Origin of the sequence: Kitasatospora sp. NPDC093550 (assembly GCF_044764985.1) — a bacterium.
Classification (GTDB): Bacteria; Actinomycetota; Actinomycetes; order Streptomycetales; family Streptomycetaceae; genus Kitasatospora.
Genome location: NZ_JBIWJF010000010.1, coordinates 136659 through 248001, shown reverse-complemented (window position 1 = coordinate 248001; position 111343 = coordinate 136659). Strand labels below are relative to the sequence as shown.

The following is a 111343-nucleotide window of genomic DNA, read 5'->3' as shown; positions in this document are numbered from 1 at the left end:
CCGGTGGCCCGGTGGTCCCCGCACACGTAGCGGGCCGGCGCGAACCGGGTGGTCCGGCTGAGCAGGAGCGGAGCCGGCCCGGCCGGCAGGGCCTCGGCGATCCGGTACTCCGCCAGCTGCTCCCAGGACGAGGTGTCCGCCCCGTACAGCTCACCGGCCCGGACCCGGGCCGCCCGCTCGTCCGCGTCCGTCCCCAGGACCGAGGTCGACACCAGGGCCCGCCCGTCGGGTGAGCAGCCGGGAACGACCTCGGAGAGCACCACCGTGTTCAGCACCTGCCGGTCCGTGTCCACGACCAGCGTCGGCTCGGGCAACGGGCTGACCGGCGCCGCGTGGTAGAAGGTCGTCACCGCCCGCGCCGCCGGCACCTCCAGGCCCGGCAGCAGCCGGGCGGCCTGCGCCATCCCCGTCGCCACGACGACCGCGCGGGTCCGCAGCACCGGACCGTCCGCGAGCGCCACCCCGTCGGCCGTCACCCGTTCCGCCCGGGTGCCGAACAGCAGGCGGGCCGCCGGCAGTCCGGCCGCCAACCGGCGCGGCACGGCCCCGATGCCGTCCTCCGGCAGGCACAGGCTCCCGCGCAGCATGCTGCGCCACACCAGGTGGAACAGCCGGCTGGAGGTCTCCAGGCCCGCCTCCAGGAACACCCCGGCCAGGAACGGGCCGAGCACCGTGTCGACGGTGCGCTGCGAGAGCCCGGCCCGGCCCAGCGCTCGGGCGGTGTCGGTCTCGGGCAGCCGCTTGAGCAGGGCGGCGGGCAGCACCGCGTCTCCCGCTCCCAGCAGGCCCAGTGCGGCCAGGTCCCGCAGCGGCAGCAGCCGGCCGGGCAGCAGGTCGCCGGCCTGGCCCGGGCGCCTGGTCGGGTCGACCAGGCGGCGTGCGCCCCGGGCGTCGGCCAGCAGGAACCCGGGGGTGAAGGGGCGCAGCCCCAGGGCGCCCAGCTCCAGTCGGCGCCTGACCTGGGGGTAGGCGGTGTTGAAGACCTGGAAGCCCCGGTCGAGCCGGAAGCCCCGGACCACGTCGGTGCGCATCCGTCCGCCCACCTCGTCGGCGGCCTCCACGACCAGGACGTCCCGTCCGGCGGCGGTCAGGTCGAGCGCGCAGGCCAAGCCGGCCAGGCCCGCCCCGACCACCACGATCTCCGCCGCTTCCCTCGCCGGCATGTCAGGTGTCCCCTTCCCGGTCGTCGCCGGTCCGGTCGGCGCCGGTCCGGTCGGCGCCAGTCTGGTCGTCGCCGGTCCGGTCGGCACCGGTCCGGTCCCGGCACGGGCGTTCCGGGCGGCAGGTGGCCCGGTAGGCGTCGGCCAGGGAGGTGGCCATGGAGTCGATGCCGAACCGCTCGCGGACCGTCGCTGACCCGGCTGCCGCCATCGCGGCGAGCTCGGGTGCGGGGGTGAGGACGAAGGAGCGCAGGCCCTCGGCCAGCAGGTCTGCCGACTCGGTGGCCAGCAGCCGTCCGTTGACGCCGTCGCGGAGGTAGTGGGAGGCACCGCCGCGCCGGGGAGCGGCCACCGGGAGGCCGGCTTCCATGGCCTCGAGGACGGCGAGCCCGAACTCCTCCTTCGCGCTGGGGCACACGTAGAGCGCGGTTCCCGGTCCGCCCCGTGCCAACGCCCTCTCCAGGAGGCGGACCTGCCGGTTGGGCAGCGCGGGCCACAGGGCCGCCCGCCTCCGTGCGACCGGATCCGCGGCCAGGAGTCCGGTGACCCTGGTGCGGACCGCCGCTTCGGTGCCGGTCGGGTCCGTGGGTGACCCGCCGACCAGCAGCAGGGTCGTGCGGTGGTGCAGGCCGGCGAGCAGCCACGCGTGGACGAGCTGTTCCTGCTGTTTGACGGGGTGGAGCCGTCCCACGCACAGCAGCAGCGGGAGGCGGCGGTCGGTCGCGTCCAGGCCGTCGGTGTCGTCGCCGCCGCGGAACAGGCGTGCCAGCATCCTGTGGCCGGCCGCGGCGTCGTCGGAAGCGGGTCGGAACGGGGCGATGCCCTCGGGCTGCAGGTGGACCGACCGCGTCTCCAGCTGCGGGAAGTGTTCGAGGAGCTCCTGCGTCCCGTGCCGCCCGGGCATGGCGACCAGCAGGTCGGCGCGGTCCACGAGGCGGTCGGCGACGAAGATCCGGTGCATGTCCAGGCGCAGCGTGCGGCTCGCACCGGTGGTCTGCTCCGGAGGCAGGCCTGCGTGCCGTTCGTCCATCGTCCGGTGAGGATCCGGGGTGACCGTGAACGCGAGCTTCGCGCCGACCCGGCGGGTGGCGCGGGCGACGGCGAGGGAGGCGTCGTCGGCGAACCTGACGTGCGTGATGTCCGGTCGGGCTCCGGGGAGTTCGAAGACACGGGCCGCCCACCAGGCCAGCGCGGGGTGATGGGTGGCGGCGTTCTGCGGGTCGAGTGCTTCCGGTGAGTCCAGGGGGAGGCGGACCAGCAGGTGTGCCGCACCCGGGCGGTCCACCGGTTCCGCGTGTCGGCCTTCCGCGGTCCGGGCGGCGGTCAGGGTGAGGACCCGTGCGGCGCGCGCGTGGGTCGTCAGGGCTTCGCCCAGTGCGGTCAGGAGCACGCTCATGCCGCCGCTGAGCCCGGCTCCGGGTTCCTCCAGTCGGCCCAGCAGCATCGATTGAGCGACCACGGGATAGGCGGTGAACGGCTCGGTCAGCGCGTCGAAGGCCGTCCTGAAGCGTCGTCCCCTCGGCGCCCCGGGGCGGGCCCGGTCGCAGCAGGCGGCGAGAAGCAGGTGTTCGTAGGCGTCCCATGCCGGACGGGGATCCGGCAGCGCGAGATCCCCGCCCGGAACTCCCGAGAGGTAGCGCCAGAGCGCATGCCTCTGGGGCCGTCCCGCGGGGTGCAGCTCGACGGCTTCCTGGACCGAGAGGGGCCTGAGGCCGTTGGCGTCCGCCACGTCGAGGAGGAAGGCGGTTTCGGCGGGGCCGGGAGTGGCGAGCAGCCGTCGCCGGATCTCGGCGGTCGCGCTGAGTCCGCCGTCGGGACGGCAGCTGCGTTCCCATGCCTCGGCGAGAGCGATCCGTTCCCACGGTTCCAGGTCCGGGGACGAGCCGGCGGCGGCCAGCACCCAGGCCGGCAGCGCGCGTTCGCGCCGGGCCAGCTGCCGAAGCCGCGCGGCGCGGCGGTCCGGGCGCGGCAGGAGCGAGTCCGGATGGGCCCAGGCGCCGCCGTACTCGGCCCGCGCCAGGCGCCCGAGCAGATCGCCACCGGTGACGGCGCCCACGTCCTGGGTCCAGTGGAATCTCCGCCAGGCGGAGAGGGACCCGGCTCCCGCGGCACCGGTCTGTGGCGCCGGTGCGGCCGGTGCGGGCGTGACGTGGTGTGTCATCGGTCTTCCTCCCGTGCCACCGAAGGGTCACGGGCACGTTCGGAGACGGATGGCGCAATGGATTGGACCCGCCGTGAACGCCCGGGACCGCCGACCCGCACCGGACGGGACCCGGTCGCGGCCGCCGGCCTCCAGCCGTGGTTTCCACGGGACGCCTGGCAGGATCGGAGCCGCACGCGATCCGAAGCCGTTGACGGAGGACACCATGGCCCGCGTCGCCGTGATCAGCCCGCCCTTCCACTCCCATGCCCGGCCGCTCGCGGTGCTCGGCGCCTCCCTGGCGCGGCACGGCGCCCGCGTCGACTTCGCCTGCACCCGTGCCTTCCACGAGCTCGCCACCGGCAGCGGCCTGGGCTTCGCCGAACTCGCCGTCACCCGCAACGCCAACCACGGCGTCGCCGAGAGCACGCGCCAGGACGATGCGGAGGCCCAGCGCCTGCGCGAATTCCTCGATGCGACGTTCGACGGGCCGACGGCGACCCTCCTCACCCAGGCACGCCACCGCGGCGACGACATGCTCGCCGAGCCCGAACGCGTCCTGCGCGACCTCGCGGCCCTCGACGCGCGGCTGCGACCGGACTGGTACCTCGTCGACCAGCTCGCCTACGCCGCGACCCTCGCCCTGCACTGCCTCGGCCTGCCCTACGCCACCTTCTGCCCCGGGCACCCCAGCTACCTGCCGGCCTCCCCCGACGCCCACTTCGGCCTGCCCTACGCGTGGCCCGCCGCCCTGAAGCCGGCCCCCGCCGACCTCGACCGGCTGCGCGCGGCGGTCGCGGCCAACGACGCCGCGTTCACCGCCGTCTTCCAGGCGACGGCCCGCCGCCACGCTCCCGACGGGCCCGAACCCGAGCGCGCCTTCGCCCTGTGCTCACCGCACGCCGTGGTCTTCAACTATCCCCGGCTGCCCTGGCTGCCGCCGGCCCCGGGCGGCCCCGAGCCCCTCTACGCCGGCCACCTGGTGCCGCACCGCGGCACCACAGCGCTGGACGAGGCCTGGCACGCCGTGCTCGCCCGCCTGACGGCCGGCGAGCGCCCGCTGGTGCTCGTCGCGCTGGGCACGTTCCTGTCGGCGCGGCACGATGTCCTGGCGACCGCGGCAGCCGGAATCCTCCGCCACACCGGGGCATCCGTGATCGTGGCTGCCGGCGACCGCGTCACCGAGGTCGCGAGCCACCCCCTGCTGAGCGACGTCGCGCCCGACCGGCTGCACGTCGCGCGGACCGTCCCGCAGCAGGAACTCCTGCGGCACGCCACCGCCATGGTCCACCACGGAGGCAACAACTCCTTCACCGAGTGCCTGCACGCCGGCGTGCCGGCCCTCGTCCTGCCCTTCTCCAGCGACCAGTTCGCCATCGCCCACGACGTGGAGCGCGCCGCCCTGGGCCGCTGCCTCGACCCCAACACCCTCACACCGGAATCCGCCGGCTCCGCGGTCGCGGGCCTCCTCACCGGAGGGGCCCGCGGAACCACGGACCTCGGCAAGCGCGTTCGCGCCCACGGCCCCGACCGGACTGCGGCCGCACTCCTGACGACCATGTCCGCCCGCCTCTGACCTCCACATCGCGTGACACGCCGGGTCCCGTCCCCCCGAGAAGCACCGGCCCGCGACCCGGTCGACGCGGAGGCGGGAAAAAACTTTCCGGAGACGTTGAACCGTTCCTCGTCGGGACTCGTGTGGAAGGTGCCCGGGCGGACACCGCCCGGATCGCCAAAAGACCACGCTCCAGGGGGAGTTCACCATGCCGAAGTTCGCCACGCCCACGTTCGCCGCGTCCCGGTTCACCGCGCGCCGGATGCTCGCCGCCACCGGCGTCGCCGTGCTCGCGCTCGCCGCCAGCGCCTGCGGGCCGGACACGGCCGACGGCTCCGGCGGGAGCGCGGCGACGACCGCCGCCCCTCCCGCCGCGACCGCCACCTCGTCAGCCCCGGCCACCGGCGGCACCGGCGGCACCGGCGGGGTCCGGCTCGTGGCCGTGAAGTCGGCCACGCTCGGACCGGTCGTCACGGACGCCGCCGGCCGGACCCTGTACCGCTTCGACAAGGACACCGCCAAGCCGTCCGCGAGCACCTGCGTCGACGCCTGCGCCGCGAAGTGGCCGCCGCTCACCGCCCAGGACGCGGTCCAGGTCACCGGAGTGGACTCCGCCCTGGTCGGCAGTGTGGCCCGGCCGGACGGCACGAAGCAGGTGACCCTCAACGGCTGGCCGCTCTACCGCTTCGCCGGGGACACCGCGGCGGGGCAGACCAACGGGCAGGGCGTCGGCGGCACCTGGTTCGCGAGCACGCCCGAGGGGAAGAAGGCGCCGGGCACCACCGGGCAGGCCGCGTCGCCGACCGCCGCGCAGAGCGGCGGCTACTCCGGAGGCTACTGACCGGCCGCGCACGGCGGCGAGGCGGCCGGCGCCGCCTTGCCCGTGCGGGGACCCGTCGCCCAGACTGTCGCGGTGCACCGGAACCGCGATCACCACTGGTCGGGGGGCGTCGCCCTCCCGGCCGGCGTCCTCCTCTGCCTCGTCCTGGGGCTGTCGTTGTTGGCGCTCCGGTTCCGGCCCGGCGGGCCGGAACAGGCCTCCGCCTTCGTCGACATCACCGCGGTGGCGGCCGCCGCGCCCGTGCCGTCGGCCGTCGGCCCGGACGCCTCCGGCGGCTCGTACGCGCAGGACTGCGGGCGCAACCAGGAGGGCCACCGCAACGCCGACAACGTGGTGGTCTCCCCCGGGACGGTGGGCGGCGCCCACCACGTGCACGACTACGTCGGCAACCTCTCCACGGACGCGGACTCCACCGACGACAGCCTCGCCGCGGCCCCGACCACCTGCACCGACGGCGACCGCTCGACGTTCTACTGGCCGGTGCTGCGCCGCACCGACCGCGTCGCCCCGGCGCCGGGCACCGCCGTGGCGGACCCCGACCACCCGCACGACGCCCCCGGCGAGGTCCTCGCTCCCGAGCGGGTCTCCATCGAGTACCTCGGCAATCCGTGGTCGAAGGTCGTGCCGATGCCGCGCTTCCTCCGGCTCCTGGAAGGCGACCCGACCGCCGCCACCGACGGCGGCGCCGAGGCCGGCGCCCGCTGGGGCTGTACGGGATCCGCCGACCGCACGACCACCGACCGCTACCCGCTCTGCCCCGCCGGCAGCCTGCTCACCCGCACCCTGGACTTCCCCAGCTGCTGGGACGGACGCGGCACGGACAGCCCGGGCCACCGCTCCCACGTGCGGTTCCCGTCCGCCGGCGGCCTCTGCCCGCACGGCACCTTCGCGATCCCGCACCTGCGGGTGACCGTCGGCTACCTCCCGCCCCCTCCCCGGGCCTTCGCCCTGGACGCCTTCCCCGAGCAGCGGCACAGCCCGCTCACCGACCACGCCGTGTACATCGGCCTGATGACCGACCGGCAGATGGCCTCCGTGGTGGCCTGCCTGAACGAGAACCGCACCTGTCGGGAATCCGGTTGAACCGGACGGCCGCCGCGCACGTGCTGGACGTGGTACCCGACGACGGAGGAATGGCGGATGGCGAGGACACGACCGGGCGGGCGGCAGGACGCCGCCGACGAGGCACTGATCCGAACGCTCTACGAGCAGCACGGCGGCGCACTGCTCGCCTACGCCGTCCGGCTCACCGGTGACCGCGCGGCGGCCGAGGACGCCGTGCAGGAGACGCTGATCCGGGCCTGGCGCAACCCCGAGGCGCTGACCGAGGCCCGGGGATCGGTGCGCGGCTGGCTGCTGACCGTGGAGCGCAACCTGATCACCGACCGGTTCCGGGCGCGGGCCGCACGACCGGCCGAGGTGGCGGAGGTCTCCGAGGCGACGGCCACCGTGCCGGTCGAACGCGACCACGCCGAGGGCGTGGTGGAGACGCTGGTGATGTCGCAGGCGCTGGACCGCCTCTCGCCCGAACACCGCGACGTGCTGCGCTCGATCTACTTCCAGCGTCTGTCGGTCACCGAGGCCGCGGAGCAGCTGGGCATACCCGCCGGGACGGTCAAGTCCCGCGCGCACTACGCGCTCCGGGCGCTCCGGCGCGCGTACACCGACAGGACGGGGACGTGGCAGGAGGTGTCGGTGTGACCAGGGACGACGCGGGTACGGGCGGCATGGGCACGGAAGACGTGAACACGAACGGTACGGGTGCGGACGGCACGGGCGCGGAGGGTACGGGCCCGGTGCCGCACGAGCGGATCGCCGAACTCCTCGGCGCCCACGTGCTGGGCGTGCTCGATCCGGACGAGTCGGCGGCGGTCGAACGGCACCTGGCCGACTGCCCCGCTTGCCGACAGGAGGTGGCCGAGTTGCGGGAACTGGAGACCGTCCTGGGCGAGGTGCCGCCCGAGCTGCTGGTGGACGGCCCGCCCACGGGCGGTGACCTGCTGCTGCAGCGCACCCTGCGGCAGGCACGGGCGGAACGCGGAGCGTCCCTGGTCCGGCGCCGCGCCCGGATCGGCGCGGTCGCGGCCGTCGCGGCGGCGGCGGCGCTGGTCCTCGGGATCGCGGTGGGCCGCGGCACGGTCACCGCGCCGCCGGTGGCCGCCGGCCCGGCCCCGAGCGCGGCGCCGACCGCGACCGTCACCCCGCCGCCGGCCGGGACCAGGACCGGTTCCGTGACGGATCCGGCCACCGGTGCCCGCATGACGCTGGCGATGACCCCGGCGATGGGCTGGGTCCGGGTGAACGCGGCGGTCACCGGAATCCCGGCCGGCCAGCGCTGCCACCTGGTGGTCAACGCCAGGAGTGGGGCGACGGCGGACGCGGGCAGCTGGCTGGTCTCGGCCGTGGGCGCCAAGTCCGGCACCACGCTGGACGGTTCGGCGATCGTCTCGCCGGACGACGTGGTCTCGGTGTCGGTCGTCAACGAGTCCGGGCAGACCTTCGTGACGGTCCCGGTGTAGGGCTCCGCCGCCCGCCGGACCCGAGGTCCGGCGGGCGGGGCGGGCCCCGGCGCCACCGCCGGCGCCCCGCCGCCTCCTCGGCCGGGCCCGGGTGCCGTTACGCGACGCCGTCCTGCCACCACCAGAAGCCCGAGCCGTAGTTGCCGTGCTCGACCCGGCTGTCCACGTGCTGCCACGAGACGGTGTGGGTCTCCAGGCCGGAGAAGCCGCAGGTCTCGGCGATCCGGTAGACGGAGAGCGTGGACAGGCCGGAGACCGCGATGTCGGCGGCGACCCCGTAGGTGTGCATGGAGTTCGACGCCCCGCCGACCTGGGCGTTGTACGAGGTGCTGCGGAAGCCGGAGTTGACGGTGATCGCGCGGCCACCGGCCTTCTTCCGCAGCGCCTCCAGCTTGTACATGGTGCGGCGCACGTTCTCCCGCACCTCGCCGGAGCCGACGTTGCCGCCGCCGAAGCCCGCGCCGTCGTGGCTGGTGAACTCCGACCAGTCGAAGTGGGCGGTGGAACCGTCCGACTTCTCCAGTGAGTTGAGCACGCCGAAGGTCTGCGGTCCGGCGACGCCGTCGGCGCTCAGCCCGTACGCGGCCTGGAACCGGCGCACGGCGGCGGCGGTGCCGGGACCGAAGGAGCCGTCCACCGCCACGTAGGTCTGGGAGGCGGAGTCGGCGGCCCAGCCCGCGACGCGGATCTGCAGCTCGGCGACGGCGGCACCGGAGGAGCCCTGGCCGAGCGGGCCGGACCACCCGTAGGCCGCCGCGGGCCGGGCCAGGCCGACCTCGGCGACCGCGGCGAGCCCGGCCGCGGCCACGAGCCCGGTGCCGTAGCGCAGGAGTGAACGGCGGTCGAGGGAAGATCTGTTCATGTCCTGATCCTTCGAGGAGTTCGAACGGGTCGGGTACGGTGCATGATCAGCGGTGCCGGCTCCACGGTGCCCGTTCAGCAGTCCACGGTCAACGGTGTCCGGTCACGGCAACCGCCGGGTGCTGGCCGTGCTGGCCCACCTGCGCGGCGCCCCGGCCTGAGACCGGGCTCCCGGTGGGAAGCGTCAGGCCGCCCCCTGCGCTCCCGCCGGACCCGCGGTCTCCTCGACGTGGCGCTTGAAGTCGGCCAGGTCGTCGATGACCCGGCGGTCGACGAAGCCCAGCGCCTCGGCCACGTGCTCCCAGACGCCGTGCGGCTCGATCTCCAGCTGGAGCATCAGCCTGGTCCTCCGGTCGTCCACCTGGTGGAAGGTCACCACTCCGGAGTGCCGCACCGGACCGTCCCCGCCGTCCCAGGCCACCCGCTCGCCGGGGACCACCTCCGTGGTCACCGCCTCGAACTCCCGCCGGCCGGCGGCCGTCCGCACCACCCAGGTGCTGCCGCCCGGGCCGTCCACGTCGACGCTCACCACGCCCCGCATGAACCGCGGGAACTCCTCGCACCGGACCCACTGCTCGTACACCGTGTCGAGCGGGGCGGACACCTCGACCGACTCCTCGATCCTTCCCATCGCTCCTCCTCTCCTCCCGGGGCCCCGCCGCCCCCGGCACGGCCCGTGGTAGTCCGCGTGCCCCGTTCCCCGCCCGGCATGCACCCGCGTTCGCTTCCTCCACCCGCATCCGCCCCCGGTGTCCCGCCGGCCACCCGTACCCCCGCCGCGGCCCGGCCCGGAGGGTGTGAGAGAGTCGGCGGCCCCGAAGCCTGTCCGGACGCGAGGAGGAGCCGATGCACGGGAACGGGCCCGCCGGCACGCCCGGCCCCGGCGGCGGTGGCCGGGTCCTGGTGGTGGACGACGACGCGGCGATCCGCCGCACCCTGGAACGCGGCCTGCGGCTCAGCGGGTTCACCGTCGCGCTGGCCGAGGACGGCGAGACGGCGCTCGCCCGGCTGCTGTCCGCCGAAGCGGACGCCCCGCCTCCGACCGCCGTCGACGTCCTGGTGCTCGACGTCTCGATGCCCGGCGTCAGCGGCACCGAGGTCTGCCGCACCCTGCGCGCCCGCGGCGACGACATCCCGGTGCTGATGCTCTCGGCGCTGGACGAATCCGCCGACCGGGTGGCCGGGCTGCAGGCCGGGGCCGACGACTACCTGGTCAAGCCCTTCGCCTTGGAGGAGCTGGTGCTGCGGCTGCGCGCCCTGCTGCGCCGCCGCCCGCCGCAGCCCACCGACCGCGTCCTGGCCGGGCCGCTGGCGATCGACCCCACCACCCGGCAGGCCCACCTCGACGGACGCGAACTGCGCCTCACCCGACGGGAGTTCGAGCTGCTCACGCAACTCGCCCGGAACACCGGCATCGTGCTCTCCCGCGAACTGCTGCTGGAACGCGTCTGGGGGTACGACTTCGAGGTGCGCAGCGACGCCGTGGACACCTTCGTCAGCTACCTGCGCCGCAAGCTGGAGGCCGACGGCCGGCCCCGGCTGATCCACACCGTCCGGGGCGTCGGCTTCGTGCTGCGGCTGCCCGGCGGGAACGGGTAGCGGCCGCCGTGAAGCTCTCCACCCGGATCGCCCTGTGGGCCGCCGCCGTGGTGCCCGTCCTGGTGGTGCTCGCCGGGCTGCTCCTGCTGCCGCTGGTCGGCCGGGACCTGCGGCACCAGCAGGACGCCCGGCTGCACGAGCGGGCCGCCGCCGTCCTGCCGAGCGTGCGGACGCTGATCGCCGCCGACACCCGCGGCAAGCCCAAGGTCGAGCAGAACCAGCAGCGCAAGGTGGTGGACGCCGCGCTGGACTCGGGCGTACGGGTCACCGCCGAGGACGGCACCGTCCTGCTGTCCGTCGGCCCGCAGCCCGCCGACGACCGGGCCTTCCCCACCGCGCCCGGCGGACCCGCCACCGTCCACGACCACGGCGCGGCCTGGCGGGTGCTGACCGTCCGGGCCACCGGCACCGGGGCGAGCGGCGGCACCGGCACGCTCTGGGTCAGCGAGCCCGGCGGTCTGGCCGGCGACCAGACGGCGGCGGTGCGCCGACGGATCCTGCTCGTGGCGGCGATCGCCGCGCCGGTCTCCGCGCTGATCGGCTTCGCCCTCGCCGAGCGCGCCACCGCACCGCTGCGCCGGCTCAGCCGCCGCGCCGCCGAACTCGACCCGGCGGCGCCGGCCGTTCCGGCGGTCTCCGCCGGCTCGGCCGGCCCGACCGACTCGGCCGGCCCCACCGCCTCCGCGGCCTTCGCGGCGGAGCGCAGCGGCACCACCGAGGTCGACGAACTGGCCTCCGCCCTGGCCCTGTTGCTCTGCCGCTACGACGAACAGGCGCTGCGCACCGCCCAAGCCCTGGAAACGGCGCGCTCGTTCTCCTCCGCCGCCTCGCACGAGCTGCGCACCCCGCTGATGAGCCTGCGCACCAACCTCGACGTGCTGGCCGCCCACCCGGACCTCCCGTCCGGTGAACGGGCCGAGATCGTCGACGAGTTGCGCGACGACCACACCCGGCTGCTGGACCTGCTCACCGCGCTCGGCACGCTCGCCCGCGGCGACCTCGTCGAGGTCGACTCCTTCGGCCCGGTCGACCTCGCCGAACTCGCCGACGCGGCCGCCGACGACGCCCGGCGCCGCCACCCCGAAGCCGACATCACCGTGGAACTCCCCTCGGAGCTCAGGGTGTTCGGCTGGGAGCCCGGACTGCGGATCATGCTCGTCAACCTGCTGGTCAACGCCGCCGTGCACGGCCGCGGCGGCCCGGAGCGGAGCGGACCGGCCCGGGTGACGCTCCGGCTGGCCCCGACCGGTACGGTCGCGCTGCTCACCGTCGACGACGCCGGGCCCGGCATCCCCCCGGCCGAGCGCGAAACGGTCTTCCACCGCTTCCACCGCCGCCGCGACAGCCCCGGCTCGGGGCTCGGGCTCACCCTGGTCGCCCAGCAGGCCGCGCTGCACCGGGGCAGCGTCCGGATCACCGAACCGCCGGACGGGACCGGCTGCCGGCTGGAGGTCCGCCTGCCCCTGCCGGACGCCGACCGGCCGACCCTCCAGCTGCCGGTCCGGCGTGACTGGATCACCGGCGGGGAGCGCTGAGCCGGACGCCTCCACCCGCTCCGCGGTCCACAAGGAATCCACAAGAACCCGTCCTACGCTCCCGACGACCGGGCCGGACCGGGCCCGCGACCACCGGCCCGGTCTCCGCGACCGTCCACGGCAGAAAGGGACGCCCATGTCCGCCACCCGTACGTCCGCCACGTCCGTCCGCCGCCGGCTCACCGGCCGCCGGGCCGCCGCCCTCGGTGCCCTCGCCCTCGCCGGCTCGCTGCTCGCCGCCGCCCCGGCGCAGGCCGACGGAGCGGCCGGCTCCCCGTCCGCCGGGTCCACGCCCACCGGTGACGGCGCGAAGGCCATCTGCAAGCGGCTTCCGAAGACCGAGCAGCACGTCACCAAGGCGCTGACCCGGCTGGGCGGCGACGCCACCGTGGCCGGGTCGGTCGCCCGGCTGCAGCAGCGCGCCGACAACGCCAAGGCCGCCGGTCACACCGAGATCGCGAAGCTCCTCAACGACCGCCTCACCGCCCGCAAGGGCCTGGTCACCACCCTGCAGACCCGGCAGGCCGACCTCAACGCCGTGGCCACCTGGTGCGCCGCCCACAACGAGGGCGCGTCCAAGTGACCCGCCGCCCGCCGGCCCTCCGCGCCGCCCTCCTCGCCCTCACCCTCGCCGGGGCCGCCCTCCTCACCGCCTGCGGCGGCCCCACCGACCACCCGGCACCCGGTACCGCCGACAGCAGCCAGGTCCAGGACCTGCAGCACAAACTCGACGCCGCCGACACCGCAGCCACCCAAGCCGACACCGACTCGGCCACCGACGACAACTGACGCCCCCGGACCCCGCCCACCCGGCGGGGTCCACACCCTTCCGGCCCCCGCCCGCCCTCAAGCCGGGGTGGCCGGCTGCTCGGCGTCGCCGAAGCGGGCAAGCGTGAGGGCTCCCGCCACGGCGGCTGACGCCCCCGGCCCCTGGACCCTGACCCCGCCCACCCGGCGGAGTCCACGCCCTCCCCGCCCCCGCCCGCCCTCAAGCCGGGGTGGCCGGCTGCTCGGCGTCGCCGAAGCGGGCAAGCGTGAGGGCTCCGGCCACGGCGGCCAGGAAGCCGAGGACGGCGACCGGGGTGAGGTCGTGGCGGGTGTGGTCGCCGAGGACGAGGATGCCGACCGCTGCCGGGCCGAGGGTCTCGCCCAGGACCATCGCGGCCGTCGCGGAGGTCACCGAACCGTGCTGCATGGCCCAGGTCAGCGCGGCGAAGCCGCCGAGCCCGGCGACCGCGACCGCGTAGGCCGAGGGCTCGGTCAGCAGCTGTGGCAGCCGCGGCTCCGGCAGCACCCGCACGGCCACCCCGATCACGCCGAACTGCAGCCCGGCGACCAGCCCGAGCAGCGGGGCGCGGCGGGCACCGCCGTAGCGCACGACCGCCCAGCCCGCGCCGAGCAGGGCCACCGCGACCAGCAGGACCCCCAGGCGCAGCGCGTCGTCGCCGGTGCCGTGGCCGTCCCGCCCGGCGGTCAGCGCCAGCAGCAGCAGACCCGCGCAGACCGCCACCACCCCGGCCCACTCGCTGCGCCGCAGCCGCACCCGCAGCACCCGGGCCGCGCCGACGGCCGTCACGGCGAGCGCGGAGGCCAGCGCGGCCTCGACCACGTAGAGCGGCAGCCGCTCCAGGGCGACGAGCTCGGCGGCGAAGCCGCACATGTCCATCCCGATCCCCGCGAGGAACGGCCACTGCCGCAGCGCACCGGCCAACGCGGCCGCCTCTCCCGCCGCCACCTCCGCGGCGGCGGCACGGCGGGCCCCGACCGCCTGCAACACGGTGGCCGAGCCGGTGAGCAGCGCGGCCAGAAGAGCGGACACCAGGCCGAGGAACATGCGCCGACCGTACGGCCCCGACCCCTGCGCCGATCACCTGGCACGCCGTCGCCCCCGACACCGAACCGCGCCGTCGGCCCGCCGGTCAGGTGTTGCGGCGGGCGGATTCGTTCTCCTGGGCGAGACGGCGGAGGGCGAGCAGGGCGGGCTCCAGCAGGACGGTGCGGAGCAGGGCGCTTTCGGCCTGGTCGACGGGGTCGGCCTGCGGGTCGAGTTGGTCGAGGTCGAGGGCGGCGGTCCGTTCGGCGAGGGCGGCGTAGCCGAGGAGGGCGGCGTGGGAGACCTCCTCGTCGAGGGAGCGGAGGGTTTCGAGGGTCTCGCCGAGGACGGCGCGGGCGGGGGCGTGTTCGGAGACCTGCCAGCCGAGTTCGCCGATCAGGGCGTCGACCTCGGGGGCGCCGGGGGCCGGTTCGGCGTCCTCGTCGACCGGGCGGGCGCCGAGGACCAGCCCGAGGACCTGGTGGCGTTCGCCCGCGTGGGCGGCCACCGCGCCGAGGACCTCCTTGGTGGCGCTGACGCTGAGCCCGCGGACGCCGATCAGCGCGCGGACCAGGCGCAGGCGGCGCAGGTGGGTCTCGTCGTACTCGGCCTGGGTGGCGGCGGTGGCACGGCCGGGCGGCAGCAGCCCCTCGCGCAGGTAGTACTTGATCGTCGCGGTCGGAACGCCGCTGCGGCGGCTCAGTTCGGAGATGCGCACGGCCGCACCCGCCTCCCCTTCGGTTCGTCGTCCAATTCCTCTGGACATCTGGATACCCGCACTGTCTAACATAGATAGTGCCACTACCCAATATGGCGCCGTCCCCGACGAGGAGTGTCAGCCATGCCCGCACTGCCCTGGATCACCCCGAACCCCGCCACCCCCGGCACCTCGGCGGTCGTCATGGCCTCCCGCTTCGAGGTGCGGTCACTCGCCGACGTGCCCCGCTTCTTCGTCAAGTCGCTGGCCGTCTGGCGTCAGCTGCGCAGCGCGCCCGGCGCCCTCGGCGCCTCCCTGATCGCCCGGCCGCTGCGGCGGACCTTCTACACGCTGTCCGCCTGGGAGAGCCGCGAGGCGCTCGACGCCTTCGCCGCCGCCCAGCCGCACCGCTCCGTGATGACGGGCCTGCGCGCCACCATGAAGGAGTCCACGTTCACCTTCTGGCCCCTCCCCGTCGAACGGCTCCCCGTCCCCTGGGCCGACGCCCACGCCCGGATCGACGCCGAACGCGCCAGGGCCGCGGGCACCACGACGAGCTGACTGCGGGAACCCCGACAGCCCGACGGTGCCCGGGAACGCCCAGGAGCGGCCCGGGAACGCCCCCGCCCGGCCACCGCGTCGAGGCCCGGCGGACGGCCGGGGGTGCGGGGCCGGGCGGAGGGCGCCGGTCAGCGCTGCAGGTGGGCGAGCAGCAGGTTGGGGTCCGCCCGGGTGAAGTACGCCGCGCTCGGGATGTACACCTTCCCGCCGCGCACGGCCACCGAGGTCGGGTTGGACAGGCCGTCGGTGCCGGTGAGCACGGTGTGGTGGCTGCCGTCGCCGGCGACGTAGACGGCCTGGTTCGGGCTGTTCAGGGCGGCGATCAGGGCGTCGCCGCGCCCGGTGAAGGCGAAGTCGTCGATGCCCGCGAGGCCGCCCACCCGCACCTCGGCGGGCCCGGCCGTGCCGTTGTCGCCGATGGGGATGCGCACCACGTTCCCGGTGTCGGTGTTGCTGACCCAGACCGCGCCGTGGTGCACCTTGAGGCCGTTGGCGCCGAACGCGGCGGTGGGCTTGAGCAGGGCGTCGTCGGACCAGGTCGTGGCCGGGCCGCCGTCCGCCGGGACGGCGTACACGACGCCGAGCGCCGAGTCGGCGGTGTAGAGCCGGCCCTCGTGCTGGTCGAGGGCGAGGCCGTTGGGGAATCCGGTGACCGGCAGGGCCGCGATCCGCTCGGGGGTGCCGCCGGGGCAGAGCCGCCAGATGCCCTGGAGGTCCTCGGTGCCGGTGGCGTAGCCGAAGTAGAGGGTGCCGTCGTGGGCGCGGGCGATGCCGGTGACGATGGCGGCGCCGATCAGCGGGGTGGCCGGGTCGGCGGGGGCGGGCAGGGTGGCGAGGACGGTGAGGTGGCCGTCGGTGTCGACCCGGCCGACCTGCCGGGCGAAGGACAGGGTGAGGTCGGCGGAGCCGTCCGGTTCGAGGGCGATGTTCTCCGGCTGCTGTCCCTGGGCCAGGTCGAAGTGGGCGACGATCCGGGGGTCGGACAGCGGCGGCGCGACGGCGACGGCCGGGGTCACGGCGAGCAGGGCGAGGGCGGCGCAGGCGGCGGAGACGGCGCCGGCGGCCCGGCGGGTACGGGCGGCGGACGGGCGGGTCATGGTCTCTCCTTGATCGACTTTGCTGGGCCCGAGGACCGGATGCCGGCGCGACCGACGTGGATCGGCATGATCGACGGGCGGGGACGGCCGGCACGGTCGCCGGGGCTCGGACGGCCCCACGGGCCGCCTGCCCGCCAGCAGAACACTCCTGACTGCGCCTCACCCCCGATCGACCCCCGCGCCCGGGACAACATCCCCCGGTCGGTCGCCCCACCTGCGCCGACGGCCCGGCGGGGCGGCACCGAACCGGTTCCGGAATGTGACGTGGCCCTGTCTAGTTCGTTCGCGCTCCGGTGTGATGGGATGTGCCGTCTCGGGGTGATGACCGCTGGTGGGGGTGGTGTGTGTGAGGCGCAACGGACGGCCGTCGAGGCTCGACGGAGACGCGGCGTACCTGGTCGCCGTCGGACTGGTCCGGCTGGGCGCGCAGGAGTGGCTGGGCACGGCGGGCGGTGCGCCCGCCTGGGTGGGCGGCCTGCGGGCGGCCTCGTTCGCGGACGCCTGGCTGGCGTTCGGCGACCCGGCGGCGCCCGGCCTGCGGGTGCCGGCGACGGCGGCACTGCGGGCGGTCGCCGAGCGGGCCGCGCAGCTGGTCGTCCGGGCCTGCGCGGACGACGAGTCGGCGGCCCTGGAGTGGCTGGGGCAACGGTCGGCGGAGGCCCGCGAGGAGGCCCGCCGGGACGAGGTGTCGCACCCGGCCGAGCCCTGCGCGCTGACCCTGGTGTGGCACGCCGTCCAGGCGCTGGCCGCCGGGGCCGAGCCGTCCGGCGACGGTCGTACGGACGGCTGCGTGGACGACGGCCCGGACGGCGGCGTGGACGACGGCCCGGACGCGCACGTCGCCGCGGACGCGCACGCGGACGGGCTCGGCGAGGACCGGATCACCGAGCGGGTCGAGGCCTACGTACGGGAGCGGCACCGCCGCCAGGACACCCTGGCCCTGGTGCTGGGCTGCACCCGGATCGCGGCGGCCGCGCTGGTCGAGCTGTGCGACAACGACCCGGCGCGGGTCTGCCGGTGGCTGGAGCAGGACGCTGCCCGGGTGATGCAGCGCGGCGGCCCCGCGCCGCTGTGGGTGCCGGGCCGCCCCTGGCAGCCCGCGGGCTGACCGGCGCCCGCTACCGGCCGTACGGCGGGCACGCCCTGGTGCGGCACCGCGCCGGTCCTGTGCGGACCCGCCGCCGTCGCCCCGGCTGCGGTGGCGGGGCGCCCGGTGCAGGCCGGGCGTCCGGGCGTCAGTGCCGCATCAGCACGGTCGCGTGGCTGGAGAGCGTGGTGTCGACCGCTCCCAGGTCGAAGGCGGCGGGGTCGAACTGGTCGGCGGAGTCGAGACCGAGCCATTCGAGGCGTTCCTCGTGCTCTCCGTGCCCCGCCCGGCAGCCCCGGGGGGACCCGGTCAGGCGGCGCCCAGCAGTCGGGCGGCCTCGGTCATGGTCGCGCCGAGCGGGAGGTCGAGGCGCAGCGCGGCGAGCTCGTCGCCGCGGGTGGAGCCCTGGTTGACGATGGCGACGGGCAGGCCCGCCCGGGCGGCGCGGCGGACGAAGCGCAGGCCGGACAGGACCGTGAGCGAGGAGCCGAGGACCACCAACGACCCTGCGGAGTCCACCAGTTCGTAGCACCGCTCGACGGTGGCGGCGGGCACGTTCTCACCGAAGAAGACCACGTCCGGCTTGAGCACGCCGCCGCAGTCCGCGCAGGGCGCCACCCGGAACCCGGCCACCTGCTCCGGAGCGAGCAGCGCGTCGCCGTCCGGGCGCAGCTCGGCTCCCGGCCGGCGGAAGCCCCGGTTCAACTCGTCGAGGCGCCGGTCCAGTTCGGCGCGGGAGCTGGTGCGACGGCAGTCCAGACAGACCACCCGGTCGAGCCCGCCGTGCAGTTCCACGGCCTCCCGGGTGCCGGCCGCGTGGTGGAGTCCGTCGACGTTCTGGGTGATGACCGCCGTGACGTGGCCCGACCGGCGCAGCCGCTCCACCGCGCGGTGACCGGCGTTCGGCCGGGCCCGGGCGAACGCGGGCCAGCCGGTGTGGCTGCGGGCCCAGTAGCGGCGCCGGGCGGCCTCGCTGCCGGTGAACTCCTGGTAGGTCATCGGGGTGCCGGTCCGGCGGCGGCCGGTGGCCCCGCGGTAGTCGGGGATGCCGGACTCGGTGGACAGGCCGGCGCCGCTGAGCACCACGACACCGCGCCGGTCCAGCAGTCGGACCAGGTCCGCGAGGGCGGCCGAGCCCGCCGGGCCCTCCGGGCCTGCCGCGCGCTCCACCGCCTTCGCCGCGGCCTTCGCCGCCGCGCTCTCCGCCACCCGGGCGGGGGTCTGGGACGCGTCCATACCGCCGAGGGTAACGCCGGCGCCGGGCAGGCCCGCGCAGCCCGTACGGCCCGCTACGGCTCCCCCGCGGCGAAGGCGACGATCCGCGCCAGCGGCGGCCGCCAGCCCTCCGTGGTGTCCACGACCAGGCGGGGGACGTCCAGGCCGATCGGCACCCAGCTCTCGATCGGCCGCTCCCCCGCCGCGATGCGGCGCAGGAACGCGGCGTCCGCGTGCACGGACCGCCCGGGCAGGTCGGCGGCCCGGCGGGCGATGCGGCGACGGGCGCGTTCGGGGTCGACGACGCAGCGCACGATCCGCAGCTCGGCCCGGCCCGTGAGCGGCTCCAGGCCGGGACGCCAGAGGCGGTCCTGGAAGGCCGCCTCCGCCACCAGGCTGGTGCCCGCCGCGAGGTGGTCGCCGAGGGCGCGGAAGAACGCCTCGTACGTCCGCAGGTCCAGGTCCCGGCCGGGATCCGCGCCGGCATCCGAGCTGCCTGCGGCGGCCATCCGTTCCTTGAGTTCGTCCCGGCAGACCGCCGGCCAGCCGAGCGCGTCGGCCAGGGCGTGCGCCAGGGTGGTCTTGCCCGCGCCGGGTGGCCCGCTGACGGCCACCAGCGTCGGGCGCCGTGGGCTGCCCGGTGTGCCGGGCTCGCCGGGTTCGCCGGGCGTGCCGGGCTCGCCAGGTGAGGTCATGCCACGGAATTCTCCACCAGTGGCCCCCGGAGCCGGACCGTCCGCCACCTCCCCCGCCGACGGCGGACGCCCCGGGGGCCGCCGTTCCCGGGGACCGCCCCCGCTGTGGCCGGCCCGACGGGGAGGTGGACGAGGCGAGACCGCCCGTCCACGCGACCCTGTCAGTCCCCGAACGTCCGGCCGACGGCGGCACCGCGCCCGGTGCTCAGCCCCAGCCCGGCACCGGCGGCAGCGGCCACACCGGCGGTGCCGGCAGCGCGGGCGGCGCCGACGGCACCGGCGGCACCGGTGCGGCCGCCGCCCGCGGCGCCGGCCCGCGTCCGGCGAGCCAGGCGAGCAGGACGTGGCCGGGGCCGGAGACGACGGGCCCGGCCGCCCCGAGCGTCCAGGCGCGCCCGAGGTCGACGGCCTCCAGCCGGGCGACGGGGAAGTCCCGGGCGCCCAGGGTCGCGGCGGTCGCGTCGAGCGCCCAGGTGACGTACCCGGCGGGCCAGTCGGCCGGGCCGCGGCCGAGGTTCAGGTCGACGTGGTGGGTCTCGAACTCGCGCCGGGCGCGGTGGAGGGTGAACCAGGCGGGGTGCCGCCACCCCGCGAGGGCCGGGACGAGCACGCTCCAGCGGTCCTCGGGCATCGCGGCCGCCGCCTCGAACATCCCGTCCAGGCTGCGCCGCAGGTCCGCGACGAGCTCGGCCGCGCCGCGGTCGGCGCCCTCGCGCAGCGCCCGGGCCGGCGCGGCCGCGTCGGCCCGCGGACCGGACTCGACGCCGGTCCCGGCCCGCGTCAGCAGCCGGCGGTACGCGTCGGCGCTGCGCGCGAGGTGGGTGATCACCTGGGCGCGGCTCCAGTCCGGCAGGGCGGACGGCTCGCGCGCCTGCCGGTCGGTCAGTCCGTCGAGGGTCGCGGTGAGGTGTCCGGCGGAGGCGCGCACCTCGGCGAGCAGGGCGGCGAGTTCGGCACGGGTGGGGTCGGCGGGGGGACCGGCGGGGGGATCGGTGGTGGGAGTCACGGGCCGGAACTCTACGGCCGGGCCGACGGCGACGTCGGCACCACCCCGACCACATCCCCCGCGGCCTGCTCGCGCGGCCGCGGGGCCGGGTCGAGCACCCCCGCACCGGCCTCGGCCCCGGCCTCGCTCCAAGCTCCGAAACCTTGTTGACGAAAAGTCAGCAAGTTGCGCCCATCGCCTTGACGGCACACCGTCACCGCCCTACAACAGCTCTGGAACGTATCGGCTCCCCGGTCCCCCGCCGCTCACGAGCCGCGAAAGGTCGTCTTCTCGCCCCTCACCGAGGAAGAGGCTTTCCCACCATGCGCTTCAGCCGCCACCTTGCCGTCCCCGCCGCCGCCGTCGCGGCCCTCGCCGCCACCACCGCGCTCGCCGTCGTCGCGGTGCCGGCCGCCGCGACGCCCGAGCGCACCGCGACCGGATCCGTCGCCGCCGCCCCGGTGCTCACCACCGGCGGAGCGGGTGGCACCGCCGTCGCACCCGGCGACGCGCTCGCCGCACCGCTCGCCAAGGGCACCGTCGCCACCTTCTACTCGACCGCGACCAGCACCACCGGGGTGACCTGCGCGGTCGCCCAGCTCGCCGGGACGGTGCTCACCAACCCGGCGGCCCCGGGCTCGGCCACCGGCTCGCTGACCGGGCTGACCTTCGGCTCCTGCACCAGCAACGTCACCGGGGTCACCTCGGTGCGCAGCCTGACCGTCGGCAACCTCCCGTACGGCGTGACCCTCTCCGACGGCCCGGGGCTGCCGGTGACCCTCACCGGCGGGTCCGCCGGGCCGGTCCAGGCCACCGCCGTGCTCAACAGCTGGTTCGGCACCATCACCTGCACCTACCAGCTCACCGGCGCGTTCACCGGCGCCGCCGACAACGGCGCGCACAGCCTGGCCTTCCGCAACGAGCACTTCGCCAAGAGCGGCGGCTCGGGGCTCTGCCCGGGCGACGGGTACTTCTCCGCGACGTACGGCCCGGTCGCCGACACCACCCAGCCGGGCAGCCCGGCGGTCTCCGTCAACTGACGCGCGGGCCACAGACGTTCGATGGTGCCCGCGGACCGGCGGTCCGCGGGCACCACGGCGTCGTCCACCGCGGCGTCCACGGCACCGGGACGCCTCAGGGCGCCAGGTCCCAGCCGCAGCGCAGGTTCCACCGCCCCGCGCGCCCGGACAACTCGGTGACCGACAGCGGCCGGACGTCGAGCCGCCAGAACACCTCCGGGGGCAGCCCGAGCACGTGCACCACGGCCGCCCGGACCACCGCGGGTTCGGCCACCACGGCCAACCTCCCGGACCGGCCGTCGAGTTCGCCCCGTTCGTACCGCTCCTCCAGCCAACCGCCGACCCGGGCGATCAGGTCGGTGACCGACTCCCCGCCGTGCGGGGCCGCCGTCGGGTCGGACAGCCAGGCGGAGAACGCCGCCGGCTCGGCCTCGGCGACCTCGTCGAGGGTGCGCCCGCGCCAGGACCCGACCTCCACGTCGGCCAGCCGCCCGTCCGGTTCGGCGGCCAGGCCGAGCGCCTCCGCCGTCCGGCCGCAGCGCGGCGAGGGCGAGGCGTAGCCGCGGGCGGGCGCCGGAAGTGACCGGGCCGCCGCCCTGGCGGCCGCCAGGGCGGCCTCCTCCGGCGGGCCGTCGTCGCCGAACCGCGCCGCGCGCAGCCCGTCCCCGATCGCCGGTGCGACGAACATCACGCGTACCGTCATCCGCTCCCCTCCCGTCCCGGAACCCGGCCGCGCACCGCACACGCACCGGATTCCGCTTCCGCCTGCGTGCCGGTCGCGCGCCCGTGAGCCCCTGCGCAGCCCCTTGGCCGCGGGTTCCGGACACGGTACCGTCCCTCCGACAACTGAAGACGGCAGAGCGCGGAAGCCCGGTGAGACTCCGGCACGGTCGCGCCACTGTGAAGCCACGGCCAGGGCCCCGCCCCGGCCCGGCGAGTCAGACCCGCCCTGCCGTCGGTGCTCCATCGAAACGGGACGCGTGTTCCCAGAGGAGGTCGGCCATGGCTCACCCCATCGCCCCCGCTGCCCCCGCCGCTCCGGCGGTCACCCCCATCTCCGTCAGGGCGATCCTGCCCTGGGCGGTGTTCTTCGGCATCCTGCTGATGGCCCTCGTCTACTTCGTCGGCGCCGAGCAGGGCGCCACCTCCCTCATCTCCGGCGAGGACGTGCACGAGTGGGTGCACGACGGTCGCCACCTGCTCGGTTTCCCCTGCCACTGACCAGGGGTCGACTCCGTGAACTCCGCAACCGTCAGATCCCTGCTCGTCCGCGGCATGCTGGCCGGCCTCGGCGCCGGACTGCTCGCCCTGGTCGTCGCCTACCTGCTCGGTGAGCCCCGGGTGGACGCGGCGATCGCCTACGAGGACGCCCACACCGCTCCCGGGGCGCACGAGATGGAGGTCGTCAGCCGGTCACTGCAGTCCACCGCGGGCCTGGCCACCGGCGTGCTCGTCTTCGCCGTCTCGCTCGGCGGCATCGCCGCGCTGGCCTACTGCTTCGCCCTCGGCCGGGTCGGCCGCTTCTCCCCGCGCGCCACGGCGGCCCTGCTGTCCGGCGTCGCGCTGGTCGCGGTCTACGTCGTGCCGTTCCTCAAGTACCCGGCCAACCCGCCGTCGGTGGGCGATCCGGAGACCATCGGCAAGCGCACCACGCTGTACTTCCTGATGATGGCGCTCAGCGTGCTGCTGGCGGTCGCCGCGGTGATCGTCGGCAAGCGGCTCGCGCCCCGCCTGGGCACCTGGTACGCGACCGTGGTGGCCGTCCTCGGCTTCGCCGTGGCCGTGGGCCTCGCCTTCGCGTTCCTGCCCGCCGTCAACGAGGTGCCCGAGGACTTCTCGGCCACCCTGCTCTGGCAGTTCCGCCTCGCGGCGCTCGCCATCCAACTCACCCTCTGGACGTCCTTCGGGCTGCTGTTCGGCCACCTCGCCGAACGTCTCCTCACCCCGAAGCCGGCCACCGCCGCCGTCCGCGAGACCGCGCCGGAGACGGCCGCGTCGGTGCCCTGAGCGACGTCGACGACACCGGCACCGCACCGGTACCACAGCGGAGGCCGGCCGGGGCGACACCACGTCGCCCCGGCCGGCCTCCGGCGTTTCCGCCCCCGGTCGCCGCTGCCGCCCCGTCAGTCCCGCCGCTCGGGCAGTGCCGGGTACGGGACGAAGGTGCTGGTGTGCTCGTCGACGGCCAGCGGCCGGCCGATGGCGGGTGCGGCGCGCTGCGGACAGGCCGGGCGGTCGCACACCTTGCAGCCGAGGCCGATCGGGGTGGCGGCCGTCCCGTCCCCCAGGTCCAGTCCCGCCGAGTACACCAGCCGTCCGGCGTGGCGGAGTTCGCAGCCGAGGCCGATCGCGAAGGTCTTGCCGGGGCGCCCCCAGCCGCCGGGTGAGCGGGTGACGGCGCGGGCGGTCCACAGGTAGCGCCGGCCGTCGGGCATCGCGGCGACCTGGACGTGCACCCGGCCGGGCGCGGCGAAGGCCTCGTAGACGTTCCACAGCGGGCAGGTGCCGCCGGTGCGCGAGAAGTGGAAGTCGGTCGCGGACTGGCGCTTGGAGACGTTGCCCGCCCGGTCGACCCGGACGAAGGAGAACGGCACCCCGCGCAGCCGGGGCCGCTGCAGGGTGCTGAGCCGGTGGCAGACCGTCTCGTAGCCGACGCCGAAGTGGTCGGCGAGGTGCTCGATGTCGTAGCGCGCCGACTCCGCCTCGGCGTGGAAGGCGGTGTAGGGCAGCACCAGAGCTGCGGCGAAGTAGTTGGCCAGGCCGATCCGGGTGAGCGCCCAGGCCGTGGAGCCCTCCGGGCTGTCCTGGGCGGCGAGTTCGGACAGCAGGGGGTCGTGCTCCAGGTAGCCCAGCTGGGTGGCCATCCGGAAGGCCTGCTGGCCGGGGCGCAGCCGGTCGGACAGGCTCAGCACCCTGCTGCGCGGGTCGTACCGGTGCAGGTGGTCGCCTCCGGGACGGTCGCCTCCGGGACGGTCGCCGCCGTAGTCCCCGCCACGGCGCTCGCCGGCGCGGTGGTCGCCGCCGCTGACGGTCCGTACGCCGTGCCGGGTGGCGAGCCGGTCGGCCAGCACCGACCTCACCCCGCCGCGCCGCAGTCCGATGGCCGTCGCCAACTCCTCGGCCGCCCTGTCGAGTTCGTCGACGTAGTTCCGCCGGCGGTAGAAGAACTCGCGGACCTGCTCGTGCGGGGTGAGGGAGTCGGCGGCCGGCCCGCGCTCCCCGGCGAGGACGGCGAGCTGCTCGGCGACGGCCCGTCGGCCGCGGCCGAGGTCCATCAGCAGCCGGGCCACGGCGGGCAGGCGCGCGGCCAGGTCGTCGAGGTCCCCGCCGGTGACCCGGCCGGCCGCGAGCTCCTCGCCGAGCGCGTCCCGCAGTTCGGCGGTGAGCCGGGCGCTGTCCGGCGGGGCGAAGTACCCGACCTCGACCCCGAACGCCTCGGTGAGGCGCAGCAGGACCGGCACGGTGAGCGGGCGGGCGTCGTGCTCCAGCTGGTTGAGGTAGCTGGGCGAGAGGTCGATCAGCCGGGCGAGGGCGGCCTGGCTGAGACCGCGTTCCTCGCGCAGCCGGCGCAGCCTGGCGCCGGCGAAGGTCTTTCCCATGGCGTGCTCCCCCTCCGCTCCGCCGCGGCCGCGCGTCGGCCGGCCCGGTCGGCGTCAGCCTAGCCGCGCGGGCGGGGGCCAGGCCTTCGCAGGCTTCGCCGATTCGCCGGGAATCGTTCGCAGAACGTGGCAACGGTCCACCGGTGACGGCGGGCCGGGGGAGCTGCCAGAGTCGGTGGTGCGGCCGGGAGGTGCGCAGGACAGCGGTGAAACCCCTGGTACGGCGGCGGTCGGTCGCGGTCCGGGGGGCTGTCCGGGCATCCACGTCCCGCGGTGTTCCGCCGCAGCCCGGCACCGTCCGGCCGCCCACTCGCCCGCACGGTGAGGTCCGTCACAACGCCTCACACCCTTCGCAAACAAGCACCCCGGGGAGCAGACCCATGACGCAGTCGGTACGGCAGCAGCAGGAACGGCGCGCGGCGGAGCTCGCCGCCCGATGGGCCTCCGACCCCCGCTGGGCGGGCATCGAGCGCAGCTACTCGGCGGCCGACGTGGTGCGGCTGTCCGGCACGGTGCGCGAGGAGCACACCCTGGCCCGGCGCGGCGCCGAGCGGCTGTGGCGGCAGCTGCACGAGCGCGACTACGTGCACGCGCTCGGCGCGCTCACCGGTGGCCAGGCCGTGCAGATGGTCAGGGCCGGGCTGCAGGCGATCTACCTGTCGGGCTGGCAGGTCGCCGCGGACGCCAACCAGGCCGGGCAGACCTACCCCGACCAGAGCCTCTACCCCGCGAACTCGGTTCCCCAGGTGGTGCGCCGGATCAACAACGCGCTGCTGCGCGCCGACGGGATCGACGCGGCGGAGGGCAACGACGGCCCGGAGTGGCTGGTGCCGATCGTCGCCGACGCCGAGGCCGGCTTCGGCGGCCCGCTGAACGCCTTCGAGCTCACCAAGGGCATGATCGCGGCCGGCGCGGCGGGCATCCACTACGAGGACCAGCTCGCCTCCGAGAAGAAGTGCGGCCACCTCGGCGGCAAGGTGCTGGTGCCCACCGCCCAGCACGTCCGCACCCTCAACTCCGCCCGCCTGGCGGCCGACATCGCCGACGTGCCGACCCTGATCGTCGCCCGCACCGACGCGCTCGCCGCCAACCTGCTGACCAGCGACGTGGACGAGCGCGACGCACGGTTCTGCACCGGCGAGCGCACCGCCGAGGGGTTCTACCGGGTCGAGCCGGGCATGGCGCCGGTGATCTCCCGCGGGCTGGCCTTCGCCCCGTACGCGGACCTGATCTGGGTGGAGACCGGTACCCCGGACCTCGCCCAGGCCCGGGAGTTCGCCGAGGCGATCAAGGCCGAGCACCCGGACAAGATGCTGGCGTACAACTGCTCGCCCTCCTTCAACTGGAAGGCCGCCCTGGACGACGACCGGATCGCCAAGTTCCAGCGGGAGTTGGGCGCGATGGGCTACCGCTTCCAGTTCATCACGCTGGCCGGCTTCCACGCCCTCAACCACTCGATGTTCCAGCTCGCCCGCGGCTACGCCGAGCACGGCATGACCGCCTACGTCGACCTCCAGGAGGCCGAGTTCGCGGCCGTGCCGGACGGCTACACCGCCGTGAGGCACCAGCGCGAGGTCGGCACCGGCTACTTCGACCTGGTCTCCACCGCGCTGAACCCGAAGGCCGAGACGCTGGCGCTCACCGGATCGACCGAGGCCGAGCAGTTCCACTGAGCCGCCCCGGCGGCGCCCGACCGCTCACCACGGCGGCCTCGTCGGGGACGAGCCGCCTTCCACCCGCCGCCCGGGGCCCCGTTGAGGGACGGGGCCCCGGGCGCCTCCCACCCGCCTCCTGGAGAACCGGATGAGCCAGCCCAGCCGCATCGAGATCCTCGGCGAGCCCGAGGACCGCTTCGACGAGATCCTCACCCCCGAGGCGCTCGCCTTCCTCGCCCGCCTGCACGACCGGTTCGCCGGCCGCCGGACCGGGCTGCTCGCCGAACGTGCCCGCCGCGCCGCCGCGTTGGCCGCCGGCGACACCCTGGACTTCCGCCCGGAGACCCGCGCCGTCCGGGAGGACCGGAGCTGGCGGGTGGCGGGCGCCGGGCCCGGCCTGCACGACCGCCGGGTGGAGATCACCGGCCCGCCCGAGCGCCGGATGACCGTCAACGCGCTCAACTCCGGTGCGAAGGTCTGGCTCGCGGACTTCGAGGACGCCACCTCCCCCACCTGGCACAACCTCGTCACCGGCCAGCTCAACCTGGTCGACGCGATCGACCGCCGGATCGACGAAACCACCCCGGAGGGCAAGCGGTACGTCATCGGGAACGACCCGGCCACCATCGTGGTCCGCCCCCGCGGCTGGCACCTGGACGAGCACCACCTGCTGGTCGGCGGCCGCCCCGCGATCGGCGCGCTGGTCGACTTCGGCCTGTACCTGTTCCACTGCGGCCGGCCGCAGATCGCGGCCGGGTCCGGCGCGTACTTCTACCTGCCGAAACTGGAGAACCACCTCGAAGCCCGCCTGTGGAACGACGTCTTCACCTACGCCCAGGCCGAGTTGGGCATCCCGCACGGTACGGTCCGGGCGACCGTCCTGATCGAGACCATCACCGCCGCGTTCGAGATGGACGAGATCCTGTACGAGCTGCGCGAGCACGCGGCCGGCCTCAACGCGGGCCGCTGGGACTACCTGTTCAGCCTGATCAAGAGCTTCGCCGGGCACGGCCCGCGCTTCGTGCTGCCGGACCGCGCCACCCTGACCATGACCCAGCCGTTCCTGCGCGCCTACACCGACCTGCTGGTGCGCACCTGCCACCGGCGCGGCGCCCACGCCATCGGCGGCATGGCCGCCGCCGTCCCGCAGCGCGACCCGGCGGCCGACGAGGCGGCGCGGACCAAGGTCCGGGCCGACAAGGAACGCGAGGCCGGGGACGGCTTCGACGGCTCCTGGGTCGCCCACCCCGGCCTGGTCGCGACCTGCCGCACCGCCTTCGACGCCGTCCTCGGCGAGCGCCCCCACCAGCTCGACCGCAGCCGCGAGGACGTCGAGGTCACCGCCGCCGACCTGCTGGGCGTCCAGCGGCTCACCGCCGGCCTGCCCACCGAGCAGGGCCTGCACGCCAACGTCGCGGTCGCCCTGCGCTACCTCACCGCCTGGCTCGGCGGCGTCGGTGCCGTCGCCGTCTTCGGGCTGATGGAGGACGTCGCCACCGCCGAGATCGCCCGCTGCCAGATCTGGCAGTGGCAGCACCACTGCACCCGGCTCACCGGCGGCTCGCTCGCCACCCCCGACCTGGTGCGCCGGCTGATCGACCGCGAGCGCGCCGCGCTGCTCGCCGAGGGCTCCGACCCGGCGCTGGTGGCCGCCGCGGTGCGCGTCCTGACGGACACCGCCCTCGGCGCGGAGCTGCCCGCCTTCCTCACCCCCGACGCCTACGCCCGCCACCTCGTCCGCACCACCGCACCGGTCAGCTGAAGGGCATCCCCATGAACGACATCCGCCGAGTGGCCGTGGTCGGCGCCGGATCGATGGGCTCCGGCATCGCCGAGGTCTTCGCCCGCGCCGGACTCGACACCGTCGTCTGCGAGAACGGCCGGGACGCCCTGCGGGCCGCCCGGGCCCGGATCGACCGCTCCCTGCACCGCGCCGTCGACCGCGGCCGGATCACCGAGCGGCAGCGCACCGACGCCTGGGCCCACCTGCTGTTCGCCGACGACCTCGAAGCGCTCGCCGACCGCCAGCTGGTCGTCGAGGCCGTCGTCGAGGACGAACGGGTCAAGACCGACGTCCTCCGCACCCTGGACAAGGTGCTCGTCGCCGAGGACGCCGTCCTGGCCACCAACACCTCCGCCATCCCGATCACCCGCCTGGGCATCGCCACCGGCCGGGCAGCGCACGTCCTGGGCCTGCACTTCTTCAACCCGGCCCCGGTGATGCCGCTGATCGAGCTGGTCACCTCCCTGCACACCGACCCCGCCGTGGTCCGCCGGGTGGAGGCCTTCGCCACCGGGGTCCTCGGCAAGCGCGTCATCCGCTCCCGGGACCGGGCCGGCTTCGTCGTCAACGCCCTGCTGGTGCCGTACCTGCTCGCCGCGATCCGGATGGCCGAGGCCGGGCACGCCGCCCCGGAGGACATCGACGCCGGGATGGTCCACGGCTGCGCCCACCCGATGGGCCCGCTCCAGCTCGCCGACCTGATCGGCCTGGACACCGTCGAGGCGATCGCCCGCTCGATGTACGAGGAGTACAAGGAGCCGCTGTACGCACCGCCGCCGCTGCTCTCCCGGATGGTCGAGGCCGGACTGCTCGGGCGGAAGACCGGCCGCGGCTTCCACGTCCACCGCGCCGCCTGACGTCGACCCGGACGCCCCTGTACCGGGACGCCCTGGACGACCCCGCACCGGGACGCCCCGGAGGACGCGCCGCCCGCGCGGCCTCCGGGGTCCCGTGCTGTCCGGGGTCAGCCCGCGAGTTCCTCCCGCAGGCGGCGGGCGGCGCCCACCAGGCTGTCCAGGGAGGCGCGGGTCTCCGGCCAGCCGCGGGTCTTCAGGCCGCAGTCCGGGTTGACCCACAGCCGTTCCGCCGGGATCGCGGCGAGGCCGGCCCGCAGCAGGGAGAGCGCCTCCTCGATGCCGGGGACGCGCGGGGAGTGGATGTCCCAGACGCCCGGGCCGACCTCGCGCGGGTAGCCCGCGGCGGCCAGCTCCCCGGCCACCTCCATGTGCGAACGGGTCGCCTCCAGCGAGATGACGTCGGCGTCCAGCTCGTCGATCGCCGCCATGACCGCGCCGAACTCGGCGTAGCACATGTGGGTGTGGATCTGGGTGTCCGCGCGGACGCCCGAGGTGGCCAGCCGGAAGGCCTCGGTGGCCCAGGCCAGGTAGGCCGGGCGGGCGGCGGCCCGCAGCGGCAGGGTCTCGCGCAGCGCGGGCTCGTCGACCTGGACGACGGCGGCGCCGGCCGCCTCCAGGTCGGTGACCTCGTCACGCAGGGCGAGGGCGACCTGGCGGGCGGTGTCGGCGAGCGGTTGGTCGTCGCGGACGAAGGACCAGGCGAGCATGGTGACCGGGCCGGTGAGCATGCCCTTGACCGGACGGTCCGTCAGCCCCTGGGCATAGCGGAACCAGTCGACGGTCATCGGGTGCGGCCGGGAGACGTCGCCCGCCAGGACCGGGGGCCGCACGTAGCGGGTGCCGTAGGACTGCACCCAGCCGTGCCGGGTGGCGAGGTAGCCGGTGAGCTGCTCGGCGAAGTACTGGACCATGTCGTTGCGCTCGGGTTCGCCGTGCACCAGGACGTCCAGGCCGGCCTTCTCCTGGAAGGCGACCACCTCGCGGACCTCGGCCTCGATGCGCTCGCGGTAGGCGTCGGCGTCGATCCGGCCGGCCGCCACATCGGCTCGGGCGAGCCGGAGTTCGGCGGTCTGCGGGAAGGAGCCGATGGTGGTGGTCGGCAGCAGCGGCAGCCCGAGCCGGGCCCGCTGGGCCTCGGCGCGCTGCGGGTAGGCCTGGGCGCGGCGGGCGTCCGCCGCGGTCACGGCGGCGGCGCGGGCGCGCACCGCCGGATCGCGGGTGATCGGCGAGTTGGCGCGGGAGGCCAGGTCGGCCCGGTTGGCGGCGAGTTCGGCGGTGATCGCGCCGGTGCCCTCGCGCAGGCCGCGGGCCAGCAGCGCCGTCTCGGCGGCCTTCTGCCGGGCGAAGGCGAGCCAGCGGGCGATCTGCGGGTCGACGTCGCGCTCGGCGGCGGCGTCGAGCGGCACGTGCAGCAGGGAGCAGGAGGGCGCGACGTCGACCCGCTCGGCGAGGCCGAGCAGGGTCGCCAGGGTGGCGAGCGACTTCTCCAGGTCGTTGATCCAGATGTTGCGCCCGTCGACCACCCCGGCCACCAGGCGCTTGCCGGGCAGGCCGCCGACGGCGGCGAGGTCGTCCAGGTTGCCGGCGGCCGGGCCGGTGAAGTCCAGCGCCAGGCCCTCGACCGGGGCCTTGGCGAGCACCGGCAGGGCCTCCCCGAGCCGGTCGAAGTAGCTCGCGACCAGGAGCTTCGGCCGGTCGGTGCGGGCGCCGAGGTCCCGGTAGGCGCGGGCGGCGGCGTTGAGTTCGGCCGGGGTGCGGTCCTGCGCCAGGGCGGGCTCGTCCAGCTGCACCCAGGCGGCGCCGGCGGCCTTCAGCTCCGCCAGCAGCCGCGCGTACACCGGGAGCAGCCGGTCCAGCAGGGTGATCGGCTGGAAGTCCTGGGCGACACCGGGCGCGGGCTTGGCGAGCAGCAGGTAGGTGACGGGGCCGACCAGTACCGGGCGGGCGGTGTGCCCGAGGGCGAGGGCCTCCTCGAGTTCGCCGACCGCCTTGGCCGGGTCGGCGCGGAAGGTGGTGTCCGGACCCAGCTCGGGGACGAGGTAGTGGTAGTTGGTGTCGAACCACTTGGTCATCTCCAGCGGCGCGACCTCCTGGGTGCCGCGCGCCATGGCGAAGTACCCGGCCAGGGCGTCGGCCTCGACCTCGGCGCGGTGCCGGGGCGGGATCGCGCCGACGGCCACGGTGGTGTCCAGCACGTGGTCGTAGAGCGAGAAGTCACCGGTGGGGACCTCCCGGACGCCCGCTGCGGCGAGCTGCGCCCAGTTCTCCCGGCGCAGTCCGGCGGCGGTGGCCAGCAGCGCCCCGGCCGTGACGGCGCCCTTCCAGTACCCCTCGACCGCCTTCTTCAGTTCCCGGTGGCGGCCCTGCCGGGGGTAGCCGTACGCGGTGGCCACGCTCGCCGCGGCTGTGGACTTCGCTGTCAAGGGACTCTCCTTCGCGAGTCTGATTCCTCCTGGGACCGGCGACGGGAGGAGGGCGCGAAGGGGTCACGGACCGGACGGGTGCGCGCGGTCGGGCGCGGCTCCGCCTGGTATGTGCGCCGACCCGCCCACGAGGTCACCGGTTGGCCGCGCGCGAACGGTCGCGCACGGGCAGTGGCAGGTCTTCGGACTCGCGGGCACGCCCGCCCTCGTCGAGGGCGGACACCTACTGGCCGTCGCTTCCCAGGCCCTCGCGGGCCCAGTGCGTATGACGGCGGTCGTTCCCGCTCACCGCTGCGGGGCAGTCCCGGACTGGCCGAACCGAAAGGCGTCACCGGGTTCCCTCTTGCGACGCCCCGCCTGGCGGACGGGGCGAACCAGCTGCACCGCCAGCTTAGGGGCAAACCGCGCGGGTTCGAGCGGAATCCACGGACGGCGTCCACGGGGTGAGACGGCGGGCCCCTGGGCACCGCGTTGCCGTCAACTCCCGTACGGCGCCTCCCGGTGCCGCCACCGCACCCGGTCCTCGGCCACCGCCGCCCGCACGTCCGCCGGGGCCCGTCGGCCGCGGTGGTCGGCACAGGAGAGCACCAGCATCTCGCGCTCCCCCGGCCGGAACTCGTACGCCACCCGCTCCACCCGGCTCGGCACCCCGAGCCCGGCCAGTTCCCCGCGCAGTCGCTCCAGCCCCCGGTAGCGGAGGCCGGTGTCGTACACCGTCAGCGGGAACAGCCGGACCTCCCGGCGCGCCACCCGGGCCAGCTCCAGCAGTGCCGCCCGGTGGAACTCCTCGTCCAGCCGGTTGCCGTACGAGAACAGCAGGTGCGAGCTGAGCACCAGGTCGAAGGAGTCGTCGGGGAAGGGGAGTTCGGGCAGCGAGCCGGCCACGTAGCGGTCCGGGCGGGCCGCGATGTCGGCGCGGAACTCCCGGGCGTTGGCGGTCCACTGGCGGACCAGGTCGTCCACGTCGGCGTACCACGACCAGATGCGGTCCGCCGTCTCCTCGACCAGCAGCTCGCGCTTGAAGGCCGTCTCGCGTTCCACCAGCAGGCCCAACTCCTCGCGTTGGTGGGCGTACTGGCGGTCGACCGCGACGGCGTCGACGCCCCGGCGCCCGGCCTCGGCGACGAAGCTCGCGGCGCCGCCCGGGCAGTCCAGGACGCGTTGCTCCAGGTCCCGATCGGTGAGTGCGAACATCGCCCGGTACTCGGCGAAGGAGCGTGCGCTGACCAGCACGCGGTCATCCCCTCCCGACGAACGGCATGGTGGCGGGCAGCACCACGAGGGACTGGATGGTGGTGTCCGGCGGCTGCGCGGCCATCAGCAGCAGGGCGTCGGTGAAGCGCTCCACCGGGATGGTCGCCTCGACCGCCATCGTCCCGTCGGCCTGCATCGCGGCCGGCTGCGGGCCGCCGTCGAGCGGGGCGACGTTGCCGACGTCGATCTGCCCGCAGGAGATGCCGAACGGGCGGCCGTCCAGGGCGAGCACCTTGGTGAGGCCGAGCACGGCGTGCTTGGCGGCGGTGTACGCGAGGGAGTGGGGGCGCGGCACGTGCGCCGAGGGCGCACCGTTGTTGATGATCCGCCCGCCCTGCGGGCTCTGGGCGCTCATCACCCGGAAGGCCTCGCGGGCGCAGAGGAAACCGCCGGTGACGATGGTGTCCAGCACCCGGTTCCAGTCCTCGAACGGGGTCTCGGTGATCGGTCGGCGCGGGGCGGCGGCGCCCGCGTTGTTGAACAGCAGGTCCAGCCGGCCGTACCGGTCGCGGACGGCGTCGAAGAGCCGGGCGACCTCCTCCGGGCTGCGGATGTCGGTCGGCACGGGCAGCGCCCGGGCGGCGGCCGGGCCGGCCAGCGCAGCGGTCTCCTCCAGCGCGTCCTTGCGGCGCCCGGCGACGGCGACGGTCCAGCCGGCCTCCAGCAGGGCCAGCGCCGAGGCCCGGCCGAGGCCGCTGCCCCCGCCGGTGACGATCGCGACCCTTCCGTGCGGTGCGGTCAACGCGCCCACTCCTCCCCCTCGTTCACCCAGATCCGGAGCATCCGCCGGGAGTACCGCCCGGGTTCGTCGACGAACGGCGAACGCCCGTGCAGCACCCGGCTGTTGCGAATGATCAGCAGGTCCCCGGCGGCCATCGGCAGCCCGAAGGCGATCTCCGGGCGGTAGAGCACCTCGTCCAGCACGCCCAGCGCCTCCCACTGACGGTCCGTCAGTTCCGGTCCGCCCCGGTCCGGGGAGGAGCGGACGGTGCGGGTCTGGTAGTAGCAGCCGACCGTCCCCTCCTGCCGGTGGTAGAGGATCGGGGTGACCACCCGCTGCGGGCCCGCCCGGCCGGTCCGGTCGAAGGTCCAGTCCTCGCGGAGCGTGGCCAGCGCGTCGGGCCGCTCCCGCGCGATCAGGTCGTGGACGTGCCGCGCGCTCGCCAGCTTGGTCAGCCCGCCGCCGTCGAAGGCCGGGCGCAGGCACAGCAGGACGAGCAGGTCGCAGGTGTCGCAGTGGAAGCCCAGTTCGGTGTTGCCGTCGCCGTCCTGGTCGCGCAGCACCGAGGTGAGGTCGCCGCGCCCGTTCTGCGGCACGATCCGGCCGTAGTCGCGCAGCAGGAAGGAGAGCACCTCGGTGATCTCCTCCTCCGGGTGCGCCGGGTCCACCAGGCCGCCGACGTGGGTGATGCCGACGGAGGCGACGGCGTCCCGGACGAAGTCCCGCAGCCGCTCGCGCACCGGCCCGGCCGCGCCCCACCGCCCGGCCCGCGCGTCGGCCCACAGCAGCCGCCGCTCCTCCTCCCCCAGCGGGAGCGACCAGAGCGCCCGCCGGGCCTCCAGCTCCAGGCTGCTCCAGCCGATTTCCGTCACCGCGTCCACGTGTCCTCTCCTTCCTGCCGGCGGCCGGCCGCGACGGCCTTCGTCCAGAGTTCGAGCGCCTCGTCGATCTGCCCGGCCGTGACGACCAGCGCGGGGGCCATCCGGACCACGTTGAGGTGGATCCCGCAGAGCAACAGCAGCAAGCCGTGCTCGGCGGCCGCCTGCTGGGCGCGTTTCGCGGCCTCCGGGTCCGGGGAGCCGTCCGGCCGGCAGAACTCACTGGCGGCCATCAGCCCCAGACCCCGGACGTCGGCGATCCCGGGCGCCTCGGCGGCGACCGTCCGCAGCCCGGCCAGCAGCCGGGCGCCCTGCTCGGCCGCGTTCTCCACCAGCCGTTCCTCGCGCAGCACGTCCAGGGTGGCCAGGGCGGCGGCGCAGGCCACCGGGTTGCCGCCGTAGGTACCGCCCTGCGAGCCGGGCCAGGCGCGGCCCATCAGCTCGGCGGGCGCCGCGATCGCGGACAGCGGGAAGCCGCTGGCCAGGCCCTTGGCGGTGATCAGGACGTCCGGCCGCACCCCCTCCTCGTACTCGTGCGCCCAGAACCGGCCGGTGCGGCCGAAGCCGGACTGCACCTCGTCCACCACCAGCAGGATGCCGTGCCGGTCGGCGCGCTCGCGCAGCCCGGCCAGGAAGCCGGGCGGGGCGGGCACGTAGCCGCCCTCGCCGAGCACCGGCTCGACGAACATCGCCGCCGTCTCGGCGGGCGCGCAGGCGGTGGCGAGCACCTCGTCCAGTCCGCGCAGCGCGTGCGCCACCGCCTCGTCCGGCGTCATCCCCAGCCGGAAGGAGGCCGGGAAGGGCGCCACCGCGACCCCGGGCATCAACGGGCCGATGCCGGCCCGGAACCGGGTGCCGGCGGTGGTCAGCGAGGCGGCGCCCATGGTGCGTCCGTGGAAGGAGCCCTCGAAGACGATCACGTTCTGGCGCCCGGTGGCGTGCCGGGCCAGCCGCAGCGCCGCCTCCACCGCCTCGGTGCCGGCGGTGGCGTAGAACACCGAGTCCAGGCCGGGCGGCAGCACCTCGCCCAACCGCTCGGTGAGGGTGAGGAGTCGGTCGTGCAGCACGGTGGTGTACTGCCCGTGGATCAGTCGGCCCGCCTGCTCGCGGACGGCCTCGACGATCCGCGGGTGGCAGTGGCCGGTGCCGGTCACCCCCACGCCGGAGGTGAAGTCGAGGTACCGGCGGCCCTCGGCGTCGTAGAGGTGGAGGCCTTCGCCGCGTACGGCGACGACCGGGGTGGCCTGCTTGAGCACCGGGGAGAGCTGGGACACGGGGCCTGCCTTCACGGGTGGGTCCTGCCTTCGGGAGGGAGGACGGCGGGATCGAGCACGGGGCCGAGCGGGGGATCGAGCAGGAGGTCGAGCGGGTGTCGGGACGGGTCGGCGGGCGGCAGGTGGCCGGCCTCGACGGCCCAGGCGAGCGCGGCCGACCACCACCGCGGGGTCGGCTCGGTGAAGCGGACGCCCAGCCGGTCGAGCACGCCGGTGGTGTAGGCGCTGTCCACCCGGACGTTGCGCTCCTCCTGCTGCGCCCAGGCGGCGGCCAGCCGGGCGGCCGTCGGGTGCCGCCGCTCGGCGGCGGCGAGCGCGGCCGCGAAGCCCGCGTCGTCGGTGAGCCGCACCCGGTGGCCGCAGCGGGCGAGCCAGCCCACCAGTTCGTCGTGCGGGACGTCGTACGGCGACTCGACGTGGTACGCGCCGGGCGCGGCGTACGGGTCCAGGGCGATCGCGGCGATCCCGGCGGCCACCGTGTCCACGTGCGAGAAGGCGAACGCGGTGGCCGGCCGGCTCGGTGCGGCTCCGGCCAGCAGGTAGCCGCGGATCAGCTGGTAGATCCGGTTGTCGCCGGTGTTGGCCTGGAACGCGCCGGTCCGGCTGTGCGCCGCGATGTGGCCGCTGCGGTGCAGGTAGGCGGCGTGCCCGCCGGCGGCCCAGGCCCGGACGGCCTGCTCCGCACGGTACTTGGTCCGCTCGTACGGGGTGCGGAAGTGCTGGCCGATCGCCAGGTCCGCCTCGCTGAAGCGGCGCGGCGGACCGTCCACGCCGCCCGAGACGGCGAGCGTGGACACGTGGTGGACGCGGGCCTCCGGGGCGTGCTCCCCGACCCAGCCGAGCAGGCGGCGCACCGCCGTGTGGTTGGTGCGCTCCAGCTCCTCGGGCGAGGCCACCAGCCGGACGTCCGCCGCCGCGTGCACCACGATCCGCGCGCCCCGGGCCCGGTCCAGCCCGGCCGGGGAGAGCCCGAGGCCGTCCCGGTCGATGTCCCCGGCGACGGCGTGGGCCGCGCCCGGGCCCAGTCGCTCCCCCGCCCGGCCGTCGTCACCGGCCCGGACCAGGCAGGTGACCTCGGCACCGCGCCGGGCGAACGCCTCCAGCAGGTGCCGCCCCAGGTAGCCGGTGGCGCCGGTGAGCAGCACCCGGGCGGGCTCGCGCACCGTCGCCCGGCCGGGCGTGCGCACCGCCGCCGGGGCGGCCGGCGGGAGGCCGGGGTGCAGCAACTGGCCGGAGGTGGACAGCGGCGCGCGCACGGGACGGGGGACGGCACCGCCCGCCGCGCCGTTCCCGTCGGCCCCGCCCGCCGCAGCGGCCACGGCGGCGGCGAAGGCGGTGGTGATCCGCTCGGCGTCGGGGTGCGACAGGCCGGACCGGGCGTACACCAGGTCGGCGACCAGCCGCCGTTCCACGATCCGCGCGGTGAGCCGCAGCCGGTACAGCGGGTCGCCCCCGGCGCAGCGGGCGACCCCGGCCTGTTCGGCGGCCACCGTCCAGTCCAGGGCGGGCTCCACGGGGAGCCGGAAGGTGCCGAGGAAGTTGAACCCGACGGCGGGGCGGTCGCCGGGCGCGTCCATCGGCCGGGCGGGTGCCTCGCGCAAGCGCCGCGCCACCGCCTCCGGGCCCTCCCCGGCCGCCGGCTCGACGTGCTTGACGGCGGTGAACCAGCCGACGGTGTCCAGGAATTCGCCCGGATCGCCGCCGGTGTCCCGGCCGTGGGTCTCGACCTCCACCGCCAGCCGGGGAGCGCCCTCCGTGCCCGTGACGGCCCCGGCGAAGGCGGCCAGCAGGACGGCCTCCAGTCCGGCCCCGGCTCCGTGCCGGGCGACCAGCCGGCCGGTGGCCTCCGCGTCGAGCGCCCAACTGAGCGCGGCGGGCGCCTCGTGGGGCTCGGCCCCCGGCTCGGTCGCCGCCTCGGCCGCCGGCTCGGCCCCCGGTTCCACCGCGGGTCCGTCCGCGGGTCCGTCCGGGGGTCCGTCCGGGGGCCTTTCGGCGGCCGCCGCCGCCCACGCGGAGAAGTCCCCCGTCGGCGGCAGATCGGTCGGCTTCCGGTCCAGCGCCGCCCGGTAGGCGTGCGCGAGGTCGTCCAGCAGGATGCGCCAGGAGAGCCCGTCGACCACCAGGTGGTGCGCGATCAGCGCGAGCCGGTCGTCCGTGCCGGGCGGGCCGGAGAAGAGGTGGACGCGCAGCAGCCGGGCGGCCGAGGGGTCCAGGCTGCGGTGGAGCGCGGTGCAGACGCCGGCGACGGTGTCGGCGAGCGGCCCGGCCGCACGCGGGACCCGGGAGAACGAGACCGGGTCGAGCTCGGCCGTCGCCCTGGGCTCGCCGCAGCCCTCCGGGGTGAGCGGGCGGCGCAGCGCCGGGTGGCGTTCCAGGACGGCCACGACCGCCGCCGAGAGCGCCGCCGGGTCCACCGCCGTACGGCAGCGCAGCAGGACGGACTGGTTCCAGTGCCGCACGTCCGCGAGGGACCGCTGCCGGTACAGCCAGCGCTGCGCCGGGGCGAGCCGGACGGTGCCGGCTCCGGTGCGGGCAGCCGGGCCGGGCGGGGCGACCGGCACGGCGGCGGCCGCCAGGGCCTCCGCGGTGGGGTGCCGGTAGAAGTCCTCGTGGGCGACCCGGTGGCCGGCCCGGCGCAGCAGGGCGATGGTGCGCATGGCGAGGATGGAGTCCCCGCCGAGGCCCAGCACGTCCACCCGCGGCCCGACGGCGGGCAGGCCGAGCGCGCCGGCCCAGAACCGGGCGATCTCGCCGGCAAGTCCGCTCGCCGCGGCACCCGCCGACTCCGCCCGGGCCTCGACCAGTTCGGCCACGAGCTCGGCCAGCCGCGGCCGGTCGAGCTTGCCGTTCGGTCCGACCGGGAAGTCCGGCAGCACCAGGACCGGCTGCGGCACGGAGTAGCCCGGCAGCCGGTCCCGTAAGTGGCGGTCGAGCCCGCGGAGGTAGCCGTCGAGCCCGTCGGCGTCTGCGGCACCGCCCAGCAGCCGTACCGCGCCCAGCAGTTGGGCACCGACGGCGGTGCCCCGCAGGAGGACCGCCGAGCGGGCGACGCCGGGGTACCCGTCCATGGCCCGCTCGACCTCGGCGAGGTCCACCCGGTAGCCGCGCACCTTCACCTGGCGGTCCACCCGGCCCAGGAAGACCAGGTCGCCGTCGGCCCGGCGGCGGCACAAGTCGCCCGTCCGGTACATCAGTCGGCCGTCGTGCCGGACGAAGCCGCGGGCCGTCTCGGCGGGCCGCCCGAAGTACCCGGCGGTGACGCCGCGCCCGCCGATCAGCAGCTCCCCCACGACGCCGTCCGGCACCGCCCGTCCGGCATCGTCCACCACGGTGAGCCGCACCTCGCCGATGGCGCTGCCGATCGGGACGGTCGGTTCCTCGGCGGGCAGTCGGCGGGCGTCGCCGGCCAGCAGGCAGGTGGCGCCGACGGTGGTCTCGGTCGGGCCGTAGTGGTTGGCCAGCCGGGCGGTGGTGCCGCCCTCCAGCAGGGCGGCGGCGAGCGGGCGCGGCAGCGGCTCGCCGCCGAGCAGCACGGTGTGCAGCGGCGGGGCGTCGGCCGGGCGGCCCTCCAGCAGGGCGGTCAGGTGCGAGGGGGTGGTCTTCAGCACGTTCACCCCGGCCTGCCGGAGCGAGGCCCAGAAGGCCTCCGGGTCGCGCACCTCGCGGTCCGGGACGAGGTGCACCGAGCCGCCGGTGGCGAGGGCGAGCAGCCAGGCGGTGTGGCCGAGGTCGGCGGCCAGCGTGGTGACGTGCGCGGTGCGCGGCGCGTCGGCCTCGGTGAACGCGAGCCGCCCGGCCAGTGCCCGGGCGTAGTGGACGGCGTTGGCGTGGGTGACGGCGACGGCCTTGGGCTCGCCGCTCGACCCGGAGGTGAAGGAGAGGTACGCGAGGTCCTCACCCGCTATCCCGCCCCGGGGGCCGGGCAGCGTCGCGGAAGCCGCACCGGAAGCGGGGCCGGCCGCCACGTCCACCACCTCCCCGCCGAGCCCGCCCTCGGTCGCGAGCACCCTGGCCACCCGGACGGCCGCCAGCCGCCGGGCGAGGTCGGCCGCCGACCAGTCCGGGTCGGCCAGCACGGCGGCCGCGCCCGAGCGCAGCACCCCGTGCAGCAGGACCAGCATCCGCGCGTCCCGGGGCCCGACCAGGGCGACCCGGTCCCCGCGTCCGGTGCCGGCGGCGGCCAGCCGGGCGGCGATCCGGCCGGCCGCGGTGTCCAGCGTGCGGTAGTCGACGGTGCGGACGCCGTCGCTCAGGGCGCGCCGGTCCGGGTGCGCCCGGGCGAGGTGCGCGAGGAGTTCGGGCAGCGAACGGGCGCTGTGGACGGACGGCGCCGTGCGGAGGTGCTGCGTCGCGGGGGTCACGCCGCCTCGTCCCCCGCCCGGTCCGCCCGGGCTGGCCGGTCGGGCCGGTCGGGCCGGGCCGGGCCCCCGGGGTCGCCCGCCAGGTACCCGTCCAGCAGCGCCCGTTCGGGCAGCCGGCCGGCCAACTCCCAGGCCAGCATGCGGTGCAGGCCGTCCAGGTGGATCAGCCCGGCGCGCACCGCGAGGTCCCCGTAGTCGGAGTGGTCGATGGGGGCGGTGCTGAGGAAGACGGTGGTGAACGGCGCCCGCCGCAGCAGCCGCAGCTTGGCCGCGCAGACCGGGTTGGCGGCGGTCCAGGCGGCCCCGGCGGAGCGGATCCGCTCGGCCGCCCGGGCCACCGTCAGTCCGGAGCGCGGCACCAGTTCGAGGTCCCCGCCCTCGCTGAGGTGCCAGGGCAGGACGACGCCGAGGACGTCCGCCCGCGAGAGCCGGACCCGCCACCAGCCGCCGGGGATGCGGTCGGCGCGTTCGAGGTTCTCCTCGCCGTACACGTTGGTGTTCGCCTCGTGGTCCCGCTCCACCGGGTGGTCCCGTAGGTAGGCGTCGTGGACCTCGGCGTAGGCGACGGCGGTGACGATCTCCACGGCAGTGCTCCTCAGACGGTTCCGGTGTACTCGGTGAAGTGCCGTTCCGCGAACAGCTCGGGCCACTGGCCGTCGGCCAGGTCCAGTTCGCGGGCGCGGGCGAGCATCTGCCGCCAGTACGGCTTCACCGGGCGCCAGCGCGCGCCCACCTGGCAGTAGGAGGCGTCGATGAAGTACCGGGGCCGGCCCGGCCCGTCGGGCGCCGGCCTGCGGGTGTGGAACAGCGCCGAGTTGAGCAGCACGGTCGAGCCGGGCGCCAGCCGGTCGATCACCACCTCGCCGGGCAGCTCCGCGGTGCCGTGGTGGGCGAAGGCGGACTTGCCGGCGGTGCCGTGGTGCGAGCCCGGCAGCACGGCCAGACTGCCGACCTTCTCGTCCAGTCCGCCGAGGTAGTGCAGCGCGTGGACCATCAGCAGCGACGGGTCGGAGCGGTCGTTGGGCTCGCAGTCGTGGTGCCAGGGCTTGCCCGGTATCCCCGGGGCCTGGCGGTCGCTGTGCAGGTGGTGGAAGACGAAGGACGGTCCGATCAGCCGGGTCAGTGTCCGCAACAGCGGTGGGTGGGTGAGGAGTTGGCCGTGGGCCGGCAGCTCCAGCTCCAGCAGCGGCGGCGGCCCGTGCCGGGCCGGGTCCGTACAGGCGGCGATCGACCGGGCCCGTAACCCCTCGTCGACCCAGTGGTCCACCTCGGGGACGAGCCGTTCGCGCAGTGCTTCCGGCACCAGGCCGGGCAGGACCAGGTACCCGGACTCCAGGAACTGGCGGTGGTGCTCGGTGTCGAGGGCCTCGCGCCCTCCGAAGTGCAGCGTCACCGAACCGACCCCCCTCCTTCCGTTCTGCGGGACGAACAACGGGACGTGGCGCGAGCGAGGAGGCACACGGGTTCCCTCCGGACCTCGGGCGGCGGCGGGGCGTCCGTCACGGCCGCCACGGCTGAATCGCGATCACCACGAAGAGGCACGGGGCGATCACGCAAGGTAGTCCGCCCCAGGAGTATGAACCGGTCACCGCGTCCACGACAAGACGCATGCCAACTCGTGGACACCTTCCCGCCACCGTGCCGTTCAGCTCCGGCCACCAGTCGATTCCCTCCCCACGGGGAACACCGGACGCGTTCCGCCCCGGTGATTCGCCGACGGAACAGCGGATGCGGCAGAGTGGGCCCATGAGTTCGGACATCCGGAGCCCCCGGACCGCCGGCCCGACCACCCCGCCGGCCCGTCGGCGCCCGGTCCAGCAGCGCAGCCAGGTGCGGTACGGCCGCATCCTCGACGCCTGCGCCGGACTGCTGGACGAGGTCGGGGCGACCGCGCTCACCACCAAGGAGGTCGCCCACCGCGCCGAGGTGCCGATCGGCACCCTCTACCAGTTCTTCGCCGGCAAGGAGGACCTACTCGCCGCGCTCGCCGGCCGCAACCTCGACCGGTACCTCCAGCGCCTCGACGCCCGGCTGGCCGCCGCCGCCCCGGTCGATCCGGCCGCCTTCACCGACCTCGCGGTGGAGGAGTTCGTGGCGATGAAGCGCACCGTGCCCGGCTTCGGCCAGCTCGACTTCGGCCTGGCCGGTCCGCTCGTGCCCGCCGGGGTCCGGGACGACCGGCACCTGCTGGACGCGGGCGTCGACAACAACACCGCCGTCGCCCTGCGCCTGCAGGCACTCGGCGGCGACCTGTTCCGGACCGGCGACCCCGACGGCCTCACCCTCACCCTCCGGGTCGCCCTGGAGGCCGCCGACGCGGTGCTCAAACTGGCCTTCCGCGGCGACCCGAACGGCGACCCGACGCTGATCGCCGAATGCAAGCGGTTGGTCCGCGGCTACCTCGCGCAACAGCTGCCCGCCCGCTGACCCCCGGCCCGCACGCCCCCGGCTCCCGTCCGCCCGAGCCGTTGCGAGCCCGCCGCCCCCGCAGCACAGTGGATAGCGGAGCGGCCGCGGAGGCGGCCCCGACGACCCCGAGGACCGAGGGAGCAGACCATGCACGCAGCGGTAGGTGACCAGCTCCACATCCACAGCAGGTCGGTGGGCATGGTGGACCAGAAGGGCGAGATCATCGAGGTGCGCGGCACCAACGGCGAGCCGCCGTACGTGGTCCGCTTCGAGGACGGCCACGAGGGCCTGATCTACCCGGGCCCCGACTGCAACATCGAACCGCGCCTGGCGGAGCGCTGACCGACGCCCCTGCCGTCCCGCGCCCCGCGGCCCCTCCGCGGACCCGCGCGGGGTGGTGAGGCGCGGTGTCCTCCCCCACCACGCCGCTGCCCGGGGCACTTTCCGGGCTCGCGCCACTGCTGGACCACTACGGGTACCTGGCGGTGGCGCTGCTCGTGCTGCTGGACAACTGCGGCATCCCGGTGCCCGGGCAGACCATCCTGGTGCTCGCCTCGGTGTACGCCGGCACCGGTCACCTCGACTTCGCCGCCGTGCTGCTGATCGCGACCGTCGCCGCCGTCCTCGGCAACAGCCTCGGCTACCTGATCGGCCACACCGGCGGACGCGCCTTCGTCCACCGCTGGGGCCGCTACGTGCTGCTCACCCCGGCCCGGATGGAGCGCGCGGACGGCTTCTTCGCCCAGCACGGCGGCAAGGTCGTCACCGTGGCCCGCTTCGTCGACGGGCTGCGCCAGACCAACGGCATCATCGCCGGGACGACCGAGATGCCCTGGCGCCGGTTCCAGCCGTTCAACGTGCTCGGCGCCGTGCTGTGGACGGGCGTCTGGGGCACCTTCGGCTACCTCGCCGGGGCCAACATCGACACCGTGTACCGGACGGCGATCCGCTACCAGGTCTGGTTCGCGATCGGGCTCGGGGTGCTGGTCGCGGCCCTCCTGCTCCGCCAGGTGCTCCGGTACCGGCGCCGGCGCCGCGAGGGCACCGGCACCGGGGACGAGGACGGGTCGGGCGCCGGGCCGGGTTCGGGTGCCGGGTCGGGGCCGGAAGCCGAGGACGGGCCCGGGGACGAAGACCGGCCCGGGGACGAGGACGGGCCCGGCGACGAGGACGGGCCCGGTACCCACGCCCCGACGGACCCGTCCTAGCTCAGCGGGAACACCTCGAACGGCACCGCGAAACGCGTCCCCAGCCGGCTGCCCGCGCCCCGGCCGAAGCCCTCCAGGAACTCCCGGGCGTCCGCCATCGCCCCGCCGAGCCCGGCCAGGTACGCCTTGTGCTCCTCCAGCGAGGCGACGCCCCGGTCGAAGGTGTCGGTGGTGTCCACCGCGTGCTTCGCCTCCGGCGAGGCCGCCGCCCAGATCTGCCGCACGCCGTTCCACGGCTCGTGGCCCTCCGCCACCAGCTCCCGGAACACCCAGCGGTTCCCGGCGTCCCGGACCCCGTCCAGGGTGGCCCGGCCGACCGCGATGTGGTCGGCCTGGTTGAGGAACACCCCGCCGTAGGTCTCCCGGAAGTTGCTGGTGATCACGATGTCCGGCCGGTGCCGGCGCACCACCCGGGCGATGTCCCGGCGCAGCGGCAGCCCGTACTCGACCACGCCGTCCGGGTACCCGAGGAACTCGACGGTGTCCACGCCGACCACGCGCGCCGAGGCGATCTGCTCGGCCTCGCGCAGCGGCCCGCACTCGGCCGGGTCCATCGAGTCGATGCCGGCCTCGCCGCTGGTCACCATCACATAGACGACCTTCTTCCCCTGGGAGGTCCAGCGGGCGACGGCCGCGGCGCCGCCGTACTCCATGTCATCGGGGTGCGCGACGATCGCCACCGCCGTCCGCCAGTCCTCGTCCACGGGCTCGAAGGGCGCGGGGGCCTGCTCGGTCATGCTGTTCATCCCTCTCGGTGCGGCGCACGGTCGTCCGGTCGTACCCGGCCGCCGCGCCGGGATCCGGCGGCCGACAGGGAACTTACCGTGCGTCAGACGGCGTCCACGGATCATGACCCGCATCCGACTCGGCTTCCTGTACGCCGCGCGCCGCCGGCCCGGCGCTGGTACTGATCGCCATCGCCCCGCTGGCCGTGCGGCTTGCCTCTGACGCAAGGGTCAAGGGTTAGCGTCCGGGCGCCCCACCCCGGGGCACCCCCTTCCGCACGAGGAGCGCTGCCATGCCCCTGCCCACCACCGCCCGGGTCGTCCGACTGACCGCCGAGCCGCGCGGGCTGCCCGTCCCCGAGGACTTCACCGTCGCCGAGGAGCCGCTGCCGGCGCCCGGGCCGGGACAGGTGCTGGTCCGCAACCGGGCGTTCCTGGTCTTCCCGGCGCTGCGCACGCTGATCAGCGGCGCGGGCACCGGCCTGCCCGTGCCCCACGTCAAGCCCGGCGAGGCGCTGTTCGGGCCCGCCCTCGGGGAGGTGCTGGCCGCGCCGGAGGGCGGGCCGCTGCGCCCGGGCGACCTGGTCACCCACCTGGACGGCTGGCGGGACCACGCGGTGGCGGACGCCGCCCGGTTCACGGCGGTCGACCCGGACTTCCCGCTGCCGGTGGCCCTGGTCTCCGCCGCCTCGGCCGGCTACGGCGCGCTGACCCGCTGCGCCGAAGTGCGCCCGGGCGACGTGGTGCTGGTCACCGGCGCCGCGGGCGCGGTCGGCTCGCTCGCCGGGCGGATCGCCCGACTGCTCGGCGCCGCCCGGGTCATCGGCACCACCCGCTCGCCCGGCAAGGCGCAGCGGCTGACCGCCGAACTCGGCTACGACGCCGTGCTGGTGCCCGGCGAGCGGCCGTTCGCCGAGCTGCTGGCCGGGGCCGCGCCGGACGGGGTCGACGTGGTGCTGGACCTGGTCGGCGGCGAGCAGCTGACCGCCGCCGTGGACGCGGCCCGGCAGGGCGGCCGGATCGCGGTGGTCGGCGCGCTGTCCGGGCAGCTCGATCCCCGGCTGCCCGGCGGCAACTCCCCTGCGGTGATCGACAGTTTCCGGGTCGTCACCCTCGGCCTGCGGCTGCGCGGCTTCACCCTGCTCGACCACCCGGACCTGGCGGCCGAGTGGCGCGAGCGCCTCGGCGGCTGGCTGCGCAGCGGGGAGATCACCTTCCCGTGGACGCCGGTCGCGGGCATCGACCGGGCCCCGCAGGCGTTGTCCCGGTTGTTCACCGGGGACACCTTCGGGGCGACCATCGTGGAGCTCTGAGAACGGAAGGGGCGGGCATGCGGATCGGGGACGCGGCGGCAGCGGCGGGCACCACCCCCAGGGCACTGCGGTTCTACGAGCAGCGCGGGCTGCTGCCCCCGCCCGCCCGGTCCGCCTCCGGCCAGCGCGAGTACGGCCCGGCCGACATCGCACGGGTCCGGGTGATCCGCCAACTCCTCGCCGTGGGGCTGACGGTGGACGACCTGGCCAGTCGGCCGCACCGGCTGGACCTGCTCGCCGAGGACCCGCCGCGCCGCTGCACGGCCGACCCCGGCCCGGAGACCTACGCCCCGGTCGTCCGCGCACGCCTCGCCACCCTCGACGCCGAGATAGCCCGCCTCACCGCCCTCCGCACCAAACTCGCCCACCACGCCGCCACCGGCGGCGCAGACATCCCGCACCCGCACTCCACCTGACGGCACGACAGATCAGGGGAGGCGGCAATCGCCCACCACATCACCCCCGCCCACGCAGTCACACCCCACCCGACACCACCCACGAAGGGCTCGCCCGCCACCTCACGACACGGGAGACGCGAACCCCACACCCCCAACCCCCACCCCAACCCGACACCACCCAAGAAAGACTCGCCCGCCACCTCACGACACGGGAGACGCGAACCCCACACCCCCAACCCCCACCCCAACCCGACACCACCCAAGAAAGACTCGCCCGGCACCTCACGACAGGGGAGGCGTGAGGTGCCGGGCGAGGGCTCGGGGGGTGGGTCAGGTGGCGTCGGTGGCGAGGTGGGGGTCGGGGGCGGGGGCTGTGGCGGTCGGGGCGGGCCAGGTGATGCGGGTGGCGCAGAGAGAGACGACGGCGGCGGAGGCGGCGACGGTGGCCATGCCCCAGACCAGGCTGGTGGCGCCGGCGATGAAGCCGATCACGGCGGGGCCGGCGAGCAGACCGGTGGTGCCCATCGCGGCGACCAGGGAGAGCGCGTCGGCGCCCTGCCGGGCGGCGGCGACGTAGACGCAGGGGGTGACGGCGGCGACGCCGAGGCCGACGCAGGCGAAGCCGAGCAGGGTCGGGACCACGCCGCCGACCAGCAGGGCGAGCGCGAGGCCGAGGCCCGCCAGCAGGCTGCCGGTGCGGACGATGCGGCCGTCGCCGAAGCGGGTGCGCCAGCCGTCGGCGAAGATCCGGGCGCAGACCATCATCACCGAGACGACGGCGATGCCCATCGGGGCCAGCCCGGCTCCGGCGTCGACGACGTCCTTGAGGTAGAGCGCCGACCAGTCGTTCATGGCGCCCTCGGTGACGGTGCCGAAGACCATGGCCAGGCCCATCCACAGGGTCACGGCGGTCGGCAGGACGAGGCCGCGGCGCTTCTTCCCGGTCGCCGCCGCGTCCGCACTCCGCTCGACCGGTCCGTCCGCCAGCAGTCCCGGCCGGGCGGCGAGGACCAGGACGGCGAGCAGCCCGGCGGCCAGCCCGAAGTGCACGGCCAGGGTGCCGGTGAAGGCGTTGACGCCGGAGGCCAGCAGCGCGGCGAGCAGGGAGCCGGCGCTGAAGGTGGCGTGCAGCCGGGACATGGTGGTCCGCGCGAAGCGGGCTTCCAGCGCGGCGCCCTGCGCGTTCATCGCGACGTTCAGACAGCCGACCGCGACGCCGTCGCAGAACAGCACCAGCAGCGTCACCGGGTAGTTCGGCACCACCGACAGCGCGAGCAGGATCGCGCCGAGGGCGAGTGCCGACAGCACCGACAGCAGCCGGGAGCCGAGCCGCCGCATCAGCACCGCGACCAGCGGGAAGGACACGGCCGCGCCGATCCCGCAGGTCATCAGCAGCAGGCCGATCTGGGCCTCGCCCAGGTCGAGCCTGGCCTTGAGCGCGGGCACCCGGGAGACCCAGGTCGCGTACTGGAATCCGAGGACGAAGAACAGTGCGCCGATGGCCAGTTGGGAGCGGCGGAACTCGTCGCGAACGGGGGTCATGTGCGGCATCAGCCCACTTCGGCTCGGGGTCGGGGCCCGGGGATCGGGTCGGACGGCGGGGTGGGGTCGGCGGGGTCGAGCGGCATCGCCATGTAGACCGCGCGGGAGCCGTAGCTCGCGGGCAGTTCGACCTCGGGCCGGGCGCGGTAGCCGAGCGGGGTCCACAGCACGTGCGAACCGCGCACGGCGACCAGGGAGATGGTCCGGTAGCCGGCCGCCCGGGCGGTCTCCTCCAGGTGGCGCAGCATCCGGTGGGACAGTCCTTGGCCGCGCAGCGCTTCGGAGATGACCAGGTCGTGGGCGTGCATGTTGCCCGGCCGCGCGCCCTCGCCGTCCCTGCCGCCGGCCCCGGCCCCGCCTCCGGACGCGTCCCCGTCCTCGCTGCGGCTGAGGTCCGGGCAGCGCGACAGCGGGTACGGCAGGGCGAGCAGGTAGCCGCCGGGGCGCCCCGCGTGCTCCAGGACGAAGCAGGTGTCCGGCGAGGCCCGGTGCCGGGACTGCAGGGCCTCGCGGCCCTCGGACAGGCCGCTGGCCGCGTAGGCGCGCTCCTCCAGGGCGACCACGTCGTCCCAGTCCTCGTCCCGGAGCAGCCGGATGCGGAACTCGCTCATGCGTCCTCTCCCTCGCCGTGCGCGCCGTTCCCGCCGCCGTTCCCGCCGCCGTGCCGTCCGCCGTTCCCGCCGATGCAGGTGTACGGCAGCGGTGCGAAGCCGTTGAACCCGCGGGTCGCGTAGGCGGTGGCGTACGCGCCGCAGGAGTGGATCCAGACCGGGTCGCCGGAGCCGACCGCGCGCGGGACCCGTACCAGGCCGCCCTCCTGGGCGTAGGCGTCGTCGCTGTCGCAGGTCGGCCCGGCCACCACGGCGTTGACGAACTGGCCGCCGGGGTGGCTGGGGAACTCCAGCCGGTACTGCAACTGGTCCATCTCGTAGAGGCCGTTGAACTTGCCGCAGCTGAGGTAGAGCCAGTCCTCCCGGGTGCCGTCGAGGCGGTGCCGGGAGGTGAGCCGGGCGACGTGCGCGCGGATCGCGCCGTGGTCGGCGACGAGGTGGCGGCCGGGTTCCAGCAGGAAGTCCAGCGGCCCGGCGTTGACGGCGCGCAGCCGCTCCATGCCCTCGCGGATGACCGCGAACATCTTGTCCAGCGGCGGGTCGAGGGGCCGGCCGCGCCGGTCGAGGACGCCGAGGGCGGGCAGGCCGCCGCCGAGGTTGATCCGGTCGGGCGTGATGCCGCGCCAGTTGAGCGCCTCCAGCACGGCTGCCAGGGATTCCACGGCGGCGCCCCAGGCCTCGGCGGTCATCTGCTGGGAGCCGACGTGCACCGACAGGCCGGCGGGGACCAGCCCGGCGGTACGGGCTTCGCCGAGCACCCGCAGGGCGTCCTCGGGCGAGCAGCCGAACTTGTGGCTCAGGCCCCACAGGGCGCCTTCGCCGGTGGTCGCGATCCGGCAGAAAACCCGTGATCCGGGGGCGTGTTCGGCGATCGCGGCGACGTCCTCCAGGCTGTCGGTGGCGAAGTCGCGCACGCCCAGCCGGTGGGCTTCGGCGATGTTGCGGTCGGACTTGACGGTGTTGCCGTAGTGGATCAGTTCGGGGGCGACGCCGGTGCGCAGCGCCTGGGCGATCTCCTGCGGGCTCGCCGCGTCGAAGCCGGAGCCGAGCCCGGCGAGGTGGTCGAGCACCTCGTCCACCGGGCAGGCCTTCATCGCGAACCGTACGGCGACACCGGGAAGTTCGGCGCACAGGGCGGCGTACTGGCGGCCGATGCCGTCGAGGTCGTAGATGATCCGGTCGTCGGTGGCGGCGGCGAGCGCGGCCCGGAGCGCGGTGCGGTCGTACGGGTCGGGGCGGGGTGCGCCGCCGTGGACGGCGGTCCCGGTCGGGGCGCGGTGGCGGGGCGCCGGGCTCGGCTTCGGGCCCGGCGTCGTGCTCGGCGGAGGGGTCGGGGTCGGTAGCGGGTGTGTCGTCCGGTGTGTCACGTGGTGTTCCCGTTCTCCGGCTGGTGCGGCAGCCGGTCGGCGGGGGTGGCCTTGCTCGCCCGCACCAACGGGCCCCACGCGTCGATCAGCAGGGCGAAGTCCTCGATGTCCGACTGTGCCCGGTCGAGCAGCTGCTCCCGGCGGGGCACCAGGTGGTCGGCGAACTCGGCGTACTTGCCGCCCAGGCGCCGGTAGCAGCGGTCGAGTTCGGCGAGTCGGCGGTGGTTCTCCGCGCGGTCCGTCGCGGCGCTGCGGCGGGCGGAGTCGGCGATCGGCTCGGGGCGGACGTGGTGCTGCTCGTCCAGCAGGGCCGGGCCGGCGGCCTCCAGGTCGGCGTAGACCGGGTGGAGGTAGAGCATGGAGAGCAGGAACTTGGCGTAGCGCAGCTGGTAGGCGGTGAAGCCGGGGCCGGTGCGCCGCTCGGGCGTGTAGTAGTTGACGATGTGCCGGTTGTGAGTGACACCGGGCAGGGTGGCGTCGTGCACGAGGTGGTGCAGGAAGTAGTCGCTGCCGATGGTGTCGGTGGCGGGCGGCAGCGGGACGCGTTCGTACACCTCGTGGTCGAGGGCGATGTTGCACATGTCGATGTGCCAGATGTCGGGCCGGCCGAGCACGGCGCGGTCGGCGGTGAACGGTTCGGTGCCGCCGCCGATGAAGGATTCGGCGACGAGGTCGCTCCGCTCCCGCTCGCTCGCTCCGGTGGGGGCCCAGAGCGCGACCACGTCGTGGTAGACCTCGGGGTCGAGTTCGCGGATCTCGCCGAGGTCGACGGAGAGTTCACCGACGAAGGAGGCGCCGACCAGGGCGACGGGCTTGTCCGCGAGCTCCGGGTCGAGGTTGTGCTCGGTGACGGCGGCGGCCGCGTCGGCGGCCTTGAGGCCGAGGGTGGCCAGCTCGTGCTCGATGGGGAACACCGGTCGGCCGTCCAGCCATTGGTAGCGGCTGTCGGAGTCGCGCCGGTGCACCGAGCTGCAGCCGAGCGCGGCGGCGAGCAGGAACGCCCGGTTGGTGCAGGCGCCGTAGGAGACGGCGTCGGGCAGCATCAGGTCGAGCAGCCGGTCGGGGCCGGGGGCGCCGGAGCGGTCGATCACCCCGCGCAGGAAGGCGCGTTGGGCGTCCTCGTCCAGGTGGTGGACGAGCAGGCCGTCGACCACGGGCAGGGCGGCGGCGGCCGCGGCGTGCCGGGCGCGGGCGGCGGGGTCGGCCGAGTCCAGCACCAGCAGGTGCACCCGGACGCCGAACCGCCGTACGGCGTGGGCGGCTTCGGCGCCGACCGCGGTGATGGTGTCCGCGCACTCGCGGTTGGTGGGAAGGGTCAGGCAGACGTCGCGCATTCCCGCTCCCCCGTGGCGTGCGGCTCGCCGTCGGCGGCGGGCCGTCGGTCCCCGGCGTCGCCGGGTTCGTCGAACGGCTTGCCGCTCCAGGACCGCAGCCCGAGCAACTTCTCCCCCAGCTCGTTGAGTTCGGCCCTGCCGTAGCGCTGCGCCTCGGGCCGGGTGGCGTCGCCGACCAGGGTGCGGTTCCAGTCCGGGGTGGCGAGCGTGCGCCAGGACTCCACCCGGGAGCGGCGCAGCCGCTCGGCCTCCTCCAGCGCGGGCATCATCGACAGGTACTGCACCGCGCGCACCCCGCGCTCGGAGGTGTTGCGCTCGACGCCGTGGGCGAGCAGGCCGTTCCAGATCAGCAGGTCGCCGGCCTTCAACTCGGGTCGGACGACGGGGAACTCGTCCCGGTCGACGGCCGGGCGGATCGGGTCGCGGTCGGCCGGCTGGGTGGCCTGCCACTCGTTGAAGCGGCGGAACAGCTCCGGGTCGCACTGGAAGCCGCCGTGGTCGGGGGCGGTGTCGTCGAGCGCGACGATGCCCTGGACGCGCTGCGGAAGCACGCCCCGGGTGGTGTCGACGTCCCAGTGCAGTTCGATGTCGAAGCCGCGGTCGGTGGGCTCGATGAGCGCGCGGTCGCGGTTGCGGACGTTCGGCGGGTTGAGGTTGAGCCGGTCGAGGGTGACCCACAGCTCCTCGCAGTCCCAGACGTCCACGAAGGCGTCGTAGACGCGCTGCGACTGGCGGCTGTCCCAGATGAGTTGGTGGTGGTAGGCCTCGACGAAGCCGTAGATGTGCAGGTGCTGGTCGAGCTCGTCGCGGTACTCGCGCTCGCGGTACCAGTCCTCGGGGCGGTCGGGCGACAGGCCCTGGAAGTCCCAGGCGAAGTCGAGCAGGCGCCGCGCGGCGTCGGCCGGGATCGCCTGCTTCACCACGACGTAGCCGTAGGTCTGCCAGAACGCGTAGTCCTCCTCGGAGAGCACCCGCAGCGGGTGCCTCTTGCGGATCTCGCGCAGCGCGGTGGGGGCCAGGTAGGTCTCGGTGTCCGCGCTGAAGTAGGGGCGCTCCGAGGCGGCTCGGTACAGATACTCCTCGGCCTGTCCGTCTGGGCTCGACATGGGCAGTCACTCCACGGTTCGTAGTCGACGCAGCGCTTGATTCAGCGGGCAGTGCGGACACGGCGGGCAGCGCGACCGGTCTCCGGCCGGGTCGGGAATTCCCCCCGCGGACCGACGTCGGTCCGCACACGCTCCTTCTTGACTCGACCCCCGACCGCGTCTCGGCGCCACGTCAGGGGGTCAACTCGCCCGTCCGGCAAGGCCTCTCACCTCACATCAGCCTCTGCCGAACCACGCTCCCCACACACTGGACTAGACCAACTAATGGTGTCAACCCTTTCCCGCGGGTTGCCGATTGGGAAATCGACGCAGTTCACGGCGCCTCTCGCGGTTCGCTTTATGTTTCGGAGACGGACATAAGACGGGGTATGTTTCGGGAATTGACATAACCGCCGGGTGAACCGGAGCGCCCCGCAATCCGTTGTGCCGGAGGTGCCCCGGGGCCTACCGGGAACCAGCCGGTAGTGCCCGGAGGTGTCGCGCCGGGCTGTGCGCGCGCCCGGCATAGGTTGGGCCCATGCCACGACGCCCCGGTGCCGCCCGGCTCGCCCCGCCCGACTGGCTGACCGCGAGCCTGCGGCCCCGGCCCGCTCCGATTCCGTGGGCCGCGGCCGCCCGCGCCTCGGTCGCGCTCGCCGCTCCACTCGCGGTGGGCACCGCCACCGGACACACCGCCGACGGCGCGCTGGTCTCGATGGGCGCACTCTCCGCCGTCATCGGGGACACCGCGGACGCCTACCGGATGCGGGTGTTCACCATCGCCGTCCCCCAGCTGTTCGGCGCCCTGGGGGTGCTGCTCGGCGCCCGGGTGCACGACGCGGGCTGGACGGCCGTCGCGGTGCTGACCGTCATCGCGCTGGTCTCCGGCATGATCTCCTCGATCGGCGCGGTCGCCTCCGTCTCCGGACTGCTCCTGCTGCTCAACGCGGTGGTCGGGGCCGGCCTGCCGCTGCCCTCCCCCTGGTGGCTGCCGCCCGGACTGCTGCTGCTCGGCGGCCTGGTGGTGCTCGCCCTGACCCTGCTCGCCTGGCCGCTGCGGGTCGGCGTCCCCGAACGCGCGGTGGTGGCCGGCACCTACCGCTCGGTCGCCGACCTGCTGGAGGCGGCCGGTACCCCCGGGTACGACGAGCGGCGCCGCGAGCTCACCCAGTCGCTCAACCACTCCTACGACGTGCTGCTCGCCCGGCGGACCCGGCGGCACGGCCGCTCGCCCGGCCTGGCGCGGCTGCTCGCCCGGCTCAACGCGGTGATCCCGGTGGTCGAGGCGACCTCGGCGGTCCACCTGCGCCCGCCCGAGTACGGCCCGCTGCCGGCCGGCTACCCGGCCGCCGTCCGCGCCCTGGCCGACGCCGTCGAGCGGGACCGGCCGGAGGGCCGCACCGACGGCCGCGGCGGCCCGGCACCCGCACCCGCACCCGCACCCGCACCCGGCCTGCCGGAACCCGCCGGACCGGCCACCCGGGCCCTGGTCGAGGCCATCGGACACGCCGCCGCCGTCGTGCGGGAGGCCGCGCCGGACCCGTACGCCGTCGACGACCGGCTCGGCCGTCCCGCCGGGCTGGAGGTCCGGGCCCGCCGGGCCGCCCGGGCGCTGCTGCTGTCCGGCGGGTCCTGGCGGTACGGGCTGCGGCTGGCGCTGTGCATCGGCCTGGCCCAGGTGCTGGTGTCGGTGATCGCGGTGCCCCGCTCGTACTGGGTGGCGCTGACCGTGACCTTCGTGATGAAGCCGGACTTCGGCTCGGTGTTCTCCCGCGCCGTGCTGCGCGCGCTCGGCACCGCGGGCGGGCTGCTGATCGCCGCCCCGGTGCTGGCCGCCGTGCCGCGCGGCTGGTGGGACGTGCCGGTGATGGCGGCGCTGGCGACGCTCATCCCCGTGCTGTCCGCCAAGGGGTACGCCTTCCAGACCGCGGCGATCACCCCGGTGATCCTGCTGCTCTCCGACCTGCTCAACCACCAGGGCTTCCACCTGGTGCTGCCCCGGCTCTACGACTCGCTGATCGGCTGCGGCATCTCGCTGCTGGCCGGCTACCTGCTGTGGCCGGAGTCCTGGCACACCCGGATCGGCGAGCGCCTCGCCGAGGCCGTCCAGGACACCGCCTCGTACGTCTCGCTGGCCTTCACCACCGCTCCGGGGCGGGACGATCCGGCCCGGGCGCGGTACCGGCGGCGGCTCTACCGGGACCTGTCGACGGTGCGCAGCGAGTTCCAGCGGGCGCTCACCGAGCCGCCGCCGACCGGGGCCCGGGCGGAGGCGTGGTGGCCGGTGGTGGTCGCGGTCGAACGGATCGTGGACGTCACCACCGCCACCCGGGTGCGGATCGAGCACGGCGCGCCGGTGCCGACCGCGGCCGAGGTCGGCACCGTGGCCGGAGAGCTGGCCGACCTCGCCGAGGCACTGCGCACCGGCCGGTCGCTGCCGGAGGTGGCGCCGGACGCGCCGGCGCCGAGCGGCACGCTGGCCCGGCTGCACCACGAGGTGCACGCGGCCCGGTCGGTGGCCGCGCCGAAGGCCTGAGCGGCGGCGGCGGGTCCGGAGCGCCCCCCTGCCGGCCCCCGCCGCGCCGCCGGTCCCCGCCCCGACGTCAGTCCTCGATCAGCCGCCGGTCCTGGGTCCTCCGTCAGTCCTCGATCAGCCGCCAGGGCCGTTCCGACTCCAGCGCGAAGGCCAGTTCCAGCAGCACCCGCTCCTGCCCGTGCGCCGCCGACAGGTGCACGCCGACCGGCAGGCCGCCGGGCGCCGAGCCCGCCGGCAGGGCGATGCCGGGGCCGCCGGTCACGTTGTTGACCGGGGTGAAGGCGACGTAGCGCATCAGCCGGTCCATCAGCTCGTCGAAGTCCACGTTCGGGCTGAGGTGTCCGATCGGCGGGGCGGTGTGGGCGAGCACCGGGGAGAGGATCACGTCGTGGTGGTGGAAGATCCGCTCGTACACCCCTTCGGCGCGGCGCAGCCGCCGCAGCACGCCCGGGGTCTGCGGGAACTCCGCCCGGAACCGGCGGCGCAGCCCGGTGGTCAGGCCGTCCAGCCGGTCGGCCCGGAAGCTCGGGTCGACCAGCAGCCGGCCGGTGAGGGCGATCGCCCAGGCGATGTAGCCCCAGTAGGTGACGAAGTCGCGGGAGAACTCCTCGCCGAAGGGCAGGGTGGTCGGCTCGACGAGGTGGCCCATCGCCTCCAGCCGGGCGGCGGTCTCCTCGACCACCCGGCGGGTCGGGTCGTCGGTCTTGGCGATCGGCGAGTCCACCACCAGGCCGATCCGCAGCCGCTGCTCGCCCGGGCCCTCGACCAGGCCGAGCGGGGGCAGGCCGGGGTTGCGGCGGTGCCGTTCGGCGGCGGCGAAGAAGGCGGCGGTGTCGCGGACCGAGCGGGTCAGCACCCCGTCGGTGATCAGGTCGATCGGCAGTTTGGCGCCCTGCGGGTTGGCGACCAGCCGGCCCCGGGTGGGCTTGAGGCCGACCAGGCCGCAACAGGCCGCCGGGATGCGGATCGAGCCGCCGCCGTCGTTGGCGTGCGCGATCGGCACCACCCCGGAGGCCACCAGGGCCGCGGCGCCGCCCGAGGAGGCGCCGGCCGAGTGCGAGGGCTTCCACGGGTTGCGCACCGGCTGGGCCTCGGCGAACTCGGTGGAGGCGTTGAGGCCGAACTCGGGCAGCCGGGTCTTGCCGAGGACGGCCAGGCCGGTGGAGAGGAACTGGTCGGTGAAACGCGCGTTGCGGCGGGCCGGTCGGGCGCGGAAGGCCTCGCTGCCCATCGCGGTCGGCAGTCCGCGCAGGTCGACGTTGTCCTTGAGGTAGGTCGGCACGCCCCACAGCGGCCCGCCGATGCCCTCCCGGCTGATCCGCGGCCGGTCGTACGAGGCGTGGGCGACCGGCAGCAGCCCCCCGTCCACCCGCGCGGCGCGGGCGGCGGCCGCGGCGACCAGCTCCCGGGGGTTGACAGCGCCGTCCCGCACCAGGGCGGCCAGCGCCACCGCGTCGTGCGCGCCGAGGGCGTCGTCGGTGTACGCATGGACCCGCTCGTCGGTCATCCGAACTCCCCACTCCCTGCCGGGATTCCACCCCCGGCCATCGCTCCGGCCGCGCGGGGGGCGGGTCGCCCCCCGCCCGATGCTACCGACCGGTAGTCCCACAGGACCTCCGAGTGTAGGCAGCCGTCGGCGCCATCGGGCCACTCGCACCACCGGGAGGTGGACGTTCCGTCCGATCGCGGACGGCGCACGGGCGTTCGGCATGCGCCCCCGCGTTCACCCCACCCGCCCGTCCACGATCGTTTCGCGGACGGCCGCCGGGAAAGACCCCCCGAGCACGAACCGTTCCGGTCCCACCCGCCCGACCCGAGGTGCCGCCCGTGCCGACCCGTTCCTTCCCGACCACCCGGTTCACCGCAGCCACCGCTCCCGGCGGACTCCCGCTGCTCGGCCACGCCCCGGCCTTCCTCCGCCGCCCGCTCGCCTTCGTGGCCGGCCTGCCCGCCCACGGCGACCTCGTCCGGGTGCGGCTCGGCCCGCTCGACGCGTACGTGGTCTGCCACCCCGAACTGGTCCGCCGGCTGCTCACCGAGGACCGCGCGTACGACAAGGGCGGGATCGTCCTCGACAAGGCCCGCGAGGTCTTCGGCAACGGCCTCGCCACCTGCCCCGCCGCCGACCACCGGCGCCAACGCCGCCTGCTGCAGCCCGCGTTCCACCGCGACCGGATGCCCGGCTACGCCGCGATGATGGCCGAGGAGATCGCCGGCGCCACCGCCGCCTGGCGCGACGGCGACACCGTCGACGTGCCCGCCGCGATGTACCGCCTGACCACCGCCGTCACCGCCCGCTGCCTGTTCGCCGCGCACGAACGGGCCGGCTCGCTGCCGGTGCACGCGAGCATGGGCGTCATCGCCGGCGGTGTCGGACGGCGGGTCATGCTGCCGCTGCCCGGCACCGACCGCCTCCCCACCCCGGGCAACCGCCGCTTCCGGCGCGCCCGGCAGGACCTGCGGGAGATCACCCACCGGCTGATCGCCGACTACCGCGCGGCCGGCACCGACCGCCGGGACCTGCTGTCCGTGCTGCTCGGCTCCGTGGACGAGGACGGGCAGGGCCTCTCCGACACCGAGATCCACGACCAGGTGGTCACCTTCCTGCTGGCCGGCATGGAGACCACCGCCGCCACCCTCTCCTGGGCCTGGACCCTGCTCGCGGCCAACCCCTCCGTCCGCGAGCGCCTGCACGCCGAACTCGACACCGTCCTCGACGGCCGCCCCGCCCGCCACCAGGACCTCCCCGCCCTCCCGCTGACCGCCCGGATCGTCAGCGAGACGCTGCGGCTCTACCCGCCGGTCTGGATCCTCAGCCGCACCGTCACCGCCGACACCCGGCTCGGCGGCCACCCCCTCCCGGCCGGCGCCACCCTCCTCTACAGCCCGTACCTGCTGCACCGCCGGGCCGACGTCTTCCCCTGCCCCGACCGCTTCGACCCCGACCGCTGGCTCACCACCGCCCGCCCCGCCCCCGGCACCTACGCCCCCTTCGGCCTCGGCGCCCGCCGCTGCATCGGCGACGCCTTCGGCACCACCGAGGCCGTCCTCGCCATCGCCACCATCGCCACCCGCTGGACCATCACCCCCACGCGGGGCCGCCCCGTCCGCCCCGCCCGCAGCGCCTCCCTCACCCCGCGTCCCTTCACGGCGACGCTCTCCCGCCGGTAGGGCCGAGCACCGCGCGCCGAGCACCGCGCGCCGGGCACCGCACGCCGAGCACCGATCCGGCCGGGGACGGTACTGTCGCGGCGGGGGCCGGCGGGGTTGAGCCGGTCGGACTATCGGCTCGACTGGGACAGCATCAGGAACATGAACGCTCGATCACCGCGGGGGCTCCCGTCCCGGCTGCTCCGCACCCTCCGGACGTACCCGCGCCGCTCACCGCTGACGCTCTGTTACGTCGTGCTGCTCGTCCTCGGGCACATCTGGGTCGAGAACATCCCCGCCGACCGCGCGGACGCCATCCGCGCCTACATCAGCACCAACCTGGACAACCTGCAGGACCATCCGGTCAGCGCGCTGTTCGGCAGCGCGCTGCTCTTCGACGGCACGCTCACCGACGTCGCCTCCACCGGCTTCGGCGGCACCCTGATCACCCTCGGCCTCGGCATCTGCGGCTGCCTCGCCTGGGCCGAGCGCCGCTACGGCAAGCTGCGCGCCACCGCCGTCCTCCTCGGCGGGCACATCGGCGCCACCCTGATCACCGCCGTCGTCATCCTGCTCGCGCTGCGGCACGGCTGGTACCCGGAGAGCGTGCGGCAGGACTCGGACTACGGCATCAGCTACGGCGCCCAGACCTCCCTCGCCTTCGCCACCCTCGCCGTGCCCCGCTGGGCCCGGCTGCCGTGGGCCGCCTTCGTGGTGGCCTGGCCGCTCTCCGGCGGCGTGGACTGGCCCGGCCCGCTGCCGGACTTCACCACCGTCGGCCACCTGCTGTCCGCCGCCCTCGGGTTCGGCCTGGCCGTCGCCACGGCCGTCGCCACCTCGCGCCGTCGCCGGGCCGGAGCCGACGCCGAGGCCGGAGCCGAGGCCCCCGCCACGGCGGACGCCCGCCCCTGAGCGCCGGGCACCGGGCACTCGGCACCAGCCCCCAGCCGACGGGCACCGGCGCGCAGCTGCCGGGCGGCGGCCCTCAGCGCGGCGGCCGCCGCCCGTCGGCGAGGTCCACGAGCAGCCGCTCGATCGTCGCCAAGCGGTGCCGCAGGTCCTCCACGTCGGCCCGGGTGGCGCTCTGCTCGTCCCGCTTGAGGGTGACCAGCAGCTGCCCGTCCGGCTCCAGCCGGGCCCGGGCGACGTCGGTCACCGAGTCGCCGTTCTGGACCCTGATCGCGTGCTCCAGCTCGGACGGCCGCAGGGCCAGGTCGTGCAGCGCGCCGGGCACCAGCTCGCCGTCCTTCACGACGGTGGTGGGCGTGCCCTCCAGGATCCTGGCGGCCCTCGGGTCACGCGCCAGCCACCGGGTGACGACGGAGTTCACCGCGACCAGGGTGACCGCCCCGATCGCCCCGCCGAACAGGCTGTTGTCGGCGCCGATGACGGCGTTCTGCACCACGTTGGAGAGCAGGAACACCACCACCATGTCGAAGGTGTTCAGCTGGGCCAGCCCGCGCTTGCCCGCGATCCGGAACAGGACCAGGACCAGCGCGTAGACCGCGACCGTGCGCAGGATCTTCTCGATGATCGGCATCTGGACGACCGCCAGGTCATTCCACACGGCCCCGCTCCTCCCACCGTGCCCGCCGCGTCTCGGCGGACCCCGGCCGACGCTACGCCACGGGCCGCGACGAGCGCCGCTACGAGCGCCGCTTCGGCTTGCCGCGCCGGGCCGCCGCCGCGCCCGCGCCCCGTCCGCCCGCCGACGGCCTCGGCTTCTGCCCGCCCGCCTTCGTGCCGCCGGCCTTCTGCGCACCGCCCTTCGCGCCGCCCGCCTTCTGCTGCGGCGGTGTGCGCCGGCCCGCCGCCGCCTTCTTCGGCTGCGCCTCGGCCGCCGCCTGCCCGGCCCCGCGCCCGCGCGAGCTGTTGACCGTACGGCCCCGGACGATCCCGATGAACTCCTCCACCAGGTCGGTCGTCCGCTCCTGCGGCCAGGCCAGCGCCACCTGCGACTGCGGCGCCTCCGGTGCCACCGGCCGGTAGGTGAGGTCCCGGCGGTGGTGCAGCCGGGCCAGGGACTGCGGCACCAGGAGCACGCCGACGTTGGCCGCGACCAGCTCGATCGCGTCCGCCGTGGTGTCCGGGCGGGCGATCGCGGGGCGCCCGGGCAGGGTGTCGGCGGTGAGGCCGAGGGTGTCGTCGAGGGGGTGGAAGACCACCTCCTCCGCGAGGTCGTCGAGCGCGACCTCCTCGGCGGCGGCCAGCCAGTGGTCCTTGGGGAAGACCACGACGGTGGTCTCGGTGTACAGCGGGATCGCGCTGAGCACGTCCTTGTCGACCGGCAGCCGGACCAGCCCGGCGTCCGCGCCGCCCTCGCGCAGGGTGCGCTCACCGTCGCCGGAGGGGACGGCGAGGAGGTCGAGCGGGACGTCCGGGAGCCGCTCGCCCCAGACCCGCACCCATTTGCCGGGGGTCACGCCCGGGACGTACACGAGCCGGAAGGAGGGGTTCACCTGCATGTCTGTCACAGGGCAAGGCTACCGACCGTGACCGGGAGGGCCCGCGCACTCCCTTACCCTTGTCCCATGACATCGCTCAAGCAGAAGACCAGCCAGACCATGAAGCCGGCCACGGCGGCCAAGAAGCTGGGGATCTACCTCGCCGCGGCGCCGACCGACTTCCAGGAGGGCGTGGTCTCCCGCGAGGAGCTCAACGCGCTGCAGGCCGAGCCGCCGCAGTGGCTCCAGGACCTGCGCAAGAACGGCCCGCACCCGCGCCCGGTGGTCGCCGCCAAGCTCGGCATCTCGATCTCCGGCCTGGCCCGCGGCGGCGTGACCGAGGCGCTCACCACCGAGCAGATCGAGGCGATCAAGGCCGAGAACCCGCTCTGGCTGCAGCACGAGCGCGCCAACCAGGTGGACGTCCGCAAGGAGGCCGTGCGGATCAAGGAGAAGCAGGAGAAGGAGGCCGCCGCCAAGGCCGCCAAGGAGGCGAAGGCCGACCAGGCCCGCTGACCCCACCGACGTCCCGTCCCGAGGCTCGCTCGGCGGGGATCGTCAGACCCCTGCGCAACGATGGTGCCGACGTCCGTTCCCACGGGCGTCGGCACAGTCGTGCCCGGGGGCGGACGCACGGGAGGCCGACGGATGGCGGGAGCACCGGCCGGACGGATCGCGCCGGTCGCGGGGGCGACGCGGGGCGACGGGCGCCCCTCCCCCGGGGGCAGACGTCGGAACTCCCCGCGCGCCACAGCGTGTTGACCGCGCCGCCGATCACTCCGAATAATCGGCGGGATCGGGGCGCCCCGGGCATCCCGTGCCGCACCGACCGCACCGGACCAGGGGGATCCGTGATCGAGCAGCCGCAACACGCCGGACTCGCCGCACTCGCCGACGAGTACTTCGACGCCGAGAACACCCACCAGCCCTTCGACGCCACGCTCAGCGGCGTCGAGGGCTACGCCCACCTGCTGCCCGACCCCTCGCGGGACGGGGACCGGCACCACCGCGAGGTGCTGGAGCGCCTCGGCACCCGGCTGGCCGCGATCCCGCTGGACGGGCTGAACCGCGAGGACCGCACCACCCACCGGACCCTCGCCCGGCTGATCGACGACGGCATCGGCCGGCTCACCCACGGGCTCGCCGACTTCAGCGTCTCGGCGACCATCGTCGCCCGGCACAACGAGGCCTTCACCTCGCTCCCCATGGCCCCCGTCGACCACGAGGGCGCCGACGCCTACCTGGAACGGCTCGCCGGCCTGCCCGACTACTTCGACGCCGCCCTGCGCTCCGCCGTGGACACCGCCGCCGAGGGCCGCCACCCGCTGCGCAGCGGGGTCGACGCCGCCGTCACCCAGCTGGACGCCCACCTCGCGACCGCCCCGGACGAGGACGTCCTGCTGCGCCCGCTGCGGGGCCGCCCGGAGTACGAGCGCGCCCGGGCGATCGTCCGCGACGCCGTCCGCCCGGCGGTGGCCCGCTACCGGGCCGGGCTGGCCGAGCGGTTGGCGCCGCACGCCCGGCCCGACGACCGGGCCGGGGTCTGCCACGTGCCGGGCGGCACCGAGGGCTACGCCGACGCCGTCGCCCGCTTCACCCGGCCCGGGCTCGCCCCGGAGGAGGTCCACCGGATCGGCCTGGACGCGGTCGCGGCGCTGCGCGAGGAGTTCGCCGAGCTGGGCGGCAAGGTGCTCGGCACCACCGACCCCGCCGGGGTGCTGACGGCCCTGCGCGAGGACCGCTCGCTGCGCTTCGGCAGCGCGGCCGAGATCGTCGCCCTGGTGGACGGCGCCCTGGAGCGGGCCCGCCGCGCCTCGGCCGACTGGTTCCGCCCGTACCCGATCGCCGACTGCGTGACCAGGGAGATCGACCCGATCGAGGCGGAGACGGCGCCGCTCGCCTACTACCAGCCGCCGGGCCCGGGCGGGCGGCCCGGCACGCACTGGATCAACACCCTGCGCCCGGAGACCAGGTTCAGCTACGAGTACGAGGCGATCGCCTTCCACGAGAGCGTGCCGGGCCACCACCTGCAGCTCGCCGTCGCGCAGACCCTGCACCACCTGCCGCTGTTCCGGCAGAAGCCGAGCGGCCAGCTGACCGCGCACGTCGAGGGCTGGGGCCTCTACACCGAGCGGCTCGCGGACGAGATGGGGCTGTACGGCTCCGACCTGTCCCGCTTCGGCATGCTCTCCCTGGACGCGCTGCGGGCGGTGCGCCTGGTGGTGGACACCGGCATGCACCACTACGGCTGGTCCCGGGAGCGGGCGATGGCCTTCATGCGGGACAACACCGCCACCACCGAGGCCAACGTCCGCAACGAGATCGACCGCTACCTGGCCTGGCCGGGGCAGGCCACCGCCTACCTGATCGGCCGTCGGGAGCTCGTGCGGCACCGCGAGCGGGCGCAGGCCGCGCTCGGCGCCCGGTTCGACGTCCGTGAGTTCCACCACCAGCTGATCGGGCACGGCAGCCTCCCGCTGGGGGTGCTGGACGAGCTGGTCTCGGACTGGATCGCGGGGCAGTAGCCCGCGCCGGCACGGGGATCGCGGCGGCCACCACGACGGGCGTGCGGGAGCCGGGCGCGTGCGGAAACGGTTCCGCGCGCCCGGCAAAGGCCTCCCCCGCCCGGACGTGCCGTCACCCGTCCGGCTCTGTCGACACGGTAGTGTCCGCTGGCGCGGCCGCCGACACCCGGGTGACCGCCGCTCCCGCACACCCCGATGGAGGAACCCGTGCCGGCTCCCGCCCGCCGTGCCCTGGCCGTGGCCGCGGCCGTCCTGCTCGCCGCAGCCGCAGGCTGCTCGTCCGGCGGCGGCCACACCGCCAAGGGCGCCGCCGGCCGCAGCTCCGCCCCGGCCGCGGCCGGCGGTGACGCCGCCCAGCCCGCCCCGGCCGCGATCGTCACCGGGCCCGGCCCCAAGAGCTCGTACGAGGTCCAGCCGCAACCCGCGCCGGGCAGCTGCCACTACCGCTACACCGCGGACAAGCAGCCGCTGCCCGACCCCGACTGCACCCCGGGGGCGATCAGCCCGGCGGTCAACCAGGACAACCTCAAGGACACCATCTGCAAGCAGGGCGGCTACACCTCGACCATCCGCCCGCCGGCCAACCTGACCGGCAAGGAGAAGGCCGAGAACGCCAAGTCCTACGGCTACACCGGCCCGATGGGCGACGCCGAGTACGACCACCTGATCAGCCTCCAGCTCGGCGGCGACCCCAACGACGCCCGCAACCTCTGGATCCAGCCGCCCTCCCCGGGCCACGTCCCGGGCAAGGGGCCGAACAACCCCAAGGACTCGGTGGAGACCCACCTGCACACCGCGATCTGCAAGGGCCAGGTCACCCTCGCCGCTGCCCAGCAGGCCATCGCCACCGACTGGACGACGGCCGAGGTCAAGCTCGGCATCAAGTCCGGCGGCACGCCGACCACCGAGCCCGACGCCGACGGGGACTGACGGGGCGTTCCGGCGGATCGTTCCGGCGGCGCGACGAGCGGCGGATCGCTTCGGCGGCGCGCCGCTCGCCGCGAGGGCCTCAGCACCGCCCGAGCGACTCCACCAGCTCGGCGATGGCGTCGAACGGCCGGTGCTCCGCCAGCTCCGCGCCCAGTGCGCGGGCCCGCGCGCGGAACCGGTCCTCGCCGAGCACCCGGTCGACGGCGGCGCCGACCTCGTCCGGCGCCGGGCGGCCCGTCCGCAGGTCCAGCCCCACCCCCGACCACTGCACCCGGGCCGCCACCTCCGGCTTGTCCTCGCTCGCCCCGGCCACCACCAGCGGCACCCCGTACCGCAGCGCGGTCTGCACCCCGCCGTAGCCGCCGTTGCTGACCAGCACGTCGGTGTGCGGCAGCAGCCGCTCGAACGGGAGGTAGTCGACGGCGCGCACGTTCCCCGGCAGGGTGCCGCCGAGCAGCCCGGCGAGTGCCCCCGGCCCGTCCGGGCGGCCGGTGGCGGCCACCACCAGCACGTCCCGCTCCGCCAGGGCGGTGACGGTCGGGGCGATCAGCTCCCCGAGGTCGCCGTTGGCCAGCGTCCCCTGGGTCACCACCACGACCGGCCTCCCGTCGGTCACCTCGTCCCACCAGGACGGCAGCGGCTGCTCGTCGCCGACCAGCCCCGGCAACGCGCCGATCAGCCGGTAGCCGGCCGGCGCGTCACTGCGCGGGTACTCGAAGCCCGGCACGGTCAGCTGCAGGAAGTGGTCCGGCACCGTCACCATGGCCAGCCCGCGCGGCCCCTCCGGCAGCCGGACGCCCAGCTCGGCGTACACCTTCTCGGCGTACTGCCGCAGCGGCTCGCCGCGCCGGTCCGCTTCCTCCTGCAGGGCCCGGTTGCGGGCCCTGCCCGCCTCCCCCGGCAGCGGCGGCAGCCCGGGCCCGAAGGGCGCGGTGTCCACGCTCGGCAGCATCGACGGGGTGACCCCGATGCCGATCAGCGCCGGGCGCTCCGCGCGCGGCCGGCTCAGCGCCAGCGGCAGCGCGCCCTGCAGGAAGGCGTCGGCGAGCACGGCGTCCGCCGGGAAGTCCGCCAGCAGCGCGAGCAGCGCCCGGTACTGCAGCGGGATCGGGTCGACGAAGACGTGCCGCGCGTCGAAGGCGAGCCGCTCCGGACCGGGCGGCAGGCTCGACCGCCCCGGGAAGCTCGCGTCGAGGTCGCGGTCGTCGAAGTCCGCTCCGGCGGGCAGCGCGACGAAGCCCACCCCCGCCCGCTCCGCCGCCGCGGCGAACCGCGAGCCGCCGAGGAACACCACCTCGTGCCCGCGGGCGGCGAGATCGGCGGAGACGGCCAGCAGCGGGCTGGTGTGGCCTTGGGCGGGCAGGGCGGTGGTGATGATCCTGGACAGCGGAGGCTCCTCGGTCGGACGCGGTTCGTGGTCGGAGCTCACGGTAGGCACGGCCGGTTGACAATCGATGAACGCGCCCGGCGGGGCCCGCGTCGAGAACCGCCTCCCGCCACTCCGGTCCGTCAGCGCCCCAGCACCGCACCGCCGTTGACGCCGATGACCTGCCCGCTGACGTCCCCGCAGACCGGGGAGACCGGGTACGCCACCGCGTCGGCAACGTCGGCGGGCGTGCCGGTCCGGCCGACCGGGGTGTCGGCGACCTCCCGGGCATGGAACTCCTCGCTCCCCCGCGCGCCGAGGATCCCGGTCTCCTCGATGGAGCCGGGCGCGGGGACGTCGACGGTGGTCCCGTCCGGCCCCAACTGCCGTGCCAGGCCGAAGGCCCAGCCGTGCGGGGCGGCCTTCGCGGCGGCGCAGGAGCGCCGCCGGGTGCGGACCCGCCCCGCCGCGCCGGGCCGCCACCGGGATGATCCGGCCCGCCCCCACCGTCCACGCGATCTCGTCCCGGGCCTGCTCCAGCACGGCCGTCCGACGCCCGACGACCACCACCGGCGCCGCTCCCCGGCCGCGCGGCGATCGCCCCGCCGATCCCGGTGCCCCCGCCGGACACCACCGCGAGCTGCTCCCCCGTCACGTCCCCCTCGTGGTCCACCCGTCGGTCACGACTCGGTCCCGGACGTCTCCCGCCCCTTCGGTTCCGAACCGCTCCCCGGTACCGTGACGACCCACGCGAGCGGGCGAGCACCGGGGGACGGGGCGCGGTGGCGGCAACGGGGCTCAAGGGCCGGGGCAGGGAACGGAGTGACACCGTCCGCGCCTGGGTGTGGGGCGGCCTGACGGCGACGCTCGACATCTGGCTGCTGACGAGCCTCTGGGGCCGCGCCCACGGCCAGACCGACCAGGCGCGCCGCTTCACGGTCAACGCGACGCTGGTCCTGCTCGCCGTGGCCCTCCTCGGGGCCCTGCTGGGCGCGGCCGTCGCCGGACGGCGCTCCACCCCGCAACGCCGTCGGCGCTGCGCGATGCTCGGCGCGCTCGTCGGCCACCTGGCGGTGCCGATGGTGCTGGCCGTCGTCTTCGTGGTCCACCCACCGACCGTCACCATCCCCTGGTAGGCCTCGCGGACCCGCCCCCGGCGGCCGGGCCAGGATGGCGGTCGGTACCTTGTCCGGCGTGACTGATCAGACCTCGGCCGTGCCGCCGACCGTGTACCGCTCCTCCCCGCTCCGGATGGTCCTCGTCCTGCTCGGCTCGGTGGCCTTCGTGGCGATGGGCGCCTCCCTGCTCTCGGGGGAGCAATCGGTGAAGAACCGGCTCTCCGGCGGGCTCGCGATCGTGTTCTTCGGGCTCTGCGCGGTGGTCTGCGTCAAGCGGCTCGTCCGGGGCCGGCCCGAGCTGGTGCTGGACGCGGCCGGACTGGACCACGTCCAGCTCGGCCGGATCCCCTGGCAGGAGATCGCCGCGGTCCGGATCCGGGTGATCACCGTCAGGGGCGCCACCCAGCGCGTGATCGAGCTGGTGCTCGCCGACCCCGCCCGCTACCTGGCCGGGGCCCCGCGGTACGTCCGGGCGACCGCCGCCGCGAACCGCAGCATGGGCTACGGCCCGGCGAACATCTCCGCGAACACCCTGCGCGTCGGCCCCGAGGCGGTCATCGCCGCCATGCGGCACCACCACCCGGCCCTGGTCGTCGCGGACTGAGCCACGACGCGCGGACCGCCGGCCCCTCCCGTCAGGCCGTCAGCCGCGGGGCGGTCAACCGGTCGGCCAGGCCGCACAGTTCCGGCGCCCGCCAGACCCGGTCGCCGAACCCGGGCAGGGTCAGGTGCAGCGGCCCGGTCCAGCGCGCGGGCACCGCCGCCGCGCCGTACCACGCCCCGGCCAGGCCACCGGTGACGGCGGCGACGGTGTCGGTATCACCGCCGAGGTCGATCGCGGCCCGCAGCGCGGCCTCGAACCCGTCGGTGCTGCGCAGCGCCCAGACCGCCGAGCCCAGGCAGGGCCAGACCGCGCCGTTGGCCTCGGTGGCGCGGTCGGGGTGCCAGTCGGGGGCGAGGACGGTGGCGTAGCGCTCGCGGTGGTCGGGGTCGACGTGGGCCAGGGCCTCGGGGATGCCGTCGAGCGGGTCGGCGCCGTCCAGGGCGAGGCGGACCAGCTCGTGGAAGACCGCCGTGCCCTCCCAGGCGGCCCGGTCCCCGTGGGTGAGGGCGGCGATCCGGCGTCCGGCGTCCATGGTGGCCCGCCGTCCGGCGCGGGCGAAGGCCACGGCGGAGGTCGAGGCGCGCATCAGGGCGCCGTTGCCGGCGGCGCGCAGGGTGGTGTTGAAGTGGACGGGAGCGGCGAGGTCCCAGGGGAGGTCGCTGGTGAGGACGGCCTCGGTCTGGATGCCGATGTCCTTGGGGTCGGCGGCGGCCCAGCGGCGGAACCGGTCGAAGAGGTCCGGGAGGTCCAACCCTCCCCGCTCGAGCAGGGATTGGGCGACCAGGACGGCCATCTGGGTGTCGTCGGTGGCCTCGCCGCGTTCCCAGCCCCCGCCGGCGACCAGCTCGCCGGGGGTGCCGGCGGGGAAGCGGGCGGAGTAGGCGCCGGGCGGTCCGAACTCGTACGGGGCGCCGAGGGCGTCGCCCACCGCCGCGCCGAGGACGGCCCCGGCGGCGCGGTCGCGCCGGGCCGGGTCCGTCTCCGTGTACGCGCGCGTGTCCGGGTCCGGCGTCATCGGGCGCGGCCGGGCACGATCGGCAGACCGCGCTTGTGCTCGGTGCGGCGGTAGTGGCCGAGGACGGTGGCGAAGACCTGCTCGTCGACCGGGCGGCCCTCCAGGAAGTCGTCCAGGGCGTCGTAGCTGACGCCGAGGGCCTCCTCGTCCGGGCGGCCGGGGGCGAGGCTCTCCAGGTCGGCGGTCGGGGTCTTCTTGACCAGCTCGGCGGGCGCGCCCAAGGCCTCGGCGAGCGACCGGACCTGACGCTTGGTCAGGCCGGAGAGCGGCATCACGTCGGCCGCGCCGTCGCCGTACTTGGTGAAGAAGCCGACGGCCGCCTCCGCCGCGTGGTCGGTGCCGACGACCAGGCCGCCGTCGGCACCCGCCGCCGCGTACTGGACCACCATCCGCTGGCGCGCCTTGACGTTGCCGCGGACGAAGTCCTCGTGGGCGTGGTCGGTGAAGGTCAGCCCGGCGGCGAGCAGGGCGTCCAGGGCGGCGTCGGTCGCCGGCTTGACGTCCACGGTCAGCAGCCGGTCCGGCTCGATGAAGGCGATCGCCCGCTGGGCGTCGTCCTCGTCCGCCTGCACCCCGTACGGCAGCCGCATCGCGCAGAAGGCCGCCTGGTACCCCTCGGCGCGCAGCCGCTCGACGGCGAGCTGGCACAGCCGTCCGGTGGTGGTGGAGTCGACGCCGCCGCTGATCCCGAGCACCAGGGTGCGGCCGCCCGCGGCCCGGAGCTGCTCGGCGAGGAACGCGACGCGGCGCTCGGCCTCCCGGAGCGGGTCGGCGACGGGGGCGACGCCGAGGGCGTGGGCGATCTCCCGCTGGAGGTCGGCGGTCAGGGGCTCGGTCATTGCGACTCCTCGGGGCGGGTGACGCGGTGGGTGCCCGTCATCGACGTCACCAGGGAGTACAGCGAGGTCGTGGCGGTGATGAACAGACGGTTGTTCTTCGGGCCGCCGAAGGTGAGGTTGGAGACGGGCTCGGGCACGAGGATACGGCCGATGAGCGTGCCGTCGGGGGCGTAGCAGTGGATGCCGTCACCGAAGGCGGCCGCCCAGAGCCGCCCGTCGCGGTCGAAGCGGATGTTGTCGAAGCGGATCCGCCCCGAGGGGCCGTCGCCGCCCTTGGCGAAGACGCCGGCGTCGGCGAGGGTGCCGTCCGCGCGGACGTCGAAGACCCGGATGTGCCCTTCCCGGGAGTCGGAGACGTAGAGCCGTTGCTGGTCGGCGGAGAGCACCAGCCCGTTCGGCCCGCTGAAGCCGTCGGCGGCCAGCTGGACCTCGCCGCTGCACGGGTCGATCCGGTAGACGTGGCAGGCGCCGATCTCGGACTCGGCGAGGTGGCCCTCGTAGTCGCTGGTGATGCCGAAGTCCGGGTCGGAGAACCAGATCGCGCCGTCCGAGCGGACCACCGCGTCATTGGGCGAGTTGAGCCGCTTGCCCCGGTAGCGGTCGGCGAGGACGGTCGTCCGGCCGTCGTGTTCGGTGCGGGTGATCCGGCGGTTGCCCTGTTCGCAGCTGATCAGCCGGCCCTCGCGGTCGAGGGTGTTGCCGTTGGGGTGCCCTGCCGGGGAGCGGAGGACGCCGACCGTGCCGGTGGCCTCGTCCCAGCGCAGCAGGCGGTCGTTGGGGATGTCGCTCCAGATCAGCTGGCGCCAGGCGGGCAGGTAGAGCGGGCCCTCGGCCCAGCGGCAGTCGCCGTACAGCTTCTCCAGCCGGGTGTCCCCGTTGACGCAGTAGCGGAACCTGTCGTCCAGAACCTCGTACAGATCGAACTCGATGGAGCCTGACATCATTCACCCCGTAGCATCGTTGGCCGAATTCTGTTCCGGTGAACCGGAGTATGCCAGAACGCGGTATGGTCCCACCATGGCCTCCACCCCCCTCGATCACCTCGACGACACCGACCGCGCGCTGCTCCTCCTGCTGCAGCAGGACGCCGGGCAGCCGTACGCGGCCCTGGGCAAGGCCGTGGGGCTCTCCACGGCGGCGGCGCACGAGCGGGTGCGCAAGCTGCGCGAGCGCGGAGTGATCCGCCGCACCACGGTGGAGGTGGATCCGAAGGCCCTCGGGCTCGGGGTGCTGTCCTTCGTGATGGTGGACTCCTCGGCCTGGATGGGCGATTCGGCGCAGGCCTTCGCGGCGATCCCCGAGATCGAGGAGGCGCACGTCATCGCCGGCAGCGCCTCGGTGCTGGTCAAGGTGCGGACGGCGACCACCGAACAGCTCCAGGACGTGCTGCGGCGGCTCTACGCGATCCAGGGCGTGAGCGGCACGCAGGCGACCGTCGTCCTGGAGACCTTCTTCGAACGGCCGCCGGCTCCCTAGGTTCTGTCCGGCTTGGTCAGCGACACCGGGCCGTCCGGCAGCTCCGGGTGCTCCGTGCTCTTCGGGTGCGTCAGGATGTCGAGGACGACGGCGCCGTCCACGGTCTCCTGGACGACCAGCAGGCTCGCCAACTCGTCCAGGTGGTGCCGGTGTTCGGTCAGCAGGCCGACGGCCCGGCGTTCCGCCTGCCGCAGCCGGGCGGCGACCGCCTCGTCCACGGCACGCTGGGTCTGCTCGGAGTACGGGCGGCGCAGCAGGTCCTCGGGGCTGTCGCCGAGGTAGTGCGGACTGCCGCTGGAGTAGCCGACCGGGCCGAGTTCGGGCGAGAGGCCGAACTCGCGGACCATCCGGGTGGCGACCGTGGTGGCGTTGGCCAGGTCGTTGGCGGCGCCCGTCGACCCTTCCCCGAAGACCACCAACTCGGCCGCCCGGCCCCCGAGCTGGACGGTGAGCAGGTCGGTGAGGTAGCCCTCGCTGTACAGGTGCCGCTCGGCCTCGGGCAGTTGCTCGGTGGCGCCGAGGGCGACGCCGGCCGGGAGGATGGTCACCTTGGCGACCGGGTCGGCGTGCTCGCACAGCGCGGCCATCAGCGCGTGCCCGGACTCGTGCACGGCGACGGCGTGCCGCTCGTCGGGCAACAGGGCGTTGGAGGACTCCCTGCGGCCGAGCAGCACCCGGTCGCGGGCGGCGTCGAGGTCGTCGGCGGTGAGGGTGGACCGGTCGGCGCGGACGGCGTAGATGGCGGCCTCGTTGACCAGGTTGGCGAGGTCGGCGCCGGAGAAGCCGGGGGTGCCGCGGGCGATCCGGTCCAGGTCGGCGTCCGGGGCGAGGGTCTTGCCCCGGGTGTGCACGGCCAGGATGGCGGCCCGCTCGGCCTGGTTGGGCAGCGGCACGGTGACCTGACGGTCGAAGCGGCCGGGGCGCAGCAGCGCCGGGTCGAGGGCGTCGGGCCGGTTGGTGGCGGCGATGACGACGATGCCGGTGCTCTGGTCGAAGCCGTCCATCTCGGCGAGCAGCTGGTTCAGGGTCTGTTCGCGCTCGTCGTTGCCGCCGATCCGGGTGCCGCCCGCCCGGCGGCCGCCGACGGCGTCGATCTCGTCGATGAAGATGATCGACGGCGCGCGCTTGCGGGCCTCCTCGAAGAGGTCACGGACCCGGGAGGCGCCGACGCCGACGAACATCTCCACGAAGCCGGAGCCGGTCACGGAAAGGAACGGCACCTCGGCCTCGCCCGCGACGGCCCGGGCCAGCAGGGTCTTGCCGGTGCCCGGCGGCCCGACCATGATCACCCCGCGCGGCCCCTTGGCCCCGGCGGCGGCGTAGCGCTCGGGGCTGCGCAGGAAGTCGACCACCTCGCTGACCTCCTGCTTCACCCCCTCGTACCCGGCGACGTCGGCGAACCCGGTGGCGGGCCGCTCGGCCTCGATGATCTTCGCCCGGGAGCGGCCGATGGCGCTCAGCCCGCCGCCCAGCGAGCGGGCGGCCATCCGGCCCGACCAGAGGAACAGCCCGCCGAAGATCAGCAGCGGCAGGAACAGCAGCAGCGTGGACCAGAGCGAGCTGCCCCCGGAGCGGGTGCCGGTGACGGTCACGTGGTGGTCGTTGAGCGAGCGGCTGAGCTGGGAGGTGTCCAGGGCGGTGGGGATCTGGGTGGTGAAGCGGGTGCCGTCCTTGAGCGTGCCGCTGACCCCGCCGGTGTCGCTGACGTCCACCGTCTGCACCTGGCCGGCGTCGACCCGGTTCACGAAGTCGGTGTAGCCGTAGCGGGTGCCGGGCTTGCCGGCGTTGGAGAAGAGCACCAGCAGGAGCAGCGTCACCAGGACGGCGACGGGCAGCAGCCAGCGGCGCCAGGACGGTGGCGGGGGCTTGGCCGGGCCGCCGGGGCCGCCTGGACCCGGGCGCTGCTGCTGGCCGGGGCCCTGGGGCGGGCGTCGGCCCGGGCCGAGGTTCCAGCCGGGGCCGGGGCCGGGGTTCGGCCCCGGGCCCGGCTTCGGCCCGGCGCCCGGGTTGGGCCCCGAGCCCGGGCTGGGCCCCGAGCCGGGGTCGGGCCCGGAGCCGGGGTCCGGCGCCGAACCGGGTGGCGTCGCGGAGTGGCGGGCAGCGTGCAGCCGTATTCGTACGATCATCCACGCTCACCGCCTCTCGGGGGCACCGGGCCTCCGTCTCCATGGTCGGACGCTCAGCGCCCGGACGGGAGCCCGAAGGCCGACGGGCCTGCCGGAGGCGGGGCCGGCGGGGCTCAGGAGCAGCGGGGCCGGGGCCCAGGAGAGCCGGAGGTGGCGCGCGGGTGAGCCGGAGCCGGGCTCAGGAGAAGTCGAGCGAGCCCGTCCGGGTCCGCTTGAGCTCGAAGAACTTCGGGTACCCGGCCAGCAGCCGCACGCCCTCGAAGACCCGTACGGCGTCCTCGCCGCGCGGTATCGCGCTCAGCACCGGGCCGAAGAAGGCCACGCCGTCCACGTGGATGGTCGGCGTGCCGACCTCCTCGCCGACCGGGTCCATGCCCTCGTGGTGGCTCTTGCGCAGCGCGATGTCGTACGCGGTGCTGTTCGCCGCGTCGGCCAGTTCCTCGGGCAGGCCGGCCGCGACCAGGGCCTCCCGGATGACGGCGTCGTCGGCGGGCCGGTCCTGGTCGTGGAAGCGGGTGCCGAGCTCGGTGTACAGGTCGCGCAGGACATGCTGGCCGTACTTCTCGGCGGCCGCGATGCAGACCCGGACCGGGCCCCAACCGGTGGTCATCAGGCGCTGGTAGCGCTCGGGCAGGTCGGTGCGGCCCTCGTTGAGGACGGACAGGCTCATCACCCGGAAGGTCAGGTCGAGTTCGCGGTGGCGCTCGACCTCCAGGATCCACCGGGAGGTGATCCAGGCGAACGGGCAGACGGGGTCGAAGTAGAAGTCGACCTTGGTGGGCTTCGTCGTGGTGTCGGTCTCGGTGTTCGTCACGACGACGAGCCTAGCGGCTGAGTGGACCACTCCACAGGGCCAATTCGGACCGGTTTCACTGGGCCACTTGAGGCCTCCGCAGGCTCGCCCGCCCCTCCCCGGCTGGAGGTCGTCCTCGGCTGCAGGTCGTCCTCAGCCGCAGGTCGTCCCGTCCGCCGGCACCGTACCGTCCAGCAGGTAGGCGTCCACGGTCCGCTTCAGGCAGGGGTTTCCGGTGTTGTAGCCGCCGTGCCCCTCGCCCTGCAGCGTGACGGTGACGCCGACGCCCGGGCCGAGCTGCTGCGCCATCGTGCGGGCACCCTCGACCGGGGTGGCCGGGTCCCCCGTGGTGCCGACCACCAGGATCGGGGCCGCGCCCGCCGCGGCGACCTCCGGGTGGTCGGTCTTGCCCGGAACGGGCCAACCGGTGCAGCCGGTCAGGCCCCAGGCGGTGAAGGCGCCGAACACCGGTGAGGCGGCCTGGAACTGCGGCAGCTGCTGCTGGACGTCCTGGTCGGAGTAGCGCTGCCGGGCGTCCACGCAACTGATCGCCCGGTTCGCGGCGTTCAGGTTGCTGTAGTGCCCCTGCGCGTCGCGCCCGTTCAGCCCGTCGGAGAGCTGGAGCAGCGTGGTGCCGGTGCCCTGCTCCATCGCCTCGGTGAGCCCGGCCGCCAGCACCGGCCAGGTCTCCTGGCTGTACAGGGCGCCCGCGATGCCGGTGACGCCCAGCGTCTCGGTGAGCTGTCGCCCGTCCTCGGTCGGCAGCGGCGACTGCTCCAGCCGCTGCAGCAGCGCGGCGACCTTCGCGGTGCCCTCGTCGCCACCGGCCCCGGTCGGGCAGGAGGTGCCGACTTGGGCGGCGCAGGCCTTCATGAAGTCGTCGAGGGCGAGTTGGAAGCCCTGGGCCTGGCCGAGCGCGGCCTGCTGCGGGTCCTTCGTCGGGTCCACCACCGAGTCCAGCACGAGCCGGCCGACCTGCTGCGGGAACAGGTGCGCGTAGACGCCGCCGAGCTGGGTGCCGTAGCTGATGCCGAAGTAGGAGAGCTTCGGGTCGCCCAGCACCTGCCGCATCAGGTCCATGTCCCGGGCCGCGCTCTCGGTGTCCACGTACGGCAGTACGGGAGCGGAGTTGTGCTCGCAGGCGGCGACGAACCGGGCGTTGCTGTCGTCCAGGGCCTTCACCCCGGCCGCGTCGTCCGGGGTGCCGTCGACGGCCGCACTGGCGTCCATGGCCCGGTCGTCCAGGCAGGTCACCCCGGCGCTGGCGCCGACCCCGCGCGGATCGAAACTGACCAGGTCGTAGCGGGTGTTGAGGGAGGCGTAGCTCGGCGCGAGGGCGGGCAGGGTGGCCACCCCCGAGGCGCCGGGGCCGCCGAAGTTGAAGAGCAGCGAGCCGATCCGGTGCTGCTCGTCCTTGGCCCGGCTGCGGATCAGCGCGAGGTCGACCGTCGGCCCGTCCGGCTTGGCGTGGTCCAGCGGCGCCTTGAGGGTGGTGCACTGCCAGTCGGCGGGGGGCGCGGTGCCGCTGCCCTGGGCGGTGCTGGGGGCGGCGCAGGCGTGCCAGTCCAGGTGCTGGGCGGCCAGTCCGGTGGCGCTCGCGGAGCCCCCGGTGGCCGGGGAGGTGGGCGCGGGTTCGGCGGCGGACGAACCGTCGCCCTGGCAGCCGGTGGCGGTCAGCAGCAGCGCGGCCAGGCCGAGCGCTCCGGCGCCGCGGACGACGGTGTGCATGGGGCAGGTCCACCTCTCGGGTCGGCCGGTCGCCCCGGCGCGCGGCGGGACGGCGTACGCCCGGCGCGCGGCCCGGTCGACGCATCACAGACCCTAGGCGCCGCGCCTCCGCCCTGCCTGCCCGAAACCTCCGGACGGGGGGCGCGCGCCGCCCGCCCTGCCACCGGCCACCCGGGTGAGGGGTCGACCGCCCCCTCGGGACCGAGGGCTCCCGTCGGGCGTCGTCGGTTCGGCGGGCCGGGAACCGGCCCTGCCGACCGGCAGGGCCGCACCGGGAGTTCCGGTTCGGGAACCTCCCGATCGGCACATGTGCGAGGAGCGGCGGAGCGCAAGGATGACGGTCGTCGGGCCCCGCCGGTGGGGCCCGGGAGGGAGACCGACCATGACCGTTCCGTCCGAACTGTTCGCGCTGTCCGCCGCTCCTGCGCTGGTGCTGTCCGCCGCTCCTGGCCTGGCGCTGTCCGTCATCGCCTTGCCGATCGCCGGCGCCCGCGGTTCACCGGGGCGCCATTCCCGGGGTGCCGCGGACGGCGTAGGCCCGCAGGCGCAGGCCGTCGAGGGCGGCTCGGGGCAGGCTCAGGCCGAAGCGCCGTTCGACGGCGCCGAGGGTGCGGCGGTGGGCGGCCACGCCTCCGTCGCCGCCCTCAGGGGCCCGGGGGGTGACGCCGTCCGGCTCCAGGACGCCGGCGGCGATCAGGTCCGGGACGAGGAGGTCCGGTTCCTGGCCCCAGCGCCAGCGCTCCTCGCCGAGGCCGAAGCCGCACAGCACGGCGCCGTCGTGGGCGTAGTCGAGCAGGGCCGGCGGCTGCTCGGGCATCGGGCGGAAGTGGACGACCTCGACACCGTCGCGCGCTATCTCGGTGAGCAGCTCACCACCCGTGGAGTCGCCGTACTCGATCGCGAACGACCAGCCGCCGCACTCGCCGACGCGGATCACGCCGTCGCCGTCGTCGCTGGGGCGGTAGACCTCGATGTCCAGGTCCCGGAGCTCGGTGCCGCTGATCGGCTCCGTCCCGGCGGTCGGGTCGGCGCCCATCCGGCGGGCGAGTTCCTCGGGCGGGATCCCCCGGGCGAACACCACACCGCCGACCTCGCCGTCCGTGTCGGGCCCGCCCGTTCCCGGCAGGCCCGTGCCGGGTCGGCCGACCTCCGCGAGCCACTGGATGCCGTCGCCGGCCCGCACGGTCTCCTCGCGCACACCGTTGGTCATGCCGCCCTCCCCTCGCGCCGGCCCGCGGTGGCCGGACGCGCCGGTGGGCACCCTAACCGACGCCGCCGACGCCCGGAGCCCGGTCACCGGAACGCTGCCGGAACACGGCCCGTACGGGTCGGGGACGCGTCCCCGACCGATCGAAGGGAGGAGGTACCGGGAGCCGCACTCACCCCACCTGCTCAGCTGCGCACCGCAGTTCGCCACTCGGCGTCTCGATGCGCCCAGGCCCCCGGGCCCGACCTCACCCTCGCTCTGACCTCCGCCCGACTCAGGCCGATGTGTGCGGCCCCCGCCCGGCCGCGGTTTCGAGCAGCAGCTTCGCGGCCACCGTCGCCCCGTCGGTGCGGATGGTCGCGGCCACGGCCAGGGCCCGTGTCCGCGTCTCGGGGGCCAGGGCCGTGGCCAGCGCGGCGGACAGGGAGTCGACGGTGGGCGTGGGGTCGAGGTGGGCCGCACCGATGCCCAACTCGGCGACGCGGCGGGCCCAGTACGGCTGGTCCGCGATCCGCGGGACGACCACCTGGGGCGCACCGGCCCTGGTCGTCGTGGTGGTGGTGCCGGCTCCGCCGTGGTGGACGACGGCGGCCACCCGGGGGAACAGCGCCTGCTGGTTGACCTCGCCGATGACCAGGCAGTCGTCCTGGTCGTCGACCGGGGTCAGGCCGGCCCAGCCGCGGGCGAGGACCACCCGGCGGCCGTGGGCCCGCGCCGCCTCGGTCGCGACCCTGGCGATGTCTTCCGGGGCGTGCGAGGCCATGCTGCCGAAGCCCACGTACACGGGAGGCTCACCGGCGTCCAGGAAGGCCTCCAGGTCGGCCGGCAGCGGGCGGTCGTCGGGCAGGATCCACGCCCCGGTCTGCACCAGGTCGAGCTCGGTCATGCCCTCGGACGGGCAGAGCGTCGGATCCGCCGCCAGCCACGGCCGGCGGGTCAGCACGTGGTCGCGGACGTTGTCCACCGGCGGCAGACCGAGCGCTGCCCGGTGGCGGTTGAGCGCCTCGCCGTACAGCCCGTTCACCCGCTGAGCGTCCTGCTCCCACAGCACCCGGGGGTCGGTCTCCTCCTGCGGGGACGGCGTGCCCGGCCGCGCGCCCGGCCGGAAGTGCCGCGAGGGCAGTCCGAAGACGTGGAAGCAGGCGAGCACATAAGGGATGCCGAGGTGCTCGGCGACATCCGGTGCTCCGGCCGGCATCAGGCCGGTCGCCAGCAGGGCGTCGCAGCCCTCGGCGGCCGCGGTGAGCGTCTCGAACCGCGCGGCGACCAGTTCGGGGGCCAGCCGGAAGGCGTCCTGCGCCGTCGGCCGCTTCGGGCCGGCGACGATCGAGCGCACCGTCGGGCCGAGCGGCACCAGCGGCACTCCGATCCTCGCCAGCAGATCCACGAAGTCCTGGTCCGGCGGCGCGCACACCGTCGCCTCGGCGCCGAGGTCCCGCAGGGCCGCCGCCAGCGCCGCCACCGGTTCGACGTCTCCGCGCGATCCCCAGCTCGTCAACAACACACGCATGTCACGACTCCCGTTTCCGCAGGTCAAGGCGTTGAGACCCTCGATTCTGCGGGAGGACGGGGGCCTTGCCGCAAGCCCCCCGGTGCGGTATAGCTTGGTAGTGGCAGGGAACACCACGTCCCTGCCTTTTCCATGCCCGGCCTCCCCCCGGCGGTTGAACACCGGGCCTGATGACTCCCCTGAACGGGGGCGCGGAGCCGCCCGGTTCCGCGCCCGCGCCCGCGCCCGACCGAGGAGGTACGGCGCTCCGCACCCCAGCCGGGCCGCCGAACCGGACCCGTTCGGCCAGCAGGCCGTTCACGGCGACCAGGTCGACGGCCTGCGCCGCGCCGAACGGGTGGGCGTCACGGAAGACGGTCACGGACGGTGGGGTCATGAGCACTCCCTCCCCTTCGGCCCTGCTCCGGCATTCTTGCCCCTACGCCGTCGGCCTTGCCCTTGCGGCCTTGCCCATACGCCGTAGGCCTTGCCCTTGCGGCCTTGCCCAGCCGCCTTCGGTAGTGCCCGGCGGGCGTCGGTCTTGCCTGACAGGCAAAACGTCCCACCTTTCCTCAACAATCTGTTTATCATCTCCAGGTCCCCGTCCCCCATCCGGAGCACGCACGCATGCCCACGCCGCCGTCCGCCGCCACGCCCAGACCGCACCCGCTGCACGTGCTGCGGGCCACCGTCTTCGCCATCGGCGCCCTGCTCCTGCTGGTCGCGGTCGGCGTGCTGCTCCACCAACCCCTGCTGATCCCGCCGTTGGCGGCCAGCGCGGCGCTGGTGCACGGCGCGCCCGGGCTCCCGATCTCCCAGCCGCGGAACCTGGTCGGAGGTCAGCTGATGTCAGCCCTGATCGGCTTCGCCACCCTCGCCGTCACCGGCAGCACCGCCTGGGGTGCGGCCGTCGCCGCCGGGCTCTCGCTCGGCGCGATGATGCTCACCCACCTCTCGCACTCCCCGGCCGCGGCCACCGCCGTCATCGTCGTCCTGCAGGCGCCGCACCCCGTGCCGTTCCTCCCGCTGCTGCTGCTCGCCACCGGGCTCCTGGTCCTCATCGGCCTGCTGCCCGCCCGGATCGGCAGGCATCCGGTCCGCTACCCCCTGTCCTGGTGATCGCCGACGGGCGGGCCCGAACCCCCGGCCCCCGAACCCCGGCCCCCCGGGACCCCGGACACCGGCCCGTCAGGACCCCAGGTAGGTGAGCACCGCCAGCACCCGGCGGTGGTCGTCCGTGGCCTGCGGCAGGTCGAGCTTGGTGAAGATGCTCGCGATCCGCTTGGACACCGTGGCCTCGGTGACCACCAGCCGCCGGGCGATGGCCGCGTTGGAGCGACCCTCAACGTCGAGCGTGCTGCTGACCACCGCCACCGCCCGGGCGCACGACCCCTCGGCGCTCACCTCGGTGGTATACACACCGCCGAACGGGCCGCGGACTTCACGGTGCTGCGGCTGTCCGGCGCGACCCGGCGCCAGGTGCTGCGGATCGTCGCCTCCGCGTCGGCACTGGCGATCGGCATCGGCACCACGCTGGGCCTGCTGATCGCGGTGGTCACCCTGCTGGGCATCCGCTCCGGCCTCTCCTCCCGGCTCGGCACCGACGTCAACCTCAACCTGCCGCGGTCCACCATGGCGCTGACCATCGGGGTGTGCCTGGCGCCGGCTCTGCTGTCCAGCGTGCTACCGGCCCGGATGGCGCTGCGCCGCACGGGTGCCCGGGTGCGCGATTGAGGACCGTCCCGTCCACACCACCCGGGTGTCCGCTCCGTACGGCCGTGCGGGGCCCACTCCGCCTACTCCCCCTGCTCCGCCTGCTCCGCCAGCGACTTGACGCCTTCGAGGGTGGCCGTCATGCCCTTGCGCAGCTCGCCCAGCCGGAAGTCGACGATCTTCTCCTCGAACTCCGGCTTGGCGTCGATGTAGGCGCTGACGCCGCTGCGGCCGGGGCCGATCTCCACCGACTGGCGCAGCCGGGTGCCACCGTCCTCGGGGGTCAGGTCGAAGCGCCACCGCGCCAGCGAGCCGGCCGGGTCGGAGACCGGTTCGCCGTAGCGGCCGTCGGCGTCCATCACGGCCCACGCGAACACGCGCACGCCGGCGGGGCCGGTGGGGCCGGTCGGCGCGGTGCTCCCGGTCAGCTCGGTGACCTCGGAGACCGTCCGCCAATCGGGCATGTCGGCGCGGTGGTTGTGGCCCTCGAAGCGGGCGCCCACGGCGGGGCCGTCCGCGCCGTCCAGCCAGGCGACGCGCTGGAGCTCGGGGCTGAGCCGGGTGGGCAGCTCGATGTCCGTCACCAGCTCCCACACCCGGTCCACCGGTGCCTGGACGAAGACCTCGCAGACCGTCCCCGGACCGTCGGCGTAGCGCATTTCCGTTCCCCCTCGCTCATCCTGCTCGTACCGCCGTACTGCTCGTGCTGCTCGTTGCTCGTACCGCTCGTTGCTCGTACCGCTCGTACCGCTCGTACCGCTCGCGCTGCTGACGCACCGGGCGTCCGCAGTGTCGATCATCGCGGGTCGACACCCGCCCACCGCCCCCGCCCCGGCGTCCGGAACGCCGCAGCGGGGGCAGTGGGCGGGTTGCCGCCCTGGGCCCGGAATCGATGATCGAGCCCGCCGAACACCCAAGTCAATCCACCGGTTTGCTGGGGCACCCCCAAGCGATACCTTGGATCCCCGTGACCATCGACGACCTCCGCGTCTTCGCCGCGGTGTGCCGGGCCGGCTCGCTCAGCGCCGTCGCCCGCGAGCTGCACTGCACCCAGTCCGCGGTCAGCCAGCACGTGAAGCGGCTGGAGCGGGAGCTCGGCCTCTCACTGATCGAACGACACCCGCGCGGGGTCGTGCCCACCGAGGCGGGCCGGCTGCTCCAGGCCGCCGTCGCCACCGGGCTCGGCGGCATCGACCACGCCCTGCACCGGATCGCCGAACTCGGGCGCGGCGAGGGCGGATCCGTCCGGATCACCACCGGCGCCACCAGCATCCGGCACTTCATGTCGGCGGCCGTGGTGGCCTTCCGGCGGCGCTTCCCGCAGGTCAGCCTGGAGTTCCAGACCGAGGTCTCGAGCCGCAGCTGTCTGGAGGCGGTGACCGCCGGCCGGGTCGACCTCGCCTGGATCACCCTCGGAACCCCGGTCCGCGGCATCGGCCAACGGCCGGTCGTCGAGCTGCCGTGGGTGCTGGCCGTCGCGGCGGGCGATCCGCTCGCCGCCCGGGCCCGCATCGCACCGGCCGACCTCCAGGACGCCCGGCTGATCGGACTGCCGCAGAACTCCGTCGCCCGCTCCCAACTCGACGCCTGGCTGGGCGCCTCGGGCATCCGGCCGGTCTTCGACACCAGCGTCGCGGACTGGGACACCGCGATCCTGCTCGCCGAGCTCGGACTCGGCCACGCCGTCGTGCCCGCCCTCCCCCAGTGGCAGGGCCCCGGCCACCCCGACCTGCGGCTGCTCCCGCTCCCCGACCTGCCCGCCCTCACCGCCGGCTGGGCCGTCCGCGACTGGGACAGCCTCGGTCCCCTCGCCCGCGCCTTCGCCGACACCGTCGCCGCCCACTGCGCCGACGAACCGGCCGCCCCCTGACCGCCCCCGCCCCCCGCCTCAGCGGGAGACGGCCGTACGGTCCAGGAAGCGCCGCACCCCGTCCCGTACGCCCTCGGTCGGCACGGTCGCGGCGAAGGCCGCCGCCTCCACGGCGAGCCCCTCGTCGATCGGGAGGTTGACGCCCCGGGTCACCGCCCGTAGGCAGGCGGCCACGGCGGTGGGGGCGTGGCGGATGATGCGCTCGGCCAACGCCCTTGCCGTGTCGAGCAGTTCGTCCGCCGGGACGACCGTGTTGACCAGGCCGAGTTCGGCGGCGCGGGCGGCCGGGATCGGGTCGCCGGTGAGGATCAGCTCCAGGCCGCGCTTGCGGCCCACGTGGCGCGGCAGCCGCTGCGTGCCGCCGAAGGGCGGCGGGAAGCCGAGCGAGATCTCCGGCTTGGCGAAGGTCGCGTGCGCGGCCGCGACGGCCAGCGGTGCGGCCTCCGTCACCTCGCAACCACCCCCGTAGGCAAGGCCGTTCACCGCGACGATGACCGGCTTGGGGAACTCCTCGATCCGTCGGGTGAGGGTGTGGCCGCGCCGGACGAACTCGCGCAGCGCCCGTTCGGGCCCGCCGGCGATGCTGGCGGCCAGGGACGGGATGTCGGCGCCCGCGCTGAACGCCCGCTGCCCGGCGCCGGTGAGGATCACGGCGCGGACGGTGTCGTCGGCGTCCGCGCGGTCGAGCTCGGCGAGCAGCGCGTCGATCGTCGGGTAGTCGAGGGCGTTGAGCTTCTCCTCCCGGTCGATGGTGAGGGTGACGACGTGCTGGTCCCGCTCGCTGCGGATGGTCATGGGCGCGTGCTCCGTTCCCGGCCTCGGTGCTGGAATCCCCGGACACCCCGGTTGCCCCGAGACTAGGAACACCGATCCAGGACAATCCAGTTATTGTCCTGGATACACTCCGGGCTCGCCCGCGCTCCCGCTACGCCCCACCACCCCCAGGACCCGGCAGGTGACCCGTGCGACCGCCCTCCTACAAGGCCATCGTCGACGAGTACGCGGCGGCCATCCGCTCCGGTGCGCTCCCGGCCGGCACCCGGCTGCCGACCCACCGCACGCTCGCCCGCGAACGGCGCGTCGCGCTCGCCACCGCCACCCGCGCGTACGCCGAACTGGCCGCCGCCGGGCTGGTGGTGGGTGAGCAGGGCCGGGGCACCTTCGTCCGGCTGCGCTCCGGCTACGACGGCATCGAACCCTCCCGCACGCTCCCGGTGCCCCGGGTGGCGGACCTCTCCTTCAACCAACCGCTCTCCCCCGACCAGGGCGACCTGCTCCGGCAGGCGCTGCGCGCCCTCGCCTCCTCCGGCGACGCCGAGGCCCTGCTGCGCCAGCACCCGCCGGGCGGCCACCGGCACGACCGGGCCGCCGTGGCCGGGTACCTGCTGGACCGCGGGGTCGACACCGCGCCGGAGAACGTGCTGCTGACCAACGGGGCGCAGCAGGCCCTGGACTGCGTCCTGCGCACCCTCACCCGCCCAGGCGACGTCCTGGCCGTGGACGCGCTGAGCTACCCCGGCATCAAGCTGCTCGCCGCCGCGCACGGGCTCGACCTGGCGCCCGTCCCGGTCACCCCCGCGGGCCCGGACCTCGACGCGCTCGACCGGCTCTGCCGCGCCCGCCCGGTGCGCGCGGTCTACACCATGCCGACCGTCCACAACCCGCTCGGCTGGGTGCTCGACCGGGCGCAGCGCGAGCGGCTGGCCGGCCTCGCCGCGGAGCACGGCTGCACGCTGATCGAGGACGGCAGCTACGCCTTCCTGGAGGCCGCGCCGCCCGCCCCGCTGCACGCCCTCGCGCCCGGGCGCACCTGCTACGTGGCGGGGCTCTCCAAGAACGTGGCGCCGGGCCTGCGGTTCGGCTTCGCCGTCCTGCCCGACCGGCTGCTGCGGGCCGCGACCAGCCGGCTGCGCACGGCGGCCTGGGGCGCGCCCGGGCTGATCACCGCCCTCGCCACCGGCTGGCTCGCGGACGGCACGGTCGCCCGCCTGGAACGGGAGCGCCGTACGGACGCCGCCGCCCGGCAGGCCGTCGCCCGCACCGCCCTCGCCGGGCTGGCCACCACCGCCCACCCCACCTCGTACATCCTCTGGCTCGCCCTCGAACCGCACCAACGCCCCGACCACGCGGCCGCCGCCCTCGCCGCCGAGGGCATCCTGGTCTCCACCTCCGACGCCTTCGCCACCACCCCGCACCACCCCCACGCCCTCCGCCTCGCCCTCGCCACACCCCCGCTCGCCGACCTCCCCACCGCCCTCACCCGCCTCCGCACCACCCTCGACGCCCTCGCCCCCTGACACCCCGCCACCCGACCCCGCCTCGCACGCACGCACAAGAAGTCGACCCGCCCGACTTCCTACTCCGCCCCCACCCCCGTCCCTTCCCCCGCGCCCCCAGCGGCCTCCCCCTCCCCCGCAGCCCGCCCGAAGCGGGCACTCCAGTCCGCCAGCAGCGTGCGCAGCGCAGGCGGCCCGACCACCTCGAACTCGGCGCCCAGCGAGCCGAGCGCCATGGCGGGCCAGTCGAGGGAGTCGGCGGTCATCAGCAGCCGGCAGCGGCCGGGGGCGACGGGCTCGACCGTGCCCCAGCGGCCGACCCGGGCGCGGACGTGGTCGGCGGGCGCGTCGACCCGCGCCTCCACCCGGTACGGGTGGGGCATCCCGTTGAGGCCCGCGCGGACGAACTCCGCCGCGTCGGCCGCCGGGAGGACGCGCGGGGCGAAGCGGGCCCCGCTGCCCTGCGGGGCGGCCAGCCGGTCGAGGCGGAAACTGCGCCAGTCGGCGCGGTCGAGGTCGTAGGCGACGAGGTACCAGCGCCGGTTGAGGCAGACCAGCCGGTGCGGTTCGACGTGCCGTTGCGTGCCGCGCCCGTCGGCGGCGGTGTAGCCGAACCGCAGCCGTTCGCCGTCCCGGCAGCAGAGGGCCACCACCGTGAGGACGTCCGGTTCGACGCCCGCGCCCTCCCGGCCGCCCCAGTCGACCGGCACGGTCATCGCGCGCAGCGCCTCCACCCGGCGGCGCAGCCGGGCCGGCATCACCTGGACGACCTTGGCCAGCACCCGCACCGAGGCCTCGGCGACGCCCTCCACCGGGCTCTCCGCCGCCGCCTGCAGGCCCACGGCCAGGGCGACCGCCTCCTCGTCGTCGATGACCAGCGGCGGCAGCGCCGCGCCGGCCGCCAGCTGGTAGCCGCCGTCGACGCCGCGCTGCGCCTCGACGGGGTAGCCGAGTTCGCGCAGCCGGTCGATGTCGCGGCGCAGGGTCCGCACGGAGACGCCGAGCCGGTCGGCCAGTTCGTCACCGGGCCAGTAGCGGTGGGTCTGGAGCAGGGAGAGCAGTCGCAGCGTTCTGGTGCTGGTGTTCGCCATGCCTCCGATTCTGTCCGGGATTCAGGACAGGAAGTGGCCGCAATGGCTCGTAGCGTTGTTCCTGTCCGAGGGAGCAGGAACCGAACGGAAGGCCAGAACCATGACCACGACCCCCGCCACCGCCGCGAGCACCGCCACCACCGCCACCACCGCCACCACCGCCACCACCGCCACCACCGCCACGGGCGAGCGCGCCGACCTCCTGGTCGCGCTGGAGAAGCAGCGGCACTTCCTGCGCTTCACCACCCGTGACCTCACCGACGAGCAGGCGGGCCTGCGGACCACCGCGAGTGCGCTGTGTCTGGGCGGCCTGGTGAAGCACGTGACCGCGGTCGAGCGGCTCTGGGCGGAGTTCATCGTGACGGGCCCGTCCGCGATGCCCGACTTCACCACCTGGACCGAGGAGGACTTCGCGCGCCGGGCGGACGAGTTCCGGATGCTGCCCGGGGAGACGCTGGCCGGTGTCCTGGCCGCGTACGACGAGGTGGCCCGCCGTACGGACGAGCTGGTGGCCTCCCTCCCCGACCTGGACGCCACCCAGCCGCTGCCGAAGGCCCCCTGGTTCGAGCAGGACGCCACGTGGTCGGCCCGCCGGGTGCTGCTGCACATCGTCGCCGAGACCGCCCAGCACGCGGGCCACGCCGACATCATCCGCGAGTCCCTCGACGGCGCGAAGAGCATGGGCTGATCCCCGTGCGCTGATCCCCGTACGCCGGCCGGGTCCGTCGGTCACCACCGACGGACCCGGCCTCGCCTTCACCGCCCGCGGGCGCCCCGAACCCGTCGTCAGGCCGGCCCGACCAGCGTGAACCCGGCCCCGTCGACCGCGCCGCGCACGGAGGCCTCGTCGAGCGGCTGTGCGGAGGCCACGGTGACCCGGCCGCTCGCCGCGTCGGCGACGACGTCCGTGACGCCCGGCAGGGCGGACAGGCCCGCGCTGACGGTCCGCTCGCAGTGGCCGCAGCTCATCCCCTCGACGGTGAAGACGGCGGTTGTGGACATGACGGTGCCTCCCATGGAGTGTTCGGGGACGGGACCGGCCCGGGATCACCCCGCGGACCGACCCGCACCACGACACCCGATTCCGGCGCCCGACCCCAGGGACACGCCGGGCGGGTGACACCATCGAGCGGTTCCGGGAACCGCCCGGGCCCCGCGTCCGACAGGAGCCCCGCCACCGACCGGCCGGGCGCCCTTGAACCTGCGCCGGTCCCCGCCCGTTGTCCGAGTAGAACCGCAGCACCGCGTGGCAGGCCCACGCCCGCCGATCCCGCACTGGAGCACCACCATGTCCCCACAGGTCCCGATACCCGCCCGACCGGCCGGCCGCCTCGGGAGCCGCCGGTGAAGGGACGGACCCGCACCCGCAAGCCCCGCACCGACGAGCCCCGGCGGCCCCGGCAGCCCCACAGGCGCTGGAGGCCCTGGCACGGCGCGCTCGCACTCGCGGTGGTCGCGGCCCTGACCTCCGGCCTGCTGTGGTGGCAGCCCTGGACCACCCGGAAGCACGGCGACCTCGCGTTCACCACCGCGCCCGGCGGCTCGGCCCGCTTCGGCACCGGTGAGCACCTGTACCGCTACAAGGTCCGGGTGGAGGACGGCATCGCCGAGAGCCCGGAGAAGTTCGCCGCCGAGGTGGACGCCGTCCTCGGCGACGTCCGGCACGGCTGGGCGGCCGACGGCACCGTGGCCTTCCAGCGGATGCCCGCCGACCCGGTGGACTTCACCGTCTACCTGGCCACGCCGCGGTCCACCGACCGGATCTGCGGCCAGTACGGGCTGGACACCGGCGGCACGGTGAACTGCGGCGTCACCCACCAGGTGGTGATCAACCTCAAGCGCTGGACCGAGCTCTCCGAGTTCTACCGGGGCAAGCCCGAGCAGTACCACGCGCTCGCGGTCAACCACGAGGTCGGCCACATCCTCGGCAACGGCCACGTGGACTGCCCCGCACCGGGCGCCCCGGCGCCGGTGATGATGCAGCAGATCAAGGGGCTGCACGGCTGCGTCCCGAACGGCTGGCCCTACTCCGACACCGGCACCCTGCTGACCGGCCCGCCCGTCCAGGCCCCCACCGCAGCCCCCTGACCCCAGCCTCCCACCCCCGTACCGCACCCGGATCGGACCCCCGTACCGAACCCGCTCCCGAAACACGGATAATCCAGGTCGGACCGGACGCCGCCCGCACCGCGCGCGCCCGGTCCGGATCGTGTCCGTGCTCGGTGTGGTGTCGGTGGAGGAAGAACGTTGAACGGTGTGCCCGGCGAGGAGAGCCTGGACTGGCCGGCGCTGCTGGAGGCCGCGGAGTCGGCCGCCCGCGCGACCAGCGGCCAGGGCAGGGTCGCCGACTACATCCCGGCCCTCGCCACCGCCGACCCGGAGGCGTTCGGCATGGCCGTCGCCACCGTCGACGGCGAGCTGTACGGCGTCGGGGACTGGGAGCGTCCGTTCTCCGTCCAGAGCGTGTCCAAGCTGTTCTCGCTGGCCCTCGCGGTCGCCTACGGCGGCGACACGCTCTGGCGGGGCGTCGGCCGGGAGCCGTCCGGCAACCCCTTCAACTCCCTGGTGCAGCTGGAGACCGAGCACGGCATCCCGCGCAACCCGTTCATCAACGCGGGCGCCCTCGTGGTCACCGACCGCCTGCAGACCATGACCGGCGACGCCTCCGCCGCGGTACGGGAGTTCCTGCGCCGCGAGTCCGGCAACCCCGCGCTCGACACCGATCCGGTGGTCGCCGCCTCCGAGGCCGAGCACGGCCACCGCAACGCCGCCCTGGCGCACTTCATCGCCAGCCACGGCAACCTGGAGAACCCGGTCGAGACCGTCCTGGAGCACTACTACGCGCACTGCGCCCTCAGCGCGAGCTGCCGCGACCTCGTACTGGCCGGCGCCTTCCTCGCCCGCTACGGCGTGCGCGCCGACGGCACCCGCCTGATGTCCCGCAGCGAGGCCAAGCGCATCAACGCCGTCCTGCTCACCTGCGGCACCTACGACGCGGCCGGCGAGTTCGCCTTCCGCGTCGGCCTCCCCGGCAAGAGCGGCGTCGGCGGCGGCATCCTCGCCATACTCCCCGGCCGCGCCACCGTCTGCGCCTGGGGCCCCCGCCTCGACCAGGCCGGCAACTCCGTCGCCGCCGTCACCGCCCTGGACACCCTCACCACCCTCTCCGGCTGCTCCGTCTTCTGACCGGCCGCCGCGTGGCCGGCCGCCGCGAGCGACACGCCCCACGCGCCCGGCCGGCACCCCCCGTTCCGCACGCGACCGGGCCCCGGTCGTCCGCACAGCGACCGGGGCCCGACGTCTCACGCGACGACCGTGACGGCTACTCGACCGTCACGCTCTTCGCCAGGTTGCGCGGCTTGTCCACGTCGCGGCCGAGGGCGACGGCGGCGTGGTAGGCGAGCAGCTGCAGCGGGATGTTGAGCAGCAGCGGGTCCAGCTCGGGCTCGCTCTTGGGGACCAGGATGCAGTGGTCCGCGAGCTTCTCCTCCGGGCGGCGGTGGGCGACCGCGATGACGCGGCCGGACCGGGCCTTGATCTCGCCCAGGGTGGTGAGGTTCTTGTCCAGCAGCTCGTCGTCCGGGACGAGGGCCACGGTGGGCAGTTCGGGGCTGATCAGCGCCAGCGGGCCGTGCTTGAGCTCGCTCGCCGGGTAGGCCTCGGCGTGCACGTAGGAGATCTCCTTGAGCTTCTGCGCGCCCTCCCGGGCCACCGGGTAGCCGCGGACCCGGCCGATGAACATCATGCCCGCCGACTCGGAGTACTCGCGGGCGAGTCCGGCGATCGCCTCGCTCTGGTCCAGCACCTCGCGGATCTGGTCCGGCAGGGCCTGCAGGGCCGAGACGATCCGGCGGCCGTCGGCGGGCGAGAGGTCGTGGATGCGGCCGAAGTGCAGGGCGAGCAGCGCGAAGGCGACCACGGTGGAGGTGAACGCCTTGGTGGAGGCGACCGAGACCTCCGGCCCGGCGTGCAGGTAGATGCCGCCGTCGCACTCGCGGGCGATCGCGCTGCCCACGGTGTTGACGACGCCGAGCACCCGGCCGCCCTTGCGCTTGATCTCCTGGACGGCGGCCAGCGTGTCGTAGGTCTCGCCGGACTGGCTGACCGCGACGTACAGGGTATCCGCCTCGATCACCGGGTTGCGGTAGCGGAACTCCGAGGCCGGCTCGCTGTGCGCGGGGATCCGGGACAGCTCCTCGATCAGCTGCGCGCCCATCTCGCCCGCGTAGTAGGCCGATCCGCAGCCGAGGATCTTGACCCGGCGGATCTCGCGCAGCTCGCGGGCGTCCAGGTTGAGGCCGCCGAGGTGGGCGGTGGCGAAGCGCTCGTCGAGCCGGCCGCTCAGCGTGCGCTCGACCGAGCCGGGCTGCTCGTGGATCTCCTTGAGCAGGTAGTGGTCGTAGCCGGCGGTGTCGAAGGAGTCGATCTCCCAGTCCACGGTGGACGGCTGACGGTGGGTGGTGCGGGCGTCCGCGGTGAAGGTGCGGAAGCCGTCGGCGCGGACGGTGGCCAGCTCGCCGTCCTCCAGGTGGACGACCTGGCGGGTGTAGCGGACCAGCGCGGAGACGTCCGAGGCGGCGAACATCTCCTTCTCGCCGATGCCGAGCACGATCGGGCTGCCGTTGCGGGCGACCACGATCCGGTCCGGCTGCTCGGCGTCGATCACCGCGATGCCGTAGGTGCCGACGACCCGGCCGAGCGCGGCGCGCACCGCGTCCTCCAGCTCGACGCCCTCGGTGGCGTGCGCGGCGATCAGGTGGCTGAGCACCTCGGTGTCGGTCTCGGAACGGAAGACGGCACCCTCGGCGGCCAGCTTGGCGCGCAGCTCGTCGGCGTTCTCGATGATGCCGTTGTGGACGACGGCGATCCGGTCGGCGTTGTCCAGGTGCGGGTGGGCGTTGGCGTCACTGGGGACGCCGTGGGTGGCCCAGCGGGTGTGGCCGATGCCGGTGGTGCCCTTGAACCGGGCCGGTACGTCGGCGGCGAGGTCGGCGACCCTGCCCTTCGCCTTGCGCAGCTTGATGCCGCCGCTGCGCCCGGTGACGGCGACGCCCGCCGAGTCGTAGCCCCGGTACTCGAGCCGGGCCAGGCCCTCCAGCAGGAAGGGGGTGGCGTCCTTGGGGCCGATGTAGGCCACGATTCCGCACATGCGTGGACTCCTCGTTCGTGGTGGCGTGGGTCGTTGGTGGCGTGGGCCGTTGGTGGCGCGGGCCGTGTCGTGCAGCTGTTCGGCGTCGCCGGTCAGCCGTAGACGATCCGCCGCAGCTGGCGGGCCGACAGCTCGGGCGCCGAGACGCGGCGCTGCGGGAGCTCCTCGGTGAGCCGGGCGAAGATCCGCTCGTTGGTCAGACCGCGTGCCTGCAGCTCGCCGTGGCGTCGGCGCACGTACTCCTCGGTGCTCTCGGAGAAGTACGCCAGCACCTCCGCCACGACCCGCGCCGCCTCCCGGGGCCCGAGCGGGCTGGTCCGGGTCAGGTGGGCGAGGAGGTCTTCGTGAGGGTGGGGTGAGCTCGGCACGAGTGATGACCCTAGGCCCGACTCCCGGCCGAAGCCAAAGTTCCTGCCCGAAATCGGGCAGACATTGCGACTTTCAGCCCAGCGCAGCCCCAGACCCACCCCCTCGGCGATTCCCGGCGGGGAACCATCCCGCCGCCTCCGGGCGTCACACCGTGCGATAGCGTCGCCGACACCTCCCGAATGGCGGGCGAAATCGCGGATTCCCGCCACCGTGCCGTCAGGATGGGAGCGAACCGTTCACCTCGATCCGCCGGGGGATCCCGTCATGCAGCCGCGAGTCTTCGCGATTCTCACCGCCCTGCTCCTGGGCGTCCTGGGCCTCGGGTCGGTGGCCGTCACCGACTGGTCGCCCGCGGCGGCCACCTCGACGCCGGCCGCCGCCGCCCCCGCCGCCGGGGCGCAGCCGGTCTCGACGGGCCCCGCGAGCGCCACCCCGACCGGTGACCCGGCGGTGTGGACCCGTTCGACGCTGCGCAACAAGCTGATGGCCGAGATGGACGCCACCGACCCCGGCGTCGCGCTCGCCGACCTCGACAAGATCACCAAGGAGAAGCCGTACACCGTGCGCTTCTGCCACCCGATCGCGCACGAGCTCGGCCACGCGGCGGTCAAGCGCTTCAACGCCGACTTCCAGAAGGTCATCTCCTTCCCGCACGAGACCTGCGCGGCCGGCTACCTGCACGGCGCGGTCGAGGAGATGCTGAACGCCTCCGCCCAGCCCGACGCGGACCTGCTCAAGCTCTGCGCGCCCAAGAACACCGGCCCCTGCATCCACGGCGTCGGCCACGGCACGATGTTCGTGGCGAAGCAGGACGTCGCCAAGGCGCGCGACCTGTGCAACAAGTTCCCCACCGACCAGAACAGGATCCGCTGCTCCGAGGGCCTGTTCATGCAGCTCTTCGGCCCGGACGAGGAGGACGAGCAGGCCAAGGCCAACCTGCCCGCCGACAAGCTCGCCCAGGACCCGCTCTACCCGTGCAAGGACCAGCCGGCCCTGTTCCAGTCCGCCTGCTTCTTCTACGCCCCGACCTTCTACCTCTCCTCGCACGACTACCCGAACCACCCCGAGGTCTACGCCGACGCCCTCAAGTGGTGCCTCAACGGCAAGGCCAGTGGCGGGGCGGTGGACTGCAGCCGCGGGGTCGGCTCGCGGACGATGAAGTACAACCTGGACCGCGAGGACTGGGCCGCCCAGCAGTGCGCCACCGCCGCCGACGGCTGGCAGCGCAAGGCCTGTGCGGAGGGCCTGGTCAGCTACTACACGGTCAACTACACCGACGGCGGTGCGGCCGGCCGGCTCTGCGCCAAGATCACCAACAAGGAGATGCAGGGCTACTGCCGCTCGGCCAGCGGCCTGTCCGCCTCGCTGGACTGACCGGTCCCGGCTCCCGGGCCGGCCCCGTCCCGTCCCACCCGCAGGGCCCGCGCCGCACGGCGCGGGCCCTTTGCGTAGGATCACCCGACTACCGCATGATCAGGGTGCGCCGAGGATGCCGCGCCTCCCCTCCCCCGGCCCCTGGAGTTCCCCGCATGGCCACCGACGACTTCCGCGCCGCCGCCCGCGCCACCGCCGACCTGGTCTCCGACTACCTCGCCGAGCTTCCCGACCGCCCCGTCTGGCAGCCCGTGCCCGAGACCGCCCGGCAGGCCCTGCTCGACGCCCCGCTGCCCGAGGACGGCCGCCCGCTCGCCGAGCTGGTCGACGCCATCGGGCGCGAGGTACTCCCGTACCCGATGGGCAACGGCAACCCGCGCTTCTTCGGCTGGGTCAACTCCGCCCCCGCCCCGGCCGGGGTGCTGGCCACCCTGGCCGCCTCCGCGATGAACCCCAGCTCGGCCGGCGGCGACCACGCGGACGTCCACCTGGAGCGCGCCGTGGTCCGCTGGATCGCCGAACTCGTCGGCTTCCCGCACCCGGCCGGCGGCGGACTGCTCACCTCCGGCACCTCGATGGCGACCATCGTCTGCCTCGCCGCCGCCCGCAACCGCGCCGCCCGCCGGGCCGGCCGGGACGTCCGCGAGGACGGCCTGGCGGGCCTGCCCCCGCTGGTCGGCTACGTCACCGGCGAGACCCACTCCTGCGTCCGCAAGGCCGCCGAACTCCTCGGCCTCGGCAGCAAGCACCTGCGCACCGTCGCCACCGGCCCCGACGGCCGGCTGGACACCGCCGAGCTGCGGGCGGCCGTCGAGCGCGACCGCGCCGCCGGCCTGCTGCCCTTCCTGGTCGTCGCCTCGGCCGGCACCGTCGGCACCGGCGCGGTCGACGCCTTCGGCCCGATCGCCGACCTGTGCGAGGAGCAGCGCCTCTGGCTGCACGTGGACGGCGCGTACGGCGCCTTCGGCCGGCTGGACCCGGTCATCGCCCACCGCTACGCGGGCCTGGAGCGCGCCGACTCGCTCGCCCTCGACCCGCACAAGTGGCTCGGCGTCCCGGTCGACTGCGGCTGCGCCCTGGTCCGCGACACCGGGGAGCTGCGCGGCACCTTCAGCCTCGTCCCCTCCTACCTGCGCGACGAGGCGGCCGGCGCGCTGGGCTGGTTCTCCGAGTACGGCACCGAGCAGACCCGCCCGTTCCGCGCGCTCAAGGTCTGGGCCACCATCGCCCACCGGGGCCGCGCCGGCCTCTCCCGGGACATCGCCCGGTGCACCGCGCTGGCCCGTCGGCTCGGCGAACTCGTCGAGGCCGACCAGGAGTTGGAGCTGCTCGCCGAGGTCCAGACCTCCATCGTGGCGTTCCGCCACCGCGCCCCCGGCCTCGACCCGGCCGCCCGCGACGCCCTCAACCGCGACCTCCCCACCGCCGTCCAGCGCCGCGGCCGGGTCTTCCTCACCGGGGCCCGCCTCGGCGAGGAGGAGATGCTCCGCGCCTGCCTGCTGAACGCCGCCACGACGGAGGACGACCTGCGCCTCCTGCTCGACGAGGTCAGGGCCGCGGCCCGCGATCTCCTGCCGTAACAGGCCCGCGCGGACCGTAACCGGCAGGTCACGGCCGGTTCGTGGTCGGGAAACACCGGTCGGGCACGGTGGAGGCCATGGAGCACTCGAAGCCCTCTGCCCACCGTGTCCCCGGTGCACTCCGCACCCGCCGCACCCACCGCTGGCGCCGTGACACCGTCGAACTCGCCGCCGTCTTCCTCTCCGTCACGGCGGCCGACCTCATCGCCAAGATCGTCGTCCACGGCCCGGACGGCCCGGTGGTGGTGGGCGCCTCCGCGCTCGCCCTGCTCGCCACCGCCCTGTTCCACAGCTGGTGGTCACCGCACGCCCCGCCCCCGGCCACGCTCTGGCGGGTGCGCACCACGGCCCTCGCCCACACCCCCACGGCGCTCGCCGACCACCGGATCACCCTGCTCTCCGTCCACCCCCACCCCACCACCGACGAGCTCTACCTCCGCACCGAGCCCACCGTCACCCCGGCCGTCCTGACGGCGCTGCTGACCACCACCGGCCACACCGTCCAGGACGTGCCGACCCGCATCGCCTGAGCCCCCGCGCGCTGCCGCGGGCGGCGGCCGGACCGGACGGCGGGACACCGGGCGCCGGACGGCCGGAGGCTGACGGTCAACGGCGGGACCGGAGGTCAGGCCGGGCCCGGGTCGTTGGGGTGCGGTTCGAGCGGGGTCACCACGGCGGTCATCCACGGCCACAGCGGGAGGCTGCCGAGCACCTCCGCCCGCAGCTCCGCCTCGTCCGCGGCCCGCCAGACACCGATGCTGCGCCGCTCGCCGACCGGGCGCCACAGCCGCGCCAGCCGGCCGGTGGCGGCCAGCTCCCTGGCCCGGACGGCCTCGGCGGCCCGCCGCCGGTCGACCTCCTCCTCGGCGGTGCCCTCGGGGATGGCGGTGGTGATCTCGACCAGGAACTCCTGCACGGTCCTGCTCCCTTCTCTCCCCCCGGCCCCGCCCCTCATCGTCGGCCCCGCCGGCTCCCACCGCCATGACGGGTCGGCCCCCGCTGGGCCGATCGGACGAACCCCGGACCGACCTCGGGCGGCCTCCAGCACGCTGGGAGGCGAACCACTCCCGCACGGCGGGATCCTCCCGGTAGGCGGCCGGACGAGCACGGGCGCCGTTCCCCACCACCCCGGGAGACCTGCCGTGAACCACACCACCGAGGCCGACGAGACGATCCTGCGCGGTGTCCTCGACGGCTGGAAGGCCGCCGTCGACCGGCACCAGCCCGACCGGGTCGCCGCCTTCTTCACCGAGGACGCGATCTTCCAGGGCCTGCACCCGTACAGCGTCGGACGCCCAGGCATCGCCGCCTACTACGACGGCCAGCCCCTCGGCATGACCGCCGAGTACCGCGTCCTGGAGACCCGGCGCCCGGCCGACGGCCTCGTCCTGGGCTACCTGGGCGTCGACTTCTCCTTCACCGACCGGCCGACCATCGCCGTCCACCTCGGCGTCCTGCTGCGCCGCACCGAGCAGGGCTGGGCCATCGCCCACTACCAGGTGTCCCCGTCGACCGACTGAGGAGCCCCGCGACCGCCCGAGGAGCCCGGCCGGTCCCGCCGGGCCCGCCGGCGCCGGCGTCCTCGATCGTCATGGCGCCGGATCCCACGTCCGCGCACGGACGCCCCCTTCCGGGGGAGTCCGTGCGCGGACGGGTGGCGGGCGGCTCAGCCCTTGTCGGCGGGCTGCACGACGCAGACGGCGTTGCCCAGCATCGAGCCGAAGCCGCCGAGGAGGGCGCTGGTGACGGACTTGCAGGCGGCGGCCTCCTGCGGGGTCTTGGGGCCGTTGTTGCCGGAGGAGGTGACGGTGGAGGTGGAGACGGCGGCGGCGGACTGGGCGGCGGCGAGCGGCGCGACGAGGAGCAGCGCGCAGCACGCGACGGCCCGTACGGAGGTCTTGAACACGGGAAACCCCTTCGAACAGGAGGTGGGATCGGCGGTAAGCCGAGCCATCCCTATCCGAAGGGGGTCCCGCGCTCATGGATTCTGGGCCATCCGTGAGCGTGTCCGCGTCAGCGGCTGTCGACCGTCCGCTCCAGTGCCCGGATCGCGGCGACGAGTTCGGCCACGCCGTGCTCCTTCAGCACCCCGTAGTGGTCCCCGGTCAGGTCGACCACGGCCGGCGGGGCGGCGGAGTAGCCGGAGCTGCCCTCGATGAAGGAGTAGTCGTCGCCGGTGGCCTTGAACACGGTCACCGGGGCGTCCAGCCGCCGTTCGGCGAGCTCGCGGAAGCTGTACTCGAACTCGTAGGTCTCGGCGACGACGCCGGTGATCCGCCGGATCAGCTCCTCGTCGAGCTCCGGCAGCGTCCGGTGCACGGAGGCGACGAAGGTCGCCTCGTCCATCGTCTCGGCCAGGCAGCGCTCCAGGTCCGGTCCGCTGATCCGGCCGGTGAACACCCCGAACAGGATGGTCACGTACGCCGGGTTGGCGTACGAGGCCTCGCGGCCCCACCGGCGGCCGTCGTCCTGACGCACCTTCGGGTTGCCGGGGCAGATCAGCAGCAGCTGCTCGACCCGCTGGCCGGCCTGCTCCAGCTGCCAGGCGGCCTCGAAGGCGACCCGGGCACCGAAGGAGAAGCCCCACAGCGTGTACGGGCCCCCGGGCTGGATCCGGCGCAGCTCGGCGATGTCGGCGGCGGCCATCTCCCGGATGGTGGGGTACGGCGTCTCGCCCTCGTTGACGCCGTGCGCCTGGACGCCGTAGAAGGCGCGTCCGTCGCTCGCCCCGCGGCCGAGCAGGCGCAGGTTCATCGGGTACCCGCCCAGCCCGGGCCAGCAGAACACCGGCCGGCCGGACTCGCCCGGGTGCAGCGGTATCAGCCGGGAGCCGGCCGCCTCCGCCGCGCCGTCGCCGTCGCCCTCGCCGTCCGCGCCGCGGGCCCGTGCGATGCGCGCGGCCAGGTCACCCAGCTTCGGGCACTCGAACAGCACCTGCAGCGGCAGCCTGATGCCGAACTCGCGGTTGATCCGGTGGACCAGGGCCACGGCGATCAGCGAGTTGCCGCCGACGGCGAAGAACTCGTCCGCCACGGACACCTCCTCGTACTTCAGCGCCCGCCCCCAGACCTCCGCGAGCCACCGCTCGTGCTCGGTGCCCGGGGCGACGTACTCGCTGCGGACCCCGGCCGTGCGGACGGCGTCGGAGGCGGCCAGCGCCTTGAGGTCGACCTTGCCGTTCGCGGTGAGCGGTAGGGCGTCCACCACCAGCACCCGGTTGGGCAGCATGTAGTCGGGCAGCAGGTTGGCCAGTTCGTCCTTGATGATCTCGGCCGGTCCCTTCATGTGGACGGCGTCCTCGCGCATGCCCTCACTGCGGACCTGCTCCTCGCTCACCCTGCCGCCGAGGAAGAAGTACGACGGGCCGGGGGCGATGCCGCGGTCGGCGAGGATCTCGTCGATGCGGCGCGAAGCGGGCAGCGGGTGGCCGGACTTGGAGCTGTAGCCGGAGGACATGAAGCCCAGGCCCAGGCCGTTGCGCTGCAGGTGGTGCAGCTCGGTGCCGAGGGCGACGTACTCCAGCCACTCCTCCTCGGCGCGGCTGACGGCGGTGATGCCGAAGGAGGCGCGGGCGTGGACGGACTGGTTGATCGCGATCACGTGGCGGGCCTCCACCACCGCGTCCGAGACCGGTACCAGCTCGCCGTCGGCGTACCGGTAGAGGCCGCCCGGCAGGCCGTCCACCCGGCCCTCGTGGGCCTGGAGGTAAAGCTCGGTGCACCCGGCGCGGGCCGCGCCGCCGCCCCGGACGACCGCGAAGGCGCCCAGGTAGTGGTCCTCCTCGGCGACGTCCAGCCGTTCCTTGACGGCCGGGTCGAGACCGAGCGGGCGCACGTCCAGCCCGTACTCGGGCAGCACCTCCTCGAAGACGCCGAGCATGTGGCCGGTCTCGAACTCCAGCACCTCGCGGATGTTGTTCTTGTAGACCGGCTCGATGGCGCCGTGCTTCCCGGAGAAGTGCAGCGTCAGGTACGCCTCCTCGCGGGTCCCGGCGGGGCCGATCCGGATCAGGGCGTGCTCGACCGGGTGGTAGTAGTACAGCCCGGCCGCGAGGCCGTCCAGGCCGCCGGTCTCCAGGTAGAGCTGGGTCGCGTACAGCGCGCCCGGCGAGGCGTAGGCGTACTTGGGCAGCAGCCGCTCCTCGCTGTGGAACTGGCCGAACCAGCGCAGCACGCGGCCGAGTTCGGGGAAGCACAGCAGCTCCAGGTCCCGGCCGAAGCCGCCGACCGGGCGCGGGGCGAGCAGCGCGACGAGGTCCTCGCGGGTGACCGGGCCGCCGTCGTAGAACCGGTAGGTCTTGCGGGCGAAGGTCTCCCGGCGCTGGGCCGCGCTCTCGCGCCGCCCGGGCAGGTCGAGCCGCTCCCGGCCGGCCAGCTGGGCCCGGTCGCGCACGCCGGGGTCGGAGAGCTGGGCCTTGACCTGCAGCTTGCTGGCCTTGGACTGGTGGTGGCCGCCGTGGTTGCCCTGGTCCATCAGGGCGGCCTCGCGCGGGTTGAGTTCGACGCAGGCGACCAGGTTCTGGTGGCCGGTGCGGTCGTCGCCGGTGACGACCGCCGCCGAGCGGCGCACCCAGGTGTGCTCCTCGATGGCGCGGGCGATCTCGTCCAGCTCGACCCGGTAGCCGCGCAGCTTGACCTGGTTGTCGACCCGGCCGGCGAACTGGAGGGTGCCGTCCGGGTTCCACTGGGCGAGGTCGCCGGTGCGGTAGAGCCGCTCGCCGGGGGTGAACGGGGAGGGGACGAACCGCTCCTCGGTCAGCTCCGGCCGGTGCAGGTAACCGCGGGCCAGCTGCACGCCGCCGATGTACAGCTCGCCGACGCCCTCGGCGCCGACCGGCGCCAGCGCCTCGTCCAGGACGAAGCACTGGGTGTTGTCGACCGGCCGCCCGATCGGCACCGAGCCGGCGCCCTCGCCCAGCTCGGCCGGGTCGACCACGTGCGCGGTGGCGTTGATGGTGCACTCGGTCGGGCCGTACAGGTTGACCAGCCGGGCGCCGGGCAGCGCGTGGCCCAGCTCGCGGGCGAGCCGCCGGGAGAGCGCCTCGCCGCCGGAGAACAGCCGGGTCAGGGTGGTGCAGTCGGTGAAGCCCTCGGTGTCCAGCAGCGCCTGGAGCAGGGTGGGCACGCACTGCAGCGCGGTCACGCCGTGCCGCCGCACGGTGGCGACCAGCGCCTCCGGGTCGCGGTAGAGGCCGGGCGTGCCGGCCACCACCCGGGCGCCGACGGCGGGGGCGAGGATCTCCCACTGGGCGGCGTCGAAGCTCATCGGGGTCTTCTGCAGCACGGTGACCTCGGGGTCCAGGTGCCCGGCGTCGAGCATCCAGCGCAGCTGGGAGACCACCGCGCGGTGCTCGATCATCACGCCCTTGGGGCGGCCGGTGGAGCCGGAGGTGTAGATCACGTACGCCAGCGACTCCGGCCGCTCCTCCTGCTCGGCGGCCTCGGCGGCCTCGGCGACGGTGGTGACCTCGGCGGCCTCGGCGGGCTCGGCGGCCTCGGCGACGGCGTGCGTCGCCGGGACGTCCTCGACGGCGAGGATCGCCGTGCCGGCCGGGGCCAGCGCCGCCAGCCGCTCACGCAGGTGCTCCTGGGTGAGCACGATCCGGGTGCCGCTGTCCTCGATCATGTAGCGGAGCCGGTCCTCGGGGTACTCCGGCGACAGCGGCAGGTAGCCGGCCCCGGCGTACAGCACGCCCCAGGCCCCGGCGACCAGCTCCACCGACGGCTCGACGTACAGGCCGACGCAGGTGTCGGGGCCGGCGCCCAGGCGGCGCAGCTCGGCGCCCAGCCGGCGGGCGGTGCCGGACAGTTCCAGGAAGGTGAGGCCGTGGCCTCCCTCGCCGATGACGGCCGTGGAGATCGGCCGGCTGCACACCTGCCGCTCGAACAGGGCGGTCAGCGAGGTGCCGACCGGGGCGCGGCGGGCGTGCGGGAGGGCGGGGGCGGCGGTGGTCGGAGTGTCGGTGGAGGTGGACGGGGTGATGCGCATGGGAACGGCCTTCGGTACTGGGGGGAGGGGATCCCGGCGACCTGCTCACCAGGAGCGCCGGGCACGGATCCACCGTCGGCCGCCCGCTGTCCCGCCCGCCTGAGGCACCGGTCTGGACCTGTGCCGCCCCCGTCCCGGCCCGGGGACCCCGTCGTCCCGGGCGACGGACCCGGCGGTCCCGGGCGGGGTCCCGTTCCGTCCCCGCTCCGTCCCCGGCCCCGTCCCGGTCCTGGCCCGGGCATTCGCGCGTTCACGATCACGTAACCGATCGGAAGCGAAGCGTAGGTAGCGTCAGCAGCATGACGGCTTCGCACACTCGCCCCGAACGGCTCTGGCACCGGCCCTTCCGCAGGTCGGACCGCAGGTGCGTCGTGCCCGAGGGCCACGCCGGGCCGCCCGCGCTCACCGAGGGCCCGTCCCGGGTCGCCCGGCCGCACCCGCACCACGCCCCGCACCCGCAGGACGCCCGGCACGCCCCGCACGGCCCGCACGCCGCGCACGCCCCGGCCGGCCGGGCGCCGGAGGCCCCGTCCCGGCTGTCCCTGCCGGACGGGACCGAGCTGCTGCTGCGCCCCGCCGAGCCGTCCGACAAGGCGGCGGCCCTGGCGATGCACGGCCGCTGCTCCCCCGCCGCACTGCGGCTGCGGTACCACGGCCCGGTCCGCGACGCCGACCGCTACCTCGACCACCTGCTGAACCCCCGGCACGGCCGCAGTCTCGCCGTGGCCGCCCCCGACGGGCGGATCCTCGCCCTCGGCCACCTGATGTGGGACGACGGCGAGGCGGAGCTGGCCGTCCTGGTCGAGGACGCCTGGCAGCGGCGCGGGCTGGGCCTGGCGCTGCTGCGCCGACTGACGGCCATGGCCCGGGCGGCCGGGATCGGCACCGTGTACGCGGTGACCCACGCCGCCAACAGCGGCCTGATCGCCGCGATGCGCCGGCTGTCCGCTCCGCTGGACTTCCGCGCCGACGGCGGCACCCTGGTCATCACCGCCGCCCTGGACGCCGAGGACCCGGCCCTGCGCACCCACCACCCGGGCCGCTGATCATTTCTTCACCAGATCCTTACCGGGAACCCGGTGGCGGCCGCGGAGCGTCCTCAAGCAGTGCAGGCTCCGTCCGTACACCGCCCTCCTTGACGGCCCGTCAGCGGTCTCCGTCACCGCGTCACAGCAGGCGGCGCGGGGTCCGGATCGTCCGGCCGGGCGACGGAGTCGGTAGGCTGACCCCCGTCCCCGCCGCCCGACGGCCCTCGACCGGTCCCGGGCGGTGCCGCAGCAAGGAGGAACCACTGAGCATGGCAGGCACCGAATCGGAGCCCACAGGCGCACGCGACGCCTCGCTGCCGGCCCGCGCCAAGATCGCGGTCACGGCCGGCCGGGTCGCCGCCGCCGTGTCGCGCAAGGCCGGACGCGGGAGCGGCTCGGTGATCGGCGGCAAGGTCGCCCTCAAGCTCGACCCCGACCTGCTGGCCACCCTCGCCGACCACCTCGACGTCGTCCTGGTCAGCGCGACCAACGGCAAGACCACCACCACCCGCCTGATCGCCGAGGCGCTGCGCGCCGCCGGCCCGGTGGTCTCCAACGCCCTCGGCGCCAACATGCCGGCCGGCATCACCTCCGCCCTGGCGGGCGGCACGGAGGCCCGCTTCGGCGTGATCGAGGTCGACGAGAAGTACCTGGCGATGGTCGCCCGCGACACCCGCCCGAAGGCGATCGCCCTGCTCAACCTCTCCCGCGACCAGCTCGACCGCGCCGCCGAGACCCGCATGATGGCGGAGAAGTGGCGCGAGGGCCTCCAGGACACCGAGGCCGTGGTCATCGCCAACGCCGACGACCCGCTGGTGACCTGGGCCGCCTCCTCCTGCAAGAAGGTGGTCTGGGTGGCCGCCGGACAGGCCTGGAAGGAGGACGCCTGGTCCTGCCCCGCGTGCGGCGGTGTGATGCAGCGTCCCGGCGAGGACTGGTTCTGCCAGGAGTGCGGCTTCCGCCGCCCCAACCCGCACTGGGCGCTCCAGGGCACCCATGTGATCGACCCGCAGCGCGGCGCCTGGCCGATCCAGCTGCAGCTGCCGGGCCGGGCCAACCTGGCCAACGCCACCAGCTCGGCCGCCGTCGCCGCCGTGTTCGGCGTCTCCCCGCAGGTCGCCCTGGAGCGGATGCGCTCGGTGGCCGCCGTGGCCGGGCGCTACGACGTCGTCCAGTACCAGGGCCGGGACATCCGCCTGCTGCTCGCCAAGAACCCGGCCGGCTGGCTGGAGACCTTCTCGCTGATCGACGGCCCGCCCGCCCCGGTGATCCTCTCCGTCAACGCCCTCGACGCCGACGGCACCGACACCTCCTGGCTGTGGGACGTCGACTACGAGCGCCTCGCCGGGCACCCGGTCTTCGTGATGGGCCAGCGCAAGCTGGACCTGGCCGTCCGCCTGGAGGTCGCCGGACTGCAGTTCCACGTGGTGGACACCCTGGAGCAGGCCGTCCGGATGGCCCCGCCCGGGCGGATCGAGGCGATCGCCAACTACACCGCCTTCCAGCAGCTGCGGAAGGTCGTGGCCGGCTGATGCCGCGCCCGCACACCAGTCTTTTCGTGACGGAAGGCCTTCGAGGATGAGTGAGAGCAGCCTGCGCGTGGTCTGGGTCTACCCGGACCTGCTCAGCACCTACGGCGACCGCGGCAACGCCCTGGTCGTGGAGCGCCGGGCCCGCCAGCGCCATCTCAACGTGACCCGGATCGACGTCCGCTCCGACCAGGCGATCCCCACCAGCGGGGACATCTACCTGATCGGTGGCGGCGAGGACCGCCCGCAGCGGCTGGCCGCCGAGCGGCTGCGCGCCGACAGCGGCCTGGTGCGGGCCGCCGAGAACGGCGCGATCATCTTCGGCGTCTGCGCGGGCTTCCAGATCATGGGCCACGAGTTCATCAACGACCTCGGCGAGCGGGAGCCGGGCCTGGGCCTGCTCGACGTCTGGACCCAGCGCGGCGAGGGCGCCCGCTGCGTCGGCGACGTGCTGGCCGACGTCGACCCCCGGCTCGGGCTGCCGCAGCTGACCGGCTTCGAGAACCACCAGGGCGTCACCCACCTCGGCCAGGGCGTGCAGCCCTTCGCCACCGTCAGCGTCGGCCGGGGCAACGGCACCGGTGACGGCACCGAGGGCGCCTGGCGGGACACCGTCTTCGGCACGTACCTGCACGGCCCGGTGCTGGCGCGCAACCCCGCCGTGGCCGACATGCTGATCAAGCTGGCGCTGGACGTCAACGCCCTGCCGCCGGCCGACACCACCTGGTACGACGCGCTGCGCGCCGAGCGCATCGCGGCCGCGACGCGCCCCGCGTAAGGGCCGGTCGCCCCGGCCGGGTGCCCGCGATGCGGTCATCCGGCCCGCGGGCGGCCCCGGACGTACGACAATGGGGCTGCCTACTGCACACCCTCCTCGGCAGCAGGCTGTACTTCCGCGCGGGGGCGCCGACGGCGCCGCTCCCGCGTCGGCTCCTGCCCGGCCGGACCAGGGGCCGTATGCTCGACTTCACGGCCGTTTCCGGACGCTCTGTCCGGATTCGGCCGGTCCTTCATCCCACGGCCGTCTCCCCCGTCCTCCGGCGCGGGAGCGTCCCGTCACGGTGACGGCTCGTCGTTCCACGCCTGTAGTCCGGCCGTACCTCGGTTCTGCTCGGGAGTTGCAAAGCTAATGCGTATCGGAGTGCTGACCAGCGGCGGTGACTGCCCCGGACTGAACGCGGTGATCCGTTCCGTGGTGCACCGGGGGGTGGTCGACCACGGCGACGAGATCATCGGGTTCGAGGACGGGTGGCGCGGGTTCCTGGAGGGCCACCACCGCCCCCTGACCCTGGACTCGGTGAGCGGCATCCTCGCCCAGGGCGGCACCATCCTCGGTTCGTCGCGGGTCCAGCCGAGCCACCTGCGGGACGGCGTCGAGCGGGCCAAGAAGTACTGCTCGGACCTCGGCCTGGACGCGGTCATCCCGATCGGCGGCGAGGGCACCCTGAAGGCCGCCAAGCTGATGAGCGACGCGGGCCTGCCGATCGTCGGCGTGCCGAAGACCATCGACAACGACATCGCCGCCACCGACGTGACCTTCGGCTTCGACACCGCGGTCTCGGTCGCCACCGAGGCGCTGGACCGGCTGAAGACCACCGCCGAGTCCCACCAGCGGGTCATGGTCGTCGAGGTCATGGGCCGGCACACCGGCTGGATCGCGCTCAACGCGGGCATGGCGGCCGGCGCGCACGCCATCGTCGTCCCGGAGCGCCCGTTCCACATCGACAAGCTCACCGCCGTCGTCCGCGAACGCTTCGACCGCCAGAAGAAGTTCGCCATCGTGGTCTGCGCCGAGGGCGCCAAGCCCGAGCCCGGCACCATGCACTGGGAAGAGGGCAGCAAGGACATCTACGGCCACGAGCGGTTCACCGGCATCGCCACCCAGCTCTCCCGCGAGCTGGAGCACCGCCTCGGCAAGGAGGCCCGCCCGGTCATCCTCGGCCACACCCAGCGCGGCGGCACCCCGACCGCCTACGACCGGGTGCTCGCCACCCGCTTCGGCTGGCACGCCATCGAGGCCGTCCACAAGGGCGCCTTCGGGCACATCACCGCGCTGCAGGGCACCGACATCAACCTGGTGCCGCTGGCGGAGGCGGTCGCCGAGCTGAAGACCGTCCCGCAGGAGCGCTACCTGGAGGCCGAGACGGTCATCTGACCGTCCTCCCGCCCTTCCACGAAGGCCCCCGGACCACGCCCTACGGCCCGGGGGCCTTCGCCCTTCTCCGGGGGCGCGCGTCGGACGGGCCCCCGCCCGTCCGGCCCGTTAGCGTGGCCGCCGGAACGCGTCGGAACGCGTCGGAGCCGACTGGAGGGACCGCCCGTGGAGATCCTCGCGTACGGGGTGCAGGCCGACGAACGGCCGCTGCTGGAAAGGGCCTTCGCCGGCCGGCACGGGCTGCGCTGCCTGGACGTGTTCCTGAACCGGGACACCGCGCCGCTGGCGGCCGGGTACCCGGTGGTCAGCAGCAGCGTCAACGCCGTCCTCGACGCCGAAACGCTCACGGTGCTGGCCGCCGGCGGCACCGGCCTGATCGCCCAACGCTCCACCGGCTTCAACAACATCGACCTGGAGGCCGCCGCCGAACTCGGCCTCACCGTCGCCCGGGTGTCCCACTACAGCCCGTACGCCGTCGCCGAGCACGCCTGGGCACTCGCGCTCGCCGTCAACCGCCGCCTCACCCGCGCCGCCAACCGCACCCGGGAGTTCGACTTCCGCCTCGACGGCCTGCTCGGGCGGGACGTCCACGGGATGACGGTCGGCGTCATCGGCACCGGCAAGATCGGCGGGTGCTTCGCCCGGATCGCGGCCGGCTTCGGCACCGAACTGCTCGGCTGGGACATCGTGGAGGACCCGGCCTGCCGGGAGCTCGGCATGACGTACACCGAACTGCCCGAACTCCTCACCCGCGCCGACCTGGTGAGCCTGCACGTCCCCCTGCTGCCGAGCACCCACCACCTGATCGACGCGGCCGCGCTGGCCCGGATGAAGGACGACGCCATCCTGGTCAACTCCAGCCGCGGCGGCCTCGTCGACAGCGCCGCCCTGGTCGAGACGCTGCGCTCCGGGCGACTGTCCGGCGTCGGCCTGGACGTGTACGAGGAGGAGACCGGCGTCTTCTTCACCGACCGCTCCATCGAGGGCGTCACCGACGACGTGCTCGCCCGCCTGGTCACCTTCCCGCAGGTCCTGGTCACCAGCCACCAGGCCTACTTCACCCGCACCGCCGTCGGCCAGATCATCGAGGCCACCGCCCGCAACATCGACGACTTCGCCGCGGGCCGGCGCAGCGAGAACACCCTGGTCCCGACCACGCGGCCGGCCTCCTGACGGCCGTCAGCCGGCCTCCGGCGGCCCGGCGAGCCCGAGCGCGGAGCGGTACCAGGCGGCGGCCTCCGGGAGCCGGGCGAGCGGGCCCGGGCCGGGCGGGCAGGCGGCCAGCCGCCAGACGTCCTCGCTGCGGTACCAGTGGTCCCGGGCGACCAGGGCGAACTGCCGCTCGGAGACCCGTCCGGGCGCGGCGGCCAGCAGCCGGCGGCACTCCTCCCACGGGACGTCCGGCACGTCCGGGCCGTCCAGCGCGGGCAGCAGGCCGAGCGCGGCCAGGCCGGCGAGCAGGTCCCGGGCGCGGACCGGCTCGGGGTGGGAGGCGTGGTGGATGCCGGGCGCGGCGGCGTGCTCGTCCAGCGCGAGCACGGTGATCAGCCGGGCCAGGTCGGCGCGGTCCACGATCGAGAGCCGGGCCCCGCCGCCCGCCCAGCGGACCGGCACCCGGTGGACCAGCTCGGCCAGGGCGGGCACCACCCAGCGGTCGCCCGTCCCGGTCACCAGCCCGGGGCGCAGCACGTGCGCGCCGGCGTCCAGCGCGTGGCGCTCACCGAGCAGCCGGGTGCGGCTGGCCTCGGACAGCGGGGCGGGCGGCACCTCGTCCACCGCGATGCCCGCGTGCGGGCCCTCGCCGTACACCGCCGTCGTGGAGAGGTGGACGATCCGGCGCACTCCGGCGCGGGTGGCGGCCGCCATCACGGCGGCGGTGCCGCGGACGTTCGCCGCCTCGCACTCCTCGGCGCAGCCGTCCACCCGCGAGGCGAGGTGGACCAGCACTCCGGCGCCCTCGCAGAGCTCGGTCAGCCCGGCCCCCTCGGCGAGGTCGCCCGGGACCCAGGCGGTCCCGGGGGCGGCGTTCCCCGGCTCCCGGCGGGCCAGCGCGCGCACCGGGACGCCGCGTGCCGTGAGGGCCGCCAGGACGGCGGACCCGATGAAGCCGGTCGCCCCGGTCAGCGCGACCACCGGGTCCGCCACCGGTCCTCGTCGCTCCGCCGTTCGTGGTTCCGTCGCCATGCCGGGCCTCCTTGCCGACCGGCCGGTCAGTCTAGCCAGCGGGCCGCCCGGTGGGGAGACACCCGTACGGAGGGGGTGGGGCACGGCCCGGGGTAAGGCCCACCTAGGCTGTATGCCAAGCAAAACGGGCGAACCGGACCCGAACCCGGGACCACCAGGACGGAAAGCAGGACCCGCCGATGGGCGACGGAATGTCAGGCATGCACCACCACGGAGGGATGACCCAGCTCGGCCCGTTCACCTCCTCCAACCTCTGGACGTGGTCCCCGGACTGGCCGTTCCTGCTCGGCGGCCTGGTCGTCCTCGGCCTCTACGCGGCGGGCGTGGTCCGGCTGTACCGGCGCGGCGACCGCTGGCCGGTCGGCCGGATGGTCGGCTGGACGGCCGGCGTCCTGAGCATGCTGCTGGTGACCTGCACCGGGCTGAACGACTACGGCATGGTGCTGTTCAGCGCGCACATGATCCAGCACATGGTGCTGTCCATGCTGACGCCGATCCTGCTGCTGCTCGGCGCCCCGATCACGCTGGCCCTGCGGGCGCTGCGCCCGGCCGGCAAGGGCCGCCCGCGCGGGCCGCGCGAGCTGCTGGTGGCGCTGCTGCACAGCCGGTACGTCAAGGTGGTCTCGCACCCGGCGTTCACCATCCCGCTGTTCATCGCGAGCCTGTACGGGGTCTACTTCACCCCGCTGTTCGACTTCCTGATGCAGTACCGCGCCGGGCACGTCTTCATGATGGTGCACTTCCTGTTCACCGGTCTGGCCTTCTTCTGGCCGATCATGGGCGTGGACCCGGGCCCGCACCGGCCCGGACACGTGATGCGGATCATCGAGCTGTTCATGGGGATGCCGTTCCACGCCTTCTTCGGCGTGGCCGTGATGATGGCCGGCCACCCGCTGGTCACCACCTTCACCGCCGAGGGCGCGCCGCCCGGGACGAACCTGCTGGAGGACCAGAAGCTGGCCGGCGGGATCACCTGGGCGTTCGGCGAGATCCCGACCGCGATCGTGCTGATCGCCCTGGTGTACCAGTGGATGGGCTCCGAGCAGCGGCAGGCCCGCCGCCGCGACCGTGCCGAGGACCGTTCCGGGGACGCCGAGCTGGAGGCGTACAACGCCTACCTGGCCTCGCTGCACAAGCGCGACCGCCGCCCGGGCTCCGACGCCCCGGCCACCCCCGCCGCTCCGGCCGCCACGCCGGCGGCCGAGGCCGGCTGAGCACGGCTCCGCACCACACCGGAACCCCCGTTCCCGAGAACCCCCGTTCCCCCCGCGGAACGGGGGTTCCGCCGTACGCGTTCGAACAGACATGCACGCCCTGCTGACCGTCGCCGTCCTGCTCTGCGGGTCCGCCCTGCTCTGGCTGCTCGGCTTCCTCGGCTTCGCGCTGCGGCACGGACGCCGCCGGCCCGCCCCGGTCGGCGCCGACTACCTGGTCGTCCTGGGCGCTGCCCTGGACGGCTGCGAGCCCGGGCCCGCGCTGACGGCCCGACTGGAGGCCGCGCTGGACCGGCTCGCCGCCGAGGAGGCCACCGGCCACACCCCGCTGGTCCTGGTCACCGGCGGCAAGGGCCCGCACGAGCGGTGCACCGAGGCCGCCGCGATGGCCCGGTACCTGACCTCGCGGGGCGTCCCGGCCGAGCGGATCCGGCGCGAGGAGCGGGCGGTGAACACCACCGAGAACCTCCGGTTCAGCGCCGCCCTGATGGGCACCGAGCGCCCCGGCTACCGCTGCACGGTGGTGACCAGCGGGTTCCACACCGTCCGCTCCGCGCTCGCCGCCCGCCGGGCCGGCGCCCCCGCGGAGGTGATCGGCGCGGACGGCCCGCTGGCGCACGGCCCGTACCTGCTGCTGCGCGAGGCCGTCGGCACCGCCCTGGCCCTGCTCGGCCGCGCCTGACCCGCCGCGCACCGGACCGCCGCGCACCGGACCCGGGCGGGCCCGCGCCCGGAACGCGGGGAGGCCCCCGGATCCGTTCGCACGGACCCGGGGGCCTCCCGGTGCTTCAGCGGTCCCCGGTTCAGCCGAGGTTGGCGAGCGCCTCGTTGAAGGTCTTCGACGGACGCATCACGGCCGCGGCCTTGGCCGGGTCGGGCTGGTAGTAGCCACCGAGGTCGACCGGCGAACCCTGGACGGCGATCAGCTCGTCCACGATGGTCTGCTCCTGCTCGGTCAGCGCCTTGGCCAGGCCGTCGAAGGCCTGGGCCAGCTCGGCGTCGGCGGTCTGCTCGGCCAGCTCCTGGGCCCAGTAGGTGGCCAGGTAGAAGTGGCTGCCGCGGTTGTCGATGCCACCGAGGCGGCGGCTCGGCGACTTGTCCTCGTTGAGGAAGGTGCCGGTGGCGCGGTCCAGGGTGTCGGCCAGCACCTTCGCGCGGGCGTTGCCGGTGCTGGTGGCCAGGTGCTCGAAGCTGGCGGCCAGCGCGAAGAACTCGCCCAGGCTGTCCCAGCGCAGGTAGTTCTCCTTGACCAGCTGCTGGACGTGCTTCGGGGCGGAGCCGCCGGCGCCGGTCTCGAAGAGGCCGCCGCCCGCCATCAGCGGGACGACCGACAGCATCTTGGCGCTGGTGCCCAGCTCCAGGATCGGGAACAGGTCGGTCAGGTAGTCACGCAGCACGTTGCCGGTCACCGAGATGGTGTTCTCGCCGCGGCGGATGCGCTCCAGCGAGAACTTGGTGGCCTCGACCGGGGACATGATCTCGATCTGCAGGCCCTCGGTGTCGTGCTCCGGCAGGTACCGCTTGACCTTCTCGATCAGCACCGCGTCGTGGGCGCGGGTCTCGTCCAGCCAGAACACCGCCGGGTCACCGGTGGCGCGGGCGCGGGTGACGGCCAGCTTGACCCAGTCCTGGATCGGCAGGTCCTTGGTCTGGCAGGCGCGGAAGATGTCGCCCGGCTCGACGGCCTGCTCCAGCACCACGTTGCCCTCGGCGTCGACCAGGCGGACGGTGCCGGCCTCGGCGATCTCGAAGGTCTTGTCGTGGGAGCCGTACTCCTCGGCCTTCTGGGCCATCAGGCCGACGTTCGGCACCGAGCCGATGGTGGCCGGGTCGAGGGCGCCGTTGGCGCGGCAGTCGTCGATGACGGCCTGGTACACGCCGGAGTAGCTGCTGTCCGGCAGCACGGCGAGGGTGTCGGCCTCCTGGCCGTCCGGGCCCCACATGTGGCCGGAGGTGCGGATCATGGCCGGCATCGAGGCGTCGACGATGACGTCGCTCGGCACGTGCAGGTTGGTGATGCCCTTGTCGGAGTCGACCATGGCGAGGGCGGGGCCCTCGGCCAGCTCGGCCTCGAAGGAGGCCTTGATCTCGGCACCGTTCGGCAGCGCGTCCAGGCCGGCCAGGATGCCGCCGAGGCCGTTGTTCGGGTTCAGACCGGCGGCGGCCAGGGCCGCGCCGTGGGCGGCGAAGGTCTTCGGGAAGAAGGCGCGCACCACGTGGCCGAAGATGATCGGGTCGGAGACCTTCATCATGGTGGCCTTGAGGTGCACCGAGAACAGCACGCCCTCGGCCTTGGCGCGGGCCACCTGGGCGGCCAGGAAGGTGTTCAGGGCGGCGGCGCGCATCACGGAGGCGTCGACGACCTCGCCGGCCAGCACCGGCACCTTCTCGCGCAGCACGGTGGTGGTGCCGTCCGCGCCGAGCAGCTCGATGCGCAGGGCGCCGTCGGCCGCGATCACGGCGGACTTCTCGGTGGACCGGAAGTCGTTCTCGCCCATGGTGGCGACGTTGGTCTTGGACTCGGGGGTCCAGGCGCCCATGCGGTGCGGGTGGGTCTTGGCGTAGTTCTTGACCGACAGCGGGGCGCGGCGGTCCGAGTTGCCCTCGCGCAGGACCGGGTTGACGGCGCTGCCCTTGACCTTGTCGTAACGGGCGCGGACGTCCTTGTCCTCGTCGGTCTGCGGGTCGTCCGGGTAGTCCGGCAGGGCGTAGCCCTGGGCCTGCAGCTCGGCGATGGCGGCCTTCAGCTGCGGCACGGAGGCCGAGATGTTCGGCAGCTTGATGATGTTGGCGCTCGGGGTCTTGGCCAGCTCACCCAGCTCGGCCAGGGCGTCGCCGATCCGCTGCGCCTCGGTCAGACGCTCCGGGAAGCTCGCGATGATCCGCCCGGCCAGGGAGATGTCGCGGGTCTCCACCCGCACACCCGCGGTCGAGGCGTAGGCCTGGACCACCGGCAGGAACGAGTAGGTCGCCAGGGCCGGAGCCTCGTCGGTGTGCGTATAGATGATGGTCGAGTCAGTCATCGGTACTCCGCTTCACGTCTCCAACGTCTTGACGTCAAGATATCTCGTCACGGGCCCCTCGCTCCACCTCCCCCCGTCCCGGAGCGCGCGCCGGTCTCCCCGGGGGCGCTCCCGCGGACGGCGGGGGACAGCATCCACGGTCGTCCGAGGAGGGACGCGAGGCAAACGGAGCGTCCCGGGTGACCGGTGCGGTCCACCCGGGTGAGCCCGACGTCAGGAGTGCGTCAACGCACCACCCCATTCGGTCAACGCTGCGTCAGGACCGGCGACGCCGGGGGCGAGCCGCCCTAGCGTCGAGGGAGCAGTTCCGACAGGAACCACCACCCACTCGGGAGCATCCGCATGGCCCGCGTCGTCTGGCACGTACCGGTCACCACCTCCGGCACCGGCAGCACCACCGCACTCCGCCTGTTCCGCCTGCGCGACGGCCGCCGCTGCGCGGTCGGGTTCTCCAGCCCCGAGGCCCTCGTCTCGCTCCTCGGGCCGGACCAGGCGCACACCGAGCTGGGCGAGCCCGCCCTGCGCGAGCTCATCGCCCCGCTCGGGGTGGACACCCTGGTACTGGACCCGAGGCTGGTCGCCCCGCCCGTCACCGCCCCCGCGGTGGCGCCCGCCCCGGCCCCGACCGCACAGCTCCAGCACCGGTGACGGCCCCGCTCCAGCTCGTCCCGGGCGGCCTGGGCGCCGAGGCCCGCCCCCGGCCGGCCCGCTCCCTGCACGCGATCGCCCGGGTCAGCTACGGCCCGGTCCCGCTTGACTTCGACCGTCTGGCGGCCGAGTTCCCCGCCGTCCAGAGCGGCCTCGCGCTGGCCGGCGAGGCGGACCTGGAGCTCCGCCTCGCCTGCACCGGCCCGGAGGAGTTACGGACGGTCGCCGCCGCGCTCCACCGCGCGGGAGCCGCCAAGGTCCACGTCGACCTGGTCCTGCGCGCCCTCACCCCGTCCCCGGTGACCCTGCGGCCGGTGCCCTGAGGCGGACCCGCGACTCCGGCCTTGAGAGAGCCGGGCTCACTCCTGCCCGGGGCGCGGGTCCGGGTTGATCGCCTGGCCGTCGATGGGCTGGCCCCAACCGTCGTCGCCGAGCGCGTCGACGCAGTAGCCGCTGCCCTCGACGTGCCCGCCGGCGCCGCGGCACTGCTCGGCGGTGACGTCCCGGACCCCGGTCGCCGCCGCCCGGGCGGGGGGGGGGGCCCCGGGCCCCGGGGGGGGGGCGGGGGGGGCGGGCGCCGGGGGGGGGGGGGGGCGGGGCGCGGGGGGGGGGGGGGGTGGGGCCCCCCCC

General features: G+C 75.0%; 100 protein-coding genes, 2 pseudogenes and 1 riboswitch (1 of these 103 running past the window's edge). Of the genes and pseudogenes, 51 read left to right on the top strand and 51 right to left on the bottom strand.

The genetic code is table 11. From position 1 onward, the window contains the following. Together ACIRD3_RS18835 and ACIRD3_RS18830 are read right to left on the bottom strand one after the other, a co-directional pair. Window positions 1-1163 carry the 5' portion of an NAD(P)/FAD-dependent oxidoreductase gene (locus ACIRD3_RS18835; protein ID WP_402217609.1) on the bottom strand. 79 nt of this gene lie to the left of the window's left edge, so only the first 1163 of its 1242 coding nucleotides appear in the window; it begins with the start codon at window positions 1161-1163; its stop codon lies off the left edge, out of view. Window position 1164: 1 nt separating this feature from the next. Then, window positions 1165-3321: a glycosyltransferase family 4 protein gene (locus tag ACIRD3_RS18830; RefSeq protein WP_402217606.1), complete on the bottom strand. Its 2157-nt coding sequence runs from the start codon at window positions 3319-3321 to the stop codon at window positions 1165-1167. A 205-nt stretch (window positions 3322-3526) separates the two neighbouring features. On the opposite strand from ACIRD3_RS18830, the gene ACIRD3_RS18825 reads away from it, so the two are divergent. The 5 genes from ACIRD3_RS18825 (at window position 3527) to ACIRD3_RS18805 (ending at window position 8215) form a co-directional block, all read left to right on the top strand. Continuing rightward, window positions 3527-4876 carry a glycosyltransferase gene (locus tag ACIRD3_RS18825; protein WP_402217603.1) on the top strand — a complete coding sequence of 450 codons (1350 nt, stop codon included), beginning with the start codon at window positions 3527-3529 and terminating at the stop codon, window positions 4874-4876. A 187-nt stretch (window positions 4877-5063) separates the two neighbouring features. Further along, window positions 5064-5696: a hypothetical protein gene (locus ACIRD3_RS18820; RefSeq protein WP_402217601.1), complete on the top strand. Its 633-nt coding sequence runs from the start codon at window positions 5064-5066 to the stop codon at window positions 5694-5696. A 72-nt stretch (window positions 5697-5768) separates the two neighbouring features. Further along, the gene (locus ACIRD3_RS18815; protein WP_402217598.1) at window positions 5769-6779 is read left to right on the top strand and encodes a DUF1996 domain-containing protein; all 1011 of its coding nucleotides are present in this window, start codon (window positions 5769-5771) and stop codon (window positions 6777-6779) included. Between the two features lie 57 nt (window positions 6780-6836). After that, window positions 6837-7397, top strand: coding sequence for a sigma-70 family RNA polymerase sigma factor (locus tag ACIRD3_RS18810; RefSeq protein ID WP_402217595.1), 561 nt, complete (start codon window positions 6837-6839; stop codon window positions 7395-7397). Beyond that, complete coding sequence (locus ACIRD3_RS18805) at window positions 7394-8215, top strand: anti-sigma factor family protein (protein WP_402217592.1); 822 nt, start codon at window positions 7394-7396, stop codon at window positions 8213-8215. Before ACIRD3_RS18810 ends, ACIRD3_RS18805 begins: the two co-directional genes overlap by 4 nt. Before the next feature lie 97 nt (window positions 8216-8312). On the opposite strand, the gene ACIRD3_RS18800 is transcribed toward ACIRD3_RS18805, so the two are convergent. Further along, window positions 8313-9077: a D-Ala-D-Ala carboxypeptidase family metallohydrolase gene (locus ACIRD3_RS18800; RefSeq protein ID WP_402217589.1), complete on the bottom strand. Its 765-nt coding sequence runs from the start codon at window positions 9075-9077 to the stop codon at window positions 8313-8315. A gap of 183 nt (window positions 9078-9260) precedes the next feature. Further along, on the bottom strand, window positions 9261-9707 hold the full coding sequence (locus ACIRD3_RS18795) for an SRPBCC family protein (RefSeq protein WP_402217586.1): 447 nt from the start codon (window positions 9705-9707) through the stop codon (window positions 9261-9263). A gap of 215 nt (window positions 9708-9922) precedes the next feature. Between ACIRD3_RS18795 and ACIRD3_RS18790 the strand changes: the two genes are divergently transcribed. The 4 genes from ACIRD3_RS18790 to ACIRD3_RS18775 all read left to right on the top strand — a co-directional run bounded on the left by ACIRD3_RS18790 (window position 9923) and on the right by ACIRD3_RS18775 (window position 12999). Continuing rightward, window positions 9923-10675, top strand: a complete 753-nt coding sequence (locus tag ACIRD3_RS18790; protein WP_402217583.1) for a response regulator transcription factor — start codon at window positions 9923-9925, stop codon at window positions 10673-10675. 8 nt (window positions 10676-10683) lie between these two features. Next, a complete protein-coding gene (locus ACIRD3_RS18785) occupies window positions 10684-12210 on the top strand; it encodes a sensor histidine kinase (protein ID WP_402217581.1) in 1527 nt (508 codons plus the stop codon). A 136-nt stretch (window positions 12211-12346) separates the two neighbouring features. After that, a complete protein-coding gene (locus ACIRD3_RS18780) occupies window positions 12347-12793 on the top strand; it encodes a hypothetical protein (RefSeq protein ID WP_402217578.1) in 447 nt (148 codons plus the stop codon). Beyond that, the gene (locus ACIRD3_RS18775; RefSeq protein ID WP_402217576.1) at window positions 12790-12999 is read left to right on the top strand and encodes a hypothetical protein; all 210 of its coding nucleotides are present in this window, start codon (window positions 12790-12792) and stop codon (window positions 12997-12999) included. The genes ACIRD3_RS18780 and ACIRD3_RS18775 overlap by 4 nt, the downstream gene beginning before the upstream one ends. A 199-nt stretch (window positions 13000-13198) precedes the next feature. On the opposite strand, the gene ACIRD3_RS18770 is transcribed toward ACIRD3_RS18775, so the two are convergent. Together ACIRD3_RS18770 and ACIRD3_RS18765 are read right to left on the bottom strand one after the other, a co-directional pair. Beyond that, a complete protein-coding gene (locus tag ACIRD3_RS18770) occupies window positions 13199-14044 on the bottom strand; it encodes a hypothetical protein (protein WP_402217574.1) in 846 nt (281 codons plus the stop codon). Between the two features lie 85 nt (window positions 14045-14129). Continuing rightward, a complete protein-coding gene (locus ACIRD3_RS18765) occupies window positions 14130-14741 on the bottom strand; it encodes a MerR family transcriptional regulator (protein ID WP_402217571.1) in 612 nt (203 codons plus the stop codon). A 123-nt stretch (window positions 14742-14864) separates the two neighbouring features. Here ACIRD3_RS18765 and ACIRD3_RS18760 point away from each other — a divergent pair, with 123 nt between their 5' ends. After that, window positions 14865-15281 (top strand): DUF3291 domain-containing protein, encoded by a 417-nt coding sequence (locus ACIRD3_RS18760; protein ID WP_402217569.1) that lies wholly within the window; start codon window positions 14865-14867, stop codon window positions 15279-15281. 128 nt (window positions 15282-15409) lie between these two features. Here the strand turns inward: ACIRD3_RS18760 and ACIRD3_RS18755 are convergent, their stop codons facing one another. Then, on the bottom strand, window positions 15410-16378 hold the full coding sequence (locus tag ACIRD3_RS18755; RefSeq protein WP_402217567.1) for a hypothetical protein: 969 nt from the start codon (window positions 16376-16378) through the stop codon (window positions 15410-15412). A 346-nt stretch (window positions 16379-16724) separates the two neighbouring features. Here ACIRD3_RS18755 and ACIRD3_RS18750 point away from each other — a divergent pair, with 346 nt between their 5' ends. Further along, window positions 16725-17486: a hypothetical protein gene (locus tag ACIRD3_RS18750; RefSeq protein ID WP_402217564.1), complete on the top strand. Its 762-nt coding sequence runs from the start codon at window positions 16725-16727 to the stop codon at window positions 17484-17486. A 288-nt stretch (window positions 17487-17774) separates the two neighbouring features. Here ACIRD3_RS18750 and ACIRD3_RS18745 read toward each other — a convergent pair whose 3' ends face one another. From ACIRD3_RS18745 to ACIRD3_RS18735, 3 genes are all read right to left on the bottom strand, one after another. Further along, window positions 17775-18701 carry an NAD-dependent protein deacetylase gene (locus tag ACIRD3_RS18745; protein WP_402217561.1) on the bottom strand — a complete coding sequence of 309 codons (927 nt, stop codon included), beginning with the start codon at window positions 18699-18701 and terminating at the stop codon, window positions 17775-17777. Between the two features lie 53 nt (window positions 18702-18754). Beyond that, on the bottom strand, window positions 18755-19375 hold the full coding sequence (locus ACIRD3_RS18740) for an AAA family ATPase (RefSeq protein WP_402217558.1): 621 nt from the start codon (window positions 19373-19375) through the stop codon (window positions 18755-18757). A 205-nt stretch (window positions 19376-19580) separates the two neighbouring features. After that, window positions 19581-20381, bottom strand: a complete 801-nt coding sequence (locus tag ACIRD3_RS18735) for a maleylpyruvate isomerase family mycothiol-dependent enzyme (RefSeq protein WP_402217555.1) — start codon at window positions 20379-20381, stop codon at window positions 19581-19583. Window positions 20382-20683: 302 nt separating this feature from the next. On the opposite strand from ACIRD3_RS18735, the gene ACIRD3_RS18730 reads away from it, so the two are divergent. After that, on the top strand, window positions 20684-21400 hold the full coding sequence (locus ACIRD3_RS18730; protein ID WP_402217553.1) for a Tat pathway signal sequence domain protein: 717 nt from the start codon (window positions 20684-20686) through the stop codon (window positions 21398-21400). Window positions 21401-21494: 94 nt separating this feature from the next. Here ACIRD3_RS18730 and ACIRD3_RS18725 read toward each other — a convergent pair whose 3' ends face one another. Next, window positions 21495-22082, bottom strand: coding sequence for a histidine phosphatase family protein (locus ACIRD3_RS18725; protein ID WP_402217551.1), 588 nt, complete (start codon window positions 22080-22082; stop codon window positions 21495-21497). A 299-nt stretch (window positions 22083-22381) separates the two neighbouring features. Between ACIRD3_RS18725 and ACIRD3_RS18720 the strand changes: the two genes are divergently transcribed. After that, complete coding sequence (locus ACIRD3_RS18720; protein ID WP_402217549.1) at window positions 22382-22600, top strand: CbtB domain-containing protein; 219 nt, start codon at window positions 22382-22384, stop codon at window positions 22598-22600. Window positions 22601-22615: 15 nt separating this feature from the next. Next, window positions 22616-23386 carry a CbtA family protein gene (locus ACIRD3_RS18715; RefSeq protein WP_402217546.1) on the top strand — a complete coding sequence of 257 codons (771 nt, stop codon included), beginning with the start codon at window positions 22616-22618 and terminating at the stop codon, window positions 23384-23386. A 116-nt stretch (window positions 23387-23502) separates the two neighbouring features. Here the strand turns inward: ACIRD3_RS18715 and ACIRD3_RS18710 are convergent, their stop codons facing one another. Then, complete coding sequence (locus ACIRD3_RS18710) at window positions 23503-24978, bottom strand: short-chain fatty acyl-CoA regulator family protein (protein WP_402217544.1); 1476 nt, start codon at window positions 24976-24978, stop codon at window positions 23503-23505. 380 nt (window positions 24979-25358) lie between these two features. On the opposite strand from ACIRD3_RS18710, the gene aceA reads away from it, so the two are divergent. The 3 genes from aceA to ACIRD3_RS18695 all read left to right on the top strand — a co-directional run bounded on the left by aceA (window position 25359) and on the right by ACIRD3_RS18695 (window position 29273). Beyond that, on the top strand, window positions 25359-26651 hold the full coding sequence (gene aceA / locus ACIRD3_RS18705) for an isocitrate lyase (RefSeq protein WP_402217541.1): 1293 nt from the start codon (window positions 25359-25361) through the stop codon (window positions 26649-26651). 130 nt (window positions 26652-26781) lie between these two features. Further along, the gene (gene aceB / locus ACIRD3_RS18700; RefSeq protein WP_402217538.1) at window positions 26782-28395 is read left to right on the top strand and encodes a malate synthase A; all 1614 of its coding nucleotides are present in this window, start codon (window positions 26782-26784) and stop codon (window positions 28393-28395) included. An 11-nt stretch (window positions 28396-28406) separates the two neighbouring features. After that, the gene (locus ACIRD3_RS18695) at window positions 28407-29273 is read left to right on the top strand and encodes a 3-hydroxybutyryl-CoA dehydrogenase (protein ID WP_402217536.1); all 867 of its coding nucleotides are present in this window, start codon (window positions 28407-28409) and stop codon (window positions 29271-29273) included. Between the two features lie 107 nt (window positions 29274-29380). Here the strand turns inward: ACIRD3_RS18695 and metE are convergent, their stop codons facing one another. The 8 genes from metE to ACIRD3_RS18655 form a co-directional block, all read right to left on the bottom strand. Beyond that, window positions 29381-31696 carry a 5-methyltetrahydropteroyltriglutamate--homocysteine S-methyltransferase gene (metE, locus tag ACIRD3_RS18690; protein ID WP_402217533.1) on the bottom strand — a complete coding sequence of 772 codons (2316 nt, stop codon included), beginning with the start codon at window positions 31694-31696 and terminating at the stop codon, window positions 29381-29383. Window positions 31697-31872: 176 nt separating this feature from the next. Continuing rightward, window positions 31873-32041: riboswitch (cobalamin riboswitch) on the bottom strand. 132 nt (window positions 32042-32173) lie between these two features. Further along, window positions 32174-32929 (bottom strand): methyltransferase domain-containing protein, encoded by a 756-nt coding sequence (locus ACIRD3_RS18685; RefSeq protein ID WP_402217530.1) that lies wholly within the window; start codon window positions 32927-32929, stop codon window positions 32174-32176. A gap of 4 nt (window positions 32930-32933) precedes the next feature. Further along, a complete protein-coding gene (locus ACIRD3_RS18680; RefSeq protein ID WP_402217528.1) occupies window positions 32934-33701 on the bottom strand; it encodes an SDR family oxidoreductase in 768 nt (255 codons plus the stop codon). Next, complete coding sequence (locus tag ACIRD3_RS18675) at window positions 33689-34552, bottom strand: TauD/TfdA family dioxygenase (RefSeq protein WP_402217525.1); 864 nt, start codon at window positions 34550-34552, stop codon at window positions 33689-33691. Before ACIRD3_RS18675 ends, ACIRD3_RS18680 begins: the two co-directional genes overlap by 13 nt. After that, window positions 34540-35823, bottom strand: coding sequence for an aspartate aminotransferase family protein (locus tag ACIRD3_RS18670; RefSeq protein WP_402217724.1), 1284 nt, complete (start codon window positions 35821-35823; stop codon window positions 34540-34542). Before ACIRD3_RS18670 ends, ACIRD3_RS18675 begins: the two co-directional genes overlap by 13 nt. Before the next feature lie 11 nt (window positions 35824-35834). Beyond that, window positions 35835-40184, bottom strand: coding sequence for an amino acid adenylation domain-containing protein (locus ACIRD3_RS18665; protein WP_402217522.1), 4350 nt, complete (start codon window positions 40182-40184; stop codon window positions 35835-35837). Beyond that, window positions 40181-40768 carry a DUF6309 family protein gene (locus tag ACIRD3_RS18660; RefSeq protein ID WP_402217519.1) on the bottom strand — a complete coding sequence of 196 codons (588 nt, stop codon included), beginning with the start codon at window positions 40766-40768 and terminating at the stop codon, window positions 40181-40183. Before ACIRD3_RS18660 ends, ACIRD3_RS18665 begins: the two co-directional genes overlap by 4 nt. Before the next feature lie 11 nt (window positions 40769-40779). After that, a complete protein-coding gene (locus ACIRD3_RS18655; protein WP_402217516.1) occupies window positions 40780-41577 on the bottom strand; it encodes a phytanoyl-CoA dioxygenase family protein in 798 nt (265 codons plus the stop codon). Window positions 41578-41930: 353 nt separating this feature from the next. Between ACIRD3_RS18655 and ACIRD3_RS18650 the strand changes: the two genes are divergently transcribed. The 3 genes from ACIRD3_RS18650 (at window position 41931) to ACIRD3_RS18640 (ending at window position 43801) form a co-directional block, all read left to right on the top strand. Next, window positions 41931-42611: a TetR family transcriptional regulator gene (locus tag ACIRD3_RS18650; protein WP_402217513.1), complete on the top strand. Its 681-nt coding sequence runs from the start codon at window positions 41931-41933 to the stop codon at window positions 42609-42611. 129 nt (window positions 42612-42740) lie between these two features. Next, complete coding sequence (locus tag ACIRD3_RS18645; RefSeq protein ID WP_355675598.1) at window positions 42741-42935, top strand: DUF1918 domain-containing protein; 195 nt, start codon at window positions 42741-42743, stop codon at window positions 42933-42935. Window positions 42936-43000: 65 nt separating this feature from the next. After that, entirely contained in the window at window positions 43001-43801 is an 801-nt protein-coding gene (locus ACIRD3_RS18640) for a DedA family protein (RefSeq protein WP_402217509.1), read from the top strand. Here ACIRD3_RS18640 and ACIRD3_RS18635 read toward each other — a convergent pair. After that, on the bottom strand, window positions 43798-44538 hold the full coding sequence (locus tag ACIRD3_RS18635) for a PIG-L deacetylase family protein (protein ID WP_402217507.1): 741 nt from the start codon (window positions 44536-44538) through the stop codon (window positions 43798-43800). The genes ACIRD3_RS18640 and ACIRD3_RS18635 overlap by 4 nt on opposite strands. Before the next feature lie 281 nt (window positions 44539-44819). On the opposite strand from ACIRD3_RS18635, the gene ACIRD3_RS18630 reads away from it, so the two are divergent. Together ACIRD3_RS18630 and ACIRD3_RS18625 are read left to right on the top strand one after the other, a co-directional pair. Continuing rightward, a complete protein-coding gene (locus ACIRD3_RS18630; RefSeq protein WP_402217504.1) occupies window positions 44820-45839 on the top strand; it encodes a zinc-binding dehydrogenase in 1020 nt (339 codons plus the stop codon). A 17-nt stretch (window positions 45840-45856) separates the two neighbouring features. Beyond that, a complete protein-coding gene (locus ACIRD3_RS18625) occupies window positions 45857-46255 on the top strand; it encodes a MerR family transcriptional regulator (RefSeq protein WP_402217501.1) in 399 nt (132 codons plus the stop codon). Window positions 46256-46567: 312 nt separating this feature from the next. Here ACIRD3_RS18625 and ACIRD3_RS18620 read toward each other — a convergent pair whose 3' ends face one another. The 5 genes from ACIRD3_RS18620 to ACIRD3_RS18600 form a co-directional block, all read right to left on the bottom strand. Further along, complete coding sequence (locus ACIRD3_RS18620; protein ID WP_402217498.1) at window positions 46568-47788, bottom strand: MFS transporter; 1221 nt, start codon at window positions 47786-47788, stop codon at window positions 46568-46570. Continuing rightward, window positions 47788-48390 carry a GNAT family N-acetyltransferase gene (locus tag ACIRD3_RS18615; protein ID WP_402217495.1) on the bottom strand — a complete coding sequence of 201 codons (603 nt, stop codon included), beginning with the start codon at window positions 48388-48390 and terminating at the stop codon, window positions 47788-47790. Before ACIRD3_RS18615 ends, ACIRD3_RS18620 begins: the two co-directional genes overlap by 1 nt. Next, window positions 48387-49565 carry a type III PLP-dependent enzyme gene (locus tag ACIRD3_RS18610; protein WP_402217721.1) on the bottom strand — a complete coding sequence of 393 codons (1179 nt, stop codon included), beginning with the start codon at window positions 49563-49565 and terminating at the stop codon, window positions 48387-48389. Before ACIRD3_RS18610 ends, ACIRD3_RS18615 begins: the two co-directional genes overlap by 4 nt. A 188-nt stretch (window positions 49566-49753) precedes the next feature. Further along, a complete protein-coding gene (locus ACIRD3_RS18605; protein WP_402217492.1) occupies window positions 49754-51091 on the bottom strand; it encodes a DUF6271 family protein in 1338 nt (445 codons plus the stop codon). Then, a complete protein-coding gene (locus ACIRD3_RS18600) occupies window positions 51073-52197 on the bottom strand; it encodes a phytanoyl-CoA dioxygenase family protein (RefSeq protein ID WP_402217490.1) in 1125 nt (374 codons plus the stop codon). Before ACIRD3_RS18600 ends, ACIRD3_RS18605 begins: the two co-directional genes overlap by 19 nt. Window positions 52198-52714: 517 nt before the next feature. On the opposite strand from ACIRD3_RS18600, the gene ACIRD3_RS18595 reads away from it, so the two are divergent. Further along, window positions 52715-54712 (top strand): FUSC family protein, encoded by a 1998-nt coding sequence (locus ACIRD3_RS18595; RefSeq protein WP_402217487.1) that lies wholly within the window; start codon window positions 52715-52717, stop codon window positions 54710-54712. A gap of 103 nt (window positions 54713-54815) precedes the next feature. Here ACIRD3_RS18595 and ACIRD3_RS18590 read toward each other — a convergent pair whose 3' ends face one another. Next, window positions 54816-56219: an amidase gene (locus ACIRD3_RS18590; protein ID WP_402217485.1), complete on the bottom strand. Its 1404-nt coding sequence runs from the start codon at window positions 56217-56219 to the stop codon at window positions 54816-54818. A gap of 320 nt (window positions 56220-56539) precedes the next feature. On the opposite strand from ACIRD3_RS18590, the gene ACIRD3_RS18585 reads away from it, so the two are divergent. Further along, the gene (locus ACIRD3_RS18585; protein WP_402217482.1) at window positions 56540-57883 is read left to right on the top strand and encodes a cytochrome P450; all 1344 of its coding nucleotides are present in this window, start codon (window positions 56540-56542) and stop codon (window positions 57881-57883) included. A 141-nt stretch (window positions 57884-58024) separates the two neighbouring features. Then, the gene (locus ACIRD3_RS18580) at window positions 58025-58774 is read left to right on the top strand and encodes a rhomboid-like protein (protein ID WP_402217480.1); all 750 of its coding nucleotides are present in this window, start codon (window positions 58025-58027) and stop codon (window positions 58772-58774) included. 73 nt (window positions 58775-58847) lie between these two features. Here the strand turns inward: ACIRD3_RS18580 and ACIRD3_RS18575 are convergent, their stop codons facing one another. Both ACIRD3_RS18575 and ACIRD3_RS18570 read right to left on the bottom strand, forming a co-directional pair. Beyond that, on the bottom strand, window positions 58848-59429 hold the full coding sequence (locus tag ACIRD3_RS18575) for a DUF421 domain-containing protein (RefSeq protein ID WP_402217477.1): 582 nt from the start codon (window positions 59427-59429) through the stop codon (window positions 58848-58850). 79 nt (window positions 59430-59508) lie between these two features. Next, a complete protein-coding gene (locus ACIRD3_RS18570) occupies window positions 59509-60336 on the bottom strand; it encodes a LysR family substrate-binding domain-containing protein (protein WP_402217475.1) in 828 nt (275 codons plus the stop codon). 57 nt (window positions 60337-60393) lie between these two features. Here ACIRD3_RS18570 and ACIRD3_RS18565 point away from each other — a divergent pair, with 57 nt between their 5' ends. From ACIRD3_RS18565 to ACIRD3_RS18555, 3 genes are all read left to right on the top strand, one after another. After that, window positions 60394-60822, top strand: a complete 429-nt coding sequence (locus tag ACIRD3_RS18565) for a DUF5997 family protein (protein ID WP_402217473.1) — start codon at window positions 60394-60396, stop codon at window positions 60820-60822. A gap of 335 nt (window positions 60823-61157) precedes the next feature. Next, entirely contained in the window at window positions 61158-62831 is a 1674-nt protein-coding gene (locus tag ACIRD3_RS18560; protein WP_402217470.1) for a DUF885 domain-containing protein, read from the top strand. 207 nt (window positions 62832-63038) lie between these two features. Then, complete coding sequence (locus ACIRD3_RS18555; protein WP_402217467.1) at window positions 63039-63761, top strand: hypothetical protein; 723 nt, start codon at window positions 63039-63041, stop codon at window positions 63759-63761. A 79-nt stretch (window positions 63762-63840) separates the two neighbouring features. On the opposite strand, the gene ACIRD3_RS18550 is transcribed toward ACIRD3_RS18555, so the two are convergent. Together ACIRD3_RS18550 and ACIRD3_RS18545 are read right to left on the bottom strand one after the other, a co-directional pair. After that, window positions 63841-65199 (bottom strand): glycosyltransferase, encoded by a 1359-nt coding sequence (locus ACIRD3_RS18550; RefSeq protein WP_402217465.1) that lies wholly within the window; start codon window positions 65197-65199, stop codon window positions 63841-63843. Between the two features lie 71 nt (window positions 65200-65270). Next, window positions 65271-65576, bottom strand: a pseudogene (locus ACIRD3_RS18545) (SDR family oxidoreductase); the annotation flags it as partial. A 333-nt stretch (window positions 65577-65909) separates the two neighbouring features. Here ACIRD3_RS18545 and ACIRD3_RS18540 point away from each other — a divergent pair. Together ACIRD3_RS18540 and ACIRD3_RS18535 are read left to right on the top strand one after the other, a co-directional pair. After that, entirely contained in the window at window positions 65910-66263 is a 354-nt protein-coding gene (locus ACIRD3_RS18540; RefSeq protein ID WP_402217463.1) for a hypothetical protein, read from the top strand. A 58-nt stretch (window positions 66264-66321) separates the two neighbouring features. Then, complete coding sequence (locus ACIRD3_RS18535) at window positions 66322-66849, top strand: STM3941 family protein (RefSeq protein WP_402217461.1); 528 nt, start codon at window positions 66322-66324, stop codon at window positions 66847-66849. A gap of 31 nt (window positions 66850-66880) precedes the next feature. On the opposite strand, the gene ACIRD3_RS18530 is transcribed toward ACIRD3_RS18535, so the two are convergent. From ACIRD3_RS18530 to ACIRD3_RS18520, 3 genes are read right to left on the bottom strand one after another with little or no spacing between them, the layout of a single operon-like run. Then, a complete protein-coding gene (locus ACIRD3_RS18530; protein WP_402217459.1) occupies window positions 66881-67864 on the bottom strand; it encodes an ADP-ribosylglycohydrolase family protein in 984 nt (327 codons plus the stop codon). Next, entirely contained in the window at window positions 67861-68703 is an 843-nt protein-coding gene (gene nadE / locus ACIRD3_RS18525; protein WP_402217456.1) for an ammonia-dependent NAD(+) synthetase, read from the bottom strand. Before nadE ends, ACIRD3_RS18530 begins: the two co-directional genes overlap by 4 nt. Beyond that, window positions 68700-69644, bottom strand: coding sequence for an SMP-30/gluconolactonase/LRE family protein (locus tag ACIRD3_RS18520; protein ID WP_402217454.1), 945 nt, complete (start codon window positions 69642-69644; stop codon window positions 68700-68702). The genes nadE and ACIRD3_RS18520 overlap by 4 nt, the downstream gene beginning before the upstream one ends. 76 nt (window positions 69645-69720) lie before the next feature. Between ACIRD3_RS18520 and ACIRD3_RS18515 the strand changes: the two genes are divergently transcribed. After that, window positions 69721-70179, top strand: coding sequence for an Lrp/AsnC family transcriptional regulator (locus tag ACIRD3_RS18515; RefSeq protein ID WP_402217451.1), 459 nt, complete (start codon window positions 69721-69723; stop codon window positions 70177-70179). Here ACIRD3_RS18515 and ftsH read toward each other — a convergent pair. The 5 genes from ftsH to ACIRD3_RS18490 form a co-directional block, all read right to left on the bottom strand. Further along, the gene (gene ftsH / locus ACIRD3_RS18510) at window positions 70176-72305 is read right to left on the bottom strand and encodes an ATP-dependent zinc metalloprotease FtsH (RefSeq protein ID WP_402217449.1); all 2130 of its coding nucleotides are present in this window, start codon (window positions 72303-72305) and stop codon (window positions 70176-70178) included. The genes ACIRD3_RS18515 and ftsH overlap by 4 nt on opposite strands. 178 nt (window positions 72306-72483) lie before the next feature. After that, on the bottom strand, window positions 72484-73119 hold the full coding sequence (locus ACIRD3_RS18505) for a disulfide bond formation protein DsbA (RefSeq protein WP_402217446.1): 636 nt from the start codon (window positions 73117-73119) through the stop codon (window positions 72484-72486). A gap of 132 nt (window positions 73120-73251) precedes the next feature. Continuing rightward, window positions 73252-74826: an alpha/beta hydrolase gene (locus tag ACIRD3_RS18500; protein WP_402217443.1), complete on the bottom strand. Its 1575-nt coding sequence runs from the start codon at window positions 74824-74826 to the stop codon at window positions 73252-73254. 496 nt (window positions 74827-75322) lie between these two features. Continuing rightward, complete coding sequence (locus tag ACIRD3_RS18495) at window positions 75323-76036, bottom strand: DUF6461 domain-containing protein (protein WP_402217441.1); 714 nt, start codon at window positions 76034-76036, stop codon at window positions 75323-75325. A gap of 271 nt (window positions 76037-76307) precedes the next feature. Next, entirely contained in the window at window positions 76308-77543 is a 1236-nt protein-coding gene (locus ACIRD3_RS18490; RefSeq protein ID WP_402217438.1) for a glycosyltransferase, read from the bottom strand. A 606-nt stretch (window positions 77544-78149) separates the two neighbouring features. On the opposite strand from ACIRD3_RS18490, the gene ACIRD3_RS18485 reads away from it, so the two are divergent. Next, entirely contained in the window at window positions 78150-78641 is a 492-nt protein-coding gene (locus ACIRD3_RS18485; RefSeq protein WP_402217436.1) for an HPP family protein, read from the top strand. 69 nt (window positions 78642-78710) lie between these two features. Here ACIRD3_RS18485 and ACIRD3_RS18480 read toward each other — a convergent pair. After that, a pseudogene (locus tag ACIRD3_RS18480) lies at window positions 78711-78875 on the bottom strand (LuxR C-terminal-related transcriptional regulator); the annotation flags it as partial. A 60-nt stretch (window positions 78876-78935) separates the two neighbouring features. Here ACIRD3_RS18480 and ACIRD3_RS18475 point away from each other — a divergent pair. Beyond that, a complete protein-coding gene (locus tag ACIRD3_RS18475) occupies window positions 78936-79256 on the top strand; it encodes an FtsX-like permease family protein (RefSeq protein ID WP_402217720.1) in 321 nt (106 codons plus the stop codon). A 62-nt stretch (window positions 79257-79318) separates the two neighbouring features. Here the strand turns inward: ACIRD3_RS18475 and ACIRD3_RS18470 are convergent, their stop codons facing one another. Beyond that, a complete protein-coding gene (locus ACIRD3_RS18470) occupies window positions 79319-79894 on the bottom strand; it encodes an SRPBCC family protein (RefSeq protein WP_402217434.1) in 576 nt (191 codons plus the stop codon). Window positions 79895-80202: 308 nt separating this feature from the next. On the opposite strand from ACIRD3_RS18470, the gene ACIRD3_RS18465 reads away from it, so the two are divergent. Then, window positions 80203-81105 (top strand): LysR family transcriptional regulator, encoded by a 903-nt coding sequence (locus ACIRD3_RS18465; RefSeq protein ID WP_402217431.1) that lies wholly within the window; start codon window positions 80203-80205, stop codon window positions 81103-81105. Window positions 81106-81123: 18 nt separating this feature from the next. Here ACIRD3_RS18465 and ACIRD3_RS18460 read toward each other — a convergent pair whose 3' ends face one another. Next, the gene (locus tag ACIRD3_RS18460) at window positions 81124-81900 is read right to left on the bottom strand and encodes a crotonase/enoyl-CoA hydratase family protein (protein ID WP_402217428.1); all 777 of its coding nucleotides are present in this window, start codon (window positions 81898-81900) and stop codon (window positions 81124-81126) included. Between the two features lie 167 nt (window positions 81901-82067). Here ACIRD3_RS18460 and ACIRD3_RS18455 point away from each other — a divergent pair, with 167 nt between their 5' ends. Next, window positions 82068-83402 (top strand): PLP-dependent aminotransferase family protein, encoded by a 1335-nt coding sequence (locus tag ACIRD3_RS18455; RefSeq protein WP_402217426.1) that lies wholly within the window; start codon window positions 82068-82070, stop codon window positions 83400-83402. A 59-nt stretch (window positions 83403-83461) separates the two neighbouring features. On the opposite strand, the gene ACIRD3_RS18450 is transcribed toward ACIRD3_RS18455, so the two are convergent. Next, window positions 83462-84472: a helix-turn-helix transcriptional regulator gene (locus ACIRD3_RS18450; RefSeq protein WP_402217423.1), complete on the bottom strand. Its 1011-nt coding sequence runs from the start codon at window positions 84470-84472 to the stop codon at window positions 83462-83464. 100 nt (window positions 84473-84572) lie between these two features. Between ACIRD3_RS18450 and ACIRD3_RS18445 the strand changes: the two genes are divergently transcribed. Then, the gene (locus tag ACIRD3_RS18445) at window positions 84573-85160 is read left to right on the top strand and encodes a DinB family protein (RefSeq protein WP_402217420.1); all 588 of its coding nucleotides are present in this window, start codon (window positions 84573-84575) and stop codon (window positions 85158-85160) included. Between the two features lie 98 nt (window positions 85161-85258). Here ACIRD3_RS18445 and ACIRD3_RS18440 read toward each other — a convergent pair whose 3' ends face one another. Further along, the gene (locus ACIRD3_RS18440; protein ID WP_402217418.1) at window positions 85259-85474 is read right to left on the bottom strand and encodes a heavy-metal-associated domain-containing protein; all 216 of its coding nucleotides are present in this window, start codon (window positions 85472-85474) and stop codon (window positions 85259-85261) included. Between the two features lie 342 nt (window positions 85475-85816). Here ACIRD3_RS18440 and ACIRD3_RS18435 point away from each other — a divergent pair, with 342 nt between their 5' ends. After that, entirely contained in the window at window positions 85817-86560 is a 744-nt protein-coding gene (locus tag ACIRD3_RS18435) for a DUF3152 domain-containing protein (RefSeq protein ID WP_402217415.1), read from the top strand. A 186-nt stretch (window positions 86561-86746) separates the two neighbouring features. Beyond that, entirely contained in the window at window positions 86747-87658 is a 912-nt protein-coding gene (locus ACIRD3_RS18430) for a glutaminase (RefSeq protein ID WP_402217718.1), read from the top strand. 136 nt (window positions 87659-87794) lie between these two features. Here ACIRD3_RS18430 and glmS read toward each other — a convergent pair whose 3' ends face one another. Continuing rightward, window positions 87795-89621: a glutamine--fructose-6-phosphate transaminase (isomerizing) gene (gene glmS, locus ACIRD3_RS18425; RefSeq protein WP_402217412.1), complete on the bottom strand. Its 1827-nt coding sequence runs from the start codon at window positions 89619-89621 to the stop codon at window positions 87795-87797. 92 nt (window positions 89622-89713) lie between these two features. Then, on the bottom strand, window positions 89714-89989 hold the full coding sequence (locus ACIRD3_RS18420) for a hypothetical protein (protein ID WP_402217409.1): 276 nt from the start codon (window positions 89987-89989) through the stop codon (window positions 89714-89716). 265 nt (window positions 89990-90254) lie between these two features. Between ACIRD3_RS18420 and ACIRD3_RS18415 the strand changes: the two genes are divergently transcribed. The 3 genes from ACIRD3_RS18415 (at window position 90255) to ACIRD3_RS18405 (ending at window position 93474) form a co-directional block, all read left to right on the top strand. Further along, on the top strand, window positions 90255-91364 hold the full coding sequence (locus ACIRD3_RS18415) for a hypothetical protein (protein ID WP_402217407.1): 1110 nt from the start codon (window positions 90255-90257) through the stop codon (window positions 91362-91364). Between the two features lie 155 nt (window positions 91365-91519). After that, on the top strand, window positions 91520-92944 hold the full coding sequence (locus ACIRD3_RS18410) for a pyridoxal phosphate-dependent decarboxylase family protein (RefSeq protein ID WP_402217404.1): 1425 nt from the start codon (window positions 91520-91522) through the stop codon (window positions 92942-92944). A 77-nt stretch (window positions 92945-93021) separates the two neighbouring features. Beyond that, a complete protein-coding gene (locus tag ACIRD3_RS18405) occupies window positions 93022-93474 on the top strand; it encodes a hypothetical protein (protein WP_402217402.1) in 453 nt (150 codons plus the stop codon). Between the two features lie 95 nt (window positions 93475-93569). On the opposite strand, the gene ACIRD3_RS18400 is transcribed toward ACIRD3_RS18405, so the two are convergent. Then, entirely contained in the window at window positions 93570-93860 is a 291-nt protein-coding gene (locus tag ACIRD3_RS18400; protein ID WP_402217399.1) for a muconolactone Delta-isomerase family protein, read from the bottom strand. A gap of 226 nt (window positions 93861-94086) precedes the next feature. Here ACIRD3_RS18400 and ACIRD3_RS18395 point away from each other — a divergent pair, with 226 nt between their 5' ends. Then, window positions 94087-94464 carry a hypothetical protein gene (locus tag ACIRD3_RS18395; RefSeq protein WP_402217396.1) on the top strand — a complete coding sequence of 126 codons (378 nt, stop codon included), beginning with the start codon at window positions 94087-94089 and terminating at the stop codon, window positions 94462-94464. A gap of 146 nt (window positions 94465-94610) precedes the next feature. Here ACIRD3_RS18395 and ACIRD3_RS18390 read toward each other — a convergent pair whose 3' ends face one another. Further along, entirely contained in the window at window positions 94611-94850 is a 240-nt protein-coding gene (locus ACIRD3_RS18390) for a hypothetical protein (protein WP_402217393.1), read from the bottom strand. Between the two features lie 107 nt (window positions 94851-94957). Then, window positions 94958-98932 (bottom strand): amino acid adenylation domain-containing protein, encoded by a 3975-nt coding sequence (locus ACIRD3_RS18385; protein WP_402217391.1) that lies wholly within the window; start codon window positions 98930-98932, stop codon window positions 94958-94960. Between the two features lie 299 nt (window positions 98933-99231). On the opposite strand from ACIRD3_RS18385, the gene ACIRD3_RS18380 reads away from it, so the two are divergent. The 5 genes from ACIRD3_RS18380 to ACIRD3_RS18360 all read left to right on the top strand — a co-directional run bounded on the left by ACIRD3_RS18380 (window position 99232) and on the right by ACIRD3_RS18360 (window position 104817). Continuing rightward, entirely contained in the window at window positions 99232-99978 is a 747-nt protein-coding gene (locus ACIRD3_RS18380) for a GNAT family N-acetyltransferase (RefSeq protein ID WP_402217389.1), read from the top strand. A gap of 251 nt (window positions 99979-100229) precedes the next feature. After that, a complete protein-coding gene (locus tag ACIRD3_RS18375; protein ID WP_402217386.1) occupies window positions 100230-101492 on the top strand; it encodes a MurT ligase domain-containing protein in 1263 nt (420 codons plus the stop codon). Between the two features lie 46 nt (window positions 101493-101538). Next, a complete protein-coding gene (locus ACIRD3_RS18370; RefSeq protein ID WP_402217383.1) occupies window positions 101539-102267 on the top strand; it encodes a type 1 glutamine amidotransferase in 729 nt (242 codons plus the stop codon). Between the two features lie 351 nt (window positions 102268-102618). After that, window positions 102619-103644: a 6-phosphofructokinase gene (locus ACIRD3_RS18365; RefSeq protein WP_402217380.1), complete on the top strand. Its 1026-nt coding sequence runs from the start codon at window positions 102619-102621 to the stop codon at window positions 103642-103644. Between the two features lie 165 nt (window positions 103645-103809). After that, window positions 103810-104817, top strand: coding sequence for a 2-hydroxyacid dehydrogenase (locus ACIRD3_RS18360; protein WP_402217377.1), 1008 nt, complete (start codon window positions 103810-103812; stop codon window positions 104815-104817). Window positions 104818-104823: 6 nt separating this feature from the next. On the opposite strand, the gene ACIRD3_RS18355 is transcribed toward ACIRD3_RS18360, so the two are convergent. Next, a complete protein-coding gene (locus ACIRD3_RS18355; RefSeq protein ID WP_402217375.1) occupies window positions 104824-105828 on the bottom strand; it encodes an NAD-dependent epimerase/dehydratase family protein in 1005 nt (334 codons plus the stop codon). A 200-nt stretch (window positions 105829-106028) separates the two neighbouring features. On the opposite strand from ACIRD3_RS18355, the gene ACIRD3_RS18350 reads away from it, so the two are divergent. Together ACIRD3_RS18350 and ACIRD3_RS18345 are read left to right on the top strand one after the other, a co-directional pair. Further along, window positions 106029-107042 (top strand): cytochrome c oxidase assembly protein, encoded by a 1014-nt coding sequence (locus ACIRD3_RS18350; RefSeq protein ID WP_402217372.1) that lies wholly within the window; start codon window positions 106029-106031, stop codon window positions 107040-107042. Between the two features lie 91 nt (window positions 107043-107133). Beyond that, complete coding sequence (locus tag ACIRD3_RS18345; protein ID WP_402217369.1) at window positions 107134-107724, top strand: YdcF family protein; 591 nt, start codon at window positions 107134-107136, stop codon at window positions 107722-107724. Between the two features lie 121 nt (window positions 107725-107845). Here the strand turns inward: ACIRD3_RS18345 and ACIRD3_RS18340 are convergent, their stop codons facing one another. Then, complete coding sequence (locus ACIRD3_RS18340) at window positions 107846-110065, bottom strand: NADP-dependent isocitrate dehydrogenase (RefSeq protein ID WP_402217366.1); 2220 nt, start codon at window positions 110063-110065, stop codon at window positions 107846-107848. 342 nt (window positions 110066-110407) lie between these two features. Here ACIRD3_RS18340 and ACIRD3_RS18335 point away from each other — a divergent pair, with 342 nt between their 5' ends. Both ACIRD3_RS18335 and ACIRD3_RS18330 read left to right on the top strand, forming a co-directional pair. Continuing rightward, entirely contained in the window at window positions 110408-110713 is a 306-nt protein-coding gene (locus tag ACIRD3_RS18335) for an SAV_915 family protein (RefSeq protein ID WP_402217363.1), read from the top strand. After that, window positions 110710-111036, top strand: a complete 327-nt coding sequence (locus ACIRD3_RS18330) for a hypothetical protein (RefSeq protein ID WP_402217360.1) — start codon at window positions 110710-110712, stop codon at window positions 111034-111036. Before ACIRD3_RS18335 ends, ACIRD3_RS18330 begins: the two co-directional genes overlap by 4 nt. Window positions 111037-111343 lie beyond the last annotated feature (307 nt).

Excerpts from the sequence above, each read along its gene's own strand:
- ACIRD3_RS18830 (WP_402217606.1), bottom strand. The coding sequence starts at position 3,321 with ATGACACACCACGTCACGCCCGCACCGGCCGCACCGGCGCCACAGACC.
- ACIRD3_RS18825 (WP_402217603.1), top strand. The coding sequence starts at position 3,527 with ATGGCCCGCGTCGCCGTGATCAGCCCGCCCTTCCACTCCCATGCCCGG.
- ACIRD3_RS18820 (WP_402217601.1), top strand. The coding sequence starts at position 5,064 with ATGCCGAAGTTCGCCACGCCCACGTTCGCCGCGTCCCGGTTCACCGCG.
- ACIRD3_RS18810 (WP_402217595.1), top strand. The coding sequence starts at position 6,837 with ATGGCGAGGACACGACCGGGCGGGCGGCAGGACGCCGCCGACGAGGCA.
- ACIRD3_RS18800 (WP_402217589.1), bottom strand. The coding sequence starts at position 9,077 with ATGAACAGATCTTCCCTCGACCGCCGTTCACTCCTGCGCTACGGCACC.
- ACIRD3_RS18795 (WP_402217586.1), bottom strand. The coding sequence starts at position 9,707 with ATGGGAAGGATCGAGGAGTCGGTCGAGGTGTCCGCCCCGCTCGACACG.
- ACIRD3_RS18790 (WP_402217583.1), top strand. The coding sequence starts at position 9,923 with ATGCACGGGAACGGGCCCGCCGGCACGCCCGGCCCCGGCGGCGGTGGC.
- ACIRD3_RS18780 (WP_402217578.1), top strand. The coding sequence starts at position 12,347 with ATGTCCGCCACCCGTACGTCCGCCACGTCCGTCCGCCGCCGGCTCACC.
- ACIRD3_RS18770 (WP_402217574.1), bottom strand. The coding sequence starts at position 14,044 with ATGTTCCTCGGCCTGGTGTCCGCTCTTCTGGCCGCGCTGCTCACCGGC.
- ACIRD3_RS18760 (WP_402217569.1), top strand. The coding sequence starts at position 14,865 with ATGCCCGCACTGCCCTGGATCACCCCGAACCCCGCCACCCCCGGCACC.
- ACIRD3_RS18755 (WP_402217567.1), bottom strand. The coding sequence starts at position 16,378 with ATGACCCGCCCGTCCGCCGCCCGTACCCGCCGGGCCGCCGGCGCCGTC.
- ACIRD3_RS18745 (WP_402217561.1), bottom strand. The coding sequence starts at position 18,701 with ATGGACGCGTCCCAGACCCCCGCCCGGGTGGCGGAGAGCGCGGCGGCG.
- ACIRD3_RS18740 (WP_402217558.1), bottom strand. The coding sequence starts at position 19,375 with ATGACCTCACCTGGCGAGCCCGGCACGCCCGGCGAACCCGGCGAGCCC.
- ACIRD3_RS18730 (WP_402217553.1), top strand. The coding sequence starts at position 20,684 with ATGCGCTTCAGCCGCCACCTTGCCGTCCCCGCCGCCGCCGTCGCGGCC.
- ACIRD3_RS18725 (WP_402217551.1), bottom strand. The coding sequence starts at position 22,082 with ATGACGGTACGCGTGATGTTCGTCGCACCGGCGATCGGGGACGGGCTG.
- ACIRD3_RS18720 (WP_402217549.1), top strand. The coding sequence starts at position 22,382 with ATGGCTCACCCCATCGCCCCCGCTGCCCCCGCCGCTCCGGCGGTCACC.
- ACIRD3_RS18710 (WP_402217544.1), bottom strand. The coding sequence starts at position 24,978 with ATGGGAAAGACCTTCGCCGGCGCCAGGCTGCGCCGGCTGCGCGAGGAA.
- aceA (WP_402217541.1), top strand. The coding sequence starts at position 25,359 with ATGACGCAGTCGGTACGGCAGCAGCAGGAACGGCGCGCGGCGGAGCTC.
- aceB (WP_402217538.1), top strand. The coding sequence starts at position 26,782 with ATGAGCCAGCCCAGCCGCATCGAGATCCTCGGCGAGCCCGAGGACCGC.
- ACIRD3_RS18695 (WP_402217536.1), top strand. The coding sequence starts at position 28,407 with ATGAACGACATCCGCCGAGTGGCCGTGGTCGGCGCCGGATCGATGGGC.
- ACIRD3_RS18650 (WP_402217513.1), top strand. The coding sequence starts at position 41,931 with ATGAGTTCGGACATCCGGAGCCCCCGGACCGCCGGCCCGACCACCCCG.
- ACIRD3_RS18645 (WP_355675598.1), top strand. The coding sequence starts at position 42,741 with ATGCACGCAGCGGTAGGTGACCAGCTCCACATCCACAGCAGGTCGGTG.
- ACIRD3_RS18635 (WP_402217507.1), bottom strand. The coding sequence starts at position 44,538 with ATGACCGAGCAGGCCCCCGCGCCCTTCGAGCCCGTGGACGAGGACTGG.
- ACIRD3_RS18630 (WP_402217504.1), top strand. The coding sequence starts at position 44,820 with ATGCCCCTGCCCACCACCGCCCGGGTCGTCCGACTGACCGCCGAGCCG.
- ACIRD3_RS18625 (WP_402217501.1), top strand. The coding sequence starts at position 45,857 with ATGCGGATCGGGGACGCGGCGGCAGCGGCGGGCACCACCCCCAGGGCA.
- ACIRD3_RS18620 (WP_402217498.1), bottom strand. The coding sequence starts at position 47,788 with ATGCCGCACATGACCCCCGTTCGCGACGAGTTCCGCCGCTCCCAACTG.
- ACIRD3_RS18615 (WP_402217495.1), bottom strand. The coding sequence starts at position 48,390 with ATGAGCGAGTTCCGCATCCGGCTGCTCCGGGACGAGGACTGGGACGAC.
- ACIRD3_RS18605 (WP_402217492.1), bottom strand. The coding sequence starts at position 51,091 with ATGCGCGACGTCTGCCTGACCCTTCCCACCAACCGCGAGTGCGCGGAC.
- ACIRD3_RS18600 (WP_402217490.1), bottom strand. The coding sequence starts at position 52,197 with ATGTCGAGCCCAGACGGACAGGCCGAGGAGTATCTGTACCGAGCCGCC.
- ACIRD3_RS18595 (WP_402217487.1), top strand. The coding sequence starts at position 52,715 with ATGCCACGACGCCCCGGTGCCGCCCGGCTCGCCCCGCCCGACTGGCTG.
- ACIRD3_RS18590 (WP_402217485.1), bottom strand. The coding sequence starts at position 56,219 with ATGACCGACGAGCGGGTCCATGCGTACACCGACGACGCCCTCGGCGCG.
- ACIRD3_RS18580 (WP_402217480.1), top strand. The coding sequence starts at position 58,025 with ATGAACGCTCGATCACCGCGGGGGCTCCCGTCCCGGCTGCTCCGCACC.
- ACIRD3_RS18565 (WP_402217473.1), top strand. The coding sequence starts at position 60,394 with ATGACATCGCTCAAGCAGAAGACCAGCCAGACCATGAAGCCGGCCACG.
- ACIRD3_RS18530 (WP_402217459.1), bottom strand. The coding sequence starts at position 67,864 with ATGACGCCGGACCCGGACACGCGCGCGTACACGGAGACGGACCCGGCC.
- nadE (WP_402217456.1), bottom strand. The coding sequence starts at position 68,703 with ATGACCGAGCCCCTGACCGCCGACCTCCAGCGGGAGATCGCCCACGCC.
- ACIRD3_RS18520 (WP_402217454.1), bottom strand. The coding sequence starts at position 69,644 with ATGTCAGGCTCCATCGAGTTCGATCTGTACGAGGTTCTGGACGACAGG.
- ACIRD3_RS18515 (WP_402217451.1), top strand. The coding sequence starts at position 69,721 with ATGGCCTCCACCCCCCTCGATCACCTCGACGACACCGACCGCGCGCTG.
- ftsH (WP_402217449.1), bottom strand. The coding sequence starts at position 72,305 with ATGATCGTACGAATACGGCTGCACGCTGCCCGCCACTCCGCGACGCCA.
- ACIRD3_RS18500 (WP_402217443.1), bottom strand. The coding sequence starts at position 74,826 with ATGCACACCGTCGTCCGCGGCGCCGGAGCGCTCGGCCTGGCCGCGCTG.
- ACIRD3_RS18495 (WP_402217441.1), bottom strand. The coding sequence starts at position 76,036 with ATGACCAACGGTGTGCGCGAGGAGACCGTGCGGGCCGGCGACGGCATC.
- ACIRD3_RS18490 (WP_402217438.1), bottom strand. The coding sequence starts at position 77,543 with ATGCGTGTGTTGTTGACGAGCTGGGGATCGCGCGGAGACGTCGAACCG.
- ACIRD3_RS18485 (WP_402217436.1), top strand. The coding sequence starts at position 78,150 with ATGCCCACGCCGCCGTCCGCCGCCACGCCCAGACCGCACCCGCTGCAC.
- ACIRD3_RS18470 (WP_402217434.1), bottom strand. The coding sequence starts at position 79,894 with ATGCGCTACGCCGACGGTCCGGGGACGGTCTGCGAGGTCTTCGTCCAG.
- ACIRD3_RS18460 (WP_402217428.1), bottom strand. The coding sequence starts at position 81,900 with ATGACCATCCGCAGCGAGCGGGACCAGCACGTCGTCACCCTCACCATC.
- ACIRD3_RS18450 (WP_402217423.1), bottom strand. The coding sequence starts at position 84,472 with ATGGCGAACACCAGCACCAGAACGCTGCGACTGCTCTCCCTGCTCCAG.
- ACIRD3_RS18445 (WP_402217420.1), top strand. The coding sequence starts at position 84,573 with ATGACCACGACCCCCGCCACCGCCGCGAGCACCGCCACCACCGCCACC.
- ACIRD3_RS18440 (WP_402217418.1), bottom strand. The coding sequence starts at position 85,474 with ATGTCCACAACCGCCGTCTTCACCGTCGAGGGGATGAGCTGCGGCCAC.
- glmS (WP_402217412.1), bottom strand. The coding sequence starts at position 89,621 with ATGTGCGGAATCGTGGCCTACATCGGCCCCAAGGACGCCACCCCCTTC.
- ACIRD3_RS18415 (WP_402217407.1), top strand. The coding sequence starts at position 90,255 with ATGCAGCCGCGAGTCTTCGCGATTCTCACCGCCCTGCTCCTGGGCGTC.
- ACIRD3_RS18410 (WP_402217404.1), top strand. The coding sequence starts at position 91,520 with ATGGCCACCGACGACTTCCGCGCCGCCGCCCGCGCCACCGCCGACCTG.
- ACIRD3_RS18405 (WP_402217402.1), top strand. The coding sequence starts at position 93,022 with ATGGAGCACTCGAAGCCCTCTGCCCACCGTGTCCCCGGTGCACTCCGC.
- ACIRD3_RS18385 (WP_402217391.1), bottom strand. The coding sequence starts at position 98,932 with ATGCGCATCACCCCGTCCACCTCCACCGACACTCCGACCACCGCCGCC.
- ACIRD3_RS18380 (WP_402217389.1), top strand. The coding sequence starts at position 99,232 with ATGACGGCTTCGCACACTCGCCCCGAACGGCTCTGGCACCGGCCCTTC.
- ACIRD3_RS18375 (WP_402217386.1), top strand. The coding sequence starts at position 100,230 with ATGGCAGGCACCGAATCGGAGCCCACAGGCGCACGCGACGCCTCGCTG.
- ACIRD3_RS18370 (WP_402217383.1), top strand. The coding sequence starts at position 101,539 with ATGAGTGAGAGCAGCCTGCGCGTGGTCTGGGTCTACCCGGACCTGCTC.
- ACIRD3_RS18365 (WP_402217380.1), top strand. The coding sequence starts at position 102,619 with ATGCGTATCGGAGTGCTGACCAGCGGCGGTGACTGCCCCGGACTGAAC.
- ACIRD3_RS18355 (WP_402217375.1), bottom strand. The coding sequence starts at position 105,828 with ATGGCGACGGAACCACGAACGGCGGAGCGACGAGGACCGGTGGCGGAC.
- ACIRD3_RS18350 (WP_402217372.1), top strand. The coding sequence starts at position 106,029 with ATGCACCACCACGGAGGGATGACCCAGCTCGGCCCGTTCACCTCCTCC.
- ACIRD3_RS18345 (WP_402217369.1), top strand. The coding sequence starts at position 107,134 with ATGCACGCCCTGCTGACCGTCGCCGTCCTGCTCTGCGGGTCCGCCCTG.
- ACIRD3_RS18340 (WP_402217366.1), bottom strand. The coding sequence starts at position 110,065 with ATGACTGACTCGACCATCATCTATACGCACACCGACGAGGCTCCGGCC.
- ACIRD3_RS18335 (WP_402217363.1), top strand. The coding sequence starts at position 110,408 with ATGGCCCGCGTCGTCTGGCACGTACCGGTCACCACCTCCGGCACCGGC.